Source organism: Taibaiella chishuiensis, from assembly GCF_003014535.1.
Taxonomy (GTDB): Bacteria; Bacteroidota; Bacteroidia; order Chitinophagales; family Chitinophagaceae; genus Taibaiella; species Taibaiella chishuiensis.
On record NZ_PYGD01000001.1, the window covers coordinates 346,028 to 461,370 of the forward strand.

Below are 115,343 nucleotides of genomic sequence, written 5' to 3' on the forward strand. Positions count from 1 at the left end.
ATCCAGCGGCGACACCAGCATAAAGTCGCCCGGATGAACCGTGATCCGCATCGTATCACCACCCGTACAGCCATTCGGCGTTTTAACGATTACCCATAAAGGCATTACCGATTCGTCCTGGCTGAATATCGGCATATTGATCGTAGAATCGGATACGGCCGTGCCGGGTTGCCACAGGTAGCTATAGTTGTTGTAAGCCGGTGTTACCGCGGCATACAGGTTAATCGTATCATAAGTACAGATCGTACGGTCGGGCCCTATGTTGACGATAGGGTTGGGTTGCACCTCCACATGGAAACTATCCGGCATACTCACGCAACCCGGATAGGACGCCGTAAGGGTATACCAGCCTGTGGTATGGGCGGTAAGCACGCTGTTTGGCACCAGCGGATCGGCTATATCCTGCTCGGGGTTCCAGTTGTAGTGGAAGGCCGTATCGCCCTCAACCCGAAGCTGGATCAGCGCTCCGTCGCACACTACCGTATCGGCGTTAAGCACCGTTATATGATCGGGCAATAGCCGGATCTTGATCGTATCGTGCCCGTCGCAACCTACGGCCCCGGGATTAACCGTAACCGAATAGATCATATCACCCGTGGGTGTCGATATGGGGTTGCGTATCGTCGCACTGCTCAGGGCCGTGGCCGGCGTCCATAGGAAGGTCTCGTCCGGGTTTAGCGGTGTCGTTGCTGCATTGAGCTGCACGGCATCTCCACAGGTTACCTTATCCGGTCCGAGGTTGACCTTAGGCGTATCTTTTACATCGATAAATACATGGTCGGTTGATGGCGGACAGCCGGTACCTATCGGCAGCAATACCGATACGGTATAATGGGTCGGGCCGGTAGGCGTTACCCTTACGTCTTTCGCGAGCGGGTTGCTTACGGAGCTCGCCGGTGTCCAGCTGAATTTCAGGATCGTATCGGCCTCTACTTTCAGGTCTACAAAGCGGCCGCGGCAGATGGCCGTGTCGGGGTTAAGGATCTTTACATAGATCGAATCGAGGATCATGATGGTATCGCTGGCCAGTACGATAGGCTCGTTGGTAGAACTACAGTTATAAGGCGACAATACAGATACCACAACTGATTTAGGACCTACAGGCGGCACCATTACGATACCATTTACATACAGGTTAACAGCACTGTCGCCGGCAGGTATCGTTACGCTGCTGGGTAGCGGCGAATAATCGAGACCGTTAACCGCAGTACCGGTATAGGTAAGCGGTATGGTTATCGGCGCACCCAGGTTGCCGCTGCGGCTCACCCGCACCACACCCGGAGGACAGCCCCTTACGGTATTGGTATACGGCGTTTCGAGACCGCCGCCGCCAAAGGTTTTTACATAAAGCGCCGCAGAAGACAAGCTACCGGCTTTCAGGAATACGCCCGAATCGAGGTTACCATCCGAACAGTCGGCAATAGCCAGCTTCAGGTGGAAGGTATCACAGGCGCTTACCTTGGAAGACGCCGTAAATACGGTTGTAAATCCACGGTAGGTTACGGTACCGCCACCCGCATTATTTACATAATACATCGAAAACGGCGAACCCGCACCCATACCGGTACACGCCGTGATATTGTTTGGCGGGTTTACCGTCGGGTTGGTTGTACTGTTTACACAGATCGCGATATTCGTTCCCGGTATCACTGCCATATTATAGGTGCCGACTATGCCGGGACCGGAAATAAAGAAACCGAATACATCATTAAATTGACTACAGGAGAAACCCTGGTACTCCGAAGAGCCAAATACATATTCAAACTTAACCGAATCGCCGGCGGGCACAAAGTCAAACTCCAGGCGACACAGATCGTTCAACGACTGGTTAACCAAAGTAGACAGGTTGGCATCTACCGAAAGGCCGGAAGTAAAGGCTGCCGGGCCGGCACCGATGTTAGGGCCATTAACACCCTGGTTTACCGGAGTGGTCATCGCCCGTCCGGAGGTCAATACGATACCGCTGTCGAGGCCCAGGTTGCTTACCCCTATAATATTAAAAGTACCATTGGAAATGCCGGGACAGGTCATGGTTGGGTTCAGCACCACGACACCGGCGCCGGTCAGTTTTTCTACCAGTTGGGCAGCAGTACGGTTATCGATCACGGTCATACCGGATTCCTGGAAGGGAAGCGTAAGCGATCCGGGGGTCGGATCGGGCTTGCCGGCATTATCGACCACGGTATAGGTGATCACCACGTTTACCGTACCGGTTACGGGATCCAGTAAGATAGGCCATGTAGGCTGGCCGGTTGCATTGGTTGGTATTGATACGCCTGCAGCAGGGAAGGTACCGGCTGTATAGTTGACGGCGTTAATCGTAATAGAAGTCGTATTGGTCGGGAACGACAAAATGCGGATCGAATCGATCACACCGCCGTCCGGATCCGTTCCGCCAAAGCCCGCAGCAGCAATGGTTGCATTGGTAGTACCCGGTGGGTTGGCCTGGGGCGCAGCGGTGGTCGTATTGGTATTGGGCAGTTGTTCGATACCCAGGCGGGCATTGATCACGTTATCGGCAATGGTACCCAGCACCAGGGTGCTGTTTACGTTACCATCGCTGCCGGCCCCTGTACCCAGAAACTCGCCGGTGCTTACCCAGTTGGCAGGCAGGGCAATGGCTGGCGGCACGCTGCCCACGGTAGCCGTAGCGGTAGTGATTAGGATATTGAAGGTGCCATTGGGCAAACCGGTAACCGTATAAGTGCCGGTAGCGCCTACGGCCGCAAAAGCAGCCACGTTGCCGCTTACGGTGTTTACGACTACGGCATTCAGGCCGCCGGCATTGGTGCCGGGACCATCGATGGTATTAGCCGGCGTGCCCAGCAGGCCGTTTACGTCATTGGTCACGATACCCGTTACCGAGTTGGTGAAGGGTATGGTAAAGCTTCCGGGCGTAGGGTCGATCTGGTGGGCATTATCGATGGCTGCGTAGGTGATCACCACCGAAACAGCACCGTCCGTAGGATCGATGCTCAGCGCCGGTACAGGTTGTCCTGTAACGGTCGTGTTGATGGTAACACCGCCAGCAGGGAAGGTTCCCGCAGTATAACTATTGGCGCCCAGCACCAGGGTGGTGGTATTGGTCGGGAAACTCATAATGCGGATCGAATCGATCACGCCGCCATCGGGATCCGAACCACCCATACCCACTGTAGAGATCAGGGCAACGGTCGTACCGCCGGGGTTAGACACGGGCGCAGCCGTGCTCACATTCGTATTGGGCAGTTGCTCGATACCGAAGTTGGCATTGGTAGCCGCGGTAACGGCACCAATCGGCAAAATGCCGTTTACAGTACCATCGTTACCGGCGCCGGTACCCACAAATTCACCGGTATTCACCCAGTTGGCCGGCAGGGTAACCGCCGGGGCAGCACTACCGATCGTGACGGGGGCCGTAGTGATCAGCACCTGGTAAGTAGCGCTTGCAGGAGCCGGGAAACTATAGGTGCCATTGGCGGCTACGGCGGTGGTGGCCGTTACATTACCGGTTGTGGTATTGATCAATACGGCATTAAGACCGCCGGCATTGCTGCCGGTGCCGTTAACCGTATTATCGACAAGGCCGTTGAGATCGTTGAATACAGTGCCTGATATCTGGGCATTGGCTGCATAACTGCAAAAGAAAAGCAGGAAGAAGCTTAATACGCTTACAGTATATCTGTGCGTCATAGTGTGTGGATTTGGGTTAGCCGGTTCAATTCTTTTCGGGAAGGGATGGGCATCCTTAATGTTAAAAAATGCCTATCCCGTTATGTAGACAACAGGGGCGGCCCGAATAGTTGGGACCTCATAGAAATTTTTTCTAAAACATAGTTGTCACCCAACAAAGCATGTACAGGCCTGAGGCTTCGTGTAATGCCGTCTGAGTGCGGATCTGGCGAGATAAGAGCCGTTAATAAAACGTTGTAAAAAAGCAGGAAAATACCTTGCGGACCGTTAAAATTTTTCGATCACGCCCAGGCCAAAAAGTGCAAAATCGTACTGAACGGGATCATCGGGGCTTAATGCTTTCAGCTTACCGGTAAGTTCGACGGCAGCATGCCAGTCGTCCTGTTTCCGCTCGAGCAGGTTGAGCCTGCGGGCCACACGGGCCACATGTACATCCAGCGGGCAGATCAGCTGGGCAGGGCTTATATTTTTCCAGAGACCGAAGTCTACCAGGGTTCCCGTTTTTGCCTTAGCCCCGTCATTACGCACCATCCAGCGCAGGTACATATTAAGCCGCTTGCAGGCCGACTTCCGGGCCGGCGTGGCAATGTGCTTGCGGGTACGCTCAGGCGCCTGCGGCAACGAAAACACATACTGGTGAAAGCCGGTGAGGGCCTGTGTAATATCGGTGGATTCCCGGTTGATAAACTGTGCAAAGGCTGCTTCCAGGCTTTCGTGTTTGCTGTAGTGAAATTGCAGAAAATGAAGTAGATAGAACAGATCTGTCGCATTAAATGTCCTGTGGACAAAGTGCAGCAGCGGTTTCAGGTCCGTATCCCTGAAATTGCGGACAAAATCGTAGGGGGCGCCATCCATAGCCTGCAATAAACGGGTGCAGCTGTTGATGATCGAAGTGCGGTTGCCCCAGGCCAGCAGGGCAGCAAAAAAACCCGAGATCTCGATATCCTGCAGCTTCGTAAAGCGGTGGGGTATCGATACCGGGTCTTTTTCAATAAAAGAAGGTTGGTTATAAAGCAGGACTTTCTGGTCGAGCAATCGCTTCAGCGCCGGGTCGTACATGGGGTTACCCTTCTATTCTATATAACAGTGATCAACGGTACGGCCGGGCCGTACGGTCATTTATATCCAGAAAAAGAGGAACTTTTTCTTAACCCGTAATTTCAGGATCTTCTGGTCCTCGTTGGGCCGGTCCATACCGTTGCGGGGCTGGTTTACGATCTTATCCACGATGTCCATGCCCTTGGTTACTTCGCCGAACACGGTATAGTTATTATCCAGGTGCGGCGTACCGCCTGTTGTTTTATACATTTCCCTTTGCGCTTCGGTGTATTTGCGACCGCTGCGCGCCGCGAAAGCGTCCAGCTCTTTATCGCTGAATTTTTTACCTACGGTAATATAAAACTGGCAACCCGACGAGGCCTTTTCAGGGTTATTGTCCCTTGCAGCCGCCAGCGCGCCTCTTTTGTGATAGTATTCATCGCGGATCTCGGCCGGTATCTTATAGCCTACATCGCCATCGCCCAGGGGCGCCCCGGCCTTGGCCGTTTTAGAACCCGGATCGCCACCCTGGATCATAAAGGAGGGGATTACCCGGTGAAAAAGGGTGCCATCGTAAAAATGCTTTTTTGCCAGCTTTACAAAGTTATCCCGGTGCTTGGGGGTATTGTCGTAAAGATACATTTCGATATTGCCATAAGCCGTGGTAATGGTTGCACGGTATTTCTGGGCAAAGGAGGCAGCAGCCGACAAGAGCAGGCAGAGCAGGAGCAGACTTTTTTTCATGGGTTGCGTCAGTAATTTTTTTCAGGTACAAGTACACTGCCTGTACGTAAACCGGTACAGGCAGCGTTGCAAATATAATTCACTTCTGCATACGACGTACCATACCGGTAGCCGGCAGTCACAAGGGCGTTAATCCTCCTTACGGATCAACGCCTGTATTTTCTTGCGGTCGCCCACGATCCAGACCGTATCGCCCCATTGCATCTCTTCGTTGGAGTCGGGATTAAGGATACGGCTGCCATTGCGCTCTATACCGACCACAAGGCCACCGGCACGCTCCCTGATGCCCGAGGAACGGATGCTCTGCCCTTTCAAGCGGGTATGTTCATCCACCTTGATCTTTTGCAGGCTGATATTGTTCCGCGACTCTTCCATATCCTTTACATCGACCGTGCCTTCCACCACCGGCCGGAACAATTGCAATTGTTCATCCGTACCGATCACGCTGATCTCGTCGTGGGGGAACAGTTTTTCGCCACGCCCCGGCGCATAGATCATCCTGCCGCCCCTCTTAACCAGGGCTATATTTACCCCGTATTGCTCGCGCCAGGCCAGTTCGGCAAAGGTCTTATCGATATACGGCGCCAGCGGGTTTACCTTGAACTCGGCGATATGGGCATCCCAGGGACTTAAGGCAATGGCCGGGTTCTGCTCGAGTGCGGCCCGTTCGCGGGCATTCAGGTTCAGGATAAAACGCTCCTCGATACGCTGGTAGAATTGCCGGATCTTTTTAGAGAACACGAACATCACGATCACGATCACCGGCAGGGCCACCAGCACGGCCACGGTGCCCGAGAACATGCTGTCGAGCAGGAAGCCGAGCAGCATAATGCCCAGGCCGATGCGCATGATCTCCACCATAACCAGCGGCCCGCGGTTAAATTTATTGTTGAGCCAAAGCTCCTTATAGGCGATCTTACTGGGCCGCTTGGCCACCATAGCCCAGAGGAAGGGCGATATAGCCGCCAGGGTAACACAGAGCACGATCAGCGAGGCAATGAGCTCGCGGCCGGCAAACTGCCGTACCACGAAAGGCAACAGGAAGTTGGCCGAAATAATGGTAATGGCCAGGATCACTACAGCATTGGTAGTAACGATAACGAGGTAGGAACGGAGTACCGATTTCCATTCGCTTGTGGCCTGCATATCCTGTGTACCCGACGAGTATTTGGCAATGCCCTGCAATACTTTTTTAGGCACCATTTTTTCCAGCCAGTTGTAGAAAGGTTCCGAAAAGCGGATCAGGTAAGGCGTGGTAAAGGTGGTAATGGCAGAGGCGCCCACCGCGATAGGGAACAGGAAATCGCTGGTTACCCCCAGGGTAATACCCAGGGTTGCGATGATAAAGGCGAACTCCCCGATCTGGGCCATACTCATGCCCACCTGGATCGACTGTTTGAGCGGCTGCCCGGAGATAAGCGCTCCCAGGGTGGTGCTGAAAAGTTTGCCAAAGATCGTAAGCCCTGTAACGAGCAGCACCGGCACACGGTATTCCATAATGGCGTTAAAGTCGATCATCATACCGACCGATACAAAGAACACGGCGCCGAAGAGGTCTTTGAGCGGTTTAAGCAGGTGTTCCACTTTTTCGGCAGAGGTGGTTTCGGCAAATACCGATCCCATAATAAAAGCGCCCAGCTCTGCAGAGAAGCCCACTTTGGTGGCCAGCACCACCATACCCAGGCAAAGGGCGATGGACAGGATCAGCAGGGTTTCCTCATCGAGAAATTTCTTCATTTTGCGCAGGAAGGTAGGCAGCAGGAAAATACCCGTAATAAACCAGAGCAACAGGAAGAAGACCAGCTTCAATACCGTAAAACTAAGCTGCGCCCCTTCGAAGGTCTTGCTTACGGCCATTGTACTCAACATCACCATCAACAGGATCACCACGATATCTTCGACCACCAACACCCCGAATACGATACGGGCAAACTTCTTGGACTTAACGCCCAACTCGTCGAAGGCCCGGATAATGATCGTGGTGGAAGAGCTGGCCAATACGCCACCCAGGAATACGCTGTCCATGGTACCCCAGCCCATCCATTTACCCAGGAAGTAACCCGAAACTGTAACGAACACGATTTCGACCATCGCGGTAACGGAAGCGGCGCCTCCTACCCGCATCAGTTTTTTAAAGCTGAACTCCAGGCCCAGGTTAAACAGCAGGAAGATAACGCCTATTTCGGCGAGGGTTTTTACATTTACGGGATCGGCCACGGTAGGCACTACGGATATATTGGGCCCCACCAGCAGGCCGGCGATAATATAGCCCAGTACAAGGGGTTGCTTCAGTTTTTTAAATAGCAGGGTGGTAACAAGCGCGGCCCCCAGGATCAGGGCCAGGTCGGTAATCAGATGCGGAAGATGGTTTTCCATAAAGAGCTTCAGTCATTTTTTCTTTATACATAAACAAACAGATCGGGCCCGCAGCCTGGATACAGGCCACCGGACAGGTACTTTTATTTAAACACTGTATTTACCAGAAATAATGAACAGGGAAAAGCATCTTGGCCTTGAGCCCGGCCACGATGCCCCGGGCAATGCCCGGACAACACAGCGGCGTATCCTGCTGATCGTGGAAAGCGGTTTGCAAACCGTAGAGCAGGGGGCCGCCGGGTTGGAGCATAAAAGGCGCCACACTGGTGGTGATACAAGAGTGGAGGGCCATACCGGACTGGTCGCCCAGCCGGTCTTTTTTGGCCGACAGGCTAAGCGCCTGCCTCGGCGCCATCTTTCCGTCTACCGCAACCCCAGCCTGCTTCAAGGCATGACAATTACCCTTACAGTTTACTGTATGGACAAGAAGAACCAGGAAACAGGCCAGCCGGGCAAGGATGCTCATCCTTACAAAGATAAAAATTATAGGCCGTATAACCGGGCAGAAAAACCGCTTTATCAACCGGGAAATGATAAATTTGCAGAAATTTAATTATCCCCTGTGCCGGGGAACCACTACAACAATGCATCAACTTATCTTATTTGCCTCCGGAAGGGGTTCCAATGTACAGGCCATTATCGATCATTTCGCTACCAATGCCAAAGCACGCGTTGTCCTTATCGTATGCAACAACCCGCAGGCCGGCGTACTGGATATTGCGGCGCGCCATCATATACCCGTACAACTGATTGACAAAAAGGCATTCCGTTCGGAGGAGTTTATCAACCTGCTCCGGGGTTATGATCCTGCTTTGCTTGTACTCGCCGGTTTTCTATGGAAAGTACCCGAAGCCGTGGTGCAGGCTTTTCCCGGCAGGATGATCAATGTACACCCGGCCCTGTTGCCCAAATACGGCGGCAAGGGTATGTATGGCAGCCATGTGCACGAAGCCGTAGTAGCAGCCGGCGATAAGGAATCCGGCATTACCATTCATTATGTAAACGAACATTACGACGAAGGCGCCACCATCCTGCAGGCCTATTGCCCGGTACACGATACGGACCATGCCCTGTCGCTCGCCGAAAAGATCCATCGCCTCGAACATTTTTATTTCCCCAAAACGGTAGAGTTCCTGCTCGACCAGTTTTAAATACAAGCGGCAGGGCTATAAACCCTGCCGCTGCATCGTATTACCAGGCACCGCGTCTAGCGGATCAGGGTAATATCTCCCTTAAGCGGCACCTTCGTGCCATCCAGGAATTTTACTTCCATATAATAGTGGTAGGTGCCCATATCGGCCATCACACCGCCGTGGTTCATACTGCCGTCCCAGGCGGGTTGCGTGCTCATGGGCGCGCTGAACACCATTTCACCGTTACGGTTATAGATCCGGAAAGTGGTTACCACATAAGCCCGTTTCATATAGAACCTTGGGGTAAACAGGTCGTTGAGCCCGTCGCCGTTGGGCGAAAAGGCATTGGGCATAAAGATGCCGTGGTCCAGGGGTTTTACGTTCAGATCGAAGGCGACCGAATCCAGGCAGCCATGCCGGTTGCGGGCTTTTACCCATACCCGGCCATCCTCACCCGCCAGGATATGCTGCTCGCGGGCGTCCTGCGCCGGGAACCAGGCCTGCGGCTCCCAGCCATATACTGTAAAGGAGGCATCGTCGGACGAAGCCGTAAAATGGACCATTTCCCCACGGTAAGGATCTTCGGGATCGACAGCCAGCTCTAGCTTAAAGTTATCGACCTGGATATTCACCGTCCGTTTTACACTGTCGCAGCCATAACTGTTGCGGAACATATGTTCCAGGGTTGTGTTGCTGTAGTAATTAATGCCTTCGTACCGCACCATACCGCAACCTGCAGTATCGACAACCAACAAGGCTGCCGTGCCCGGGTATACCCGGGCATGCAGCAGCAGGATGATGCTGTCGCAGCCCATGCCATTGCGTATCGTGTCCTTTATAGTCGTACCGGTGGTATAGGTTACTCCTTTGTACACAAAAGGCCCGCAGGACTGGGTATCGGCATGCTGTATCGCCGGCGGCGCCGAAATGTAAAGGTTCAGCGTAACGATGCTATCGCAACCCGTGGTAGCAAAGGTATCTTTCAGCCCGGTTTGCGAGGTGGCGTAGGTAATACCGTTAAAGGTATAGGTCTCTCCCGCACATTTTGCAATATGCACCGTATTGGTGATATACGGATTCACTGTAAGATTCAGGGTAACGATACTGTCGCAACCCGTAGTGGCAAAGGTATCTTTCAGGCCGGTTTGCGAGCTGGTATAGGTAATGCCGTTAAAAGTATAGGGCTGACCCGCGCAGCGGACCACGTTTACGGTATGCGTGATATAGGGATTTACCGTGAGGTTCAGAGTTACGATACTGTCGCAGCCGGCAGTAACGAACGTGTCTTTCAGACCGGTTTGCGAGCTGGTATAGGTAATGCCATTAAAGGTATACGGCTGACCGGCACATCGGGTTACGTTAACTGTATTGGTGATATAAGGCGTAAAGCTCAGGTTCAGCGTGACGATGCTGTCGCAGCCCATGGTGGCAAAGGTATCTTTCAGGCCTGTTTGTGCGGTAGCGTAGGTAATACCGTTAAAAGTATACGACTGACCGGCACACCGGGTTACACTAACCGTATTGGTGATATAGGGATTAACGGTAAGGTTCAGCGTAACGATGCTATCGCAGCCCATGGTGGCAAAGGTATCTTTCAGGCCTGTTTGCGAAGTGGTATAGGTAATACCGTTAAAGGTATACGACTGACCGGCACACCGGGTTACACTAACCGTATTGGTGATATAGGGATTCACGGTAAGGTTCAGGGTAACGATACTATCACAACCCGCAGTAGCAAAGGTATCTTTCAAACCTGTTTGCGAAGTGGTATAGGTAATACCGTTAAAAGTATACGACTGACCCGCACAACGGCTTACGTTAGCTGTATTGGTGATATAGGGATTAACGGTAAGGTTCAGCGTAACGATACTATCGCAGCCCGCAGTGGCAAAGGTATCTTTCAAACCTGTTTGCGAAGTGGTATAGGTAATACCGTTAAAAGTATACGACTGACCGGCACACCGGGTTACACTAACTGTATTGGTGATATAGGGATTCACCGTAAGGTTCAGCGTAACGATACTGTCGCAACCCGCCGTGGCAAAGGTATCTTTCAAACCTGTTTGCGAAGTGGTATAGGTAATACCGTTAAAAGTATACGACTGACCGGCGCACCGGGTTACACTAACTGTATTGGTGATATAGGGATTCACCGTAAGGTTCAGCGTAACGATACTGTCGCAACCCGCCGTGGCAAAGGTATCTTTCAAACCCGTTTGTGAAGTGGTATAAGTAATACCGTTAAAGGTGTACGACTGACCGGCGCACCGGGTTACACTAACCGTATTGGTGATATAAGGATTCACCGTAAGGTTCAGCGTAACGATACTGTCGCAACCCGCCGTGGCAAAGGTATCTTTCAAACCCGTTTGTGAAGTGGTATAAGTAATACCATTAAAGGTGTACGACTGACCGGCGCACCGGGTTACACTAACCGTATTGGTGATATAGGGATTCACAGTAAGATTGAGCGTAACGATACTGTCGCAGCCCGCGGTGGCAAAGGTATCTTTCAAACCCGTTTGCGAAGTGGTATAGGTAATGCCGTTAAAAGTGTAAGGCTGGTATACGCACCGCACCACATTTACCGTATTGGTGATATAGGGATTTATGGTAAGATTGAGCGTAACAATGCTGTCGCAACCCGCGGTGGCAAAGGTATCTTTCAAACCCGTTTGCGAAGTAGTATAGGTAATACCGTTAAAGGTGTACGACTGACCGGCACACCTTACCACACTTACCGTATTGGTGATATAGGGATTGACGGTAAGATTGAGCGTAACAATGCTATCGCAACCCGCGGTAGCAAAGGTATCTTTCAAACCCGTTTGCGAAGTGGTATAGGTAATGCCGTTAAAGATGTACGACTGACCGGCACACCGGGTTACATTCACCGTATTGGTAATATACGGGTTCACATTAAGGGTAACGCTCAGCGAATCGGAATGGCAATTGCCCTGCAGGCTGAAAGCACGGTAGGTAACCGTTGCCGGCGGCCGGGCATATACCTGGCTATTGGTATCGTTGGCTGCGAGCGGCTGTGTCAATGCAGCATCTTTAAACAGGTTACTTACCGGCCACCAATTTATGGGCAGCAGCCGGTAATAACCCAGCCGCAGGTTGGGCCGGTTAAAGGTCTGGGCCATGGTGGCCGCAGGCCAGCCCGTACCGGTATAATACGAGCAACGGTAAGCGCTAAGGGCCGTGGCCTGGTATTGCGGCGATTGCGGAACACTGAGCGGTTGCGCCTGCCGCACCACCAATACGGAAAGGTTATCGCCGGCGCCGCCCGGGTAATAAAAAACATTATCGAGGACGAGTGCTTTCCAACCTGCGCCGGCCGTATTGATCCAGGGTCCGCTATATACGAGGTTATACCCCGCGGTACTGGTCGTCGTGGCCACCGTGGTGGCTGCCGTTACTTTCAGGTATATGTCTACATTGCCAAACGTACTGGCATTGGTTGAATTGGGCAAGGTCCGGTTAAAGGAAAGCTGTTCTACATAACCGCTAAAACCAAGTTCGCCCGAGAGGTATAACATCTCGGAAACTGAATTGGCCGAAGCCCCGGTGATGGGTGCATTACCATTGTTGAGGGTGCCATTACCCACCGCCATGGAGTCGTGGGTTTTGTTCCGCACTGCGGTAAGCAATACGGTATCGCCCTGGCAGAGGCCGGTATTGGGCGTAAGCGACAGCGGGGCGGGCACCGCGGGCAATACGGTTACGGTTACCGGCACCCTGGGATTGGTAGCGCAGATACTGTTCTCCGCCGCAACGTAATACGTGGTTGTACCCGAACCGCTCATGACCGGCGTATACGGGTTGCCGGTAAAAAGCGGCGTTGCTGCAGCAGCACTACTATACCATTTAAAGATCGCTGCAGGTTCGTTGGAAGTGGCCGACAGGATTGCCGTTCCGCCGGGCGCACATAAAGTCGCCCCGGTTACACTGGTAATCTGCGGGCAGGGCTGTACTACGTTAAGGGTATAATCATAAAAGTTGCCCCAGTTATAAGCATCACATGCAGGGTTAGCAGCCGGGTTGCCCGAGTTGGCGCCCCTGTTGATTACCCGCATACGGTAGTTGCCACCCGGTGTGCTCAGCGGGATGGTGATGGTAAAATTATATACCGCGGGATCGGTACCTACGAAGGCCGGCACCGCCAGCTCTTCGCCCGGGTCGTTAAAGTCGCCGTCCTGGTTAAAGTCCACATACACGGCTACACCACAGTAACCGCCTGTTGTCAGCGTCATTGCAGGACTGGTACCTGCCGTTACCATGGCCGTTAAACTGGTGTAATTGCTTACGCTGGCACAGGTACCGTTGGGCGGCGCATGATTGAAGGCGCCCAGGCTCACATTGCTGATCCAGTGCCCGGTAGGGTAGCCGCCGTTTATAGCGCAGCCACTGCTGTACGAAGGCGTGCAATAGGTTTGCGCTGCGGCCTGTTGCGACAGGCTGCCGGCAAGCAGTCCCAGTACAAAAAATAAACGCCTGATGATCTGGTAAATTCTGGACATAAGGGATGGGGTTCGGCGGCAGGTATGCCTGGTTATGGTTGAAATTCGATAGGATGCGGGCTTGCGTGAAAAACAATAGCCTTCCCGTTGCATGAACAACAGGAAGGCTACCGGTAAAAGAACCTTATTTCATGCAATCTGTCCCGCTTCGAACGGAACAGCAAAATATGCGGGTATCTGTCTGAGCTTACGGCGGCTTGTAGCAACACATGCCTTTATCCGGAGGCAAACGGCAATAACGGGACGGGGACTGCAGGCTGCAATCCCCGCCCCGGCTTATTAATACTTGTTGATTTTCAGGCTGCGTTTATTGCTGCCGTCATCATAACGAAGCAGGTAGATACCGGGAGCAAGATCCGTTACCGAAATCTTCAACACACCCCTGTCATCCATGGTATACTGGCCGATCACGCGGCCTACGGCATCGGTCAGTTGTACCTGCCCTTTACCATTTGCACCATTTGCTTTTACGGTAAGCTCATGTCCTACGGGGTTAGGGAACACCTGCAGGGCGAAGCTTCCGGTTTTCATTTCGGCGGTCACCACTTTACTGTAATGGGTACGGCCATCTTTATCGATCATCAGCAGGCGGTAATACGTAGTACCGGCAAAGGGTTGAGCATCGGTATAGGCATAACGGGCAGCTGCACCTTTAGCCGCTACCGTAGCCATAGCTGCAAAGCTGCGGCCATCGATACTGTGTTCCAGTTGGAAACGGTCGCCCGCCTCTTCTGTCTGGGTAACCCAGCGCACCTCGTTTACTTTACCCTGGTTGCTTGCTGTTATATCGGCCAGGCTGATCTTAAGCGGGGCGCCTATGCTGTTGGTATAGGCAAAGAAGCCGGAGAAACCGGTAGTGGTGCAGGTTACTTCCCAACGGCCGGCGCTTGTATTGTGTACAATACCGGTAATGGTCGCTACCTCTGCATTAGTCGTGCTATAACCAAAGGGACCGCTGCCTCCTGCGCCCGGAGCGCTGTGGAACGCCGTGATCCGCAGGTTTTCACCATTCGGGCCAATGGCCGGGAAGGTACTGTTGGCCATACCGTTTACCAGGGTATTATAAGCGGCTATTTCCGCATCGGTAAAGTATAGGGTAATCGTACCGCCATTGGCCTGTGTAACGGCGATATCGTAATAACGGCCTACATATGGCGATCCGTTAAAAGTTGTTGCCGCCGATACGTTTACAGTTGCGGTAACAGAACCGAGGGTACCGGAGCTGGCATTGATCTTCACGATCGGTTCGCAGGAGCCTGTTGCATACTGGATATTGCTGCCCGCAGGCTGTGTACCGGATGCCGATGTATTGGCAGTTGGCAAACCGGATACGGTATAGGCATTGATCGTTACCAGGCTGGACAGTACGGTAGAAGAGCAGGTCTGCCCGGTTTGCGTCAGCTGGAAATTGTTATAAGCGCCTGCGCTGAGGCCGGATAAAGTCAGGAAGCTCGCGCTGCCGGCATTTACCGGGCTTTGGTTGGCCAGCGTCTGGGCTGCGCCGTTCAGGGTATAGCTCACATCATAGTTGCCCACATAAGCTACCGGTGTGGTAATTTTCAAAGTAATCGTCGCATCGTTGGCGCCGCAGGAGGTAATCGGGCTGGGCTCTGCGCCATCGGCAGCCGTACCCATGGTAATCACCGGTGCAGCGCAAGGTGTAGCGAAGTTAACCGGTCCGACCCAGAAGCTGGTATCCCCGGGGTTATTGCCGCAGAGCGCCCTTACATATACGGAGTAGTTGGTACCCGCATTGAGATTGGATAGCGTAGCCGTAGCAGATGACTGCGGTGGCAACAGGGTGCCGTTATCGGCCGTAGTGCCTTGTGTACCGTAGCTTACCTGGTAATTGGTGGCATTGCCGCTCCAGCTTACGCCGGTTCCGTTATAGGTAGTGCCCGATGTCGCCAGGGCCGTAGGCACGGCACAGGATGCCGCCGAAGGGATTATACTTACCCCGAATATATTCAGGAAACCCGAGTTATTGGTCTTGGTCGCTACAATAGCCTTAATGGTTTTGGCCGTATCGGCAGGAACCAGGTTAAGCGCTGTTTCGTACAGGTTAGGACCGATATTGGAGCCGCTGCCGGTACCTTCTGCCACATTGGAAGTACGGCTTACACGGCCTACAGCGCTGATCACGGTATTGCTGAAGGTACCGTACCAATCGTTGATGGTATTGGTGTTGAAATCCGTAGCGGTACCGTCGCTGAACAATACTTTGAAGTTTACGGTAGAAGAACCGCTGCCGCTTACGGCCAGCACGTAGATGTTTTTGGCGCTGCGCGGTGTAAAGAACTTCATGGTGTCAAAAGCATTGTTGCCCACGAGGCGGGTAGAGTTGTTCTGGTTGTAAGGCGCGAGCTGGAAGTATTTCACGCCATTCAGTATCCTCCCGTTAGCCGGCAGCGAAAAGGCCGGTACGGTATTGGGGGTAGCCGGGTTCCTGTACGTGCTGGAAAGGTAGGCAAAGTTGGCGCCACCTGCGGTAGCATCGTCTACCGAGATGGTTGTGGTAGAAGCCGCTGCGGCCACACCTTCTGCAATTACATCCTGGTTATAGCTGGTAATGGTAATGGGCACATAAGTAGGCACCAGGTATACTTTGGATACCCAGGAGCTGGAATCGCTGGCATTACAATCGGTACGTACATAGAAAGTATAAGATGTACCACTGGTAAGCCCGGCCACAAGCTGGCTGGTGCTGCTGCTGAAGCCGGTCTGTACCAGCCCGGTAGCGCCCGAACCTGCAGCGCCTGCCGTACGCAGCTCATATTGATAGTTCACCACAGGGTTGCCCTGTGTAGGGGCGGTCCAGGCAAAGGTTACGGTATTGCCTGCAATGGCAGATACATCCAGGGCCGTAACCGGGAAGCAGGACACCGGTGTAGAGAAGCTCAGTGCGGCGCCCCATGCGCTGGTATTGCCCGCACCGCATACCGAACGCACATAAGCTTTATAAGCGGTATTCTGCGTCAGGCCGGTTACCGGCGTAGTGGTTGCCGTACCGGCTACCGTACCGCTGGCTGCTGCGGTACCCGTATTCGGATCGGCATTGCCCAGCATTACTTTCCATTCGTAGCTGGCAGGACTTGTTGTAGTTGCCGTCCAGTTAAGGGTTGCAGAAGTAGCCAGCAGGTTGGTCGTGTTTAAAGCGGTAGGTGGGAAGCAGGTAGCAGTATTGCTTACGTTCACGGTATAGTCGTGGAAGGTACCGTAGCTGCTGCTGCCGCAAGGCGTCATACCGCCGCCTGCATTGCCGCCCCAGCTGAACACGCGCATGCGGTAGCTGCCCGTAGGCACCCAGGCAGGAATGGCGATGGCATAGGTATTGACCTCGGGCGGACCGGCAGCGGTGTATACACCGGCAAACAGGATTTCGTCGGCATCGGCAAAGTCGCCGTCGTTATTCAGGTCGGCAGCAACGGCAGAACCGGTATACCCATAAGTGCTTACCGAAATATTACCGGCCACACCCGCTACTACATTGGTAGACTGGCTGGTGAAATCGTTCGTACTGGCATTGGCTACGGTATTATTGATGCTGCCAAAGGTTACATTGCCGATACGGTAATTGGTAGTGCTGGTATAGCTGGGCTTACAATAGTTCTGGATAAATTTAACCGGCGTGGTATCGCTGAGGCTTGCTGCGGCACATACGACATAAGCGCGGTAATAGTTACCGGCGGTCTGGCTGGTGGTTACCGTTACGCCTGTGCCGGAACTCACATTGCTCCAGCTGCCGGGCAAACCGGTAGCCGAACGCTGCCACTGGAAGGTAAGACCGCTGTACACCGTAGGACTGCTGTTGCCCGAAAGACTAAGCGTAAAATTGGTAGAGGTATAACTGCCTGTAGCGCCGGCTATAGTACCGGCTGCCGGTTGCCCGGTACAAGGCGTAATCAGCGTAGTAAAATTGGTGCTCACCCAGGAAGAGAAGTCGCCGCCGCCACAGTTGGCGCGTACATACGCCGTATAAGCCGTACCCGGGCTCAGGCTGGCTAGCGGCTGTGTGGTCGATGCCTGCGTGCCGGAAGTAACGAGGCCGGTAGCCCCAGAACCTGCCGCGCCGGAGGTACGCACTTCATATGCGTAGTTAGCGGGCGTAGTACCTACGGCCGGCGCTGTCCAGTTCAGGTTAGCGCCGCTGCTCGTAACAGCCGAAGTGTTCAGCCCGGTTACCGCCATACAGGTAGGAATGGGTCCGTAACTCACGGTAACGGTCCAGGTATTGTTATCGACCTTGGTATAACTCGTTCCGCAGCCCGATCCGCCCCATTGTCTGAAGGCCCGCAGCTCAATGGTAAATGTGCCCATCAACCCGTTGGCAAACGAAAGGTTACTCCTCGAATAGTTAAAAGTACCTTCATTACCGGTACCGGTACTGAGCGCGCTTTCGCCGGCCGAGGCAGCGGGTGCATACAGGTAGCTTTGCTGTTCGCTCATATAGGCACTGTTCACCGAGGTCATGGTATAGGCCGTCGATACCCCGGTTACCCAGTTGCCTGCAGGTATGGTCACACTTAAGGATCCGGCACAGGTCGATGTAGTCGTATTGCTGGGCGCCGTATTGTATAAGGTGGAGATATCGCCGGTACTGTACGTAGCGGTTACCGTTTGTCCCCGGGCCGGGAGGAACGCCAGGCCCAGTACCAGCAGGTGGACCAGCCCCAGAGCGATTTCCCGGCCTGTTCTTTTCATAAATTTCAGATTCATGTCATTAATTAAAACATTAAAAATGGCCTACTCTGTTGCAGGTTTTCGGTTGCCCCTGGTACGCCCCGCCGGCGTAGTTTTTTTATTAATTTTAGATTATCTTTAACTAGGAAGAACAAATGTATTTTTATATAAAATCGTTCACAACCGCATAACTATGTAGCAACCACTACACAATGATGTAGTAATGAATAATAATCGGACAGCATATATAAATAAAAGCGTTTGTTGTCGTCTATTCGGACCGGGGAAGAGGAAAAAGAGGAGCTTTCCGGGTTCGGTCATTCCCCGTTTTGACCGGTAGTTATACCCGGTTTACAGATTCCTTATTGAATTGCTAACGGCTTGCAGCCTTGTGTATTGATAGACTTTTAGCCTTAACTTTGCAATCGAATTAAAAAATTGTACCTGTGAAGAAAGCCAGTATCCTTATTTTAGTGTTGATCGCAGCGGCTATAGGCATTATTGTTGCCTCTTTCGGCCAGTTCAGCACCTACGAAACCTTCGCTTCCGCTTCCGAACATGCCGGCAATACGTTCCATGTCGTTGGTTATCTCGATTCTTCACAGGCCCAGCATTACGATCCTATAAAAGACCCCAACCTGTTCACCTTTTTTGCCAAGGATAAAAAAGGAGCCGTTCACAAAGTCATTTTCAATGGCGCCAAGCCCCAGGACTTTGAAAAGTCGGAGCAACTGGTAATGAAAGGTTATATGAAAAACGGCGACTTTCACTGTACCCAGATCCAGATGAAGTGCCCCTCCAAATACGAGAATAATAAGATCGCCGTCGCGCAGCCGGTCAAATCATAAATATGTTTCTAACGGCGTGCGGAAAGCACGCCGTTATTTTTGCAACCCCCACAATTATCTGCTTTGAATCAATCATTCATCGGCGAGCATTTGCTACCCGGCCAGCTAGGACACCTGTTTGTTATCGTTTCTTTTGTAGCTGCTTTATTTTCAGCTTTCGCTTATTTTAATGCTGCCCGCAGGGAAGAGAGTACAGATGGCGCCTTATGGCAGAAGCTGGCCCGCTGGTCGTTTGTGATACAGGCAGTATCGATTGCAGGTATCTTTATTACCCTGTATTACATCATTTCCTCGCACCTGTTCGAATATAACTATGCCTGGAAACACTCATCCCGCGGACTCCCGGTAAAATACCTGCTGTCCTGCTTCTGGGAAGGCTCCGAAGGCAGCTTCCTGCTGTGGCTGATCTGGCACGCCGTACTGGGCCTGGTCGTTATGCGCAGGGGCAAACAATGGGAAACCCGTGTCATGACAGTGGTTGCCCTGGTACAGGCCGTACTCTGCACCATGCTGCTGGGTATTTACCTCGGTCCTGAAATCAAGATCGGCAGCAATCCCTTTACCCTGCTGCGCAACGAAATGCAGGGCGCACCCATCTTCGCCCAACCCAACTACCTCGAATTTATTAAAGATGGTAACGGCCTCAACATTACCCTCCAGAACTACTGGATGGTGATTCACCCGCCGATCCTCTTCCTGGGTTTTGCCCTCACCCTGATTCCCTTTGCCTATTCCGTAGCCGCGCTGTGGAAAGGCGAATACAAAACCTGGATCAAACCGGCATTGCGCTGGTGCCTGCTGGGCGGCGCCGTGCTGGGCACCGGCATCATGATGGGCGGCGCATGGGCCTACGAGTCGCTTACCTTTGGCGGTTACTGGGCCTGGGATCCTGTAGAGAACGCCTCGCTGGTACCCTGGCTTACACTTGTAGCCGGCCTGCATACCCTGGTTATCTATAAAAGTACCGGCCGTTCGCTCAAAACCACGCTGATCTTCTTTATTCTTACCTTCCTGCTGATCTGGTACTCTACCTTCCTGACCCGTACCGGTATCCTGGGCGAGACTTCGGTGCACTCCTTTACCGGCGAAGGCAAGGCCCTGTACTGGCACCTGCTGATCGCGCTGGCGCTCTTCCTGGTCATCAGCTGTTACCCGCTGATCCGCTCCTGGAAAAAAATGCCCCGTGTAGCCGGCGAAGAAGAAGCCGATACCCGCGAATTCTGGATGCTGATCGGTTCTATTTTCCTGCTGATCTCCGCGATACACATCATCTTTTCCACCTCGCTGCCGGTATGGGCCCCGCTCTACAAAGCCGTGGCGGGTACCGATATTGCGCCTTCTACCGACCCGGTTAAGTATTATAACGATATCCAGGTATGGGCCGCCTTTATTATCGGTGTGCTCTCAGCCTCCATCCAGTTCCTGAAATATAAGAAAACAGGTATGAAGGCCGTATGGAAAAAACTGGCCCTGCTTATCGGCATCTCCGTTGTATTGTCCGTATTACTGGTGGTCGGTCAGAAGATCGAGCACCTCCAGTACATGGCCTTTACCTTCGCGATCATGTTTACCATTACCGGCAACCTGTACTACCTGCTTACCACGCAGAAAGGCAAGATCCTGAAGGCAGGCGGTTCTATTGCCCACCTTGGGTTCGGCCTGATGCTGTTCGGCATCCTGCTTTCGGGTTATAAAAAAACCGTGATCTCGATGGACCTGGCCGGCGCCAACAGGAATGTAGACTTTGGTAAAAAGACCTTCGAGGAGAATGTAAAAGAAGGCAGGGAAAATGTGCTGTTGTTCCGCAACACAACGGTGCCTATGGGCAAATACATGGTTACTTATCTCGGCGATTCGCTGGTGCACAACGACCCGCCCCTTACCTTCTATAAAATAAGATTCGACCGCCGTGACCCCGAAAACAATGCCTTGCTCGAAAGCTTTATGCTTTACCCCGAAGCGTATGTAAACCCCAAAGGACAGGAAGGCATCAGCGCCAACCCCGATGCGAAGCATTACTGGTCGCACGACGTATTTACTTACCTCACTTCCATAAGCAACCCGGAAGGCAAAACAGATACCAGCAGCTTCCAGCCGCATACGGTACGGAACGGAGACAGTATCTTCCTGGCCAATACCGTACTGGTATTCGAAGGCCTGAACAATAACATCAGCAACAAGAACTACAAGGCCCAGACCGGCGATGTGGCCGCCGAAGCCCGCCTGAGCGCTTATACCATCGACGGCAAGGCCGGCGCCAGCACCCCGGTATATGTTATCCAGGGCAACCAGGCCACCGCGCTCGACGATACCCTGCGCGACCTGGGGCTTACGATACGCATTAACCGCATCATTCCCGACCAGCAGGCTACCGAGATCGGTATCCGCCAGCGTGCCGCACAGGACGACTACATTATCCTGAAGGCAATTGTATTCCCCTTTATCCGCGTACTGTGGCTGGGCGTAATCGTTATGGTGATCGGCTTCTTCATCAGCTGGTGGTACCGCAGGTCTGAAGGTAGCGGCCGTGCTGCGGCTAAAGCCCCTGTGACCAAAAAATAAAATTCTTCGAGCCTCCTGTACATCGTGCTGCCTATGCCGCGGCAATGATGTGCAGGAGGTCTTTCTTTTAGGACCGACGCCGGTGTTAGCCACCGGGACAGGCCGTTTTTGATCGCTTTTATGCGATTGTTCGCATTTATACGTATCATCGCAAAAAATTTAGCTCCTTACATTGGCGGTATGAAAATAGATATCCACACCCATATTATGCCGGAGAAGATCCCGAACTGGTTTGAGAAGTTCGGCTACGGCGATTTTATAACCCTCGAACATCATAAACCCTGTTGCGCCAAAATGATCAAAGGCGACAAGGTATTTCGCGAAGTAGAGCATAACTGCTGGGATCCGGCCGTAAGGCTTAAGGAGATGGATGAGACCACCGTTACCATGCAGGCGCTTTCCACCATCCCGGTGTTGTTCAACTACTGGGCCAAGCCCGAGCATGCGCTCGAATCCTCCCGTTTCTTTAACGATCATATTGCAGAAGCCGTTACCCGTTACCCCGACCGTTATATCGGCCTGGGTACCGTACCGATGCAGGATATCGACCTGTCGGTAAGAGAAATGGAGCGTTGTGTAAAAGAGCTGAAGATGCCCGGTATCGAGATCGGGTCCAACATCAACGCACGCAATCTCAGCGATCCTTCCTTCTTTCCTTTCTGGCAGGCCGCCGAAGAGCTGGGCGCCTGTATTTTTGTACATCCCTGGGAGATGATGGGCGAAAATGATATGATGAAATACTGGCTACCCTGGCTGGTGGGCATGCCCGCAGAAACCTCCAGGGCCATTTGCTCGATGATATTCGGCGGGGTTTTCGAAAAATTCCCCAAACTGCGTGTAGCCTTCGCCCATGGCGGCGGCAGCTTTCCGGCTACCATAGGCCGTATTGAGCACGGGCATCACGTACGCCCGGATCTTTGCGCCATCGACAATGCGCCTAACCCGCGCGACTATATCGGCAGGTTCTGGATCGATTCGCTGGTACACGACCCCAAGGCCCTCGACTTTATCATCGATGTGATGGGCGGCGACAAGATCTGTATGGGCAGCGATTATCCTTTCCCCCTGGGCGAACATCATCCCGGCAAACTGATCGAAGAACATATCAAAGACAGTAAGTTGCGCGACCAGTTGTTGTACCAGAACGCCAAAGACTGGCTGGGTATTTAATACAACCGGGATCGTTTTATATACAATGGGCGCTGTCGTATACAGCGCCCATTGTTATGTTATCCGTTTTCTTTCCTGTTATTCCGGGTTTAGCGGTTGAGCTCCATATACACGGGGCAGTGGTCCGAATGTTTTACATCGGGGTAGATGGTACCGTGTTTCAGCCGGTCCTGCAGGCTTTGCGAAGCGCTGATATAATCGATACGCCAGCCCTTGTTATTGGCCCGGCTATTCGCCCTGAAGCTCCACCAGCTGTAGTGATGCGGGTCGGTATTAAAATGGCGGAAGCTGTCGATAAAACCCGAATCAAACCATTTGTCCATCCAGGCACGCTCTTCGGGCAGGAACCCGCTGCTGTCCTTATTGCTTGCAGGGTTATGGATATCGATGGGTTTATGACAGATATTATAGTCGCCGCATACCACCAGGTTGGGCCGCTCGGCTTTCAGTTTACCGATGTATTCGTAAAATTCGTCGAGCCACTGGTATTTATAAGCCTGTCTTACATCGCCGCTCGAGCCGCTGGGGAAGTAAGCGTTGATCAGGGTCAGGTCGCCGAAGTCGGCACGGATCACCCGGCCTTCGGCATCGCTCTGCATAATGCCGTTGCCATAGTATACCTGGTCGGGTTTTATTTTGGTAAAGATGGCCACACCGCTGTAGCCTTTTTTCTCGGCCGGGTACCAATAGGTTTCATAACCCAGCGCTTCGATCCGGGCCAGGTCTACATTCTCTTTCGTGGCCTTTACTTCCTGCAGGCAAATCACATCGGCCGGGTCGGTTTCCAGCCATTCGGTAAATCCTTTGGTAATGGCGCTTCTTATGCCGTTTACGTTATAAGTTATAATACGCATGCTCGTTGTATAGTGGGTATGCCCGTTTTTTTAAAATGGATCAGCAATAAACTTAACCGGCCACCAGTTCTTTACCGTTGTATACAGGCACTACGGGGTGTTGGTTGGGCGTGGTACAATAAGCCATATCGCCTACCAGGCCAAAGTTGGACAGGCGTTTGTAGTGCGAACTCGGCTCCAGGAACGCGAGCAGGCTGGGCGCCGTCTGCGCCTGGCGGTAGAGGCTCACGGCCATCTGTGCGCTATCGCAAAGCAGGGCAAAATCGTCCTGCAGCGCCTCGGCCACCGCACCGGCAAAAAGGGTATCTTCCATATTCACACGGTCTTTCCAGGCTGCACAGGCCAGCAGTACCTTCTGTCCCCGCTTTTTCAGGTAAGTACATACGGCATCCAGGTTCAGGAACGAACCGGTGATGATCGTATCGGCATCGCGTACCATATGCAGTAATTTGGTACCATTGGTCGTGGTCAGCGCCAGGGTCTTACCACCGATAAAACCAGCTGAGTATTCGAGCGGCGAGTTGCCGTATTGCAGACCGGGCACTACTTTACCATCCCTTTCACCGGCCGTGATACAACCCTCGACGGTATTGGTCAGGGCAATACACTCTTCTACCGAAGCGATCGGGATAACCGCCCGGGCTCCGTTATGGAGTGCAGCGGCAATAGTAGAGGTAGCACGGAAAACATCGATGATAACAACTATGGTATCTTTGGTATCGTAGAGATGAAGCAATGCAGGAGACAGGCATACTTCGAGCAGCGGTTTTTCAATCATGCTGCAAAAGTAACCAAGAATAACAAATACAGGCAATATGGAAAATCCATATTTTTATCGCCTTATGCAAAAACTCCTTCAGCGGGAAAAAATTCAATATATAGTCCTTGCCCTGTTCTGTATCCCACTTTTCTTTATCAATATACAGGATACGCATAACTATGGAGACGATTGGACCCAGTATCTTAAAGAGGCATTGAATATCGCGGAAGGTAAACCCTATTATTCCTCTACCTATATTTTTAACCCGCTAAATACGGAATATGCCCCGCCCCAGTATCCGCCCGGGTACCCGCTGCTGATGGCGCCGGTGGTAGGGATTACAGGAATGGCCATCGCCCCCCTCCTGTATCTAAACACCGTTTTCGTTTGCCTGATTATTTTCCTGGCCTATGGGTACCTGCGCAGGTTTACCGGGGGGCTGAATGCCATGTGCCTGGCCATTATACTGGCCTATATTCCTGTCATGACAGAACTTAAGGGCGCATTGCTTTCCGATATTCCCTGCACGCTATTCACCTTGCTATATTTCTGCCTGCGGGAGCAACGGCAACGCTGGAATCTGCTGAAACTATCGCTGCTCTGCATCGTCGCGGCCTTCGCCATATTAATCCGGACCCAGTCGGCGGTGATTATCCTGGCGGAGTTATCGCTTTTGATCTGGAATTTTGCCGGTGGCAAAAAACACCGCAACGAAAACCTGCCCCGGTATTACGCCCTGCTGCTGGCAGCGGGCACTGTACTGTTGCTTGCCCTTTCCCGGTATATGCTTTTCCCAGGGCCCGGGCAATCCTCATCCTTCTATACCAGCCTGTACACCAATCTCTGGGCCGAAGGTAAAGTATGGACTACACTGAGCGCCAATATGCCTTACCTGGAAAGCCATATTATCAATATATGGCTGTTCCCGATGCATGAAGGTTTTTTTCAGGCCTTCGTCAATTTTATCATGTACTCGTCTTTGTTGCTGACCTTTATCGGGCTGACGCGGATGATCCGGGAAGGTATGAGTTTATCCCTCCTGTTTTTCCTGCTGATGTGTATACTCATGGTGGCGACCCCGGCACGCCAGGGACTGCGGTATTTCCTGCCGGCCGTGCCTTTCGCCCTGTTGCTGATGGCTAAAGGTGTCCGCGCCGTCGTGCCGCTTTTTAGTGCGATGAGCCCGCAAACCATTGCCCTGACTTCGTTTGCAACCATCATGCTGCTGGGTTTTGATAACTATGAAGACAAACTCAGACCCAATACAGATTGGTCGCTGCAGCAATCCGACACCGTTGCCTTTAACTTTATCCGCCGGCATGTGGATGATAGCGACATTATCCTGTTTTCCAAACCCCGGTTGCTGGCACTGTATACCGAAAAACGGTCGATGAATTTCAGCTGGCAGCATGCGCTTGCTGTAAACAAACACCAGTTCGACTCCATGGGCGTACGGTATGTTTTGTATTGCCGTAATATAAGCGATAAAATAACGACAGACTATCTCTGGCAGGAGCCCAGACCATATAGCGATTCCGCAATCATCAATAACGATTATACACTTTACCGGTTATCAATTGCCCCCTAAGACAGCGAAAGCCTATCCCGGTTTCCCGGTATTTTTCGATAAAAAACAGCGATTATTACCTCCGGGCCTTGTAACCGGGTTAGATTTGATGTTCCATCTTAATATATCGCTGTTATGACCGGATTTAAAACGCTGACCAGGGCCGAAGAACAGATCATGCAGGCCCTGTGGAAAATTGGAAAAGGCTTTACGAAAAACATCATTGCCGCATTACCAGCACCCAAACCCCATTACAATACCGCCAGTACCCTCCTGCGTATACTGACCGAAAAGGGTTTTGTAAAAACGGAAAATAACGGCAAAACCAACCTGTACACACCCGCCGTGGCCAAAGACGTCTATAGCAAAGCCTCAATGAAACAGTTGCTGAAAGGGTATTTCGACGGTTCTTTCAGCAGTATGCTTTCCTTTTTTGCACAAGAAAAAGATATCTCGCTGCAGGAACTCGAAGAGGTCATCCACCACATCAAATCTTCCCAATAAATAATACCGCCCGGCAAAGCCGGAGGATAAGGCAAAAGACCGGTTGTTGTTATATATTCGCAGTTCAGCATCTGGCCAATAAACCCGAAATATGCAAACTATAAAGAAAACAGTTCCTTTTTTAATCGCTCTGCTGGGCGCGCTTAGCCTCCATCCTCATGCCACTGCACAAGTAGTGGATACCGTTAATAACAGACCGGTGTACAGGTCCGTGACAGATATGCCGCACTTCGATGTGTTCGGGTATATGCATAAACATTTGAAGTACCCGGCACAAGCCAGGAAGGATAACATACAGGGCAGGGTGATATACCGGTTTGTTGTCGGAACAGATGGCAGCCTCAGCAACATCACATTAATGAAGAGCCTTTCGCCGGAATGTGATGCCGAAGCGCTGCGCCTCATCCAGTCCATGCCCCGCTGGAAGCCGGGCAAACATCACGGCACGCTGGTCGATGTGTATTATGTATTGCCGGTGTACTTTCCACCGCAGTAGGCCTGCAGCTATATGTAACCTGCAGGCCGGGCAACCCGTAAACTTTAGGTATGTACTGCCCGTCTGCTTTGACAAAAGCCGCTAACCTCTTCCTTTATTAAAATACCAGGAGCCGTGCCCACAGCACGGCTTTTTTGTCAAAACTAAAGATTTAGTTGTTCAACTAAGTTTTTAGTTTTAGCTTTGGTTTACAACAGCAATTACAAAACAGTATGCCCGGATTTAAACCACTGACCAAGGCCGAAGAACAGATCATGCAGGCCTTATGGAAAATAGGAAAAGGCTTTACCAAGGATATTATCGAAGCGCTGCCCAAACCGAAACCGCACTACAACACCGCAAGTACCCTATTGAAGATCCTGATCGAAAAGGGATTTGTAACGGCCGAAAGCGTGGGCAATGCCCATTTGTACATCCCGGTTGTCGGTAAGGAGGCTTACAGCAAGGCCTCGATGAAACAATTATTGAAAGGTTATTTCGACGGTTCCTTTTCCAGTATGCTTTCCTTTTTTGCCAAAGAGAAAGACATCTCGCTCAAAGAACTGGAAGAGGTGATCCGTGATATCAAGTCGCCGAAAAAAAACAACTAAACCTCTTGTTATGGTTACCTATTTCCTGTTAGCCAATATTTATGGCTTCCTGCTTTATGCCCTCTATCACTGGACCCTTAAGGGTTCCGGCAGGCATAACTGGAGCCGGTATTACCTGCTGCTGGCGGCTTTGCTTAGCCTTACATTTCCTTTGTTACGCGTCAATGTTGCCCGGCATATGCCGGCAGCACGTGGTGTGCAACAGGTATTTGAATTACCGGAAGTAGTGCTGGATGCAGCTCGACAAACGGCAACGGCAACCAATACCGCCTGGTTATTCTTCCTCTATGCCGGCATTACTTTATTACTCCTGGGCAGGTTCATTTATCGCCTGCTGCGCCTGTACAGCTTTTTACAGCAACAGGAATTTAAACCGCTGGGCGCTTACCGCATTGCCCTCAATACCGGCTATGGCCCGGCTAGCTTTGGTTCCAGGCTGTTGTTTCCCGGGGCCGAAGTACAGGATATGATGTTACAACACGAGATGGCCCATAGCGATCACAAACATTATTATGACCGCATATTGTTGCAACTGCTGCAATGCCTCTTCTTCCCGGTGCTGGCCCTATACCGGATAAGCCGCGAACTTGAAATCGTACAAGAATTCCAAGCCGATGCCGTAGCCGGCGCCGATAAGGAAGCCTATGCCCTCCTGCTTGTAAGCCAACACCTGGGTCATCCGGATATACCATTGTTACAATCTTTTTTTCATCATCCATTAAAACGAAGAATCATGATGTTACATCAAAGTAAAAAAGGAAAACGGGGACTGTTCCTGGCCGCACTGTCGGGCTTAATCACCTGCATTATCCTGCTACAAATCACGGGTACCGTTATGGCCCAGAAGAAAACCGCAACGCCGATACAAACGGGCGTTTCAGATAACCATATCTATAACTCGGTGGCCCATATGCCCGATCCGGGTTTTGACCTGATGCAATACCTCGGAGAAAATATTAAATACCCTGAACAGGCGGTAAAAAATAAAGTCAACGGCCGCGTGGTATCCCAATTTGTAGTGAAACCAGATGGCACGCTGACCGATATCAAAATCGTAAAAGGTATAGACCCCGATTGCGACAAGGAAGTGCTGCGCGTACTGCACAATATGCCTGCCTGGAAGCCCGGTAAAAAAGAAGACGGCACACCGGTACTGGTTTATTATACACTCCCGGTATCATTCCAGATGAAATAAAAAGTATCCCGGTATTGCAAGCCCGGATCCTGCAGCAATGCCGCGTTATAACAGCGCGGCATTCTTGTTGGTAGTGCTCAACGGCACTGTCCGTTGTAAAAGGATAAACAGTACATTCGTCAAGTATCTAAACCTGATTTAAAGATTACAAAACCATGTTACATCTCCAGAAAAACAAGTTAGCTCTTCTTGTCTGTATCACAGGCGCCTTATGCTTTTCAGCTTCCCTTTACGCGCAGGAAAAAGACCAAAGCCAAACCAACCAGCCACTGGCACCGGTTACACAACCGGCACTGACAACTGAAACTGCATTGCAGCAGGTGCCGGATGAAGACGATATCCACACCAGCGCCGAGGAGGCGCCTGAACCGGGCTTTGATATGAATGAATACCTCCACACCAATGTTGTATATCCAGAACAGGAACTCCGGGAGGGCATACAGGGTAGGGTAATTGTTCAATTGGTGATCATGAAAACCGGTGAAATCCGGAATGCCAAGGTAGCCCGGTCTTTGACGCCTGCGCTGGATGCTGAAGCACTCCGGGTAGTCAATGCCATGCCCGCATGGAAGCGCCCGGCCAGGCAGGGCGGGAAACCGATAAATGTTTATTATACCTTACCCATCAGCTATCGCATTCGCGACTAAACCCGGTTGCCGCAAACCGAAACCATCATAAACAGTGCCGCACGCCAACCGTACGGCATTTTTATTTTATTACCTGTCCTCAACAAAACCCTTCAAGAAAAGAGAAACCGTACATTCGCAACTCTATTGTAGCTAACCATTTAAGATCAACCTCCATGTTACCTTCCCTGAAAAAACCAGTTTACACCTTTCTCCTGGCAACAGGCCTACTCTTGCTTTCGCAGCCCGTAAGCGCCCAGGTCAACAATAAAAGCAACACGGCATCGCCGCTATTGCCTGTGCCGAAACCCTCGCCAACCCCGGCTCCTGGCGACCCGGCCGACGAAGCCGCCATATACAAGGCCGCACAACCACCCGCCCCTGTTGATGAAGATAAACCCAGTCACGATGCCGATATACCTGCAGAACCGGGTTATGATATCCATAAATACCTGCGGGAAAATATCGTATATCCCAAAAAAGAATTTAATGAAGGTATACAAGGCAGGGTAGTTGTTCAGTTTATAGTAAACAGGAAGGGTGAAATAAGGAAGGCAAAGGTGATAAACTCCGTATCACCTGCTATTGATGCGGAAGCCCTCCGGGTAATTAACGCCATGCCGGCGTGGAAGCCGGCGATGTTGCATGGAGCGCCCGTAAGTGTAAACTACATGGTCCCCATCAGTTTCGGTATACACCGTTAATGTATAAGCTCCCTGTAAACAAAATATAAAGATGTTACCACACTGCAGAAAAGTTGCCTATAACCTGTTCCCCGCAGCCTTTGTGATGATAACAACAGGTTGTATGCTGCTGCAAAGTACGGCTGTAGTTAGGGCGCAGCAAAGGGATACCGTCCGCACACCTGTTGTTTATACCTCGGTACCTTATATGCCGCAGCCTGGTGTCGATCCGGCAGCCTACCTGGTAAAAAATATAAAGCTTCCCAAGCCCGATACCGGAGTGAACATAGCTACCCGCATGGTAACGCGGTTCGTGGTAACACCCGATGGTAAGCTTAGCGATATCCGGATCCTTAAAAGTATCTATCCGCAATTCGACCAGGAAGTAATCCGTGTATTGCAGCATATGCCCGCCTGGACACCGGGTAAACTGGAAGAGGGTACACCGGTACCGGTTTATTATACCTTGCAGGTATCGTTTGAATTCCGGTAAAGCGAAACATAAATATACACAACCGGCTGCCGCCGGAAAAATGGATGTGATGCCCGATGCATGACATCCGTTTTTTACAGGATACAAGCTGAACACGGTACCATTGCCTGTTCCTGGCAGCATCTAAGTCGTTGGAGGAATTCAAATTATACAATTTTTCAATTTATGAAAAATGAAAATATTACCTTTGAAATCCTCATAACCCTCAAAACAATAATGATGAAAAAACAAAAAATGACCCTGCCGCGGTTAAGCCTTAAAAAATTATCGATTGCCGTATTGAATGGCGACGAACAGGTAAAAGTAAACGGAGGTATCAGCGGTACGCCCTGCTATTCGGTACAATTGCCCTGTATTCCACCTACCGAATTTCAAACCTGCCGCATCTGCGACCGTGTTACCAGGGCGCGGTCCTGCGAGGCTTGTATTCCCGACACCGAGTACATGTCCTGCCGCTGCGAGCCGATGTAATACAATGCGCTTATGTACAAGCCCCGCCTGTAATACAGGCGGGGCTTGGTTTATATACATGTAGCTGCAGTAGCGGTTTATCGCAGTTCGAGCAGGGCTACATTTTCGATATGGTGGGTATGCGGGAACATATCGACCGGCTGCAGGCGGATAACCTTGTAGGCCTCATCCAGCAGCTGCAGGTCGCGCGCCTGGGTGGCAGGGTTGCAGCTTACGTACACCACGCGTGGCGCACGCATACGCAATAGCTGCTGCACCAGCTTTTCGTGCATACCGGCACGTGGCGGATCGGTAATGATCACATCCGGGCGGCCATGTTCTTCAAAAAATGCATCGGTAGCGATATCGGCCACATCGCCGGCATAAAACCGGCAATGCTCCAGGCCGTTCCATTCGGCATTCAGTTTGGCATCCTCGATGGCATCGGCAATCAATTCGATACCGATAATCTTTTTAGCGCCTTTGGACAAGAAGATGCCGATGCTGCCGGTACCGCAATACAGGTCGTACACCACTTCCTGCCCGGTAAGCCCGGCAAAGTCGCGCGTAATGCGGTACAACTCTTCGGCCTGGCGGGTATTGGTCTGGAAAAACGACTTGGGCGATATCTTGAACCGGAACTCTTCCAGGTATTCTTCGATATACCCTTTACCGGAATAGGTCTCCACCTTGAGGTCGTTAATCGTATCGTTCAGCTTGGGATTAATGGTATAATGCAGCGAGGTGATCTCGGGCACTTCCTGCAACAGTGTGTCCAGTATCATTTTCAGCTCTTCGCGCTGGTGCTGTACGATCAGGTTCACCATTACCTCGCCCGTAGTGGCGATCCGGATAATAACATTACGCAGCCAGCCCTGTTGCTGCCTGTGGTCGTAAAAAGGAAGATCGTGGCGGAAGGCCAGGTCCCGCAACAGGTTTTTGATCTTATTGGTAGGCTCCTGCTGCAGGTAACATGTCTTGATATCGACTACCTTATCGAACATGCCAGGCGCATGGAAACCCAGTGCAGGCTTGCGTTCGATCTCGGCATCGCCGGCGGCGGCAATCTCCTCGCGGGTCAGGTACTCCTGGGTAGAAAAAGTAAACTCCAGCTTGTTGCGGTAATACTGCTGCTGCGCACTGCCTGCAATAGGCTCGATCGGCGGCAGGTCGATATGCCCGATACGGGTAAGCTGATCGGTAACCTGGATCTGTTTATACTCCAGTTGCTTGTCGTAGGGCAACATCTGCCATTTACAACCGCCGCAAATGCCAAAGTGGTCACAGAAGGGCGTTACGCGGTCCGGCGAAGGCGTTACGATCTTCAAGGCCTTTCCCTCTGCGTAATTCTTCTTATTCTTCATCACCATTACCTCGGCAATATCGCCCGGCACGGCGCCTTCTACCAGTATGGTCTTCCCGTCTTCGAGGTGGGCAATCGATTTTCCTTCTGCTGCATAACGCTCCAACCTCAGCGCGTTAATTACCGTCTTTTTATGTTTTCTAGCCAATTGATTTATGCTTGTTAATCCTTTGCAAAGGTAGGTTGATTTTTGGTGTCACGAAGAATGGTTCTTTAGCTTTGAGTGCCGGCCTTCCAAAAACAGCCCCGCCGTGCAGGGCAAAACGCAGGGCAGGATTGCCTGATAAGCTTATGAAAAGATCTGTACTCCTGGTATTATTCCTCGTCGGCGCTGCTTCGCTCAGCGCCAGGGAGGGGTATAAGATCGACATCAGCTTCCGCAGCAATATCCCCGATAGCATAGTCTACCTGGTCCATTATTTCGGCAAGGCCGGCATACTGGTAAAGGCCGACTCGGCCCGGGTAAAAGATCAAAAACATATCCGCTTTGCCCGCAAACAGCCCATTACCGGCGGAAGTTACCTGCTGGCCTTTAACCGCAACAGCCAGTTTATCGAATTCCTGCTCGACAATGGCGCAGACTTTTCTATCGCTGCTGATACCTTGCGTAATAAAGCAGGCGGCATAGACCTGGACCGGATCAGCTTTCGCAACAGCCCGGAAAACGACCGCTACCTCGCTTATAATAAACTGATGGAAAGCCTGGGCGACCGGCACCACGGCATTATGCAGCAACTGGGCGCCGCAAAGAACGAAGCCGATAGCAGCCGCATCAACGCAGCCCTCAAACCCTTGCAGGACGAGCAACTCAGCTATCGCAAAAATTATATAAAACAATACCCCAATACCCTGCTGAGCAGTATATTCAGCGCCTTACTTCCGCCCGAGGTACCCGGAGGACCACACTACCTCGAAGACGGTACAACGCCCGACTCCACTTACGCTTACCGGTACTACCAGGCGCACTACTGGGACAAGTTCGACTTTGCCGACGCCCGCCTCCTCAATACCCCGGTTTACGAAAACAAACTGAACGACTATTTCGAAAAATGGTTGTACCCCATACCCGATACGATCAATAGCGAAGCCGACAAACTGCTGGCCCGTACCCGTGCCAACCGCGAACTGTTTCGCTATACCCTGCGCACACTGACCAATAATGCCCTGCAAAGCAAGATTATGGGTATGGACGAAGTATTTGTACACCTGGTGGAGCGGTACTATATGAAAGGCGATGCCTACTGGCTGGATTCTGCAGGCAGGGCCTGGTACGAAAACCGCGCCAGGAGCCTGTCGCCGACCACACTGGGCAATATAGCCCCCGACCTCGGTATGCAGGATATATGGACCTCCAAAGACCTGAACCTGCATTCGGTAAAGGCGCCGTATACCCTGCTCGTGATCTGGTCGTACGACTGCGGCCACTGCCGCAAAGAGATACCCCTGCTCGACTCGCTGTACCGCAACCAGCTGGTGGCCAAAGGCGTGCAGGTATATTCGGTAGCGAGCGGCGGCGACCTGGGCGAGATCCGCAAGTTTGTAGAACAGATGGGCATTAAAGACTGGATCAATGTAGCCGACTTTAACAGCACCTCGGGTTATAAATCGAAATACGATGCCTATACCACCCCCAAAATATTCCTGATGGACACGGACAAAAAGCTGATCGGCAAAGGCCTGGATCACAGCAATATTTACGGGCTGATCGAACATTACGAAAAAAAGAAAAAAGCAAATCCATAACTTGGCCCAAATTTTAAAAACACAATCGAAACCATAAATGAAACGACTCTTATTAACCGGACTGCTTTGCCTGATGGGTACTTTCTTATTTGCCAAAAAAGGCTATAAGATCGAAATCAAGTTCAAACAGGACATGCCTGACGAATACGTGTACCTCGCACACTACTATGCCAAACCCCTGCCCACGATCTATAAAACCGACTCTGCGAAGGTGATCAATAAACGCAGCGCTGTAATCGACTCCAAAGACAGCGTGCTGGGCGGCATTTATATGATCCTGTTTGCCGAACGTTCCAAATACGTGGAGTTTGTACTTGATAACGGGGCCAGTATGGAGATGACGATCGATACGGTAAATATGCCGGCCAATATCACCTTTAAAAACAGCCCGGAAAACACCCGTTATGTAGCCTATGAACAATACCTGATGGGCTATGGGAAGAAACAGGCAGCGATCGGGGAAGATATGAAAGCAGCCAAAACCGAGGCCGATACGCAGGCGGTACGCAACAAGTACAAAGCAGCGCTTAAAGAGCTGGTGACCTACCGCCAGGATTATGTAAAAAAATACCCGGGCACTTACCTGGCCAACGTTTTCAATGCGCTTAAAGTACCCGAAATACCCGAAGGCACCTTCTACCTGGAAGATAAACAAACGGTGGACTCCAACTATGCTTACCGCTATTATAAAACACACTTCTGGGACGATTTCGACTTTAGCGACAACCGCCTGATGTACTCGCCTATATACGATGGTAAGCTGGACGAATACTTTAACCGCCTGGTAGTACCCCTGCCCGATAGTATGAACGCCGAGTCGGACGCGCTGCTGGCCCGTACCCGCAAAGCCAAGGAACTGTTTAAATATACCCTCCACTGGCTGGCACGTAATGCCGAAAGCAGCAAAGTAATGGGTATGGACGAAGTATTCGTACACCTGGTAGAGAAGTATTACATGAAAGGCGACGCCTACTGGCTCGATAGCGCCAGCCTGTCGAAATACGAAGACCGTGCCAAGAAAATAGCACCGAATGTACTGGGCAATATCGCCCCCGAATTAAAGCTGCAGGATATCCACTCGCTCAAAGATGTGTCGCTGCATGGCGTAGCCTCCAAATATACCCTGGTCATATTCTGGTCGCGCGAGTGTGGCCACTGTATGACCGAGGTACCCAAGCTGGATTCCCTGTATGAAAAAGTGCTGAAACAAAGAGGCGTAAAAGTATATGCCGTATCGACCGAAGGAGAGCTGAGCGAGATACAGAAAACCGTGGATAAACTGACCATCGGCGACTGGATCAATGTGGTAGATGCCAACAATAAAAAAGAATACCGTTCGCAATACGACGTTTATTCTACCCCCAAGATCTACCTGCTGGACGATCAGAAAAAGATTATCGGCAAAGGACTGGATCATTCCAATATCGTAGAGGTGCTGGACTGGACCGAAAAGAAAAACAAGACGAAATCCTGATACCGCCGGTAAACGGCAAAAACGGAGATAAGCCCGCGCTTGTCTCCGTTTTTTATTTATTTTTATCCGGTTCAAAAAAGAAAAACATGCAGTTGAAGCTACGTCGCGTACTGCCCCTGCTGGCGGTTTATACCTTTTCTCAATTTGCGGTACAGGCCCAGGCCCCACCCCGGCTGGACAAGGCCGTAGCGGTAAAGCTTGCCGAAATGCCGCTGCATTGCATTGGCCAGGAGTTTCCCAACAAGACCTCGCACTCCGCCGACAGCGCCAGCGACGCCCGCCTGCTGCCCAGCGAGCTGCACCCGGCATTTTACGGCTGCTTCGACTGGCACAGTTGTGTGCATGGCCACTGGATGCTGGTACGGCTGCTCAAACTGTTTCCCGACCTCGACAACCGCGAGGCGATTATTAAAACCCTGAACCATACTTTCCAACCCGGAAAGATGAAAACCGAAGCGGCTTACTTTACGAAATACACGGTGGGCAATACTTTTGAACGTACTTACGGCTGGGCCTGGCTCCTGAAGCTCGACGAAGAGCTGGCCACCTGGGATAATGCGGATGCCCGCAAATGGCATGAGGCCCTGAGCCCGCTTACCCGCGAGATACTACGGCTGTGGAAAGCCTACCTGCCCAAACAAACCTATCCCAACCGCACCGGCGTACATCCCAATACCGCTTTTGCTATGGTGTTCGCACTCGACTGGGCCAGGGCGGTAAAAGATACCGCCTTCGAAAGGGCCGTGGTGGAGAAATCGCGCTATTTCTACGGCGACAATAAAGCGATGCCCGCCTACCTCGAACCCGACGGCAGCGACTTCTTTTCGCCTACGCTCGAAGCCGCAGACCTGATGCGCAGGGTATTGCCGAAAAAAGAATTCCTGGCCTGGTTCAATAAATATTATGAAGAGGCCAGCATTAAACGCATCTGCACTTTACCCACCGTAAGCGACCGCAGCGATTACCAGATCGTGCACCTCGACGGCCTGTGCTTTACCCGAGCCTGGTGCATGAAGGGCATTGCCGCCGATCTGCCCAGGGGCCATAAATGGAAACAGCTGTTTACCACTAAAGCCGATAAGTTCCTGGCCGCTACCCTGCCCAATGTATTTGCCGGTAATTATGGCGGCGGCCACTGGCTGGCCTCCTTTGCCGTGTATGCGTTAGAATAAAAAAGATCAGGAAGCCGTATACTGCAATACCCGCTCGTACAACGCCGGCCAGCCGGCAAAGGCGGCGTCGGTGCCCAGGATATAATTGTGCCAGATGCTGAAGAAGGTGCCGCCCGTTTTTTTAACGGCAAGATACAGGCGCTCGAATTCGAGGAATGTCTCTTCGGTATTGTTGCGTGCATAGAACTTGCTGGTAGCATCCATAAATGCGAAAGGATGCACCTGTAATGTAGTAACCGCGTCGGCTTCGAGGTCGTACCAGGCAAAGGCATTAGCGGTACCTGCCCTGAAACCGTTTACCGACGCATATCCCATCGAATAGTCGTCGGTAATGCCCGCCCGTAAAAGGTTGCGGTAGGTATGCGGCAGGCTGAACTTTATATAATGCTGGCGGCTGCGGCTAACCGCCTGTCCGCCGTTGCGGGCCAGCGTCCCGATCTCCTCCTGCAATACGGCTTCCGACTGGTGCGAGGCATACGAAGGGTGAATACCCGTATCATATTGTGCACCAAGGCCGGCTACCAGCTTTTTCATGGCCGGCAGTTCCGGGTCGGCGTTTTTATCGTAAGCGCTGCCTTTGCCCAACAGCAGGAAGTACAGGGGCTGTACTTTATACTGCCGGTGCAGGCTATCGAGCCAGGCAAAACAATCGTAGGGATCGCGGGCCTGTCCTGATAATACCCGTTTACGCTCCCGCAGTGCCGGCAGTTGCAGGCGCAGCAGGTCGCGCAGGTAACCGCCCCAGGTACGGCGGGCGCCTTTGTGCAGGAATTTCCAGGCAATATCGATATCATAGCTAAAGCGGCAGGCGCCCTGCCTGTGCGGTAAAGCAATACCGCATTGCTGCTCCAGTAATTTACGCAGGCTACAGATCCATTCGTCCACAACCGGCTGCTGCAGGAAGGCGTACTGCCCGGCTACCGACAAGGAGGCCGGGTAGCGGCCATGCCGGTCGGGCTGGTAAGGCAGGTACTCTTCGTACCGGCTAAGCAGGTAAAAAACCGCCGCAAACAGATCGAAGGGCACCGGAGCCCCGGGCTGATTATAAAAAAGGATCGTGCTGTGTTTCCAGCGGTTGATGTTCAGTTGCTGTACTTTAATTCCATCTTCCTGCAACAGGGCCACGGGTTTTATACGCAGGGCGCCCGGCTCTGGTTGCTCTCCGCTATAGCTGAGCTTAGGGCCGCTGTATTGCCGCCACTCGACGGCATCGCCGGTAAGCCGGTAGCCGGTCTGCAATTGGTCATGGCAGATCCAGTCGAGCACATAGCGCAGACGGGGTGTATCGAAACCGGAATAAATAAGCAGGGTAGGCGTCAAGGCGATGAGTTAGGTTCAGCAATTTTGTTCAAAGGTAAAATTAGTCGCTTAACTTTCCCTTATGGTTAAGCAATTATTAAACATCCCTGTAAAACACATTAGGGCAATAATTGTATTTAGTTTTGCGTTTGAGGACCTTATAAACCTTTTGGACCACTGTCTTAAATATATCGTGAACCTGCTGCTGATCCTGGTAACTTTCCAGGTATTCAATCTGAATACCGCGGAGTGTACGGCATCGGCAAAAGACGGCAGTATTACGGCCAACCATAGCCTGGCCTATGTTGCCAAGAAATGCTGGGATCATACCTTCGAACACCAGCATGCCGCTTGTCACCCTCACGATGCCCATCATAAAACCAGGGCCTGGAAAAAATTCTACGCTTCCGGTTTTTCGCTGACCGCCACGCCTGCATTACTACCGCTGCTTCCCGCTGAAGAGCCCCTGCAACACTTTGCAAACGCCACCGGGTACCGCTTCCAGTATTTCAGGCCCATCAATCCGCCGCCTCCCAAAGCTTTTGCATAAGCTATAGGACCCGTGTGTTTCCTAATATTTAAACAGATAATTGATAAGGACATAATATAACTTATGCCCTAAAATCATTATATTAGCACCCGGGTACCGCGTTTGTTTTCTTGTTTCTTAATGTCTTAATCAATGAAAATTTGCATTCGCAAGGGGTTCCTGCTATTGCCGCTACTCCTTTCCGGCATAGTTTCGCCTGCGCAAACCAACCTGACCCTACAGGACGCGCTGAAAGCCGCTATTGCCAACAATCCCCAGCTGAAGGCCCAGCGTATGAACATCGATGCCGCCGGCGCCGATGTAACCACTGCCGGCCTGCGGCCCAACCTGAACCTGAGTAACCAGACCATTAACCTGGTGCGTAAACAGGACTTTGCCCCCGGTACCGACTGGATCAACGACCGTAACCGCCAGACCCAATGGCAGCTCTACAAGCCGATACAATGGCCCGGGCAACGCCAGCATAAAATAGACCTGGCCAAACAAACCCAGGTACTGGTAAGCAAACAGTACGAAATTACCCAGCGCGACCTGCTGTACCAGGTAGCCGGCAAATGGCTGCAGGCCTGGACCAGCAACAAACAGCTGAGCCTGCTGTCGCTGGCCAAAAACAACCTCGACAGCCTGGTAGCGATCAACCGGTACCGCCTGGAGAAACAAGTGATCAGCGAAACCGACCTTACCCGTACCCAGTTACTGGTAAACCAATTCGATATCCAGATTAAAAATGCGCAACTGGCCTATGATAACAGCCTGCGCGACCTTGCCTTTCTTGCCGGCGCCACAGGCCCGGTCGGCGTCGATACCGCACATGGTTTTAGCCAGCATATCGACCTGGTACCGGACAGCCTGCTGAACTATGCGCTGGAAACCAGGCCCGATATAGCATCGGCTAAAGCGGGCATCGATGCAGCCGGTAGCAACCTGGGCCTGCAGCGCTCGCTGGCCTACCCTACGCCCAATGTAGGTGTGCTGTACAACCCGCAAAACACGATTCCCTATTGGGGTATCTATGCTGCTATAGACCTGCCTTTCTTTTCGCGCAACCAGGGAGAGATCAAAAAAGCCAAAATCCTGCAGGACCAGAGCCAGCAGAACATGCAGGTGATACAACTGCAGGTGGCTACCGAAGTAGCCAATGCCTACAAAAGCTACGCCGTTCAAAAGCAGAATACGCAAAAGTTCAAACAGCTGCAGGAGCAGGCGCAAACCATACTGAATAATGTGCGCTATGCTTACCTGCATGGCGGCACCACGATCGTAGACTTCCTGGAAGCGCAGCGCAGCTGGCTCGAAACACAGCAACAGTATTACGAAACCCTGCAGCAATACAGCGAAAGCTATATCCAGCTGCTGTATGTAACCGGCAAGATGAATGAGCTGACGGCCGGCGGCTAAGCGGGCCGCAGGCACTGCGCACTACCTTATACTATTTCTCCCAAACAACGATATAATATACAAGCAATGAATATCCAGATGAAAAAAGGGACCAGCCCGGCAGGCACACTGTACTACAAAAGCAGTAACAGCCTGTACCTGGTACTCCTGTTGCTCTTACCCGCAGCCTGGAGCTGCAAGCACAAGGAAACGGCGGCCAATGTAAAGAACAATGCACCGGTGGTAACGGAAAACGGGAACCATATCGAAATACCCGACCCCAAGGTGGCCGCCTTTTTTAAGACCGAGACGGTAGGCAGCGGCAATGTAACGGCCGACATGAACGCACCGGCCAAAGTAGCGGCTGCGGTGGTAGCCTCTTCCGAAAATTCGGGCTCCAACGTGATCCTGTTCGACAACCCCGAACTGGCCAGCACCTATAGCCAGCTGACCCAGAATATCAATAACATTACCCAGAAGAAAAATATAGTAGCGCAGAAAGCTGCGGTGGTAAAACAAAAACAGATCGAGGTGCAGCGATACGAAGACCTGGCCGCGCATGGCGCCGGTACCGGTAAAGACGTAAGCGATGCCAAGACCGACCTGCTGCTGGCCGAAAGCGACCTAAAACTGGCCCAGAGCGATGTAAACACCGAACAGGCGGGCATTATGGAACATGAGGCCGTACTGAAATCGGGCGGCTTTAACCCCTCTGCGCTGAGCCGTGCGGGAGCAGGCAATGTGTACATTACCTGCGATGTGCCCGAAAACCAGATCAGCAAGATCAAGGCGGGTACGGCATGTACGCTGAGTTTCCCCTCCTTCCCCGGCGAACAGATCAAAGGCAGCATCGATAACATAGCCGACGTGATCGACAACAGTACCCGTATGGTGAAGGTGCGGATAACCGTACCCAATAAGGACAACCGGATCAAAGCGGGCATGTTTGCCATGGTAGGATTTGGCGTAAGCGAGGGCAATAATATGACCGTGCCGGCTGCAAGCCTGATTACCGTACAGGGTAAGAACTATGTATTTGTAAAAAAATCGGATGCGGTATTTGAACGCAGGGCTGTAATGGCAGGCCAGCAACTCGGCGACCGGGTCATTATCTACAGCGGCCTGCAACCCGGCGAAAGCGTGGCTACATCGGGCGTGATGCAGCTGAAAGGCCTTTCTTTCGGTTATTAAAAAACTTGTTCCCCCCAAAACAGCGCAACTATGCTCCAGGCACAGATCTTCATAGACAAAGACACTTTTAAGGGCAGCGGCCCCCTGTACGAATACATCCTGGAGTTCCTGCTCCGGCATAATATACGGGGTGCGACCATGTTTCGCGGACAGATGGGCTTTGGCTCCAACCAGAAGCTGAAGAACCCCGACCGTATGTTCAGCTTCGACGAACCACCGGCTATGATCGTGTTTATAGACGAAGCAGAGAAAGTAAACCAGGTGCTGACCGAACTCCGCAAAGAGGTAAGGGCCGGCTTTATTGTAACCAGCGAGGTAAACTACTTTGGCGGCTAAAGTACCACAGCCCGGCGGCTCCCGGATGGAAGCCTGTAGCCCGCAGTACCCAGGGGGTACGAGGACTACCGCTGACAGCCGGAACCGAAGCCCGGTAAAGGAACACAGCACCATAGCCCCCGATTAAAACAACAGCGACCCGCCCCGGATACCTACCGGGAAAAGGGCCATAACAACCATATTTCAACTTTTTAAAATGATCCGTAATCTTTTAATATTTTCCATGAAGAACCGGTGGGTGGTCGTAGGACTGGCCATCGCGCTGATGGGAATAGGATTCTGGTGCTTTACCCAACTGAAGATCGAAGCCTACCCGGATATTGCCGATACCAATGTGATCGTGGTAGCGCAATACCCAGGCCGCGCATCGGAAGAGGTAGAACAACAGGTAACCGTGCCCATAGAACGGGCCCTGCAGAACACCCCCAATGTAATGGACCGCCGCAGCCGTACCATATTTGGCCTGAGCGTGGTACAGCTTACCTTTAAAGACGGCACCGACGACTACTTTGCCCGGCAGCAGGTAATGGAACGCCTGCAGGGCGCCCAGCTGCCCGATGGCGTAGCCCCCGAACTGGCGCCCCTGTCGACCGCGGTGGGCGAGATTCTGCGCTATGTAGTAGAGGCGCCGCCTACCTATAGCGCCACACAACTGCGCGACCTGCAGGACTGGGTAATCAAACCGCATATACTCGAAGTGCCGGGTGTGGCCGATGTAACCACCTTTGGCGGTCCGCTTAAGCAGTTCCATATACTTACGGCCCCCGACCAGCTGCGTAAATACAACCTGACTATTGCCGATCTGGAAAAAGCGGTACAGGAAAACAACCAGAATACCGGTGGTAATATTATCGAACGCGGCGGGCAAGGCTTTGCCGTGCGCGGCCTGGGCGCCCTGAAGAAGGAAAGCGATATAGAATCGATCGTACTGAAATCGGTAAATGGCGTACCCATCTATCTTAGAGATGTGGCCAGCGTAGAGATAGAGCCGCCGCCGCCCAGCGGGGTAATGGGCTATACCATACGCGACGAAGGCATTAATATAACCGGCGGCGTGGAAGGTATTATCCTGATGCGCCGGTACGAAAACCCGACCGATGTACTGAAATTGCTGAAGGAAAAGCTGGCCGATATTAAAGAGAACGAGCTGCCCGAAGGCGTGAAGATACGCCTGCTCTACGACCGCAGCTTCCTGATCGACCACTCGCTGCATACCGTGGGCGAAACCCTGCTGGAAGGTGTGAGTATCGTGATCATCCTGCTGATCTTCTTCTTCGGCAGCGTACGCAGTGCGCTGGTGGTGGCCCTTACCATTCCTTTTGCGCTGTTGTTTGCCTTTATCCTGATGCAGCTTGCGCATATCCCTGCCAACCTGCTCTCGCTGGGCGCTATCGACTTCGGTATTATCGTGGACGGCGCCTGTGTAATGACCGAGCACCTGATACGCAAGTACCGGACGGCCACACCCGACGAGAAGAAGGAAGGCATTGTAAAGATAACCCTGCTGGCCGCACAGGAAGTAGGCCGCGAAATCTTCTTCTCGGTAGCGATCATCATCCTGGCTTATATGCCTATCCTGCTGATGACCCGCGTGGAAGGCAAGCTCTTCTCTCCTATGGCCCTTACCCTGGCCTTTGCGGTAATCGGCAGTATGGTGGCTGCGCTTACGTTTATACCCGTGCTTATTTCCTTTGCCTACCGCAAAGCGCTGTCCGACCCCGACCGGCCGATGAAAGAGCCGCGCAATGTGATCCTGCAATTTATGGAACGCAGTTATGGCAAAACCCTGCACTGGATTATGCGCCGGCCAAAGGCGGTGGTCATCTCCGGTTTTTCACTGGTGGTGCTCCTTGTTCTTTTCGGCGCGGGGCTGGGCAGCGAGTTCCTGCCTACACTCGATGAAGGTTCGATCTTCCTGAGGGGCAATTTCCCCGCGGGGGTTACCATACAGGAGAATGCCAAAAATGCGCCCAAGATCCGGGAGATCATTTCGAAATACCCGCAGATCTCGTTCGTCATTACCCAGAGCGGCCGTAACGATGATGGTACCGATCCCTTCCCGGCCAACCGTAACGAGATACTGGTGGGCCTGAAGGACTATAGCCTGTGGAGCGATACGATCAGTAAAAAAGAGCTGGTGCAACGTATTAAAGACGATCTGCAACATCAAATGCCTGCGGTACAGTTTTCGTCCGGTCAGCCCATTATCGACCAGGTTATGGAGATTGTAAACGGCAGTGCGGCCGACCTGGCCATATCTGTTGTGGGCGACGACCTGACCATGATGCGCGAGAAGGCGTATAAGATCGCCGATATCGTATCGAAAACTGCCGGCGCCGATGCCGTGAATATCGAACAGGAAGGTCCGCAGGAACAATTGTCGATCAATATAAACCGGCAGAATGCCGCCCGCTTTGGTATTAATGTGGCCGATATACAGAATATGATCGAGGCTGCTATTGGTGGTAAAGCGGTATCGACCCTATATGACGGTACCAAGAAATATGATATCGTAGTGCGGTACCTGCCGCAGTTCCGTAACAATATGGAAACGATCAAAGACCTTCAGGTACCCTCCGCTTCGGGCGCCCTGGTGCCGATGAGCGAACTGGCCGATATCAATTATGTGGAAGGCCAGACCAATATTTACCATTACGGCAGCAAACGTATGATTACCGTACGTACCAATGTGCATGGCCGCGACCAGAGCGGTTTTGTAAAAGAGGTGCAGGAAAAGATCGATAAAGCCATAAAAGTGCCCAAAGGGTACAGCATTATGTACGGCGGCCAGTACGAGAACCTGGAACGCGCCGGCAAACAACTCGCCTTTACCATACCCCTTACCATCGTGATGGTATTCCTGTTGCTCTTTGCCCTGTTCCGCCAGCTGAAGCATACCCTGGTTACGATGAGCTGTATCCTGTTTGCCCTGGCAGGCGGTATTATTGCCCTGCTGTTGCGCGGTTATTACTTCAACGTATCGGGTGGCGTAGGCTTCGTCAGTATTTTTGGGATCAGTGTGATGGCCGGGGTACTGATCGTATCGGCCTTCAGGCGATTGATGTTTAAGGACCACGGGTTACAGGCCCACGATGTGGAAGAAACGGCGAAAGAGCAGTTACGCGCCCTGTTGTCGATCCTGGTGGTGGCCATTATCGGCCTGTTCCCGGCGGCTATCTCCTCGGGCATCGGTTCGGATGTGCAGCGCCCGCTGGCCACGGTAATTATCGGCGGCCTTACCAGCACCTTGCTCTTTGCCCCCATCTTACTACCGCCCCTGTTTTACCTGGTCAATAAGGGGAAAAGGGAAGATAAACCATTAACACCAGAAGGCTGACCGCCAGGAGGCTGATCCTTTGCAAAATATACCAGGAGGCTGATGCTTTAACGGGATCAGCTTTCTGGTGAATTTTGAATTTTAAATTTTGAATGTTAAGTTTTAAAGCTACTGTCTTGCTAAGTACAACACAGCATCCTTCCGGGCAAGCATCAATAGTGGCTGTCTTGCTGAGCGCAGCGAGCATCTTACCAAAGGCAAACATGCCGGTGAAAAGTTGAGTCTTGAATGTTGCGTTTTTAAGGTACTGTCTTGCTGAGCACAGCATCCTTCCGGGCAAGCATCAATAGTGGCTGTCTTGCTGAGTGCAGCGAGCATCTTACCAAAGGCAAACATGCCAGCGAAAAGTTGAGTTTTGAATGTTGAATGTTGAATTTTGAATGCTGCGTTTTAAAGGGACTGTCTTGCTGAGCAGAGCACAGCATCCTTCCGGGCAAGCATCAATAGTGGCTGTCTTGCTGAGCGCAGCGAAGCATCTTACCAAAGGCAAACATCCCTGTGAAAAGTTGAGTTTTGAATTTTAAATTTTAAATGTTGCGCTTTAAAGGAACTGTCTTGCTGAGCACAGCATCCTTCCGGGCAGGCATCAATAGTGGGTTGTCTTACTGAGCGCAGCGAAGCATCTTACCGAATGCAAACCTCCCAGCTGAAAAATAAAATTAGTCGCTAAATGTTAACAAATCATCAAGAAACGGGCATTTTCTGCCCCAAACATACCGATCCCGTTGCGGCAGATTTTGCCCCAAGGGATTTTTATTTATCTTTGGCAAAATTCATGCCGAAAATGAAGCAGACTTCTACTATCTTATCGACATGCATCGCTTTACTGTTCATGGTTTCCTGCGCTGCACCCCGTCCAATGGGCAAAACAGCCTCTAAATCGAACAATCCTGAATTTCTGGACGGAATATCCTTGGGTGGCGGTAGCAACAACGTTAAACTTACGCAAAAAAAGCAGGTTTATAAACCGGTACGACTGGGTACCATCGATGAGCTCGAGACATCCGACGACCGCAGCGAGTCTATCGCTGAGATCAGCAAACGCTTAAAACAGAATCAATCCTTATATTCCTTTATTGAAGAGTGGTACGGTGTGCCTTACCGTTTCGGCGGCACCAGCAAGTCGGGTATCGACTGTTCCGCTTTTGTACGCCAGCTGTATGGCGATGTATACAATAAAGGTTTACTCCGCACTTCTATCGAACAATTCTCCACGGCCTTGTACCTCCGCCGCGACGAGCTAAAAGAGGGCGACCTGGTTTTCTTCAAGATCCATGGCCGTCGTATTTCGCATGTGGGCGTGTACCTGTACGAAGGCAAGTTTGTACATGCTTCCGTAAGCCAGGGTGTCGTGATCAGCGACCTGGCCGATGCTTACTGGACGAAGTACTATGCCGGCGGTGGCCGTATCAGCGGCTAAGCGCCTCCAGGGGTAAGCAACCGCAGATCAAAGCATTGCAATAAAACAAATTCGATTTTTTTTCTGCAAAGTTTGTTTTTTCTACAAAAGCAACATACCTTTGCAATCCCAAAGCGCGACAAACAAGTCAATGAAAGCGGGACCAGTTCTTAAATTGAATGCAGAAGTAGCTCAGCTGGTAGAGCACAACCTTGCCAAGGTTGGGGTCGCGGGTTCGAATCTCGTCTTCTGCTCCAAATAATTCCAGGCTCGCTGAGTTTGGAATTTTTTTTTACCATTAGCCGTTTACGGCTGGATGCCCTGGTGGTGAAATTGGTAGACACGCAGGACTTAAAATCCTGTTTGCAGCAATGCAAGTGCGGGTTCAAGTCCCGCCTGGGGCACACGCCCAAAACCCGCTCCAGTAGCGGGTTTTGTTTTTATATCCCTTTGAGGAACAATTGAACACATCATTCCTTCGCATATATTATCCCTATCTTTTAAGGCGCTTATATTTGATATTTTGGTTTTATTTAACGAAATTTCAAATATGCAGGTATACCAACTTGGAATACCGCTTTTCTTTCCGAATGCATTGGCGATCACCTGTTCATCTGCAACCAGGTTTAAACGGATCAAGCGAAAAAGTTGGGGGACTCCGGTATACTTACCCTGATTTTTTTATTCTTCTTTGTCTTGATACAAAGAAGCAAAAATCAAGACTGTAGAAAAAGTGCTAAAAATACCTTGTACGCCTAAAAGAAATAAGCCCGGGCAGTAGTAAAAATTGGACAAAGGAATGACGAATGAACTAAAGTACAGGGCCAGACTGAGGGAACTGTATTTCTTTCTATACGGCGTCCTGCAGCATTTTATTAACGCCCTTTTTCTAAAGGTCGATATGTTTGGTTGTTTCCTGATTTGACGTCCCGGCAGTGTATGTAACGGGTGTTGAGCAAAGCATGCCCACGCGATTGGTGGCCAGATGTTACGACCAATATGCACCCGTTCGCTGCGTCGCCGTATCGCTGCGAGAAAAAATGAAATTCGCAGGATTCTATTCGCCGCCAGGACCTGGTATTACAGTATATTTATCTATCCTGGATAGCTAAAGCGCTCCCTATTAATTTACCTTGAATAAATAATAGAGGAACAGATCTGCAGGTTCGATTTTTAATCCCCCCCCCAGAAATTCTGCCTGATCCGGCTTCCCCCGCCGTTGTTGGCATCCTGGAGCGGCCTTTGCGGGATTAGCTGTCACCCCTTGTGTTTTCCATGATCAACAATATTATCTTTACCGGCCATACCGCTTCTTATCATGAAAACGTTTTTCCTCGTATTGCTTCTTGTTGTATCCGGGTGCTTATCTTACGCGCAACCGGACAGCAACACGATCTGGTTCACCCGATCTGACGGCGCTATTTACCAACTCGACGTAAACAATTGCAGCACGCGATTGTACTGCAACACCGGCAAGCGATTCATGGATATTGCCTTTACACCTGATGGCAACTTGTGGGGCAATACCGAGGACTCGCTCTTTCAAATCTATTCCAGCGGATATAGCCGCGCTGTCGGCAAAATTCCCCTTGGCAACGGGCTTATAGGGCTTAATAATTCCACCTTATTGATTGACTCGCTACATTATCTCCTGGCCTTAAATACGAATAATGCCCGGACAAAATTGATCGGCAACATAAATTTCAACCTGGACGGTGATTTCGCCTGGATGGACCAAAACCTTTATGCAATCGGACAAGCTCATCTTACCCGGATTACCTTTACGGATAACTACCAGCGCATTTTGAGCATGAACAGCATAGCGCCGGACACCGCGCTGTTTACACCCGCACTGGCCAGTCTCTATTCCGCTACTTCTGGTTACCAGTTGTTCGGCCTGCCAGGCAACGCCCAGTTTTTCCAGATAGATACTACGAACGTTGCTTATAACGAAATGTGCGTAGTACCTGCGGCGGTCACCGCGTACGGAGCCTCCTCCAAAGTCTTTCCACCACCGCAACCTACGTCTTCCCGGGATGTACAGACCAGGGCTATAGAAATTATTGCTTACCCCAACCCGGCGAAAGACAAGCTCTGTGTCGTTTTGAAAAACTTCTCCGGGAATAGATCAGAAGTGGAACTACTTCTTTACAACATCGGCGGGACATTACTGGACTACCAGGCAGCCCCGAACCTGTTATACCAATTCGACCTGGGTGAATACCCACCGGGAAGCTACACCCTGACCCTGCGGTATCACGGACAAATACAGTGTAAAAGTATTGTCGTTAGCCAATAATTCGGACCGGTCGAAACTTTAGGATTGTAGCGCCGCATTGCGGGTTAAAATCCGGCCTGGCGCAGGAGGTACAGCCGATCCCAATGGGTCGGCTTTTTTGTTGGATTGTTCTCCCGTTGTGGTGTTGTCACAAACAAGGGCGAAAGTTCAATAAATACACTTGTAAACAACTTAATTATACACGCTCGCCTAATTTTAAAAATTACGTATAAGTACGCATTTAATACATAAATATTTTTTTCATCTTTGCGAAAACTCACAAAATGAATAAAATAATAGCATATTTCGATCTTGCATCTCAATACCGCCCAATGACCGAGCATGCCGTTAACGACGGAAGAAAGTTTCCTGTAATTCCGCAATACATCGCCCTTTTGATCGGCATATTGGCTCAACCCATTTTTCAGAGTTACAAAGAGACGGGCGAATGGCACCTTAGCGCAAATTGGGGATGGTTTGTTGGGTCAATGATTGTTTCGCTCATGGCTTTTCCCGCGATTTATAAAAACTCCTTTGATGCGAACAAGCCCCTGTTCGTTCAATTGTGTGTAATATTTACTGCCGGCATCGGGTGGCAAAATATAACCACCGTTGCAGAACACTTAACCAAATAATCATGTACCAGCAATTAATAAAAGTTGGAGAAAATATGGAAGAGATACTCCGGGAATATTTTCCAACAGACCGTTATTATGGCGTAGCCCTGTCTGTTGATAATTACTGGAGTTATTATCAGACGCTGGAAGTCATGGAAGCAAGAGAACACCCGTATTGGCATTACCTTTTAAGGTTGGCATTCTTTAATAAAACACACCAGCCCCCCCCTTCGATGTGGGACATAGAGTTTCTTTATCCATTCCTGAAAACAATAAAATTCGATTTCTCATCACGCCCTCTGGGGTGGCGGGAACATTGCGCTTTGAATTATTATCCCGAGAATAGCAGCCCGGTTGTTATTATTGTAAATCCTAAACTCAGAACGCCACGTGAAAGTGATTTTATAAACGTGGGTGAGTATAGTTATAGAGTTGTTTATGATAACGGCCAGCCTAGTAGGGCTATTTACAATCCAGTAGTGGGTTTCTTCGACGAATTTATATTCAGAAAGAAGATGGCGCCCTCTGTTCTTGTAAAAAGCCCCAAAGTGACTACAGGAACCTTAGGAGGTATACTCTGCGGACATGCTACAGGAAAGAAGTATTTAGCAAGCTGTGCCCATGTGCTCCAAACCATAGGGAATGACGTTTTTTCCCAACATAAACGCTTTGAAAAAATCGGCAAAGTGATCCATACAGAGATTCCAGACCTTAGTGCATTAAATGACACTTGCAGCATTGAGCATAATCCGGATTTACATAGTATTGATATCGCCCTCGCAGAGATGACAACCTCACCTAATCGTATCAAAAACTTAAATAAACTGGCAAAAGCAGATAAGATTGCAAAAATCTCGGAGATGAGTCCTAACATGAAAGTTTCTTTCACCGGAAAATCAAGCGGTACAGTGGAGGCACGACTCGGCCCGTTAACATTATGGGACCAAATAGAATTTGAAGAAGGGAAGCGATGCTTTGGTCGTATTTTTCAGTTAAAACCACTAGGCCGACAATATATCTACTCCCCATTAGCCAGGCACGGGGATTCTGGCTCCTGGATCACACAAACTGATGGCGTTTCAACCGCTTGGTGCGGCGTTGTTATCGCAACTGGCGAAGGACGTGCAGAGGCTTGTTTTTCAGAAACGATTATAAGTAAATGCAACCACGCATTAGGAGAAAACCTGACGTTATAAAACGAAACAGATATTGTGTTTTAATATTATAGTCTTGTATTCAAGAGGTAGCTAGCCACAACCCGGCAACATGATTTCGTTTACGATCAAAAAACTTACTTCAACGCTCAATAATTGAACTGCTTTAAAGATCCATGGTGAAATCCCATCACAAACACCTTACAGCCGACCCCAATGGGTCGGCTTTTTTGTTGGGCTGTCCTCCCATTGTGGTGACAACACCAACAACGGCGGAAAATAGGTCGGCTTTTTCGTTGGGCCGAACAGGGATCATTCATCAGCGATAAGAATGGTATTATTGAAATAGATATTGTCCTATGGTAAGATATTAGCGACAACACCAGCATCACCCTATATAACCCTATCTGTTTTTTAAATATCAATCCCTGCGGGTATTCCCTACTTTTGGAAATTATAACGCTTGTTCCAGAATGAGCGCAAAGGGTCCCTTCGGGTACCCGGAGTAAATAAATAAGCAAATGAAAAAGATCGGTTTTTTATCGTTTGGGCATTGGGCCAACCATCCCTCCTACAGTACCAAAACAGCAGGCGATACCTTGCTGCAATCGATTGATCTCGCAGTAGCCGCTGAGGAACTGGGGATCGACGGCGCCTATTTCCGGGTACATCACTTTGCCCGGCAACTGGCCTCGCCCTTTCCTTTGTTAGCGGCCATCGGCGCCAAAACCAGTAAAATAGAGATCGGTACCGGAGTTATCGATATGCGGTACGAAAACCCACTATATATGGTGGAAGATGCCGGCGCCGCCGACCTTATTTCCGGTGGCCGCCTGCAATTGGGTATCAGCCGGGGCTCGCCCGAACAGGTAATCGACGGTTGGCGTTACTTTGGATATGAACCGGCCGCCGGTGAAACGGATGCGGATATGGGCCGTCAGAAAGGACTGGAATTTTTCGAACAGTTGAAAGGCCAGGGCTTTGCCGAACCCAGCCCCAACCCTATGTTTCCCAATCCGCCCGGACTCTTGCGCCTCGAGCCTTTCGCGCCCGGCTTAAGAGACCGCATCTGGTGGGGATCGGGATCGGACGCTACGGCTATATGGGCCGGCAAAACAGGGATGAACCTGCAAAGCTCGACGCTGAAATTCGACGAAAGCGGCAAGCCCTTCCATATCCAACAGGCCGAACAGATCCGCCTGTTTAAACAAGCCTGGAAAGAAGCAGGACATCAGCGCGAGCCCAGGATATCGGTAAGCCGTTCTATATTTGCCCTGGTCAACGACCAGGACCGTTATTATTTTGGCCAGCAAGCCGAGGCCACCGATAAGATCGGTATGCTGGAAATGGACCGGCGCGCTATTTTTGGCCGGAGTTATGCCGCGGAACCGGATCAGCTTATCGAACAGCTGGCACAAGATGAAGCGATACAGGAAGCCGATACCATCCTGCTGACTATTCCCAACACCTTGGGTGTGGATTATAATATACACGTGCTTTCCGCTATACTGGAACATGTAGCGCCCGGACTGGGATGGCGATAAACAAGGCTGATCAATGACTCCTAAAATCCGGTACAAAACTAAAATCGCCGTAATAGGCGCAGGACAGGCAGGCTTGTCGGCCGCCTATCATTTAAAAAGACAGGGCCTGGAAATCGGGCGCGACTTTATCATACTCGACGAAGCGCCCCGTGCGGGCGGCGCCTGGCAATTCAGGTGGTCTTCGCTTACGCTGAGCACGGTCAATAGGATACACGACCTGCCCGGTATGTCGTTCGAAGCCACCATCGATACCGGCGACAAGGAAGTGCAGGCCAATATAGCGGTACCACGTTATTATGAGCGGTATGAAAAGGAATTCGGCCTGCAGGTCTATCGCCCCCTGAAGGTCGACTATGTTTCCCTGCACGAAGACCGGTTCTATATCGACTCGTCGCAGACTTTATTTTCTGCCTTGGGCATTATCAATGCCACCGGCACCTGGGAGCACCCATATATCCCCGAATACCCGGGGGCCGGGCTTTTCCGGGGCGAACAGCTGCATACCAAAGATTTTAAAACGGCCGACTATTTTAAAGGCAAACATGTGATCGTGGTAGGGGCCGGCATCTCGGCCATCCAACTGCTGGACCAGATCTCGAAAGTGACCACCACTACCTGGGTTACCCGCCGCCCCCCGGTATTCCGCGAAGGCCCGTTCGACGATATGGCGGGACATAATGCCGTAGCCATGGTGGAGGAAAGGGTGCGGCAAGGCTTACCTCCGCTGTCTGTAGTTTCGGTAACCGGCTTACCGCTTTCGCCCGAAGTTATGGCGATGAAAGCCAGAGGCGTACTGGAGCGTTTCCCCATGTTTAGCGAAATAACGGAAGAGGGCGTGAAATGGGAAGACGGCCGGGAGGAGAAAGCAGATGTCATCCTTTGGAATACAGGATTTAAAGGTGCATTGGAACATTTAAAACAAGTAGTGCCCCGGGAACCGGGCGGCGGTATCCTGATGGCCGGCCGCCTGGCTACTATGGTAGCGAAAGAGCCCCGCATCCACCTGCCGGGTTATGGTCCCTCGGCCTCTACCATCGGCGCCAACCGGGCCGGCGCCGCTGCCGTAAAAGAGCTGATGGAAACGCTAGGTATGAAATAACAGCCCCAAAGTGCAGGGATAAAAAATGCCGGCTAATTATAGCCGGCATGGATCAATAAGAAAAGTCTTTTAATTCATAATCCCGTTCATGGCCGTAAGGATGATTGGCTGGCCATCGGTTACCACGATGGTGTGTTCGTGCTGTGCCATATACCCGCCCTTGTTGCCCACCATGGTCCAGCCATCGTTAAGCTCTACGGCATAGGAGGAAGTGGTCGAGATAAAGGTTTCGATAGCCACGACCGAATGTTTCTTAAACCGCCTGCGGTCAAACCTGTTGCCATAGTTCAGCAGGTCCTCAGGATCTTCATGAAGACTACGGCCGATGCCGTGGCCACCGATATTTTTAATTACCCTGAAACCCCGCTTACGGGCTTCTGTTTCCATAAGATGCCCGATATCGGCTATTCTTACGCCTCCTTTTATTTTACTGATTGCTTTATGCAGGATGGCTTTGGAAGCCTCCACCAGTTTCCCGTGCTGGTGTACATCCTCGCCCAGCACAAAGGAATTGCCGTTATCGGCCCAAAACCCCTCAAGCTCTGCCGATACATCGATATTGACCAGGTCGCCCTCCTTCAGGATACGCCGGTCGCTGGGTATACCATGACAGAATTCGTTGTCTACACTGATACAGGTCCAGCCCGGGAAGCCATAAGTGAGGTAGGGCGCCGATTTGGCGCCAAAGCCGTTAAGGATCTTTGCACCATACTCATCCAGTTCTTTCGTACTCATACCCGGCTGTGCATAGTTCACCATCTCCTTTAAGGTATACGCAACGGCTTCTGCCGCTTTTTGCATGCCCAATAATTCTGATTCTTTTGTGATCGACATATATCTGTTTCCTGGATTTTATACCCCGGCTGCTTAAGCGACAAACATGATCCGCTGCGCCGGGTGCTGCCCTGAATGCAATTGCAAAGGTAGTAAAATATCAAAGCTCCGATTTAGGGGGAACAATACGTCAACAAACCGGGCAGGCTGTATTGCAGGCCGGGTTTTCCCGCTCTGTTTTAGAGTTGCATTACTTCACAGTATTTTACCTTTATTTATAAAAAGCAAACTTATTTTTAAACATATATATGTAGTTAAATAAACGCAACATATTGCAAACGAATTTACTGGCGGCAATATTCCCTTGTTGGCTTGCAGTTTTAAAATGTAAAATACAGCAAATATTATGAACAAATTTTACAATGTTTTAGCCATATTGGCAATGGCCGGCATGAGCAATTCCCTGCTGGCACAAACACCCGGCGGTGTTGATACCAGCCTTACGGCATGGTTTCAGGCAGAAGCAGGCGCCACGCTTTCTCCAACCAATGTACTTACCCTTTGGACCAACCAGGTCACGAATCCTAACCTGCCCAGCCTGTCTCCCGATGCCGGCGCTACGACCAGGGTCAATAACGATCCGGTACCTTTTAATTTTCACAGCTATATGCAGCATGCATCAGGATGTATGCACCGGCCCACTTCCGTTACCTCTACCGATATCGTGGCGGCCAACCAGGGATCGATGATGGGGATAGGAACGGAAGCCGACCAATTGATCGCACTTACCGGCAACAGCACTTCCGGGCAGTTCGGTAATAACAGGGCAAATACCGGTATAAGGTCGAACAGGACAGAGTTCGGATCCGGGACGACCAATGGCGGGGCAAATTTTGCAACGGGTATACAGGTAAACCCGGGGCGGGCAAACCTCTTTGGCCTGAGAGGGCTGGTGGGCGGATCGCCGGCACAACAAAATACCTATAACGGGCTGAAAGCTACAGGAGCAGCCGCAAACCGGCCCTCGGGGTCCTACCGCTTCGCCATAGGCTCCTTTATCGGGTATTATTACGGGAATGGCAAATCGGCTGAAGTTATTTGTTACAGCCGCCAGTTAACGGCAAATGAATTCAGCCGTGTGGAAAGCTATCTTGCGATAAAGTACGGCATCACCCTGGGCAACCCGGCCTCGCCGGTCGATTACCTGTCATCCGCATCAGCCCTTATCTGGCCCGCCGATGCCGCTTATCAATACAATATTACCGGCATCGGGCGTGACGACTCCTCGAAGCTCATCCAAAAACAATCCAAAGCCGTTACTACGGGCGCAAAAATAGTGATGTATAATGGCAATACAGCGGGCAGTTTCCCGAATATGAATGCAGACAATGCCAGTGTGTTTACAGCCGACCTTAGCTTTGTCGTATTCGGCGACAATAACGGCAGCACGGCACTCGACTCCTGTGCGCTTAACGGGAAAGCGGTGTGCACTGCCCGCCGGTGGAAAATGATAAAAACCGGGGCAGCAGGCGATGTCACGATTGCATTTAATGCCGCTGATCTGCCTGCCGATATTACCACATTGCTGGTATCTGCCGACAACTCCTTCCCGGAGTCCGCAACTACGGCATTTCCACTCAGTAACTCCGGCACGATAAGGTATGCCGTAATTCCCTCGGCGAATACCTTTTTTACTTTTTCCGCGCCCCCGCTCAACGTTACGGTTACTGTTGATCCTATTACCTGTTCATCCTCCGGCGAACGCGGTACGATGAGCGCAAACGTCAGCGGAGGATTAGCCCCTGTAAGCCTTTCGTGGAACACAAACCCGCCACAAACGACACCGGTAGCTCAGGATGTTCCTGCGGGCAGCTATACCTTAAAGGTCACACAGGCTGCCGGCTGTACCTATGTTCAAGACGTAACGGTAAACGACGAACGGATCAAGCTTTCTGCCCAACTCCTGGCAACGGACATTAAATGCTATGGTGCAAACAATGGCAGTATAACCGTAAACGTAACCAACGGCACACCGCCTTATGCCTTTTGCCTGAATACAAGCAACGCCTGGACCACCAACAACCAGTTCACCAACCTGTCCGAAGGATTTTATACCATTCATTTCAAAGACGCAAACGGTTGTACCGGCGAAGATACCGTCACCATATATGAACCCAAGCCCCTGTCATTAAAGATCGACCAGGTAACCGACGACTACTGCGAACGCGGATCGTCGCCCAATGGCAGTGCCAGGATCAGGATCCAGGGCGGCACGTCGCCGTATGCCACAACACTTAATGGTACCGGCATAACACCGGCAGACCAGCTACAGGGTTTGAACGCCGGCGACTACGGCTACACGGTTACCGATGCCAGGGGCTGTTCGCGTAGCGACAGTTTTCAGATCAGGCATATAGATTGCTGTTTACTGTTCCTACCGAATGCCTTTACCCCCAATATGGACGGGAAAAATGATATCTTCAAAGTAGAAACGACGGGCCCCATAACCCTGGATAAACTCAGGATATATAACCGTTACGGCCAGATGGTCTTTCAGTCCTTCCATCTTTCAAAAGGATGGGATGGCACTAAAAATGGCGTAGCGGTTGATCCCGGTACTTACTTCTACACCCTGCAATATACCTGTAAGTCCCTTTCGGGCCCGCAAACCACCACCCAGTCGGGCGACCTCACGCTAATCCGGTAAGCTTGTATACATAAGAACGGCGCTCTCCTGCAAACAGGAAAGCACCGTTCTTATTTTGTTTCCGGGGTAACAGCGGTTTTATTTTTACGGCCCGTAACGTCAATCACGTATGCCGGCTGCCTTCCTGTTAAGGATAGATCCGTACCCGGATCTGCGTAGGGCTGATGATCGAACAGGTTACATAATAACGGATGGGCGGATTACCCGGGTTAGTCACAAAAAAGGATCCATTCAAGGGGAAAGTGCCGGTGGCGCTGTAGATCGGCGCAATGACCTGCCCTTGCGGATAAGTGCGTAAAGCCACACCACGCCAATCGGCTACAGTGGCCAGGTAATTGCCGGTCTGCACCACGGGATAGCGGTCCTGGGTCAGGTTATTGACTACATCAATAAAGTAATTGTTAACCGGTGCGGGCGTCCAGCTCTTGTCCAGCAAGGTAGCTACGAAGTACTGCGGCGTTGTGTTTTCAAAGGTAACCATCATCTGGGCAAACAGGCCTTTGCCAAAGCTGGTCAGCATAACCAGCAGGATTAAAATTGTTTTTTTCATGTTGTTTTTGTTTGGGAGGTTGTGGTATATTTTCAATTATGATCGGGCGTCGGCGCCGGTCGCGCACCGGGTTCCGCTTTTAAGGCTGGGAAAGGATCAGGGATCTATTCGTACATAAATTTCCGTGGGACTGGTAATGCTGCAGGTAACGGTATACGTGCCGCCGGGCGCAAAAAGAAAATCGGTAAAGGGCGGCTGATTGAATACGGGTACCGCATCGAGCCAACCGGGGTGGGTTTTGAAATGGATACCAAACCAGTCGTTGACATTGGCCAGCGGCTGGCCGGTCTGGACAGTGGCAGGGGTAAGCGGTGCGGCATGATCGGGTACATCGATATAAGTAGTCTGTGGTGTGCTCCCGTTCCAGTTAATGTCCAGCAGTGTTGCCGTAAAATACTGGGAGGTATTGTTTTCAATTTTCAGCCATATCTGCGCGGAGAGCAGGGCAGGGTAGCCTGCCAGCAGGGCAAGCAGGATCAGGAGTTTGGTTTTCATGTAAGCGTTTGTGTTTTTTGGGAGGTTAGGAATACACTTTATGAATAAGACGTATATTTTTGAGTCCTGGCTTAGGAACAAATTAAGAGTTTACAATATATTAACACAAAGCAACCGATAACACTTTAGGCTCCCGGTCGGCAAATCCGGTTGGCGCGACAGTACCACCCGGGCCTAAACCAACAACGCAGCCCTGCGAAGGAGCTGCGTTGTCTTTTATTAAGGCGATTCAGGAGGGCCGTTTGGCATGGGCCCGCCGCTTCCAGAATACGGCGTCTTTCCAGCGTTGCTCCTGGTTATAAAAGGTATGCTTGTGCTGCACATAATGGTCCCATATCCGGTCCATTTGCAGCTTATAGTCGTTTTGTACCTGTTCCAGGTATTGCGGATCGTCCAGGGGGGCCTTGCCAGGCAGCAGCAGGAGGTCGGCCAGTTGCAGGGCGCCGGCCATAGCATTGAACATGCCTTGCGAGGAAAGCGGGTCGAAGCTCATGGCTGCATCGCCCACGGCGGCCCATTGTTTGCCGGCCACCCTTTTTAACCGGGTAGAGTTGGCTGCCACCACACCGCAATATTCGACCGGGCCTTCCGCACCGGCCAGGATCTCGGCCATTTCCCGGTTGGCTTGTGCCGCACCGGTAAACCAGGCGGGATCTTTAACCATTTGCCGGTCGACCAGGTCGGGATCGGTATGCAGGGCCACCACGCTTTTACCACCGGGTACAGGAGCGCTATACCACCAGCCGGATTCGGCAGCGGAGATCACGCTCATTTGTACTGCCCGGCTGCCGGGCAGTATCGCCCAGTGTGCGACCAGCTTATCATAATGCAGGCGGTTTACGGCCTGTTGCCGCGCAAATCCCGCAAGACGGCCACTGGCATCCACCACGAATTTCGCGGCAACAGCAACGGGCCTGCCTGCCGCAGGATCGGTAGCGGAGCTTACATGCAGCCGCCAGCGCGCATTACCGTAGTGGCTGTTCAGCAGTTTCATTCCCCACAGGCATTGTACGCCCCGTGCTGCCGCCTCCGCGCGAAGCCGCCGTTCAAATTCCCTGCGGTTCAGGTGCCAGGCAGGGCCATCGGGGTTGCGCAGGTGATCGACAATATGGACCGTTGCACTGCCCCAACAGGAACGGGCGCCCAGGCCGGGCAGGTACAGGCCCGCTCCGGGATTGGCCGCGATCGGGTCCAGCAGGTTCAGCTTACGCAGTACGCGGCGTGCGGCCGGGGCCAGGCATTCACCTACACGCTCTACCGGTTCGGGCAATTTATCGATAAGCAGCACCGAATAGGATGAGGCAAGGGCCATAGCCAGCGTACAGCCGGCTATGCCCCCGCCAACAATCGCTATGTCGGCCTCATAATAAGCGTCGGTATGCATCAGCGCCTGTGTACGATTTCTTCGGTGATGAGCGAATAAGGAATATAAGAATGGAAACGGCTGCCTTTTTCGCCTTCGCCCAGTTCCATACGGGTATAACCCTGTGGTTTCATGGCCAGCGATTTCAGCGGTTTGTTTACTTTAGATTCCAGCATCCGCAATAGCCGTTTCACCACCGGCGAAGCCTTAAAGTCTTCGGCCAGTTCATGCTCTGTGAGCGACAGCAGGGTTGTTTTCGCGTTGCTCATCAAGTCGCGCTCGGTAAGCAGGTTTTCTTTAGACAGGTCGTCCAGCGTGGCATGCAGCAGGGGCGCCATTTTACCATGCTCCGCTTTATTCCTGCGACCCATTATGGTTTTCAATACCGCGCGGGCTTCTTCCAGCAGCATAGCATCCTGCTCGGCATTGGGCACCAGGCCCACCTGCATCGTAGCCGGGAAGGCGGCGCTTTCAGGCACACCGGGGCGCTGCTGTACTATGGCCAGCTTGTCAAAATACTTGACCATGCTGTTGATCTGGTTGGTATAGTTTGGCGATTGTCCATCGAGCGGCAGGTCGTCGAGCCAGGCGGCACGATAAGAGAAGGCCTGCTTGCGGGTCTGTTCAGACAGTTCAGGATCCATCGCCTCTTTATAACGTTCTTCGTTCAACAGGTTATTAGGCACCCGTGCCGGCCAGAAAGTAGGCAGGTACGGATCGTAAGCGGAGGTATAACCGTCGCGGCAGCTTGCCGTATCGGTCTGCCAGGGAATAGCCATCCAGCGGGTTACGCCACCGGCTACCTGTCCGCCCAACAGCGGTCCTTTAGCCAGGGTAAACACATCGCTGCTCATGGTGGGCCCGTAATAGCAGGTATCGACCAAAGGCAGTTTAGGTGCGTGTTTCAGGCGGAAGGGCGCCATATACATACCGGCAGTACGCATGGGCCAGGTCATTTCGCAACCAGGGTGGAAGGCATCGGCCAGGCAGAATTCCATAGCGGCGCGTGTAAGCATATCGGGCTGTTCGGCCACCGGCATTTTATCGATATTCATCGGCGGCGGCACAAAGGGACAGCCTGTGCGGTCTACATAATCCGCATCGAAATCTCCTTTTACCCACTGGTCCAGGAAGGAGAGCTGCAGGTCGCTCAGGGTTGCATGCTGGCGTACCGACCCGGTGCTGGGAATGCTGATGGCATCGCCGTACAACCAGGGCCATAACTGCGGCGCATCGGCGCCGGGTATATCATAACGGCGGAAGTTATTGGAGATCGTACGGCGCATTTCGAGGTTGGCATGCGAAGGGTCGTTCAGCTTCACTTTCCATGCCGAAGTGGTATAGTCGAACTGGCCGCCCCAGCCGAAAGCGGAAGCAAAGCCCGCATTTACCCATTGCAGGTTGGTAAGGCGTTCGAAAATAGGCAGGATATCTTTCGTGAACGAAGGGCGTGCAGGCCGGGCCAGCATACCCGCTTTAACGGCTACATCGCGCATCAGGTCCCACATAGTACGTACCGATTTTTGCATGGGCGCATAATCGGGCGGCGCACAGATTACCCAGGCCGGGTCTACTTTCAGCTTTACGCCTTTGTATACCACCTCGGCAGTAACCGGGCCATCGGAAATATCGTCGTACCAGCCTTCGTTATTGGCAAAGGTAATCGCGATGTCACCATTCAGGTTTTCCGACAACCCGTGCCCGCCAAGCATGACCAGGCGGCCTTTTTCATCGGTACGCATCTCGCCCAGGTATACTTCCTTACCCTGGAACCGGCCGCGGAACGCGTATCCTTCATCGATATTTTTGCCGCTTACATGCTGGTCGCCACCGTCGATGATCAGCGAACCGCGATCCTTCACATCGATATTCCTCAGTAAAGAAGGCGGCGCCGTAGCTGCATCCGGGATATCAAGCGCCATCTGGAACTGGTACCAGGATGATTTCTGGTTGGCCAGGTGCGCATGCCATACGATTTCTGCATCGTCTGCAGTCAGTTCTTTGATCGCTTTACCCGCCGCGTTAAAGCCGTAGATGCGGAACTGTGCGGCCTGGCGTTTCAAGGCGCCGGTCTGGTCGCGGTAGGCATATTCGCTGGTCTGTGGTTCCGGCTCGGTAACCAAAGGCCCTATAAAATATTCCTGTTCGCTGTTACCCACGCGCATTACGCCGATCGGCGGATAGATACCTGCTCTTACGATACACTCGCCGTCTTCGTCGGTGTTGCCTTCGAAATGCGGGTTGATGCGCTCCGGCTCCTGGGAGGGCTGCCCGTTGGCCTGGTGCCTGGTTTGTGCGCTGGCGGCATACACCACTTTTCTTACCTGGGCAATAGAACCCAGGGGCTCGTGTTCGGCCAGGGTACGCCAGATATTAAAGGCCAGCATGCTGCCAAATTCGGGCTGACCGATTGCACAGATATCCTGCTGGGGCAAATGCAGCTCCGCAATACAGATATACGGGCTTTGTTCGGTGCTCCATACATCCTGGGCATCGTCGAGCGGCATCGTTTTAGGATCGGTACGGAGTTGTATTTCGAAGCGGAATTTCGCTTCCTTATTGCGCAGGCGCTGCTCGAGATCCAGGGCCAGGTAATCGTTATCGTCGAAAGGTGCACCACGATCGGTATCCTCGGGCACCAGGCGGTATTTCACCACCTGGTCGGGGCCCAGTTTAAAAGGCAGGATCGCCCAATAGCCGGCACTCAGGCAACTGGCTTCTACCTTGGCCATGGCATCTAAGATGCTGGCCAGTTCGGGATGTTTATTGATATAGGCATTGTAATCGCCGTCTACCACGCCCGCTGTTGTAAAGGCACACATCTGCTGGGCATCACGCGCGAAGAACCGGTCGATATTCTGGAAGATGAAATCCGCGTTATCGCCTTCACCGAAGAGCTTGGGACCTTCCACACCGAAGAGCTTTAAACCCAGTCCGAGCGTAGAATGCAGGTCGGGCGAGGTAGGACCGGTATCGCTCGAAAACCTGACGGCACATTCGTAAGTGTCGCCGGCGAAAATGCCGACCTTAAATTTCGGATCGATGTCTTTCCGGACCACGAACTTGCCATAAGCAATGCCATGCTGCTTGCGGAACACAGCGCGCTCCGCGGGCATTTGCCCTTTTTCGATCCGGGTTTTCTGTCCCATTTCCACGAACATCTCTTTGAGACGCTGTGTCACGATCTTGATCTCGCCATCGCTGTCCCAGCAGACAACGTTATTTGCCGTCGCCTGCGCGGGGGATACAGATAGCCCTTTGTTCTTCGATTTTTTAGCCATGTGTTTAGTTTGTATGGGTTTGTGTTTGGTTTGGTTTGCGGGGATCCAGGGACGCAAAGTGCAGAAATTTTAAATTTTTCTTATGCGTATTTATACGTGATTTTGCGGGCCTGGTTTACAGGATCTAAGGTTTTCCGGGTACAGTCTTAACGGTAAGCAGCCGGGCACCCGGGTAGCGAAATAAGCAACAGCCGGCACGAAGCCGGCTGCAGCCACCCAAGGCAGCACGATATGCCTTATATCCTGTGTAATGTAGAAGTGATTTATAAATATCAAAAAAATTTAACCATCCTGTTTAAGGGCCTAGCATTCCTGACGTCAAACACAGGTGTTGCAGCCTCTTTATGATCACTCCCGGAAAACCAGCGGGTGATACCGCTTCTACCCGGCTAAATTAATTTATCCTTTTAATCTGCCCAATACGATTTATTAAAAATCATAAATTACGTACAACATACATATAAAAACAGGAAATACAGCAACCTTACTAAGGGCAACAGGCAAGGGCCCGCCATAAGCGTCCGGGGAAATATCTTGCGCCAATATTCAGATAAATAATTATTTTATGTGAGTCAAAAAACTGCAGGGAATCGGGAAAATGCCGGTAAACGGCATTTAAAATGGCCGGATCGTTCCGGCTGGGCGCATTTTTATCAAAAGGAAGGAAAGACAAAAGAGCAATGGATCGGATCGAAAAAGCCGGCGCCCGGGTTGCGGGACACCGGCTTTGGTTTACCGGTATTTTTCTTCGTTATCCGCGTGACTTTTAGGTCGACCAGGCGGAAGCGTGTTTATTTTTATCTCGATCCATACCGGGCCATGGTCGCTGCTTTTCCCCCAGCCGCGTATATGCCGTTCTACGCCACTGGCTACAGCAGGATGCAACAGGAAGTGGTCGATACGCAAACCGGCAGCCGGGAAATCATTATCCCTGTAATGCAGGAAGCCGCAACATGGTGATGCTGCGGCTTCCGGTGGCCGAATAACCGGTTCTTTTCCGGTTGCAAACCAAGTGGCAAACCAATAACGTACTGCCTGCCAGGTCTCCTTCTTATTTTTTATCAAGCTGCAATAACAGCTCATCCAGCTTTTCCAGTGTTGCTATCAGGCCCTGCTCCATACCCATTTGGATAACCGCTTCCAGGTCGGCCAGCGATTTGTAGGTCACCACCGTTTCTACCAGGGCATTATCCCCTTTATCGGTAAATGTAACGCGCCATTCGGCACGCGGCAGGCTTTCATTGATCGTACCTTCGGCATCGCAGAACGCATCGGTAGAGGTATAATAGTCGATAGGTTGTATGGTATTATAATCAGTCCACCCCCAGTATTCCGTGCCATTGGGTTCGATCATGGCATAGTGCCAGTGGCCGCCTTCCCGGAAGTCCATCGACTTCGTTTTGGTGCTCAGGGGCTTGGGGGCAAACCATTGATCCAACAATTCACTTTTGGTATAACAATCCCATACCAGCGCTCTGCCGGCCCGGAATTCCCTTTTTATCGTCAGGGTATTGTTCACTTTGTCTGTTATAAAATCAAATTGCAGGTTGGGGTTCATTGTTGTTTATTTTTTAGCGTTAATAAAAGTTCGTCAAGTTGCCCGAAGCGGTTTTCCCAGAGCTTTCTGAATTGTTCCAGCCAGTTGTCAATCTCTTTCATCCTCCCGATTTCGAGCTGGTAATAAATTTCCCGCCCCTGCTGCTCCTGTCTTACCAACTCACACTCGGCGAGGATTTTCAAATGCTTGGACACCGCCTGTCTCGTAGTATCAAAATACGCGGCAAGCGCATTCGGCGTCATAGCTTGTACTGCGATCAGGGTCAGGATCGTTCGGCGGGTAGGGTCAGCGATCGCCTGGAAAATATCTCTTCTCATACACTGGTTTTAAATAAATCATTTCCGGATCATAGGCAGGTAGCGCTCCCGGTTTTCTACCATCACCCAGCCAATAACGGCCAACAGGATAAAAACAATGGGCAGGCCCGAAGGCGCCATAGATATATTGGCCAGCAGGATACCGATCAGCAGGGGAAAAAGAACCACTGCACCAAGCGGCCGGGTGCGGGGCACCAGCAAAAGCAGGCCTCCCAGGATCTCCCCTACGGCTACCAGCGGCATCAGCCAGCCTATTTCCATAAACGCCTGCATTGCCTTCATCATTTTTTCAGGTATTTGCTCGGGCATAGGCATGTAGTGCAGCAACTTATCCAGTCCTGCATTGATAAACATCAGACCAGTAAGCAGGCACAAGACAAAGAGGATTTTGTTTTTCATTTTTGTTTTCGTTTTAAAAAATAAGAAACCGATTGATTGCAAATATACATGCAACCAATTGGTTTCTCAAAATTTATTTTTTCTGCCGCCGCGCTTTGTGTGACCCAGCCTGTTGTCACAACCGGTGCCGAACGGATTTTATAACGGTTGAAGGTGCTTACACGATAACTTAAGCGGCATATCCGATACTACTAGGGCCGGCATTTATAACGCCTGGCTTGGTATAAGGGGGTATCTATTGTCTATTTATTTGATCTCGATCCATACCGGGCCATGGTCGCTGCTTTTCTCCCAGCCACGTACATGCCGGTCTACGCCACCGCCTGTCAGGCGGCCGGCTACAGCGGGATGCAACAGGAAGTGGTCGATACGCAGGCCGGCATCACGGCCATAGGCATTGCGGAAGTAATCCCAGAAGGTATAAACGACCTCATCGGGATACAGCTTACGGATCGCATCCGTCCAACCGGCTTCCGTTAACCGCTTAAAGGCATCGCGTACCCCGGGTTGAAAAAGGGCGTCGTTAAGCCAGCGCTCGGGTTTATAAACATCTATGTCGGTAGGGATGATATTGAAATCGCCGATCAGCATGGCCGGCGTCTCCGCTTTCAGCAAGGCTTCCGCTTTTTGTTCCAGTCTTTTGATCCAGGATAGTTTGTAGTCGTACTTCGGCCCCGGAAAGGGATTGCCATTGGGCAGGTACAGGCAACAGATCCGGATGTTATTAACCATAGCTTCGATATAACGGCTATGCAGGTCTTCGGGGTCGCCGGGCAGGCCGCGTTCCGTTTCGGTAAGCTCCAGGCCGCGCGCCAGGATGGCGACGCCGTTCCAGCTTTTTTGTCCGTGCCATACCGCCTGGTAACCGGCGGCCAGCAAGTCCGCTTCCGGAAATTTTTCCTGGGGCGCCTTTAGTTCCTGCAGGCATACCACATCGGGTTTGGTTTCGTTAAGCCATTGCAGCAATACGGGCAGGTGCCCGTTTACGCCATTGATATTATAGGTTGCGATTCTCATAAACAGGCATTTTAAGCGGGAGCGGATCCCGGTTTTAAAGGTACAACTTGCCGGGTACATATAGGCGGCCGGTGTTCCTGCTTAGTGATTGTACGTTGCCGTTGCGGTGTTTAAGCGACGAACGCTGCGTTGACAAAAAAAATTTTACGTGTAATTTGTCTGTAATAAAAAAAACACTACCTTCGCAACCCCGAAGCGGGAAATTGATCTTTTAAAAACACATGCAGAAGTAGCTCAGCTGGTAGAGCACAACCTTGCCAAGGTTGGGGTCGCGGGTTCGAATCTCGTCTTCTGCTCCAAATCAATTCCAAACTCTTAGGGTTTGGAATTTTTTTTGCCCTTACGTTTACGTATCGGCTGTTGCCCTGGTGGTGAAATTGGTAGACACGCGGGACTTAAAATCCCGTTTGCAGCAATGCAAGTGCGGGTTCAAGTCCCGCCTGGGGCACAAACGGGAGTGTACTTGAACACTCAAAAATAAAACAGGCTTCTCGATTGAGGAGCCTGTTTGTTTTTATCAAACTGCCCTGTTCTGAAATAGTGATACACCACCAACAGTTTTATACATTACATGCCATAAGGATTAGGCGATTTCATTCAGATCGGAGAATAATTGTTTGAGGTCTCTTTTTCTTTGGTGCTGAAAATCCTCATCATGGAAAGCGGCAATTACAAATGGATTGAGCTGTCGTTCTATTGCTTTTTCTGTAGCAATTTTTAAGGCGCTATCAATTTTGCCTTCCAGAATAAATTGCCCGAATCCCGCCGAAATTATTTTATCATCCTGCTCTTTTAGCATAGTAATCCCTTGTTGCCTGGCAGTTTCTTCAATGCCCTCGTTTTGCTCTTCTTCTGATAATTGGTCCCCAATATTTGCACTCTTCATCATCTCAAAATACTGCTGGAGCATTTGCTTTTGATACTGGTAGTGCATGTCACAGAAGTTTTCAATTGATTGTACATCCGTTTTATCCCTATCGAAAATAAATCCGTTTTCATCCCAAACAGGCAGAAAGTCAATCGCATCTTCGGAGCTATGCTCCCTACGCCACTCTTCGAATTCCTGGAAAGAATTTGAAATACGATTAATGCTGAAGGGGCTATTTGGATTGGTCAAATCCCAATAAAACTCATCTTTTAAAATTTCCTTTGCCTTTGGATGAATGTTATTGTAATTGAGTATAAAGTTTTCCATGTTTTTATAGTTAAATAAATAAATAAATATGCTCAAGTACGTTCCCATGAGGGGCACTGGTTATCTATCCAATAGGGCTGATGAAAACCACTTCCAAGACGCTTTATAAAATATTAATGATCATTTTTTTTGAAACTCAAAATTCAAACTAAATCAATAAGATTACATTTGGCAGTAAAAACATCTTTCAACAACACATGTGTTATTGTCGCTATTTATAAATATAAAATAAAATATACAATACAATTTATAAATAATTTTTGCCATTATATCAACTAAAGGCTGGTCCGTTTCCAGGGTAATAATACCTTCATAGGAACAAAACAAACTTCCTTTATGTTACGATCTATTTCCAAAATTGTTTATGCCTCGCTGCTCCTGGCGACGCCGGCAGCCTTCGTTGCTGCGCAAAATTTTATTCCTCCCAGTACCAATACGGTTGAGTATACGGTTCCGAATCCCGGGCTCAATCAATTGCAAAGTACCTCGGCTTATTCTGTAGCAGCCTCGTATGTAAATATTCCATTGGCCGCGATGGGCCTGCCCAGTAATCCTGATCTCTACGTTTCCGGCTGGAATAATCCAAGTCCGGGAGGAAACAGTGAAGTCTCTATACTATTAACCCAATTCGGCAACCCTTCCAATATTTTCTGGCAAGGTTCCCTCTCCTATAATAATGTAAGAGACCTGGAAGTGGGATGCGTGGGTAACTATTTTTCCTCTTCGGCTTACACGAGTATACTGGTCGCCTATTACGTTCCCGGCCAGGGACACAGACTCGACATTTACAATTTTAACGGGCCTGCCGGTAACCCGCTACAACTTATCGAACAAAAAATACTTTCCAATTCGCCGGCTTATGGCCGGATCAGGCTGGATTGCCGGGAAGTAACAAAGTGTGCAGTAGCCTGGATTAACCCTGGAGTAGGCATACAAACGATGGTGCACAAAGGAGCAAATACCTGGAGCGCCGTCTCAACCCTAAGCGGCACAGGAACCAAAACGATGTTTGATATTGCCCTTAACAGGGTCACCAACACGATCACCGGCGTATCTACAGAGTTTGTTCATTTTGTATACCCGAATGGTTTATATGTTGTAGAGTCTTCGGTAAATATGGCCGCCCTTGCTGCCGCAGTGTCGCCTACAACTGTACTCCCGACATCAAACGACAACAACTACGCAGGCCCCCTTCCCCCGGACTCTAAATTTGTACTCGATTGTGCTGATTTCTCCGACAACGGGAGCAGTTGGGCCTATACCTATACAGATGGTAATCAAATATTCGTACGTCATAAGAACCCCGCACTACCGAGCAGCGGACAAACCGCCATTGTTACCTTGGGCACATTAGCGAACAGCAATCCATTGGATCCCACTTTCAGCGGCGTTTACCAATTATTCAGCCCTTCGCTGAATTATGGTTTCGGCGCCCCGGTAACTGCCCCTGCGCCGCCCAACCGGATTATGGTATCCTGGTATGCTACCGATCATGCGGGATTCAACGGTTATATCGCTGCTGAAATGGATGAGAACGGCACCACCTTAACCAGCGACCCTGACTTCCTGCTCCTGCCTAACGGACAAACGCCCACTATGCCTGCCGGTTTTATACCCGGAATAACCCTAAGCAAAATTGGTATTAAATCTGTGCCTAATTTTTTATATGCTACCTATTATGATATAGACCCGGCTACCGGTGATTACCAGTTGCACCATGCTTTTCATAACTGGGGCGATACCCGTTTCAGGCCCGGCAATAACAACACCACCGGGATTACTGCTGCAGAACTGGAGCAAATCAAGGTCAACGCATTCCCTAACCCTTTCAGCAACAGGCTCAGTATTTCGGTAACCCTGCCGCAAAACGGCAAGGTAAACCTGGCACTTACGGACATAAGCGGCCGCAACGTATGGCAGCGGGAATTAACCGTTGGTAAAGGGATACACCTGTTAGAAGTGCCGGGACTGGATCATTTGGCACCAGGCGCCTATATCCTCACCTCCACTGTAGACAAGCAAAAGATCGGCACCAGTAAAATCATAAAGCGATAAGTTTCGCTTTAAAGGACCAGCAATAGAACCCTCCGGGAAAGCATTGCATTTTTGATCAAAAAAAAGTTGGATCATTATTTGTTTTGCAAATGGTGATCCAACCGTTTTTTTTCGAATTCAATCAACCTGCGGATCATTTGCTGTAGCTACTACACAAAAATTTCCAGCAGTTGCACCTGCCTGTCTCCCTTCCGGCAGCAGTACGGGTTTTAAGCGTTTCGTTTCCGCTTGCAGTTTCTGGCTGCGGAACTCCAACGCCTGTATAGCCACCATATTTACACCGTCTATGTCAATCGTATTGATCGTGGTATCGTTGCCAATACCATCGAACTGAAATGCCGCATAGAAATCCTGTACCATGGGACCGGTTCTTTAATCAGATCAAACAAAGTGCACTATCCATTGCAGGGAAGGCTTGGTACGCGGGTAAAGATCGCGCAAATCGTGTCTTGTGGCGTTGTATACTTGGGAGGCGGCGGGGGCGGATTTAAGCTTGTTACACACGACAAAAATCCGGAATTAGCGCCACCTAAGATGTGGTTGCCACTGTCTAAAGCCAAAATCGTTTTCTTTTGGAGGTTCAACTTGTTGCTCCTGATTTTCATTTTTTTCATGATACATTGTTTTAGTTTTACCCTTCCCTGTCTTTAGCAATAAAGCAATGCCTTGGGATGGCTATTCAGCAATATTTGCAAGTTATCCAAAGGTCCCATTGGCCCCAACAACCAATGATTAACTGTAGCAAAATGAGAATAACCGTATCGATCTTATAATAAGTGTTTAAACGTTGCAGGTCTTTCGACAAGGTTCAAATCCAATGGTAACGCAACAGGAAATTGATTGGCGGTTCCTTGCGGATACCATCATAAGCAATGGGATATTGTAAGCAAACAAAAGCGTTAAAAGGCGTACAAAAGAGACACCATACAAATGTATTCGACCATTTCTTTTTGTCTCTTTCTGTGGGAGAATGTGCCCATGTTCGAACCTTTTATACGACGATCTAGCTGAAATTGAAGCTTTCAAATAATAAGGGCCTTTTGTACTTCAATTTTTTAGAGACTGCTTTTCTTTATTGAAAAAATGATTTTCAGCACTTTCCTTATAGGTGTCGATATTTTCCAATTTCATGCAATGCCTATAACAATTTAAGTTTAGCGGGTCTTCCAAGGGATGAAGTATCATTTCATGCTTTCCTGATAAGGAGTCAAATTCATGTTTGGAAAATTGTGTGCCGAATAGTTGTTTCCTACCTGTATTTACACAAATCCTATCATACAAGTAGGCATAATTTCGCCTATTGGTATTGTGTGTAATTACACTTGTCTCCATCATCTTCAATCCTAGTATTTGCAAGGGTACATTTTCATCTGAATGTTGCAATAGCAACCAAAACTTACGATCACCATCTTTCCCAACCAAAGCGTAGCCGGGCCAAGTTTTGTATTGAAAAAGCACCTTTTCAACGAAAATAGAATTGATGCTATCGCTATGTCTCAGGGCTAAATAATGCTGATTATATCTAACTGTATCCTTATTTTTCAGGGAATCCAGATATGGTATATTCACGCTCCTTAAAAGTGAATCCTGCGTAAAATGATTTGCTATTTGTGCTATCAAATCCATGTCGTTTTTATGGCCTGAATTTTGATTGAACGCCTCTTTTATGATATTGTTTCTGATGGAGTCGAAAATCAAAAAATCCCAAACATTATAGCCTTCTATATTATTCAATCCCCTCACCAGGGCAGTTCGAATATATCTGTAAGCATTGTTTTTATCCTTTGTGTAAGCGCTGTAAAATAGTCGCACATACAACTCATAATCATATTTTGAAGCATATCCACTATCAATGATTTGGTCAGATAGTTGAATTACTGCGTTATACTTCCCACTATTGTAGCATGAGTCGATTTGGCAAAGGGTGTTAATTTCTTGCTTTGAAAAAAGGGGGCTTAATGTTTGCCCATCCGACTTATTTAAAACACCCAATATAAGAACAATTAGAATCGATAATCTATTTATAATTTTAGTTCCATGTAGCAGTATAAGGATCATAGGAGCATTTTTGAGGCTTTGAAAATATGTCTGAAGGATTTTCGATATATACTCTACAGTCCGGGCATATCATCCGAAATTCGCACACGCTACACGTTTCAATCTCTTCTTTTTTGATATGCCAGAATTTGGTAAAATGATTATTGCAAACAACATCGTAAATATCTGTATCATCAATGCTTCCGAATGTTGTTTCTGATGAGGGACAGTTTCTAATATAACCAGTTACATCAACCCCTATTTTCTTATTCAAACAGTTATTAAACTTCAATGTCTCCATGTAAAAATGAATATTCGAATTGAAATATTCCGGGTTGATAACCCCACAACAAGTTTTATCCTTTACAGGTGTAAGGATAAAAACATGAGTAGAAAAATAGGTTATTGCGTTTTTCACTTCAACAATCTTCTCTAAAGGAGACGAATGAAAAGTTACTTTTTGAATTCTAGAAAATTTGGAGTGTAGACTATTTATAAATTCTTCGCAGCCATCACTATACGGAATGAGCAACGCTACATATTCTATAGAAGTTTTAGATACCTGGCTATATAAAGCTTCTATAAATGAAAAGGGTACACTATCAAACAATCGAATTTGCAGGGCTTCGACTTTGAACTTGTCGATTTTTTCAATTGCGGAGAGAATATTGTAGGTGCTTTCTTTGTCGTAATCCAGTATTGCATTTGTCAATAAGAATGGATGTTCCCATCGTTCTTCAATTGGGGGAAACAGCTCCTTATTAGGGGAAATATGCCCCCACTCGTCCTCTAATAATCTGGATATATATAATAGTATGCCTTCTTTTTCTTCTTCGTTCTGTTTAAGAATTAAATTTACAGGGCTATTTTTCAACTCCATTAAGATATCGTAAAGCAAATTGGGTATTATCTTGTATCTGTTCAAATAAACATCACATATAGTAGATTGAACCGGCCCCTTTACTAAAAAGCAATTTGAAAACAAAAGAAAAAACTCATTATTGTTAAAGGTCATAATTAATAGACTCTTGAAATGTGTTTAAAATAATCTTTCTGTATTTGCACATAGCCATGCGTGTCTATTCTGTAAACAACCGGCAACAAAGGTTCATCCGCAACTTCGGTGGCGAGTATATAAGACAATGGAATATGCTCCAGTGAGTTTTTCTCTTCCTCTACTAAAATTTCAATTAATTTATTCATGCATTAGAAAGTTTGAAATTTTTTCTTCTAAATAATAATTGCAGGGATATGAGACCATCCCAAATTGACCGACAGGATTCACTTCTAAAAAGTAATATTTCCCATTAGTCGCATAGATAAAATCCAATGAACCGGAATTAAGCCCCATTGCTTTCATAAACGTATCAATTCTCACCTCTATATCGGAAGGTAGTTTATAGGGAACTCTTCTGTTAGGTCTATTGTTATCATAGTTTCTGAAATCAATCGTGGTTTTGTCATTCCTTTGGGAAAACATTGCCATAGAATAACAAATCCCATTTAAATAGAAGGTTCTTATCTCGTATTGCTTCTCAATATATTCCTGAAAGAACGACGGGAAGAAATGCTCTCCTAATTTCTCAATAAAGGTTTCAGAAATTAAACTGGTGAAAGGAACGTATGTTTTGTGTCGAATGGAAATCGATCTTATATTGTAAAGAGGTTTAACTATAATTTTGCCGCATTTCTGCTTGAATGAGATCAGATGTTTTTTGTTGTTTGTTATCATATGACCAGGTATATCGAAGCCTAGTTTCTTTGCAGCAACTAATTGATCAATTTTATTGATATTGCTATTAACAGGTCGGTTAAGCCATTTTGATTCATCAGGTACAGTGTTTGCAAGAACATTTTTTAGGGAATGTTTTTCATTCACGACAAAGCCTTCTACTTTGGCTTTCATAGCCGCTCTTTCTTCATTTGCAGAAGTAATATTTATAGCTACGGAGGCAAAAAAGCGCCTGTACCATATTTTTCTAATTTGATTACTATTTATTTCTTGCCCATTGATGACAAGGCTGAATAATCCTTGAGAAGATGAGGAAGAGTCTGAATAAATGAAGTCTACTCCATTCGACTCAAAATCGAAATCATTTAAACGTATCCAAGCCTTTCCTTTACTCTCTATCCAATTAATTACAACTGATGTGGATGTATCTGTGTGGTCAGAAACTATTAAGATCATTTCTTTTGATTTGATATTGTTTTAGGTGAGGCTATAATAAATAGCCTCACCAGTTTCTACGAGTCCCCTTGTGTTATACCACAACAGGTTTTTTGATAACAATAGTATCATTTGGGTCTGTTTCACAATCATCCGTTTGCGAGGCCCCATTTCTAGTGGAACTGGTATCCGCCGTGCTTCCTGTTCCGCCATTTATGGCTCTCAACTTTTGTACCGGTATAATTTTGGATTCGAACTCCATAAATAAATCGCTGAGTTTAGCACTTTTGACTTCTTTCATGATAGAGTAGCTTGTTTAATTAATAATCCCTTAATCGCGTATGGGTTAAAGCGCTTTCCTTTTTTACTTTTTCTTTGGGTCAATTAAGGAGTAAGCCCGCATTTTTTGGCCAGAAAATATTTTATAACAGGTCGGCATGATGAACCTCATATTTAAATCAGCATAAGCAATCATTCTACCGGTTGGGCACAATTAGCTTTTCCCCGGGGCTACTAATACATTTAACGAAAATAAGATAAAAATATTATTTTATGTTTAAAATTATTATTTCTTAAGATCTACACACAAGCACCTTATTTACCCGCTTCCTACTTATTCACGAAGCAAAGTTTCCTATTTTCGCAACCGGGTAGTTATCTACCCCTGACATTATATAACCCCACGCTCCCGGTATGCTTCGATTCCTGCTTACGATCTTTTGCTTCTGCGGCATACTGTGCATCGGGAATATTGCCCAGTGGAAGAAAATCAGGGAAGGCCGGTCGTCGGATATCGTTACCCGGCTCGAAGAAAGTATCCGCCCGGCTTTCGCTTTCCTGCATCCGGGACAACGTGTTTTTTATAAAGGCCTGGACTTCGCGGAGAACTACCATTACTATTTCGTAGCTACACAACTGATGGCCCCAACTTACCTGTTGGAATCCCGGAAGGACGCACCCCGGCCAGGCGATACCCTATTGCTGATTTGTAACAACAACGAGTTTCAAAAATATTTCCCTAAAAACGACTTGCAGATCATCTGGCAACATACGGATGCACAATACAATTACTTTCTTGGAAAGCAGCTCTAGAAATATATACTTATGCGGCTAAAGTCCCTGCCTATCTTATTGCTGTGCCTGCACTTCTGCCTGATAAGCACGTTGTACTTCTTTGCGCTTTGCCTGCATATCGACGGGCGCTGGGTACTGCCGGCCGACCTGGCGCTGCTTTTGGCCAGCCTGGTACTGGTTTACAGATCGGGATATTTTAAGCCATCGCCGGAGCGTACCACACCCCTATGGGATTATGCGGACCTTATACTATGGCTCGTTTTATCTTTGTTGTTATGGAACAAAGCACAACCTTTTGCCCTGGTACACGGGCAATGGGACGCCTGGGCCATGTGGAATACGCACGCCCGGTTCCTGACCAGCAGCGACACCTGGACGCTGATGCTGGACCCGGCCATGTTCTGGAACTCGCCCGACTACCCGCTTAACCTGCCCGCATTTATTGCCGCGATCTGGGTACACACCGCTCATTTCGATGCAACGGTACCTTACCTGGCTGCTTTATTTGCAACAATCGCTATCCCGGCTATCGTATACTTTGAGCTGAGCGGACGCAGTCGCCTGATGGCCCTGCTGGCCTTTATCGTGTTTATACAACACCGGGCATTCCTGCAATGCGGGATGGCGCAATACGCCGATGTTTTGCTGGGCCTGTTTTACCTGTGCAGCCTCGTTTGTATAGAACAATTGCAACAGCAGGCAGGGCCGGTAAAAATCACGGCTTTCCTCTCGGGCTTTTTCCTGGCAACCGTTTTATGGACCAAAAACGAAGGCTGGCTGTTCGTAATACCGGTGCTGCTGGTATTTGCGCCAACACTGTTGCAACGTAAGAACAGGCTTGTATTTGCCGGCATGGCGATCCCGTTGGCGGCGCTATTGGTATTTAAACTCTTTTTTGCACCCCGCAACTTTGGTGCAACGCATTTCACCCTCGCGAACTTCCTGAACTTTTTCGATGGTGCACGTTACCGGATCATTTTCGACTTTTCGAACAGGCTCGCCCGCGAACAATTTGCGCTATTGCCTTATGCCCTTGTTGTCCAGGTGGCGCTGATGCTGTTGTTGCGCAGGCTAGACCGGTCTATGCTGGTGGTGTTCCTGGCTTTCCTGTTGTATATGTCGTTGTTTGTGTTCTTTGACTTTTCGCTGGAATGGCAATTGGCCACCTCGCTCGACAGGCTTTGGATGCAACTGGAAATTCCCTTTGTTTATATCTTCTTTAAAACGGCGGCCACCGGTCTGCAAAAAATTCCGGCCTGGAACAATAATAAATGGCTGGGAAAATCGGGCTGGTAGGATTAAATAATAAGCGGCATACATACCGGATCCGGATTTTTTTGTTCTTTTACGCGGCCAAAACAAACACACTATGAAATTACTGAAATGCCTGCTGTGCTCCCTGGCGCTCCTGAAGCTGGCACCTGCACATGCACAACACGAAAAACCAAACCTGGAAAAAGACCTGGCGCAATACGAAGCCGAACGAAAAGCCGGCACGCTTAGTTATGAGGCTGCAATGAAGTATGGCGAACTGTTCCGGGATAGCCGGATCATGGACCGTACAGCAGCCGCTATGTACCGCGACAAAGCCTTCGAAGCCTTTAAAGAGGCGGGGCTCAGGCAACCCGGCGATGTCGCCGCTTCTTTTAATATGGGCACCGTTGCATATAGTAAATGGACAGAGCTGGCAGATTCCGTTTTTACGAATAATGCCCGGGTGAAAACCTTAACCGCCGAAAGGGTGGCAGAAAAGGACCCGCAAAAAAAAGCGGCAAGCGATGCTGCCTTTAAAGAACAGCTGGATCATTATAAAAAGATCAACGCTACGCTGGAGCCTTTAGCCGATGTGCGGCTGGATGAAGCAATAGCTTGTTTTACGAAAGTATATGTAAGCTTAAAGGATAAAGCGGTAAAAAGCGATACGGAAAATAGCCTGTACAAAAAATCCATATCCCTGCTGGAGCATTTACATGCCCATAAACGGGACAGCTACAAAGGGAAAAATGTGAAAGGCTATGATGAGCAGGACGCCCGGGTTAAACAGTATAAAGGGTTACAGGAAAAACTGAAGTAAGCATACCTGCGCTACAGGCAACAGCTGTCCTATATTTCAAGCGAAAAAAGATCAGGAAAAGCCCTTCCGCATAGATGCCGGAAGGGCTTTTTATTTTCACTACGATGTATAGCGAAGATAAGACCGGGAACAGGCTGTCTATTCAGGTAGCAGCGAGGGGACGGTTGAAGATGAATATACCCGCCTATTGTCCCTGCACAAACTGGAACGCCAGAAGTCCTTGTATAAAAGACTTCCGGCGCTCGCTATGGACATTGGTTCTGCTGTGTATTTCCCATGCAGCACACAGCCGGCTGCTTTGGTATAGATACCGGAACAGTAAGATGATCCTCCTTAATATTTCATCGAACGAACCGGCATTAATGGCAATTGCATTGTTTCCCTTCTGCGCCGGCGCCGGCTTCATGTGCCAGCAACAGGAACAGGGTGGACAGGTCTTCCGAACTTACATTACCGCCGCGCAGCATCGGTTGCTGAAACCCGGGGATGTTGAAGTTGTTGGAAAAGTTTACACATTTCCTGCCGATAATCGGTATCGTAATGCACAGGTTAACACCAAGGGTAAAGCTGATGTTGGGACCGGATGTATTGAGGTTGCTTACACATATCTGCGCGCTGGGGGATATGCTGACCGGTATCGTCCATGTAAAGCAGGTGTTGGTATTAACGTTGAACGATTTGGCATAACTGCCGAAAGGCGTGTTAAACACAAGATTCAGCACAACAATACCGCCGGCGGCAGACGCGCTGACACACATGTTGACACCTATAAGGGAAGGTGTACACCAGTTAACGGCAGTCAATACGGATTCAAAATCGGTATGTAAACTTCCTTCCTGAACTAAAGCAAGATTCTGATTCATAATAATAGTTTTAATTGGTTTTCCTACTCCTGTGGTTTTTCGGATGAAGACCCCGTTTTTACTGTTACGGCCAGTCCGTTTTTTTTGACGTGGGCTCTGCTCCACGGTGTTGATGTTGTGACAAGCTTGCGAAGGCAAAAGTCCGGTCTTACGCGCCGCCGGACAAGATGAGAAATCCTGTTTTTCCTACAGGATTTTTAGCGGCATACAGGAAAAACCCTGTTTTTTATTACATCATTTTGCCGGTGATCACCAGACAGTTAACTTTGAAAGCCCAATGCCCACTACACAAATAACCTTACTATGAGCAAGATTAAAAAGCAGGATAAAGTCGTGTTCCAGATGTCTTCCACGGCCAATATCCCGATATCCCTCGAGGAAGCCCGGACCCGGCATATCAAGTACCTGGAACATGGCCCCTACATCTATACCGCCCAGCAGGATGACCCTGAATCGGAACCGAAGATCCTGCACAGTTTTGCGATCAACCAGGATGACCTCGAACTCCTGGTTAAATATGCAGAACAAGGCATCCGGTTGCATTTTTGCAAGGAGGCTTCCGGCGCGCTCAATATCATTGCCGCACCGATCGGTAAAGACGGCCGGCTCAACCTGGGTGACCCGGAGCTGAAAAAGAAGCCCATCGTGAATACGCTGGAACCCTGCCCCAGCCTTTGTGCGCCCCTTTTCTCCAGGAACAGCCTGAACAGTTGGTGCGAAAAGGACCAGTATTACTGGCTCGACCCCAATGAGAAACGGGATGGTAAAGATTGGTTTTTCGAAAGTCCCGAAGGCCAGAAGGAATATGTGAATCAGCCCTCGACAGCACCGCTCAAAAAAATAAAAAAACTGAAAAAGCTCAAGCGACTCAAGCGAGCCAGGCGGTCAAAACATTAAAACCATAAAAAGCCAGTCTTATGGTCCCGCTGCATTACCTGGTTTATATCGCTATCATCAGTCTTGCCTTTATCACGGGCCTGTACCGGCTTCGGGGGCAACGAACGATCCAACCTGTTGTATGGCTGTTGGGGATAACAGCCTGCAGTGAAATGTTATGCAAAATACTGGCGCTTACTATCCGGAATAATATCCCGGTCTATCATGTATACCAGCCGGTACAGTTTACCTTATGGGCGGTCTTCTTTTGTCGCAATATGCAATCGGGATGGAAGAAGACCGTATTTCCCCTATGGTTGCTGCTGATTTTGTTTTCGGTGTTGAATACGCTATTCATCCAGCCCTTAAACACCTTCCCGGGCAACTTCAGCAAGCTAGAAAGCGTGGTGGTTATGTTCTGGTCGTTTTGTCTTTTCTCCGAGTTCCTGGACCTGCCGGCACGGAAAAACATATTCGGGAGCAGCAATTTTATGATCTGTGTCGCGGTGATGTGGTTTAACCTGGTGTCCTACCTGTTCTTTGGCCTGTTTAATTATTATGTATCCAATCCGCAACTGATCCGTTCGGTGTGGAGTATCCACCTGTTCTCCAACTATACTTACTACAGCCTTTTGCTGACCGCCATGTTACTAAAAGCCGAAGCGCCTGCCTATGAATAATAGTGACCAGATCATCAGTATCCTTTCCTTTGCATTGTTTGTAATGCTGCTGTTTATCTTTTCGATATCGTTAGCCGTACGTTACCGCAAACGGAAGAAAGAAAACGAACTCCTGCAAACCAGCTACCTGCTGGAATTACAGAATGTGCACCTGGAAATAAAGGAAGAAATATTACACCACGTAAGCCGGGAACTGCACGACAACCTGGGCCAGATCGCATCGCTGATCAAGATCAACCTGAATACGATCAATACGGAACCCTTACCCCCGGAAACCGGCGAAAAAATAGAAGAGACCCGCAAACTGATGCGCAGGCTTACCCGCGATATCAAGATACTTTCTGTAGGGATGCACAAGTTAAACCCGGACCAGCCCTTTCTCGAAATGGCGAGAAATGAAATCTCCCAGCTCAACAAAACCGGCCTGTTTACCGCAACACTCCGGGTTGCCAACGACTTTGCCGAGCCGCAGCAGGAAAAGAGCCTGATGGTATTCCGCATGGTGCAGGAGGTGATCAATAATACGATCAAGCATAGCCAGGCAACAGAACTGAAGGCCAGCTTCTTCTGTAAAGACGATGCCTCCGTGATCGAGCTGCAGGATAACGGTATCGGGTTCGATACCGGCAAAGCCTCATCCGGTGAGAGTTCCGGTCTGGTAAACCTGCGCAACAGGGCCCGGCTGATCAATGCCGGCCTTAAGATTGCCAGCAAACCGGGAGCAGGCACAACGGTAACCATTCAATTTACTTAACCCAAAGATTATTAAAACGACATGCTCAACATAGGCCTCGTAGACGATCATACACTTTTCCGCAAGGGCATTATCTCCCTGATCCAGATGGCCTGTACGCAACCCGTACAGATCCTGTTCGAAGCCGGCAGCGGGCTGGAACTGCAGGAAATGATCAGCCAGGACCGGATGCCGGATGTTATCATCATGGACATTAACATGCCGGACATGAATGGCTTCGACAGCGTACTCTGGCTCAAAGAGACTTATCCCGGCATACCGGTGCTGGTACTTACCATGATGGATAAGGAAGAGTATATTATCCGCATGCTGAAGCTGGGCATCAGGGGTTACCTCAGTAAAGATGTAGAGCCTAAAGAACTGGGCGAAGCCATCACCGCCGTATCGGGCAACGGGTATTATTATACCGATTTTATTACCGGCAGGCTGATCAGTACCCTGCAACAATATGATGAACACGGCAGGAACCTGTCGCCGCTCAACGAAAGGGAAACCGAATTCCTGCGCCTGGCCTGCAGCGAATATACCTATCATGAAATTGCAGGGATGATGCACCTTAGCCCGAAAACGGTAGACGGATACCGCAAGGCCCTGTTTGAAAAGTTATCGGTAAAAAACAGGGTGGGGCTTGCCTTATACGCGGTTAAACACGGCATCGTGGAGCTGTAATGTATAAAAAGAAACGTATATTGAGACAGGAGATGAATGAATTACCCATAATTATTGCAGGTATCAGCTGCATTATCGCAGGCATGTTGTTGTTCCGGTTCACAAAGCAGGATACCCACCGGCTGAACAGCACTTATACCCGGCACCCGGCATCGAAGCAGCCGGGCGTATGGGCCTGGATAGAAAAGATCGAAAGGCAAAAGTTCAGCCGCCGTACCTACAGGGATGCGGTATCCTTATCGCAGGCTGAAAAAGCCTTACTGGCAAAGACTTCGGGCAGGTTGGGAAAACTTGCAGCCGGTGTGCTGGTCGTGCTGGGTTTTGTTTTTATAGGCTCCGCAGGCAGGACCGGTAAACCACATACCGGCTCAGGACCTAAAACAGCATCACCGCAACAGGCGGTACGGCATTTGCCATAAAGACCAGATTGCAGCAACACCTTTGCCCATTAAAGGGACACACGATTATCAGGCTTCACCACATTCCCACAACAGTATTATTCTGCAGCAACCCGGTAATGCGGATCCTCCAGCACATTGACCTCGATAACCGGAGCCGCATTTTGTAACAGCAACCTGCAATCCTCGCTCAGGTGCCGCAGCTGGAGCCGCTTGCCGGCATTCCGGTATCGCTCGGTAAGTTTATGCAAGGCTTCGATACCCGACATATCCGCTACACGGCTGTCTTTGAAATCGATGATCACTTCTGCAGGGTCGCCGGCAACATCAAACTTCTCATGAAATGCCGTAACAGAGCCAAAGAACAAGGGCCCATAGAGTTCGTAATGTTTTACCCCTGCCTCATCCACATACTTCTTTGCCCGGATACGTTTCGCATTGTCCCAGGCGAAGACCAGGGCGGCTATGATAACGCCTATCAATACCGCCAATGCCAGGTTGTGCAGGTAAATGGTAATGGCCGCTACCAGGATACCGATAAAGATATCCTGCCGCGGCATTTTGTTGATGATCCGGAAACTGGCCCATTCAAAAGTGCCTATCGCCACCATAATCATAACCCCGGTAAGCGCCGCCATGGGCAAACGCCCGATAACCGGTGCGCCGAACAGGATAATCAGCAGGATGGTAAGGGAAGCAATAATGCCGGATAAACGCGCCCTGGCCCCGGCAGCAAGGTTGACGAGGGTTTGCGCGATCATGGGGCAACCGCCCATACCGGTAAAGAACCCGTTCAGGATATTGGCCGTTCCCTGTGCGATACTCTCCCGGTTGCCATTGCCTTTTGTCGCCGTCATTTCATCAACCAGGTTCAGCGTGAGCAAACCTTCTGTAAGGCCTACGCCGGCCATGATCGCGGCATAGGGTGTAATGATGTTCAGGGTCTCTAACGTAAGGGGAATACGGGGTACATGAAAAGGCGGGAAGCCGCCGCTTACCGATGCAATATCGCTTACGGTTTTGGTATCGATATTAAAGCCCAGCACCACGAGAAATACAACGATTATGGCCACCAGCGAAGGCGGCACCGCTTTGGTAAACCGCGGCAGGATAAGTACGATCGCGATAGTGAGCGCTACCAGGCCGGCCATAATATACAGGGGCGTACCGCTGAGCCAGGACGTAACGCCGTTACTGGTAATTTTAAACTGCTCCAGCTGCGCCATAAAGATGACAACAGCCAGGCCATTGACGAAGCCATACATAACCGGTTGCGGAACGAGCCGGATAAACTTACCCAGTTTAAACACACCTACGAGTATCTGGAACAGGCCGGCCAGCGCCACTGCAGCAAATACATATTCGATGCCATGCGTTTTCATAAGGGCAATAAGCACGATCACCGTAGCGCCCGCACCACCGGATATAAGCCCCGGCCGGCCGCCAAGCACGGCAGTAACCAATCCCATAATGAAGGCGGCATATAAACCGGTTAAGGGCGGGAAACCGGCAAGGATCGCAAAGGAAAGCGACTCAGGCATCATGGTCATGGCCACGGTAAACCCTGCCAGTATTTCATTTTTATAGTTTACTTTTTGTTTGAGATCGAACAGGTTCAGCTTAGCCCTCATGAAATGACGCTTTTAGTTTTTTGAATATACAAATGTTATGGAAAGGAGGTAACAGGACAAGGGCCCGTTTATAGTAAGCTGGCAGCCAGGTCAGCAAAGCGCTGCACGACTAAGGTGGCGTAACGGATGAAGATGTAAGCGTCCGGATCATGGTGACGCAAAAGTAGCGCATTTTCTGCTTTATAGGAAAGGGCTTTATACAGGCTTGACGCGAACCGCAGCCAGCAAACTACAAGTGATTTGGACTACGGGCAATAGAAACGTTATATTATTTACATACAAATAAAATACCCTAACTTTAACCAAATACAACCTTAGATGCGCTACCGGATCATGGCCCTGCTCCTGCTGGCCTGCAATTGCGCCTGGGCACAGGCAACCCTCAAAAAACTGGATGGCAGTGTGATCAGCACTGCCGGCATCGACGAGGCCGTAAACCGGCTGATGCAAAATGCCGGCGTACAGGGCCTCGGCCTGGCGGTACTGAACAACAACAAACCCGTATTCGTAAAAGCCTATGGCTTCAAAAACAAACCGGCGCAGGCGCCTATGGATACGGCTACCATCGTATACGGCGCATCGTTGAGCAAGGCCGTATTCGGTTACCTGGTCATGAAGCTGGCAGAGCAAAAAGTAATCGACCTCGACAAGCCCTTGCACCAATACCTCGGCAAACCCATATCGGCCTATGCATACTTTGCCGACCTGGACAAGGATGAACGTTGGAAACGCATTACGGCCCGCATGTGCCTGAGCCATACCACGGGACTGGCTAATGTACGCTGGTTCGATCCGACGCAGGCCAAACCTGCTTACGACTCGCTGGCGCCCCTTAAAATCTACTTTACGCCCGGTACGAAATATGCTTACTCAGGCGAAGGCTTTAAGCTGCTGCAATTCGTGATAGAAGAAATTACTCATAAAAACATAGATGCATTGGCAACAGAACTGGTGTTCCGGCCTTTGCACATGAACCGTACGGGATATATCTGGCACGATGATTTTGGTGACAGCAATGTAGCGGTCGGACATTTCGATAATGGCGATATAGACATCAAGCGCAAGCGCAGCAAGCCGGTTGCCGGCGGCTCGCTGGTAACTACCATTGCAGACTATACGCGGTTTACGGAACAGGTAATGCAACAAAAGGGGTTGAGTAAAAAGAGCTACCGGGAGCTATTCGGGGCGCAGATCGCTATCCATTCCAAAACGCAGTTCCCGCCCATTACACAGGAAACGACAACTGCCAACGACGCGATAAGACTGTCTTATGGACTGGGCTGGGGCGTATTGCACTGCCCCTATGGCAAAGCGGTGTTTAAGGAAGGCAATGGCGAATCCTGGAGAAACTATAATATCGACTTTATCGACAAAGGCATCGCCATCATTATCCTGGCCAACAGCGAAAGCGGCGAAAGCATATTCCAGGAGCTTGCGGAAACCCTGACGGGCGATACCTGCATTCCCTGGCAGTGGGAAGGTTATATACCCTACCAGGATATTAAAAAGTAAGCTAGTTAACACAGCGACTGGTGCCGGTAGCCTGCCACTAGCGCTTGCCGTAGTAAATAATACAGACGCCAATCAAGGCAATGATACCGCCGATAACATCGTAGCGGTCCGGTACGTACTTATCGAATTTCATAGCCCAGAGTATCGACATCACGATAAAGAAGCCGCCGTAGGTAGCATATACTTTAGCGAAGCCGGCCGTTTGCCAGGTAGCTACAATGCCGTAGAAGGCGAGGATAATACCACCCAGGATGCCCTGCCACACCGGCTTATCTTCGCGTAACCATTGCCATACGAGGTAGCCGCCGCCGATCTCGCAAAGACCCGCCAGGATAAATACCCCTATCGATTTTAAAAGATCCATGATATATTGTTGATCCGGTACCGCACCGGGCTAAGGGTTATGTTTTGCCAAAAAGCCATCGCCGGGCGGGCCCTGCAGCATTGTTCAAAGATACGTCGTTGGCCGCAAACCCTTACCGCAGGCTTCATACAGACCAGCAAACAAAGAGCCGGTCCCTTGCAGTACCGGCTCCTCAAATATCTGGAATGTTATACCCGCATTATCCCCAGCACTTGCCCGAAAGCCATAGATAGGCCAGCAGCGACAGGCAACAGGCAAAGGCCAATAACGGAAGGCCCCATTTAAAGATCTCGAGCCACTGCATAGCACGGAAGGAACGGGATGTTTTCTCAGGCTCAAAAGGCGTAGGACGCGGCACCGGTATATCGCGCTTACCGATCATGATCCAGAAGTAGGTGTTCTCGATATAGTCGAGTATAAAAGGTATGAGCTGTGCCCAGGCCAGGCCCGTAAACCAGTAATGGCCTACTGCGGTTTCCATATCGGAAGCAAGATGCATACACAATACAAAAATGCCGCCATAGGCAGCCGGGATGAACAGGATGTAATCCAGCAGCAGCTGGATCCTGAGGGCCTTTATCGTTCTGCGCGCATCTTCAGGCAAGGCATAGATGCCGTTAATCAGGTTTTCCAGGTCGAAGCTCTTGGCTGGGAACTGCAGCTCAAACATAGAAAAGCCGCGCCTGATCGGGTCTTTGGTAAACAGGAACCTGCTTTGCCGGCCCATAAGCCAGGAGGACAGGAACACTACGGCAAGCGCTATTACAAAACACCAGCCGGCATAAGGTATCGTTATCATCAGGATTCGTTTTGTTGTTGTAAGAAAAAAGTCTGCCGGTCGCCTTTGTAGGCACTCCAGTCAAATTCATCCAGGAATTTACGCGCAGCTTCGGCGCCTATGGCAAAGAGGTCGATCTTTTGCTCGTTGGTCAGGAAAAAGTTCAGCCAGTTGTATTCCGCAACAGGCACCTTACCGACCCCGAGATTCATGATCCTGTTTTTAAGACCGAAGTCCTTATCGTAGTAAAACCGTACCGTATTAAACATCCTGCCCAGGTAACCGGCAAAGCTCCATTGTTCGGGCTCGTCCTGTTTGTCGCCCGGTTTGCTGTCGTCCAGGTCAATGCCTAAAGTAGGCAGCCGCGGCACTTCGATATCCTTGTTGTAAAATACATTGACCGGGAAATTGGATAAGATACCGCCATCGACGAACCGCACGGTATCCGGTGGTGCTTTAAGGTTAAACTGCTCTTCCCATAAGGCATTTACACCCGCATCGTTACCGGGTATATCCTTGATATAGTAAGATTCAAAAAACACGGGTATCGACATCGAAGCCCTTACAAAACCTGCCGGTTGCAACTCGTTCATTTTATCTGCGGTGCGAAACAGGTTGGCCATGGCTGGGAACTCGAACTTATTCTGGGTTACCAGTTCCGATGCAATAAACACGACATCGCCCTTCAGATCGGCGACCGGCTCCTTGCGCGGCGACCGGATCTTTAACGCAGGCGCCGTTGCCGCCCGCGCCTCAAGATCGCCCACGGTATGGATACCGTTGGCTTTCATATGCGCCTTTACCCAATCGTAGAAAAAGTCGCCGGGATTGATGCCGAAGCCCGCTGTCTTTAGGCGCTTCAGCAGCGAAGAGACATAAGCCCCGGTAACCCCTGCTACAAGTACATACAACCCGATAAGGATAAATACGAAACAGGTAGCCAGACCCAGCACGGGATACTTATGCTGCAGGCCCAGCAATACAAAGGCCGACACCAGGATCAGTGCGAGGAAAATAAGCGCATTACGCAACAGGTTGCGGATACGTTTCATAAAGTCGGGCTGCTGTACCAGGCCCCTGATCAGCATACGGGCAAAAGGGTGGCCGTCTACCAACCGGAACAGGTCAAGATCGGCCAGGGCGCTGATGAGGTAATCCGATTTGGTTTTGCTTTTATCTTCCTGGATGGCCATCAGCGAGGTATTGATCGCCCCTGCGCTGGTACCCGCCAGTTTGAGAAAACGGATGCCGGCCTGTTCGAGCACATACACATAACCCACCAGGGCAACGCCTAATACGCCGCCGCCTTTTTGTACGAGGTTAACGTATTGTTCGCCCTGCTCGCCGAGTACATCGGAAACGATTTTAGGATGCGCCCTTACCTGGTCGACACAGGCGCTGACCCGCGGATCATTTTTGAAATCGTCGGGGGTAAGCTGCTTTTTGTTTTGATGCGGTGATTTTGCAGACATAGTAACGGTTTATCGATAAGTATAAAAGCACAAAATATTAAATATTTAAATCATAAACAATACACGGCGATACAGATCATGAACAAATAATAAAGTCCCCGAACTGCCGTAGTACAGACCTGTAGCCGGAGCCGGGAAAGCATGCACCCGCAGTCGTTTTCCTTTGCAGAAAAAAAAATTCCGGCCTGCCGTCACAAATTCTTTTCTTTATCGTCTTACATACAAACACCCTATTCTTGAAAGCACTACTGGACGCAAGACCCCGGTTTATCCGGTTCGCAGCAAGCATCCTTGGCAACGAGCCGGATGCGGAAGATGCCGTACAGGATTGTTACATACGCTTATGGGAACGCAATGGCGCTGCCGGCGCCCGCAACCCGGAGGCGTATATGATGCAGGCAGTACGTAATGCCTGCCTCGATCAGCTGAAGAAGAAAAGGCCGGAACAACTGGATGAACGCTATTGGGAAAACAAGGTACATGCGCCCGATGTATGGCAACAGATCGTAAACAAAGAACAATCGAAGCAATTGCAGCACCTCCTGCAACTGCTCAGCGAGAAGCAGCGAACGGTCTTTTACCTGCGCGATATCGAGGGTTATGAACTCCAGGAGATCGAGGTACTCATGGGAATCAGCAACGAAGCCGTGCGGGCACAGCTGTCCCGCGCCAGGAAACAATTAAGGGAACTGTATAATCAACGATCATGAACGATATCGAAGCTTTATTGGAAAAGTATTATGCGGGCGAAACTTCGCTGGAAGAAGAGCGCCGCGTACGGGAATATTTTGCACAACACCCCGAGCAGCAGGCCACACCCGATGCCCGACTCGCCGCTGCGGTACAGGCCGCGCGGGATACGCAACCCGACAGGGTGCTCCCGCAGCGCCGCAGCCACCGGTTTAAATACCTTGTGGCCTGCGGTACCGCACTGGCTGCTGGTATTGCGCTGGTGATAACCCTGAAGCAACCTGGTGTAACGCCGGCGCCGCAGGCGGCATTACCACAAACAACTGCGGTGTCGTCCGCACTAAGCAGGACCATACTGGTAAGACCGGATGTATCGGGCGAAATACAGGACGAGGAACAGGCACTGGAACAGGCCCGCAAAGCCCTGGCTTATGTAAGCAGCAAATTGAATAAGGGCGTTACCGGCATCAACCAGTTTGGTAAACTGGAACAATCCATCTCCAAAATCCAAAACAAAAACAAATCATGAAACTATTAAGAATCACCCTGAGCCTGCTCCTGCTGGCTATATTGCTGCCCTTTGCCGGCCAGGCGCAGGAAAGCCCGGTACAGAAATGGCTGCATGCCTTTGAAGACCGTAACGACATTACAACGGTAAGCATCAGCGGCGCTATGTTCAAGATGTTATCCCGCATCAATTCATCCGATCCCGACTACCAGGATATCGTAAAGTTTGCGGCCAAGCTCCAGGACTTTAAAATCGTGATCCTGGAAGGCGATGCCGCCAAAGCCAAAGAGAAAAGCGAATTCAGCCGCCTGCTGGCCGCCGCACCGCTGGGCAATTTCGAAGAACTGATGTCGATCCGCGAAAAGGGCGACCAGATTACCTTCCGGGCCCTGCAGCAGAACAATTATGTGCGGGAACTGATCATGACCGTCTCGGGCAGTGGCGACCAGGTCATCATCTTTATCAAAGGTAATTTTAAACTGAGCGAGCTTACCCAGATATCGGACAACATGAATATTACCGGTATGGATAAGATCAAAAAAATGAAAAAATAATAACCCAATAAACGAAAAACCATGAAAAAGATCCTCCTGCTTACGACCCTCCTCTTCCTGGCCTGTTGCAATGACATGCAAGCCAGGAGCGGCCTGCAGCGCTTTTATGCCAACCATAACGGCGACGACAATGTGGTATCGGTAAAATTGCCGAAACTGTTACTCCGGTTTATACCCAAAGACGATGAAGCCAGCTCCGTGCTGCGCCACCTTAAATCCTTAAAGGTATTCCAGATAGAAGCCCTGAACGGCAGACGCCGCGCAGTGGTAAGCGAACTGGAAGACGCCCTGGCACAGGACAGCTACGAAAGCCTGCTGCAGGTAAAGGATAAAGGAGAGCGGGTAAATATCTATATCAACCAGGACGGCGACCGCATCCACGACCTGCTGATCATGATCGACAGCGACCGGGAACTTGTGGTAGTACAGGCCCGCACCAAAATTACTTTCGATCAGCTGACGCGTATGCTCAACGACTACCAGTCGGATAAAAAGGGCTCCGGCCTTGCCCGTGTCATCAGTTTTAAAGGATAAATACAGCCCCCTACAAACCCATACGTCTACCCTAAAAAGTCAACAGCCGGTCATCGTAACAGATGACCGGCTGTTTTAAATTTGGTATTGCTGAGCCCGGTGCTGCCTGCATTATACCGGGTACAATGCAGGCTTCAAGACCGGTTATTGTTTCACGAACTTGAACATCTGCCGATCGCCATTTTCCTGGCTGATGTTCAGGATATATACACCCGGTATAAAATCTTTAACATCGATAGCATAGGGACTGCTGCCCATCAGGCGCTTATAATCCGCAAACAGTTTCCTGCCCGACACATCGAACAGGGTAATATCCGCAATCGTTTCCTGCGGAGCCATAAAGCGGACAAAGAGCTTGTCGTTGGTAGGATTCGGGTAAATAAAGAAGCTGCCTGATTCGATCATCGTTTCCTTCATCGGGGGCGGCATAGGCGCTGATGAAGCAAGTGCCCTGTCCCTGTAGCTCTGCGACTGGCATTTGGCCAGGATACCGGCCGGGCTTTCCTGCGCCGACTGCAATGTGGCATCACAAGGAATATACTTGCTGATGTTCAGCGTCGAAAACCCGGAAGCAGGCGAAAAGAAAGAAGCATCAGTTATGATCAGCTTGCCTGCATACAGGTGCGCGTTATTACCCAGGAACACATTGTTTTTGATAATAATGGTATCACGGGCAAAAAGGTTGCCGTTTACGGTAGCCTGCTCCAGCACAATATTCCGGGGTGCATTGATCACTGTAGGAAAAGCCGGATCGGAAGCAAAGCTATGCACATAATAGTTGTAGAACGGGCTATTGGAACTCAGGTAGCGGTCCAGGTTGTAACGAAGATTTGAAAAGCCGGGCGCAGGTTGTGCGTCCTCTTTGGCCTTCGACATGTCGTACGACAGCACGATGGAAATAACATCGTCATCGACCTGGTATTTTTTACGCAGTTTAAACACCACCTTCAAAATAATATCCGGCGTCTTATTGCGACAGCATATGTCATTAGAAGTCTGGTTGGGATCTGTAGTGGTATGGTGATACATGTTAAACGCCACATTACGCATACACTGGATCGGCGCATAAGGCGTCCGGATCCTGTATTTGCCCTGTTTAGGCCCGTTATCGCTACTACCATTGCCCATATAATCAAAGAAGCCGGCCGACAGGTAATCCGTTTCCCAACCGGCATCTTCCATACGTTGCGGTATAGAGGACGCAAGCGCTTCCGGTTTCCCGAACTCTACGGGCATCTGGTCGACATCACGCCACAGGAGTACATTAGATGGCGGACGACGGAATATCACGTCACCTGAATCGCTGCCAAACTCAAGGATATACGTGGCTTCTACGCCGATCACTTCCAGGTTAGACGCAGGGTTGACCACGTATTTAAGATCGCTGCTCATCCGGTATTGCCGGATATTGGGTATAAAGGGAATAGTAGCCGGGTTAATGGTGCTCATATCGTATGGATTCCAGCTAGGCGCCTGCGGCTTATATTCCACGTATTCGAGCGCCGGGATATCGAGTATATTGACCACACCCAATATATTGTTGTAGTCGGGAATACCTGCACCCGGCGGCCCTGTCCTGGTTGCCGGTGTAATAAAGCTATACGAGGTAATCGGGTTCGTCTTTTTGATCGTACCATTCAGGTTCAGGTCTACGGAATAGATAGTGGGCGTAGGTTTGGGCGTGCCGGTTGTGGCCGGCTTATTCATACTGCTGAAAAAGTCGAACAACCCGATCACGGCGCCCACATAAGGTATCGCTGAAGCCACGGTCTTGAGACCGGCCAGCTGGTTGGCGCCATAGTTTAAGCCCTGCAGAAAATCGACCCCATCCTTGAATTGCTTTAAAGCAGCAACGTTAGGGGCAACTGTTATGCCCAGGCTATCGAACGTTACCCCGTTGGGATATTTGTCTGCCAGCTTACCATTGATTTTATTAACCAGGTAGCCATCTACCTGGTCCATACCTTTCTCGAAATTCTTCCGGTATCCATCATAGGTCTTATAACTTTCAAAAGCCTTCTGTACCCCTTTAATCACGGCCTGTTCGTTGGCGCCCAGCAGGTCGTTCATGCCTACCGCATTGGTAGTGGTTCCCGGCTGTTTATTAATCACCGCATTTTCGTAAAGCTGTCCATTGATCTTTGCTTCGATCAGGGCATCTTCGTTGGCGAAAAGCCGGATCGTCAACCTGCTGTTCTCACTCCTGCTGCAGGTACAGGGATCGTATGCCGCGGGAAAGTCGGCGAAGAACCAATAGTAATTGCGGTTGTCGAGATAGTTCGGCACCCGCATACTGTTTTGTGTTTCCAGGAATACAACCGGTTTGCCTACCGGACTAACATGCTGTAACAAGGCAGTCCGGCGCGGACTATTGATAAACGAGAGTTCAAGATAAGCGCCGGTAAGACCGAGATCAGCCGCCTTGGTCGTAAGCATAAAGAATACGCGGATCTTACCGGTATAGCGGTTATACAGCGCAAAGAAAGGGTTCTCTACTGTTTTGTCTTTGGGCGAGGGCAGACCAAATTCTTTGATGAGCAATTCCCAGCCGTCTGCCGGTTTATGATCCTTCAGTGCGGCCGGCATGTCCTGCAGGTCTGTAAGATTGAGGTTATTGAAAACACTGCCGCTGCCTTGTGCATACATGGGCAGCGTGATCTGCCGCGCCGGCGCCGAACCGGTTGCCGGGTTATACTCATCCATCAGGTACACGGTAGCCAGCTCCTGCGTCCAGTCGAAGGTATTGACACTACCCGGAGCGCCGGGAGCCGTCGTGACCGTATTGACCTGGTTCCAGCAATACTGGCCGTGTGCCAGGCCGGTACAGAGCATACCAAGTAATAAAAGTATTTTATTTTTCATTGTTTTTTATCGTTTAGTGAGTTTAATAAGGCCTGATCTTCTTACCGATAAATGTTTTGGTAACATAAAAAATACCGGGTTTGCCGATGCCTGTTAAAAAATGCTGGTAGCCGTTATCATCATAACTGTACGTAATCTGGATCGTGCCTCCAGAGAGGCTTCCTTTGCCATACATACCAAAATAATTACGGGTAACGCCGGTGTCGATATCTTTAAAGTGCCCGATAAAAAAGTTTTTCCCGCCCCAGGCTATACCGTTGTACTTGTTCCAGTCTTCGTCGGTATTACCCTTGGGCAACTCCTGGATACAACCGGTACGGCCATATTTGCCGAGTATGGTTCCGCTGTAATTACGGGATGTATCATTTACCTGGATCGTAAACAGCGCCCCCGGGTCATCGGTGTTATACCCTTCATACACCCCGCTTACCGGGATATCTTCCAGGGCGCCCACCGCATACAGGGTGTGGCTTATGGTATCCGACCATTTATCGCCGGCCAGGCAGGCAACAAAAGACTTATAATAAACGATCAGTGTTACCTGGGTGTTCCGCCCTTCGGGAAAGCCGCGCCGGCGTATCATCTTATCCGTAAGTACTTCCGATCCGATAAACCATTTAAGGCTGTCATAATGCTCGGTGGTCGCCTCAAACACAACGTTATTGGCAACATATACCGTGTCCGTTTCGGGATAGTCGTACTGCCTGATGTAATTACCGTTTGCATCCGTTTCCGTATAAACAAGCTCCTCCCTGATCGTAAAACCGGCACGGATCGCGCGTTTTCCGCTACAGGGGTCGTAATTAGGACAGGCGGGGTCGGTGGGATCGTTGCATTCTTTTTTACACCCGGCATCCATCAGGAGTAAGGCCGACAGTAAAGGAAGCAGGAAAACCCGGGCGGCAGGTAGCCACCCTGTTCCGGTGTATTTTTTAAGGTTTGGCATGGGCGGCTTTTAAAGCATCAATTTCCTTTTGTTGCCGGATCACATACAAGGTCAACTCTTCTACTTTCTGCATCAGTATCCGGTTCATTTCACCTACTTCAAGACCTTTATCTTTTATTTCCTGGCCGCTGGGTACACCCGGCAAATGTTTGTTCTCGTTCACATAATCTTCCACATCGGCGAGCGTAGGCAAGGCATAACTATCCTCGAATACATAGTCTGCCCAGTTATCAACCTGTACCACGCATCTTTTGGCAACCATATCGCCGTCTACACTAAGTTTATAATTGGCAAAAGCACCGGTAGCAGCTGTAGTACCGATACGCAGGCTGTTTCGTATACCTACCTGGTCCCGGTTACTTACCCAGAATACCAGAGCAGGATTGTAAGAGACCGTAGAGCCATTGGGTCCCAAAAAGGTTTGGTAAGTGCCGTTCCAGATCTCCATAATGTTGTTGTTGGCGCCGTCGTAACCATTCATGATCTTTAGCGCACTGGAAGCCTGGTTAGGCGTAGGGGCCGTCTGGTATTGAATGTTCCGGAGGGTGAGTTTGGTGTTCTCATAAGTGGTAGTGCCAATGGCTGCTTTCGTTGTCGTCGTTCCCGTCCAGGTTTGAGCAATGAGCGGGCTGGCGGCAAAAAGAATCAGTGCGAGTAAAGCTGTCTTTTTCATTTGAAGTGTTTGATGTGTTTGAAGTGATTGAAGTGAGTAATATGCGCCAAAATAATAATTTATAGCAATTAATACTATTTGCTACAGATTTTTTATTAATGCCTGTTTAATTTTAAACAGCATTAGCTACTGTAATAAAAATATTTATAACAGCAGCGTTTATATAAATTATTAAGAAGATAACCTTTAACTGGGAAATTAAAACAGCGCAGGTAAGGCCAATCGGTTACATCACAGACAGGGAAAAGTCCGGCAGCAGCTACTACCGGGGACATAGAATGTCCATAAGCACTTAAGCAGCATACCCCCCTGCAGTAGTTTTACCTGCAGGGCCAGATACCGCCAAAGGAGAGGAACGGGAACCGTCAGGCACCCGGCTGCAAGCAGGATTAAAACATGCGGGATTGCATTACTCCGATACTTACTCGTCGCAAAAAGCGGGGAACCGGTAGTGGATGGAAGCAGCTTACTACCAGGAAGCGGCAAAGATTTACACAGGCCTGCATTAGCCGCAGGCCCGGCTTTACGGCCAAGGCGGCCGCCTGCAGTATAAGTACGGCAAAGATGACCGGGCTGATGAATAGCAAACCTATCGCCTGTTATAGATCCATCGAAAGTCCCAATACGAACTTGCCGTTCTTTTTCAGGTCGATATCGCCGTCCCAATGATAGAAGAAGCCGGCCTGCAGGTTCAGGTGGGCAATATTTACATAGTTGATCTTTACCAGGTCGTTGAGCAGGATACCCGTCTCGTGGTAACCCCGGGTGGGCACCGAAAACTCCGGCCCCAGGTGCACTTCCCGGTTGGCCAGGCTGCCGATCATAAAATTATGCGCAATGCTCAGGTAGGGCTTCGAAACATTTTCAAGGTTATATAACCGCCAGTTAAAATCATGCTTCCAGTTTACACTGAAAAAACGGTCGGTGTACACCTCGTAAGGATACATCGTGATAAAGCTGCCGAAACTGTAGATCGGCAGGTCTTTATTGCGAAAGCCCCTGCCGGCAAATAGCTTTGATAAGGGTAAGGGCTGCTCCTGCAGGGTAGCGCCGGCCATCAACAGGAAGCTTTCATTACCGATACCGGCCCAGTGCCGCGTCCATCTAACCGCCGCCAGTGCCTGCAGGTAATTATTACTATAGCGATTATCCTGGTATATGTTACCGGCGGTAAGCTTCAGGTATACTACCGGGTAACGTGTGCCGGAGTTTACATAATGCCGGAATACGGGCACCCGGCGCTCCGCGTAGGCATAACGCAGGTTGAGCGAGGCCTCGCGCGCCCGGAACGCGCTCAGGTATTCGTTGTTATTGTAGAACTGGTAATCGTACTGCGGGTCTATCTTCTGGTAATGCCCCTCTAAAGTGGCCGTCCAGTAGCCCATACGGGCCGTGCCCGAGAGGTAATAGTCTTCTACTTTATCGGCGCGGCTCATGGCCCATTGCTGCAGGTAGTTGCGGTCAATATCTTTGTTGATGCGGATCCTGCCCGGATCCAGCAGGTCGTTGCTGTAGCCAAAGCGGATCATCTTGTCTTTATAGGCATCGAGGTAGAGCTCCGCAAAGCCGCCGTATTTCCACTGCTTGTCACCGGCGCCATAACCGGCCCAGCCACCCAGCGACATCCAGGATACCAGGCGTTCGTTGGTCTGGAGCCCCAGCCCCAAACGCGAGCGTTCAAAACCATTAAAAGCGTAAAGACGTTGCAGATCCAGGTCTACCGGCCCCAGGGGCACTTTCGCTTCCGAAAGCTTATCCATCAGGTTGGTCAGCTTCTCGATACCGGCCTTTTTAAATATGCTATCCACGAAGCGATAGGTTTCCTGCTCCTTATGCGACAGCGTATCGGGCCTTATCGATTGCCAACGCAGCTCGGTAGCTTCGTCGGCGCCGGGCAGCAGCTTTACCGTCTTGGCTTTATCGAAGCGGAAACGCGCCGGCCGTGTCCATTGCAGCGAGTCGATACGCGAGGTGCCTTTCAGGATCAGGCCTATGGGTCCTTTTTTATTTTTACTGAACTTGCCCCAGTCGATCTCGTAATTGAGCTGTTCGGGAAACCAGCGGCCTTCTTTGTATTGGTATTGTTGTTCTATCCTCAGCTTCCTGTCCAGCGTCTCATCTTTGGCTACGCCCGTAAAGTAAGCAATCGCATAAGCCCTCGAATGGATATACACCTGTCCTTTTAAAGCATCCTGCTCTTTTCCCTTCCTCGGACGGAAAGCCAGGATATAAAGCGTATCGGCTCCTTTGAGTACTTCGTCTACCAGGTCGAATTCGTAATCGCGGCTCCAACCGTTGCTTACCGGGTTGGGATAATCCCTGCCATTCAGTTTAAAAAAATCGCTGTAGGCGTCGAAAGGCAGGATATCGGTAACCAGGCTTACAAAAGGCGCTTTTTTCCAACCCGATACCCGCGTAGCCAATACCTCGTCCTGTATCTGGTTGGGCCGTTCATAACTGCGCCTGCTGTAGGTTTCCGACACCAGGATATGTTTATCCGCGAGGTAGCCGGCCAGCGCTGCGCTGGCTGTATCTTTCAATACAGAATCGGGGGCGTAGACATCGGCAACCATTTTATGATACAGGTTACATTGGTACCAATCGTACCGGTCCGGCTTGTGCAGCGCCCTGTTGGCCACGGCACGGCGTATAATAGCCCTGATCTTGTCATAAGGCGGCGCAATCACTACCTCCTGCAGGTTATGCTCCCGTTCTTCCAACCGGATTAAGAGGTTGCGGTTGTTGCCGGGACTTAGCGACACTGTTTTTGTTTTGAAACCCAGGTAGGATATCGTCAGGAAGCTGACGCTTTCCGGTATTTCTCCTTTAAAGTTGCCTTCCAGGTCAGACAGCACGGCATCGCCTACTTCACCGAATTTAACGGTCGCAAAGGTCAGCGCTTCGCCATTGGCTGCGCTAACAATCCTGCCGCTGAGTTGTCGCTGCGCGGCTACGGTAAAGGGCATTAAAAGGAGGATCGCAAAAATGCGGTACAGGACATGCTTCATAAGATAGGGCTTATCGCCGGCAAGCCGGTCAATGGTCTATATTATTAAATGCACATCGGGGGGCGGAGGTTGCCCGGCCCTTTTTAATTTTTTATGGAAGAAGGCAGGGGAGAAAAATGGGGAATTTGTCCCGGGAGACAACTCCCGGAACAAAAAACAGATAACCCTTACCCTTGCATGAAGCCGGTTTTCAGCCGGTCTTCGAATTGCGCAAGTTGCTGATCCGTAAAATCGAGATGGGTAACGAAACGTACGAGATCGTTGCCAAAAGCAACGCAATAAATACCCTGTTCGCGCATACGGGCCACGAAAGCCGCAGCAGGCAAGCCGCCGGCCGGTCGTACCATCACGATATTCGTAGCCACCGGCAGTACTTCCGCTACAGGGGCATATTGTTTTACGATGCGCTCTATTTCCCTTGCACGGCGATGGTCTTCTTTTAATAAAGGGATATTGTGGTCAAGCGCATAGATACCGGCTGCAGCCAAAATCCCCGCCTGGCGCCATCCGCCGCCCATCAGTTTTCTCTGGCGCCTTGCTTTACCGATCAGTTCCTTTTTACCGATAAGCAGCGAACCCACCGGGCAGCCCAGGCCCTTCGACAGGCAGATAGAAATGCTATCGAAAGCCCTGCCATATTGCTCCGGTGTTTCGCCGGTTTCGACCAGGGCATTGAAAAGCCTGGCCCCATCCAGGTGAAAAGCCATCTGGTGGCTGCGGCACAGCGCCCCGATCTCTTCAATCACAGCCATGTCGTAGTAACCGCCACCACCGCGGTTTACCGTATTCTCCAACGCTACCAGCCTGCTTGGCGGCTGGTGGATATCGTCCGGGTTATTGATGGCATCCCGGACATCGCCGGCGCTGATGCGCCCGTTGATACCCTGCAGCGGCCTTACCGAGCACAGTGCATTTACAGCGATACCACCGCCTTCGTACCGGTAAATATGGGCAAGATGATCACAGATCACTTCATCGCCCGGCCGGGTATGTGCTTTAATGGCCAGTTGGTTGGTCATCGTGCCCGTAGGACAAAACAGGGCAGCCTCCATGCCAAACATCCCGGCAGCCTTATCTTCCAGCTGTTTCACCGTAGGGTCTTCTTCATATACATCGTCGCCCAGCACTGCTGCTGCCATCGCATCTTTCATACCCGCCGAGGGCAGGGTTAACGTATCACTGCGCAGGTCGAGCCGGGACTGTTGCACTTCATTCATCATATAATACAGTTACTATTTTAAAAAAAATAAATATTTGATCATTACGCATGCAAAATAAGCAAAAAAGCAAAATACCAGGACAACGGCTCTATCCGGCATAGCAAAAAGCGGTGCATAAAAACCCCTGTTTGGGCAAAATGATGTACATGCTCCAGCCTTCCGGCCAGCGGCTCCTGAAGCTAAGCGATTAAACAGTAGCGGCTTAAAGATAAACATCTGTTAGGGCACAATTCCTGCAACTGCCTGTATAGATCCATTGACAAAGCAAGCCGGGCGATTTAATACTGCCTGGCAGAATAACGCCCCTGATGATACGCCTTACGCAGCAGCAGCCAACGGATGCAATGGTTTGCAATACGAAAGGTTCCGAGCCGGTAAAAACCGGCACAGGAAAGGGACGACAGGCTCCCGGGATAACCCGGGAGCTTATTTATGTCAGGTAACTTGGCAAGTACAGGCTTGTGTTTATTGGAAAAATAACCGGATTGATCAGCGCATCCGGAACGGGTCTCGGCAACGCGATCCGGAACGCAGTACAGGAAGAGAACGATCAACCATATAGACGCCATATAGCTGCCGCATTTTAATTGTATTCGAAAACAGGCTATCCGTTCACATGGCACGATCTGCAGGCAGCCTTACAAACAGGGCGTTACAACAACTTCAGTTTTGCGAATAGCCATAGTAAAAGATAAGCGATGCCCTGTCCGCCCCCGGGGCAGCCATAAGTAAAAGCGTACCGTACAGGCGTTAAGCCAGCATTTTACCTGTTGTTCATTTTACGGCATTCGTCTGCGCAGGCCTTGCAGGCGCGGGCACATAACTGGCAATGCTCGTGGTTATGCTTGGCACACTCTGCACCACAGGCTTCGCAAATATCGCCGCAGATCAGGCACATGCGTGTGGCCTGGCTGCTGCCCATGCTCATTAACTGGGCGGCGGCATAACAAAGTACCGCACATTCCATATCCAGCCTGATACAGGCCGCCATCATGGCCACATCGTCTTCATAAGTACAGGCCGTAGCACATTGGTTACAGATAGCTGCGCATTTAAGACAGGCTTCTATACAGTCTTTATATTGATTGTATCCGTTCATAAGATTTTGCTTTTATAAAATGAAACACCAGTGCCGGCTTATGGTTCAGCCGCAAACCGGTATTGCCTTCCGGATAAACTGCAAAGCGGCTACCGGATCGCAAGCCAGGAGGCCGAACGAACAGACATCCTTCCGGTTAGCGGCAGCGCCTCTTTAAAATACAAAACAAGGATTGGATAAAATTTACCCTCAATGGGTAAAACAGTAATGGTTAAATGTAAATGCAGGACCAGGACAAAAAAGAGCCGGCCCTTCCGGACCGGCCCCTTATACGGATCGCGTACCCTGCGATCCTGTATTGGTTTGTACGCTAACTATCAGGGATTGATCTGTACCAGCACATTACCGCCGCCAATAGCCGTCCAACTGGCATTGATCGTATAACCGCCGGCACTAGCCGAGTAGGTGGTACTGGTCGCACAGCTACCGGGTGCACCTATAGAGCCCGACAGGCCGCTATATACGGGCACAATATTTATTACATCAAAAGCAGAGCCTGTTATCACCGGGTAAGCGGGTATATTCCAGGGTATACTCCATTCCAGCCCCCCAGAAGTTACGTTGTTGAAGGCTACGGAAGAGCCTCCGTCTACCGGCAAACGCCAGCTTATATAAGAGCAGGGAGCGGGCATATTGATATCGTGCGCCCAAAAGGTTATATAAACCGTGTAGGAGGTATTGTTATTGATAAATATGGCGGCTTTGGCGCCGAATGCCGCACCGACCAGCAGGAGGCTTGCGATTAGTTTTTTCATAAGAGCATGGATGGAGGAAAAAATGGTGTTTGAAAAATCGGATTAGGGGTTGATATCCACCAGTATGTTACCACCGCCTAAATCGGTCCAGGTAGCATTGATGGTATAACCGCCGCCACTGGTAATATAGGAGGTGCTGGTGGCACAACCACCGGGCTTACCGATAGTAGCCCAGTACAAACCGCTTACGGTAGGCACAATGTCGATCGCGTCGAAACCGGAACCGGCCAGACCCGGCGTACCGGGCAGGTTCCAGGGAATACCCCAGGCAAGGCCCGGAGACGTTACATTATTGAAAGCTACCGAAGAACCGCTATTGACAGGCATACGGTTACTGATATACGAACAGGCGCCGGGCAATGCCGCATCGTGCGACCAGAAGGTTACATACACAGTGTACGTTGTGCTGTTGTTGACGAATATGGCGGCTTTGGCACTTAAAGCCGCACCGGCCAACAGGAGGCTTGCGAAGAGTTTTTTCATAAAAAGTGTTTGGTTAAAACGGGTGTAAAAAATGGTGAATTAAAGAAAACGAAATCGGTAAAACATCTGCTGTTTTATTCCGGGCAACATCTTGTAAGCATTGTCCCGCAAAGGTTATAGCCTGTAATAAAAAACAGCAGGTTGGCCAGCAAAGCTCATACGGGCCTGCAGCAGGTCTATGCCGCTACAGCGAAGCCAAGGGTACAGGTGTATACGTCTAGAAAACAAACAACGAAGCGAATGGTCCGTTGCGGAATGCGGGGTTTTACAAAGTAAATATCCGCATTTATTACAGGCGCCCGGCCCGGTTTTTCAGGAAACGGTAGTTTTTCTTTACCAGCCTTCTTGTTTCCTGCTTTTGTGGAGACATTGGCTTTTACTGAAACGCAGGTATGGATACTTAAGCCCTGCAATGCTTGCCCCCAAAGAATTATAACGCGTACTACAGGCATCGCGGCATATACAAGTAAGCCACCCTGCAGGGTGGCTTACTGATAATGAAGGAAAACCAAATTAACGCAAATTTGAAATTAGTTCAGTTCCAGCAGGATGTTACCGCCACCGAGGTTGGTCCATGATGCATTGGTAAGAGAGCAGCCGGGATAAGAACCGCTAAACGTAGTGGAAGGTGCACAGGTACCAGTACTACCGATATCGAAGTTGATAGCGCCGAAAAGATCGCCATAATAGATCGTTACCGCATCAAAAGCAGAGGCGGTCGTAACCAGGCTGGCGCTGCCGTTTATATACGAGAACCAGCCCGGGCCACCAGGCGTATTTAAACTGGTTACATTGTTAAATGCCATAGAAGTGTTTGCCGCAACGGGAAACCTCGAAGAATAATAAGAGCAGATGCCCGGGCTGTTGATATCATGCGCCTTCAATACCAGTACGGCCTCGCAGGTGGTATTGTTGTTGATAAAGATAGCGGCGTTGGCGCTAAAGGTTGCTACTGCAAGCACAAGAAATGCAAGTACACTTTTCATCTGGATGCGTGTTTTAAGAGTTAATGTTTGGGTTAAAAAAAGAAGTTGAATGATATATAAAGAACAGCAACGAAACAGGCTACAACAGGTATGCTGCGGAACAGGAACAACGGGGCTATTGCCCCTTGCAGCATGCGCACCTTATAAGGTAAATATCCGCATTTAGCCCCGATGCTTTGCCGGGATTTTCAGGAAGCACCGGTTTTTCTTCACAAGCCTTATCGTATCGTGCTTTTACTCATACAAGGCGTTCCGGCATAGCGTTATGCATGGATAAACGTTCTCTGTATCGCTTACCGGTAAAGGATTCTGGCGTGTATTGGCTTTGGTATAAAAGTAAGCCACCCGGAGGGGTGGCCTACCTGGTAATGAAGGAAAAACCAAATTAACGCAAATTTGAAATTAGTTCAGATCCAGCAGTATATTACCGCCGCCAAGTGGTGTCCAGGTTGCATTGGTAAAAGAGCAGCCCGGGAAAGAACCGGTGAAAGAACCAACGGGAGTGCAGGTACCTGCGCCGCCGATATTGAAGGTAATAGCGCCGCCGAGGTTACCATAATATACCGTTACTGCATCCCAGCCGGAACCGGCAGTTACCAGGGTAGCAGTACCGCCGCCTACAGTCGGGTACCAGCCCGGGCCACCAGGGGAGTTTACATTGGTTACATTGTTGAATGCCATAGAAGTGTTGCCGGCAACAGGAAACCTTGTGGAATAATAAGCACAGCTGCCAGGGTTGTTGGCATCATGCGCTTTCAGTACCAGTACTGCTTCGCAGTTGGTATTGTTGTTGATAAACAGGGCAGCGTTAGCGCTGAAACCTGCTACGGTAAGCGCCAGGAAGGTAAGTACACTTTTCATCTCAATCGGAGTTTTAGAAGTTAATGTTGGGGTTAAAAAGAAATTGAATGGCACATAGAGCACAGCAACGAAGCAGGACAGCATCGGCAGACTGCCGGAAAACAACAGAGTTATGCCCCTTGCTCCCTGCAGGCTCTTGTAACGCAACGAACCGGTGGCTTATTCCGGTGTATTACCGGTTACATAAAATAAGCCACCCGGAGGGGTGGCCTACCTGATGATGAGGGATAAACCAAATTAACGCAAAATTTGAAATTAGTTCAGGTCCAGCAGTACATTACCGCCACCAAGCGGTGTCCAGGTTGCATTGGTAAAAGAGCAGCCGGGATAAGAACCGCTGAAAGAACCAACGGGTGTGCAGGTGCCCGCACCACCGATGTTGAAGGTAAGGCCGCCCCCATAATACACGGTCACTGCGTCCCAACCGGAACCTGCAGCGATCATGGTAGCACCGCCGCTACCGCCTACAGTCTGGTACCAACCAGGACCCGCAGGATAGTTTACATTGGTTACATTATTATACGCCACAGACGTGTTTGCTGCCACAGTAAACCGTGTGGAATAATAAGAGCAACTGCCAGGGATATTCGCATCATGCGCCCTTAATACCAGTACCGCCTGGCAATTGGTATTGTTATTGATAAACAGGGCGGCGTTAGCGCTGAAACCAGCTACAGTAAGGGCAAGGAATGTAAGTACACTTTTCATCTCAATCGGAGTTTTTAGAGGTTAACGTTTGGGTTAAAAAATTATGAAGTTGGTTCGTTAGGTGGTTTAGTTTTGACCAAAGCATTCCCGCCTGTATCTATCGGGTTATTGTTACCGGTTGGCCGCCACAAGTACCGGAATACGTACTACAGGCCGGGCAACAACGATACAATGAACCGCTTTATGGGGGGAAACACCGTGTTGTACAAAAATATCTATCCGTCCTTACAAAAACAACCTGTAATATGCGCCGGACGGGCATTTCAGCCACTTTAACAGGTAAAAACCAGTAAGCCTCTTCGCCTCATTTCACCAAAGCCTTGTTTTTGTTCATAAAAGCGGCTAAACAATTTATGAAAGCAACTAAAGAAGCCTTACTCCCGCTTATTTGTTAAAAAACGGGAGTGGCGGGCATATGCCCGCCACTCCGCCCGCAAACCAGGTGCAGGTAGCCGTAGCCGTGTAGAAAAAAGATTTCAGGATAACGCTATAAAGCGCCGTACAAACGGATCAGGGAATAAAACGGTTACCCAGTTGTTCGATAAACGTGCGGTAACCAATAGATACAGGTAAGATCTCATCGTTCAGAAACTCCAGCTCCTGGCTGCTTTTCCGGTAAGCTTTAATCTGGTCCCGGTTTACGATATAGGATTTGTGTATCCGGATAAAATGCCGGTATTGCATCAGGGTCTCTTCAAAATACTTCAGGTTCTTCGACCGGATAAAACGTCTTTTATCTTTCAGGAAAAAGATCGTGTAACTGCCGCTGCTTTCGAGGTATACAATATCCGAAAGCGGTACAAACTCGGTCTTATCCTTGTCCGACAAAGCAATTCTCGGGACGCTGGTGGGCGAAGACTGCTGCAGCATACCCGCAAGCTGCTTCGCGCCTGCAGTTCTTCGCTTCCGGATACGGGCTATGGTATCGCGGAGCATAATCCGGTTTACCGGCTTCAGCAGGTAGTGTACCGCTGCATAGTTAAAGGCCTTTATGGCGTACGAATCGTACGCGCTTACAAACACGACATCACAATCATAGGTACCCAGCTGGTCCAGCAGGTCGAAACCCGTATTACCATTGCCCAGGTTAATATCCAGGAAGAGTACATCGACCGGTTGCACGGCCAGCTGCTCCAATGCTTCATTAATATCTCCCGTCATACCTACAACGGTAACGCCATGACAAAACTCCAGTAACAGGGTTTTGAGTGTGGCCTGTGTTTGCTGCTCATCGTCTACAATAAAAACATTCAGGTGCATAGTTATATCAGATTATCTTTTGCCAGTATTATAGTAGCAGTTACGCCCTTATTCTCTTCGTTATTGGTCAGCCTGAAAACGCCTGTTCCTTTTGCTTTGTTCAATAGCTGTATCCGCTCTTTGATGATTGCGAGCGCATGATCCGGTTTGATATCCCAACCGGGGGGCAGGCCCCTGCCATTATCTTTTACCGTTATGATCAGGGTATCTTCTTTGCTTTCAAAAAAGATATCGATCCGGCCGCCGGCCTTGTTCCTGATCAGGCCGTGTTCTACAGCATTTTCCACCAACGGCTGTAGCAGCAGGGAGGGGATAAGGCAGGTTTCGGTATCGAGGTCGGGACTCGTCCGGATACTAAAGGTAAAACAATGCTGGAAACGGACCTGCTGTACCTGCAGATATTGTTCAATAAAGGCAATCTCTGCACCCAGCGCCGTATAACGGTGCCGTATACTTTGCAGCATACTGCGCATCAAGCCCGAGAAATGGTCGAGGTAGTCCAGGCCCTTCAGTTTATCGCCGTCCATCAGGTACCCCTGGAATGGTGTGAGGATATTAAAGATGAAATGTGGCTTTAACTGTCCCAGCAGGCTTTGCGCTTCCAGTTCATGCAGGTAGATCTTTTGTTCCAGTTTAGCCTGTTGCCGTTTGGCCCTCTTGCTCTGGATGTAATAAAGTATCGCGGCAAAGGTAAAGCTGACCAGGATAACCATCAGGGGCATAAACCAGGCCTGCTGGTACCAGAGCGGCGTAATCACAAGCAGGTAGGAAAGTATACGCGGACGTACCGCATAACCGCTCTTGAGCTCGTACAGGATCTGGTAAGTGCCTGGCCCCTCGGGGCGCAGGGTTACCATACCGTCCGGCCCCAGGTCTACATCGCTGTATAGCTCCGCACCGTCTTTCAGCACACGGCAGGAGAGGTTACGGCGGCTTTGCCGGTAATCCAGCACATCCAGTTTAAAAATCGCCGACAGGCCTTTTTCGTAACTGCAGTTGTAGGCGGTATCGGCCGGGGCATAACCATTCAGCGAACAGAGTACATGGGCTTTAACGGGAGTCCTGGGGACCTGCGGCAGCAGGTTTTGCCGGGGAATGTAAAACAAGCCCTGGTTGCCTGCCAGTATCAGGTATTCCTTGTCGGGGTAAAAATCATTGAGGCGAAAAGGTTTGGGAAACTCCCGGCTCGAAAACCGGGCTACGGGCCAGAGGCTAAGGTTATCTACGATCGTGAGCTCATCGCCGTAATGAAGATAGACATAACGGGTATCGTGCTTTATGACCCTGCATGGGCCGGCACTCACCAGCTTGAGCAGGCGGCTGTCGCCGGCCCTGTTCAGCGGTAGGGCATACACGCCGATATTGGTAGCCCATAACAGTTGTCCGCCCACCGTATCGATCGCGTTGACCTGTACATCCTGCAGGTAGGGCAGTAGCGTGGCATTACGGTAACAGCCCCGAACGGTGCCTACATAAAACTGGGTATCGGACAGCGGCAATACACAGGTTCGCTTGGGCAGGGGCATCCTGGCCTGGTTGCAGCGGTTAATCCTGCCCAGGGTATCTACCGCTACAAATGTGTTGCTGCTGATGTAATAAAAGATATTGTTGCAGGGCCTGCCGCTTTTGTAACCCACATCCATACTCGACTCCCGCAATACCACGGGCAGCAGCGCGCCGGGCAGCTCATCTTTTCGCGCATCCAGCCGGAAGGCCTCTGTACGGGTAAACATAAGCCAATGCCTGGCCGTTCTTTCCACATGACTGATCTCCCGGATGTCCATATGCGCAGGCAATACATACCGGCGTGGCGCCTTTGCCTGCGGCAGGAAAAAATCGGCGGTAGCATCACCATACCCGAACACGGTTATATCGCCCGGGAAGCGGCCTATATAACTGATCTTATCGCTATACAGCCCGCTATGTTCCTTATCGTAACCAAGCGTAGCACTTTCCGAGGCAGGAAACAGGAACAGGCCATTGTCGCGGGTACCCACCCATATATTGCCCAGGTAGTCCTGCTCCATACAGGTTACCGACTGCGCAGGCAGCAGGCGCTCCGGCGTATGGCTGGCAGGAGCGTCCGAAAAATAATTGCGGATACGGCATAAGCCGATTTCGTTTACACCACCCAGGTACAGGTCCTTATCCCTGCGGGCAAATCCCATAATACTGGCCCGGATCCCATAGTCAGGACCGTTAAACCAAAGTATGGCTTCTTTACCGGGAACGGTTTTGAAGATCCTGCCGCCCAGGGTAATAAAACTATCCTTTACGCCCAGCCCGTAATAGTTGCGGCGTATAATCTCTTCCAACTCGGGCAGGAGCTTTTGCTTCCAATACTGCGGCAGGCGGTAGTGCTCCAGTATTTCTGCAGCGCTTTCGGTGAGGCTCCTCGATTCCACCCGGCTTTTACAGGTTGCGAGATTTACCCGTACTACCTTCCTTTTGCTTTGCCCGTATAAGGTAAGCAGGCTATCCTTACGTATGCCTACCAGTAATAATTTACTTTCATCCCGCAGGCGGGAAAGGCCATAAAGGCTGTCGGTCCGGATCACCTTCTGGGTATTGAGGTCTACACCCACCGTATGCCCCGAATAGGCAAAGAGCCACAAGCGGTCGGGGCCTGCCATACAGGAGGATACAAAATCCTCGACACGGCCGGTCTTGACCACGCGGAACTCGCGCCCGTTGTACCGTACCAGGCCGCGGTCGGTAGCCAGCCACAGGTAGCCATTGGCATCGGCGTGGATTTTATAAATTTGCTCGGCAGGCAGGTCGCTGTTACCGGAATGGTAGTGGGAATAGACCGGTACTGTAGGCAATGATAATTGCGCAACAGCCGGCATAACCAGGCATAACCGGCAAAGCAATAACAAGAAAAAACGCCAATCCCGAAACAACATAATCCCCGCTTAAAATCCGGGAAATTAAATATAAAAAATGAGAGGTGCGTCAGGCTCTTGTAAAAGCATTCCGGGGCCGCGGCAAAGAACCGCAAAAAACCTGCATGGATAAATGACCGGCAATGCGCCGGTAAAATATCCAATTAGCATGAAATATGCGCTAAAGCCGAATTTTCCGGCCCCGCCCCCAAGCCACGAAAACCGACATAAGCGCAACTATGATGTTCACACCCGTTCCTGCAGCCTCGCCCCGCAAGAGATGAAAAACAATGGCCGCAACCATTAATACGCAGGCGCCCCAGGCAGCATAAACGGTAAGTACCGGCCGGATACGCAATGCGGCAGGCAATACCAGGCCTATTGCAGCAAGCAGGTCCAGGCAGCCGGTAAACAGTACCAGGCCGCGATGCGCCGCAGTCCAGGGCCACATCAGGGCCAGTCCGGCAGCGGGTTTCAGCAGCTTCATCGCTGCCGCCCAGGTAAATAATAGCGCCAGCAGCACCTGTACGGTCCACAAAACGCCGTTTAATACTACCGGTCTCTTCTCCATATAGCTCATATCTCCGTTTTTTAATACAGGACAAAAGTAGCTACCTTTACTATCCATCAGATAGTACTAACCTTATGGATAGCACTATCCCGCATGAAAGTATCGTAAACCCTTAGTATATGTTAGCAAAAGGCGGTTGCCCTAAAACAATGTTGTCGATAAGCGATGCGCTCGAAGCGCTGGAAGGCCGGTGGCGGCTGCTGATCCTATTCGCCTTATCGGGTGGACCGAAACGTTTCCGGCAAATTGCCAGGGAGGTGCCAGGTATTACCGATAAAATGTTATCCAAAGAACTGAAGAGCCTGGAAGCACATAAGTTGATCCGCAGGGATGTTTATGATACCTTCCCGCCTACGGTGGAGTATACCATTACACCGCATGGCCTTTCGCTGGAAAAGGTGCTGGACGAGTTGCACTACTGGGGACTGGCCCACCGGAAAAAAGTGATCGGGAAATAAAGACCGATTATGCCGTCATCCGTATGCAATACAACCCGGCCGGAGCCGGGTTACTTGTTCGAATGGTATCAGTAAGTATATAACAAAACGTCCGTCAATTAGCCGGAAATAACCGTTGTGGTATTGGGAACGCAGACGGTTGGCACCTTGCTCAACGGACATTTAATGTCGACCGTAATACAACTATTGGAGCAGGGCGTATAGGTCGGAGGTGTTCCTCCCGTTACTTCATTCAGGTTACTGATTGTCTTTTTGCGAGGTTGAGCTTCTTCAGCTCCAGGCTTTTCTTTTTCATAAGATTACTTTTTCAGGTTTTAAAGAATAGAAGCGGGCCCGCGGCATTCCTGCCTTAAAGCCTTTTTCCTTTTATTGATAAACCGAAAATAGAAAAGGGAAACCCTGCACCCAATAACGAATGCGTAAGTGTAGCCAGGAAGCCGGTAAGTGTTTATATAACGTTGTATTCTTTTATACTGCTGTCAATTTTAGGTAAATGCATCACCGGATTATTGCCGCCTGTAGTATATTCGCGGCTGGTCCTGACACAGCCCGACAACAACAACAAAAACAAACCGGAATATGAATGCAAAAGAACTGGCCGCCAAACTGAACGGGATGGCCGTAAACGGAAAAATGGAAGCACTGGCCGACACGGCAGCCGATAGCGGCCTGGTTATTGCCTATTGTACACCCAACGAACTGCTCGAGCTGCAGGGCGCAGGCGAGGCCGATAGCGATGTATATGAATCTACAGATCTCTGCGTTTTTGTTTTCGACGGGGAGTATTGCCTTTTTGACCGGCAGTCGCTGGGGGATAAAGACGATGCAGACGATTACGAATATGCGGCCCATGAAGCTGCAGAAAAAGGCAGGATCGTACAGGCGATCGCACAACCCGCCGATGTGCCCGGGGCAGCCTGGCTGGTACGCCCGGCCTTTGCCCACGAAAGCTTCGACCTGTTACAGGGCGGCAAGGTCTATTGCCGCGGCGCGGTATTTAATGCCGGTGAGGTAGCCTGACCGGGCGGTATCCGGTAGGGTATATACACCAAAAAGCCTCATTCCGGGTAGAGATGAGGCTGCTTTTTGGTTGGGGAATTGGTTCTAAATTGGGTACAAAGGTAATTTCTTTTGTGATAAATATCATTAAGATTGCCTCAAAACATTTACAGGCTAATATCAGAGCGCGTTTTCTCACAAAGGAAAACGCGCTCTTTACTTTATTTTATGCAAACTGTTATCGGACTTACCAACGGGTACTGCCCAGTTTATTTTTCATTACGCCCGCGCCTACAAAAACGAGGAGCGATACTGCGCTGATTATAGTCATAACGATCATGATAAATGGATTTAAAACTGTGTGAGATCCTGGATTAACTGGGCCCATTCAGGCAGCTCGGGAATACCGGGCTTACGTTTACCAAAGAATTGTACGATCATTTCTCCTTTTGTATCGTATACCTCTACCGCAGTAATAGTGCCGTCTTCAGAAGGTTTTTTAACGATAAAGGATTTAGCGATCGATGTCTCGCGCAGGTGCAGGTTGAAATCAGGATCCATTACATTGTACCAGGGACCGGCTTCCATAACTTTTTTTACTTCGCCGGTATGGATCTGGATGCAACCCCGGTTACCTACAAATACCATGATGGGTACCTGGCGCTCAGAAGCGGCCTGTAACATTTTACGGGTAATATCGTTATCCACTTCTTTTACAAAACCTTCGGGAGCGAGGCGCATAGCCTGGGAGCGGGTTACGCCATGTTTACCCAGCAGGCCATAGAACTGGTGCGTATCGGTAATGCTCTTCCAGCCTTCCTGGAAAGCAGCGGCATCGATTTCGCTATCGGGCTTCTCGGCCGGTGCAGGCGGATAAGCTACGGTCTGCAGTTCCACGGTTTGTTCTGCAGCTTTATATTTAGCGGTCAGGGCATGGAAAGCCTCTTCATTGCTGCCAACAGTGCAATAGATCTTGTGTACCGCTTCGCCGCTGCGATCGAAGAACTGGAAGCTGAGCCTGTCGGCTTCGGCTACAGAATAGCCATGCGCCCAATGCATCATAAACAGGCGCAGATCGATATCGGGGTTCAGTACGGTACCTACGGGGCCATGAAACTCGATGTTGTCATAAACACCTTTGCGCTCATGTACCGCATCGTCGTTACGGGTAAGCGCCATTACTTTATCGAGGGTAATGATCTCTTTCAGAAATTCTTTCCAATCGCCTTCCAGGCGGGTTGCGCTGGTTCCGGTACCCAAAGCAACAAGCTGCGCTTCGCTTGTTTCGAGTTGCTTTGCCGCATCACGTATGCGTAATTTTGGATTTTCAGCTTTCAGCTGCTCCCACTGTTCCTTTAATGAAATCGCTATTACGGACATAAAGTATAAATTGTATAGTTGTTATTAAAAATAATCGCTTGTTTATTGGAGCCCGGAGGCCGTCATGCCATGGTACCGCTTCCAGACCGGGCATATGGTTATAAAGGAATGCGGATAGCCTTTTGCCTGGTGCAGCGCGGCTTCCACGCCAAAGGTTTCATAAATATGCGCTTCGCTCAATGCTTCCTCTTTGGTTCCGAAGGTTACTTTGTTGCCTTTTTTCAACATCAGGATATCGTCGCTGTATTGCATGGCCAGGTTAAGGTCGTGTAACACCGCTACGATCGTAAAACCCGAGGCCGTCAGCTCTTTGACCAGCGCCAGCACCTGGTGCTGGTATTGTATATCCAGCGCGCTTACCGGTTCGTCGAGCAGGATCAGCCGCTCGGTAGCCGTAGCATCCCATACCTGTGCCAACACGCGGGCCAGCTGTACCCTTTGCTGTTCGCCACCCGACAGGGTCAGGTAATTTCTTTTAAGGAACTGTTCTACACCCACATACTCCGCCACCTCTTTAATTACTGTTTTACACCGGCTGGTCATTTTATGCCTGAAGTGCGGGTAGCGCCCCATGGCTATAATGTCCTCCGAAGAAAAAGGCATCTGCATATTGTACTGTTGCCGCAGGATGGCCCTCACTTTCGCCAGCTCTTTCAGGTCCCATTCGCCCAGCTTTTTGCCGTTCCAGCTTATGGTGCCTGCGGGCGCTTTTACTTCGCCGCTTATTATTTTGAGCAGGGTAGACTTACCGGCACCATTGGCTCCCATGAAGGCGGTAAAAGCACCGCTTCTCACCTGCACACTAACATCGTTCAACAGGGTACGGCCCTGCGCCTGGTAACTGATATGATCTACTTCCAGCATGACACACGCTTTTCTAAATAATAGTTGTTCTTTTCTTTTCCCTGATCAGCAGGTACAGGAAGAACGGCCCGCCCACCATCGCGGTAATAATACCGATCGGGATCTCTACCGGCTGTGCAATGGTCCTGCTTACCAGGTCGGCCATAACCAGCAGGCTTGCCCCGCTCAGCGCCGATGCTACCAGCAGGCTGCGATGTTCCGGCCCGATGATCATGCGGATAATATGCGGGATAACCAGGCCTACAAAGCCGATAATACCGGCTACCGCCACCGATGCGCCCACACCCATAGCACATAAAGCCATTACTACGGTTTTGAGCCTTTCGGTACGGATGCCAAGATTGGCGGCATCACTCTCGCCCAGGCTAAAGGCATTCAGCGACTTGGCCAGCAGGGGTAGACCTATAATACAACCCAGGCAAAACGGCAAGATACCCGCTACATTGCTCCAGTTGGCTCCCCCAAGGCTACCCATCATCCAGAAGGTAACGCTGCGCAGTTGCTGATCGCTGGCCAGCAGGGTAATGAAACTCGTTAAAGCCCCGGCCAGCGCGTTAACCGCAACACCGGCCAGCAACATAATACCCACATTGGTTTTACCCTGCTGCTGCGAGATCCGGTACACGATGATAATAGCCAGTAATGCCCCGGCAAACGTCGCTACATTCAAACCATACTGCCCGAACACCGATTCGTAGTTGCCGAATAGCTTTCCACCCAGAACGATCATCAGCACGGTAGTGGTAGAGGCGCTGCTGCTGATACCAATAAGACCGGGATCGGCAAGCGGGTTGCGAAACAGGCCCTGCATGGCGGCGCCGCTTACCGATAGGGTAGCGCCGATAAGCACAGCCATAAGCACCCGCGGCAGCCGTATAATCCAGAACACATTTTCCTGCTGCTCGTTAAAAGCAGCGCCGGCGTCGATACCCAGGCGTGCACAAAGCATGCCGGCAATCTGGCCCGGACTCATGTGTAAGGCCCCTGTGCCTACGGCCCATGTACAGGCCACGACCAACAGGACAATCAATAAAACAAAGAACCCCTTTTCTTTCAATCTGCTTATTTTCTTGGTACTCTTAAAATATAATCAACCGTCGGCACTTATTGTGCCTTATGGATTTTCTCACCCAGTTCTTTAATAGCCAGTACCACCCTTGGTCCGAAACCGGCCAGCAGCTCGCCATCCATAACAATAAAGTTTTTGTTCTTACCGGCTTTGGTCGCTGCCACACCCGGCACTTTCAGCATGCCTTCCGGACCGTCTACACTCGCAAGACCAGAGGTAAACAGCAGGATGCCGTCAGGGTTCTGCTTGATCAGGGCCTCTGCAGTTACGGGTTTAAAACCTTCGATATCGGCAGCGGCATTGGTACCACCCGCCAGGTCGATCATTTTCGACATCGGCATATCGCGTCCGCATACCGACAAAGCGCCGGCGCCGCGTGCATAGATAAACAGGATAGAAGGCTTGGTATCGTATTTGGGTAAAGTCTGGAAAGAAGAGTCAATTTCTGCAGCGAGTTTCTGACCCGCCTCTTTTTTACCAAAGGAGTCGGCCAGCATGCCGATATATTTTTTAGTACCCTCGATCGAATATTCCTGCTCGATCACCCATACTTTAACGCCGGCCTGCTGCAGTTGCGTAGCCTGCTCGGGGTTGATGCCGCGCTCTTTCATGCTGATCACGTAAGTGGGCTTCAGCGCCAGGATCGCTTCTATATTGAGGTTATGGGTATTACCTACTTTAGTAACCTTGTTTAAGGACTCAGGATAGGTGCTGGTAACGTCCACACCTACGATATTTTGTTCGAGGCCCAGGCTGGCCAGGGCTTCCGATACAGGACCGCTAAGCGACACGATACGCAGGTCGCCGCTGGCGGCGGCATCTTTAGCGCCATCGGCGGCGGTTTCTTTATTATTGTTGTTACTGCAGGCAAAGAAGGTAACGGACAGGCAAAGGGCTAAAAAGCTATAAGTAAGTTTGCGCAACATGGATAGATTATTTTGTGTAATATATTCCGGCAAAATTACTGTCATCGTTTTGTAAAGAATTTCAAAATCGGGAAATAATGTTTCAAAATCAGGAAATAAAAACAGGGCTGCCTCCCATTGGAACCAGCCCTATCGAAATGACTACCTTTTGCTTAACAATTTAATCCCATATAGGTCATACAAGACCAGGTATCTACCGGCTTTGTGTTTGGCCTTATGGACGAGCAGATCTTTGAGCAGAATATGCTACCACAATCGCAGTTGGTCTCTGCAATTGTCGCGCCGCCAAACACCTCCTCAGTTTCCTGGTTGGTAAGCATTATGATCACATTTTTTTGAAACTCCAGTCTGGAGAGCCTTTCTTTGATCTTTTTCATTTCCTGTAATTTTAAAAACTAATATTTCCTGTCTAACGCCATGGAAAAATTGTTCAGCGGGTTTATAGTCAAAACGTGGAATTAATTAATAAATTATTTTATTTAAAATAAATATTAATAAATAAAAGTTTAGCAGTAATAAGCATCAACCCTGTTGATAAAATTTTGCAGGCAATCAGACCCCAAAGAAAAACAGAAAGCCCGGTCGACAGGGTCGACCGGGCTTCTCAAAAACTTTATCTTTTATTTACTTGATACCTAATTTGGCTTTTACCGCAGACAGGATATTTTCCGTGTCTTTAGCATAGAGCAGGCTACCACCGTCATAGATATAGTCATAACCGCCTTCAACGCCTACGTCTTTGATCGCTTTCTGGGCTTTGTCCAGGATAGGCTTGAACAGTTCCTGCCTTTTCTTCGCTACTTTTTCTTCAGCGCCCTGCTGGAATTCCTGGATCCTGTTCTGCAGGTCCTGCAGTTCTTTGGTTTTCACTTCTTTCACGGCATCGGTCCAGGTTTTCTCTTTCTCTTCGTATTCTTTGAATTTAGCCTGGGCATCGGTTGCCATAGTACGGAACTGATCTTCCAGGGACTTCTGATATTGCTGCAAAGCAGTATCCGCTTTACGGGCTTCAGGCATTTTTTCGAGCAATTCCTGAGAGTTGATATATCCTAATTTCTTTTGTGCCTGTGCGCTAAAACCTATTGTAATTCCAAGGGCAAGCAAAAAAACGATTTTCTTCATTTAATTTCAATTTTGATGCATACTCCTGCCTGAAGAGACAGATTACGCTTTGTTCTTTTTTATGTGTTTTAAAAAAATTGTGGCGAAGTTAAGGAATTATTTCACTCCCGGGATCAATTTTACAATATCATCACTTTTGTCCAGTTTAGGATCGGCATAAAAGATGGTGATACCACCCGCCTTATCGTAAACCATATCGTAACCACGGTTCTGTGCATACTTCTGAACGGCATTATAAACCTTGTCCTGGATTGGTTTTACGAGGCTTTGCCTTTTCTTAAACACTTCGCCTTCGTAGCCGAAATATTTCTTTTGCAGGGCTTTGGCATCTTTTTCTTTCGTCACGATCTCGTCTTCCCGCTTTTTCCGGGCATCTTCAGACAGCATCGGGCGCTCGGCCTGGTAGCTTTTGTACATCTGGTCTATGCCCTGCATTTTACCGTCTACTTCACGCTGCCAGCCTTCAGAGATGGCGTCCAGCTGCTTTTGAGCGGAAGTATACTCCGGCAGTTTTTCAAGGATATATTTCGAATCGATTACGCAATAACGTTGTGCATGTACCGCAAGACCGGTTAGCAATACCATGGCCAGGGCCAATCCTATTTTTTTCATTTTAGCTCAGATTTTTAGATTAGATAACCGAAATTAAAGTAAGTTTAAATTGATAGCTCAAAGATGATCATAATCTTACAACTTCCTTAAGAATCGGCGACCTGCTAATCCGGTTCGAAACCTAACATAAAGGTAAACTTGGTCTTATTACCAAAGCCGGTCTCGGTACGGTCGAAACCATAACCATAGTCAAGACCCAACAGACCAAACATCGGCAGGTAGATACGCACACCCAGACCGGCAGAACGGTTCAGCTGGAACGGGTTATAATCTTTAAAGTTGCTCCAGCCGTTAGCACCCTCTACGAAGGCCAGACCAAAGATGGTCGCACTCGGGTTGAGCGAGAACGGATAACGCACCTCGGCCGTGTACTTGTTAAAGATAACCGCGTTCTGTGCATATACCTCGTAACCGCGCTGGGCAATGATATCGCGGCCCACATAGTAGTTGAAGCCCGAAAGACCGTCGCCACCTACGTTAAAACGTTCAAAGGGCGAGTAACCGATCTCTTTGTTGTAGTATCCCATAAAGCCGTACTTGGCGGCCATTTTGAATACGAGGTTACCCACAATCTTCTGGTACCACTCCGCCGTAAAACGGTACTTATGGTATTCGATCCATTTATACTTCTGCTCGGCAGTAGCCGTCTGGTAGTTCTTGTCGCTGAACAAAGAATAAGGCGGTGTAAACTGGAACGTGAAGTTGATATTGGAACCGCTCCTCGGGTAGATCGGCTGATCTACGGAGTTACGGGCAAGCGTAAGCCTGAAGAACAGGTTATTGGCATTACCGTTCCGGAAATCGCTTACGAAGTAATCGTAATCTTTAAGGAAGTAGTTCTGGTAGTTAAGACCGTAAGAGAACACGAAGTTATCATCCGGCCATTTCAGCCTTTTACTCAGGGTAACGCCACCGCCAAAGTTACGCAGGTAGTGATCGCTCGGGCTGCCGTTGTAGATACCGGATTCGGAATACGACTGGCGGCCGTATACACCGCTTACCGTAAGGGCCGTTGGTTTTTTACCTCCCAGCCAGGGTTCGGTAAACGAGAAGTTGGCCGAGTTAAACCAAAGACCATTGGACTGGTAACGCAGGGAGAGTTTTTGTCCATCGCCCATAGGCAGCGGATCCCACTCTTTAAGTTTAAAAATATTACGCAGCGAGAAGTTGTTGAACACGATACCGATCGTACCGGTAAAACCTACACCACCACCGAAACCTGCAGAAAGTTCCAGCTGGTCGCTCGATTTTTCAACCACGTTATAATCGATGTCTACCGTCTGGTCAGAAGGGTTGGGCTTAGGCACCGGGTTTACTTTTTCCGGATCGATAAAGCCCAGGTTCGAGATCTGG

Annotated in this window: 99 protein-coding genes and 4 tRNA genes (2 of these 103 running past the window's edge); 49 read left to right on the forward strand and 54 right to left on the reverse strand. The window is 50.1% G+C overall.

The features are described from left to right. From B0I18_RS01405 to B0I18_RS01425, 5 genes are all read right to left on the reverse strand, one after another. Window positions 1–3,672: the 5' portion of a choice-of-anchor L domain-containing protein gene (locus tag B0I18_RS01405; protein WP_106520862.1), read on the reverse strand. It extends 699 nt beyond the left edge of the window; 3,672 of the gene's 4,371 nt are visible here — the first part of the coding sequence; it begins with the start codon at window positions 3,670–3,672; the stop codon falls past the left edge of the window. A 267-nt stretch (window positions 3,673–3,939) separates the two neighbouring features. Beyond that, window positions 3,940–4,731 (reverse strand): TIGR02757 family protein, encoded by a 792-nt coding sequence (locus B0I18_RS01410; RefSeq protein ID WP_106520863.1) that lies wholly within the window; start codon window positions 4,729–4,731, stop codon window positions 3,940–3,942. A gap of 60 nt (window positions 4,732–4,791) precedes the next feature. After that, window positions 4,792–5,454, reverse strand: a complete 663-nt coding sequence (locus B0I18_RS01415) for a peptidylprolyl isomerase (protein ID WP_106520864.1) — start codon at window positions 5,452–5,454, stop codon at window positions 4,792–4,794. A gap of 129 nt (window positions 5,455–5,583) precedes the next feature. Then, window positions 5,584–7,830 carry a monovalent cation:proton antiporter family protein gene (locus B0I18_RS01420; protein ID WP_106520865.1) on the reverse strand — a complete coding sequence of 749 codons (2,247 nt, stop codon included), beginning with the start codon at window positions 7,828–7,830 and terminating at the stop codon, window positions 5,584–5,586. Window positions 7,831–7,930: 100 nt separating this feature from the next. Then, window positions 7,931–8,218 carry a hypothetical protein gene (locus B0I18_RS01425; protein WP_106520866.1) on the reverse strand — a complete coding sequence of 96 codons (288 nt, stop codon included), beginning with the start codon at window positions 8,216–8,218 and terminating at the stop codon, window positions 7,931–7,933. A gap of 30 nt (window positions 8,219–8,248) precedes the next feature. On the opposite strand from B0I18_RS01425, the gene B0I18_RS25400 reads away from it, so the two are divergent. Together B0I18_RS25400 and purN are read left to right on the forward strand one after the other, a co-directional pair. Then, window positions 8,249–8,383, forward strand: a complete 135-nt coding sequence (locus B0I18_RS25400; RefSeq protein WP_281257980.1) for a hypothetical protein — start codon at window positions 8,249–8,251, stop codon at window positions 8,381–8,383. A 31-nt stretch (window positions 8,384–8,414) separates the two neighbouring features. Further along, window positions 8,415–8,981, forward strand: coding sequence for a phosphoribosylglycinamide formyltransferase (gene purN / locus B0I18_RS01430; protein WP_106522017.1), 567 nt, complete (start codon window positions 8,415–8,417; stop codon window positions 8,979–8,981). A gap of 56 nt (window positions 8,982–9,037) precedes the next feature. Here the strand turns inward: purN and B0I18_RS01435 are convergent, their stop codons facing one another. Together B0I18_RS01435 and B0I18_RS01445 are read right to left on the reverse strand one after the other, a co-directional pair. Beyond that, the gene (locus B0I18_RS01435) at window positions 9,038–13,486 is read right to left on the reverse strand and encodes a GEVED domain-containing protein (protein WP_181358292.1); all 4,449 of its coding nucleotides are present in this window, start codon (window positions 13,484–13,486) and stop codon (window positions 9,038–9,040) included. 279 nt (window positions 13,487–13,765) lie between these two features. After that, window positions 13,766–18,202: a fibronectin type III domain-containing protein gene (locus tag B0I18_RS01445; protein WP_106520869.1), complete on the reverse strand. Its 4,437-nt coding sequence runs from the start codon at window positions 18,200–18,202 to the stop codon at window positions 13,766–13,768. A gap of 410 nt (window positions 18,203–18,612) precedes the next feature. On the opposite strand from B0I18_RS01445, the gene B0I18_RS01450 reads away from it, so the two are divergent. From B0I18_RS01450 to B0I18_RS01460, 3 genes are all read left to right on the forward strand, one after another. Next, complete coding sequence (locus tag B0I18_RS01450) at window positions 18,613–19,014, forward strand: cytochrome c maturation protein CcmE domain-containing protein (RefSeq protein ID WP_106520870.1); 402 nt, start codon at window positions 18,613–18,615, stop codon at window positions 19,012–19,014. Between the two features lie 63 nt (window positions 19,015–19,077). Continuing rightward, window positions 19,078–21,576 (forward strand): cytochrome c biogenesis protein CcsA, encoded by a 2,499-nt coding sequence (gene ccsA / locus B0I18_RS01455; protein WP_181358293.1) that lies wholly within the window; start codon window positions 19,078–19,080, stop codon window positions 21,574–21,576. 180 nt (window positions 21,577–21,756) lie between these two features. Continuing rightward, the gene (locus B0I18_RS01460) at window positions 21,757–22,746 is read left to right on the forward strand and encodes an amidohydrolase family protein (RefSeq protein WP_106520872.1); all 990 of its coding nucleotides are present in this window, start codon (window positions 21,757–21,759) and stop codon (window positions 22,744–22,746) included. A gap of 89 nt (window positions 22,747–22,835) precedes the next feature. Here the strand turns inward: B0I18_RS01460 and B0I18_RS01465 are convergent, their stop codons facing one another. Together B0I18_RS01465 and B0I18_RS01470 are read right to left on the reverse strand one after the other, a co-directional pair. Beyond that, the gene (locus tag B0I18_RS01465) at window positions 22,836–23,600 is read right to left on the reverse strand and encodes an exodeoxyribonuclease III (protein ID WP_106520873.1); all 765 of its coding nucleotides are present in this window, start codon (window positions 23,598–23,600) and stop codon (window positions 22,836–22,838) included. A gap of 52 nt (window positions 23,601–23,652) precedes the next feature. Then, complete coding sequence (locus B0I18_RS01470; RefSeq protein ID WP_106522018.1) at window positions 23,653–24,378, reverse strand: 2-phosphosulfolactate phosphatase; 726 nt, start codon at window positions 24,376–24,378, stop codon at window positions 23,653–23,655. 64 nt (window positions 24,379–24,442) lie between these two features. On the opposite strand from B0I18_RS01470, the gene B0I18_RS01475 reads away from it, so the two are divergent. From B0I18_RS01475 to B0I18_RS01515, 9 genes are all read left to right on the forward strand, one after another. Continuing rightward, the gene (locus tag B0I18_RS01475) at window positions 24,443–25,948 is read left to right on the forward strand and encodes a glycosyltransferase family 39 protein (RefSeq protein WP_181358294.1); all 1,506 of its coding nucleotides are present in this window, start codon (window positions 24,443–24,445) and stop codon (window positions 25,946–25,948) included. 114 nt (window positions 25,949–26,062) lie between these two features. After that, complete coding sequence (locus B0I18_RS01480; protein WP_106520875.1) at window positions 26,063–26,431, forward strand: BlaI/MecI/CopY family transcriptional regulator; 369 nt, start codon at window positions 26,063–26,065, stop codon at window positions 26,429–26,431. 91 nt (window positions 26,432–26,522) lie between these two features. Continuing rightward, window positions 26,523–26,927, forward strand: a complete 405-nt coding sequence (locus B0I18_RS01485) for an energy transducer TonB (RefSeq protein ID WP_106520876.1) — start codon at window positions 26,523–26,525, stop codon at window positions 26,925–26,927. Window positions 26,928–27,139: 212 nt separating this feature from the next. Beyond that, window positions 27,140–27,517 (forward strand): BlaI/MecI/CopY family transcriptional regulator, encoded by a 378-nt coding sequence (locus tag B0I18_RS01490; RefSeq protein WP_106520877.1) that lies wholly within the window; start codon window positions 27,140–27,142, stop codon window positions 27,515–27,517. Between the two features lie 10 nt (window positions 27,518–27,527). Then, the gene (locus B0I18_RS01495; protein WP_106520878.1) at window positions 27,528–28,712 is read left to right on the forward strand and encodes a TonB family protein; all 1,185 of its coding nucleotides are present in this window, start codon (window positions 27,528–27,530) and stop codon (window positions 28,710–28,712) included. Between the two features lie 155 nt (window positions 28,713–28,867). Further along, window positions 28,868–29,359 (forward strand): energy transducer TonB, encoded by a 492-nt coding sequence (locus B0I18_RS01500; RefSeq protein ID WP_106520879.1) that lies wholly within the window; start codon window positions 28,868–28,870, stop codon window positions 29,357–29,359. Window positions 29,360–29,514: 155 nt separating this feature from the next. Then, on the forward strand, window positions 29,515–30,042 hold the full coding sequence (locus B0I18_RS01505) for an energy transducer TonB (protein WP_181358295.1): 528 nt from the start codon (window positions 29,515–29,517) through the stop codon (window positions 30,040–30,042). Between the two features lie 103 nt (window positions 30,043–30,145). After that, window positions 30,146–30,514: an energy transducer TonB gene (locus tag B0I18_RS01510; protein ID WP_181358296.1), complete on the forward strand. Its 369-nt coding sequence runs from the start codon at window positions 30,146–30,148 to the stop codon at window positions 30,512–30,514. Window positions 30,515–30,733: 219 nt separating this feature from the next. Beyond that, complete coding sequence (locus B0I18_RS01515; RefSeq protein ID WP_146146625.1) at window positions 30,734–30,985, forward strand: class I lanthipeptide; 252 nt, start codon at window positions 30,734–30,736, stop codon at window positions 30,983–30,985. Window positions 30,986–31,062: 77 nt separating this feature from the next. On the opposite strand, the gene rlmD is transcribed toward B0I18_RS01515, so the two are convergent. Continuing rightward, on the reverse strand, window positions 31,063–32,475 hold the full coding sequence (gene rlmD / locus B0I18_RS01520) for a 23S rRNA (uracil(1939)-C(5))-methyltransferase RlmD (RefSeq protein WP_106520883.1): 1,413 nt from the start codon (window positions 32,473–32,475) through the stop codon (window positions 31,063–31,065). Between the two features lie 143 nt (window positions 32,476–32,618). Between rlmD and B0I18_RS01525 the strand changes: the two genes are divergently transcribed. The 3 genes from B0I18_RS01525 to B0I18_RS01535 all read left to right on the forward strand — a co-directional run bounded on the left by B0I18_RS01525 (window position 32,619) and on the right by B0I18_RS01535 (window position 36,716). Then, window positions 32,619–34,070, forward strand: a complete 1,452-nt coding sequence (locus B0I18_RS01525; RefSeq protein ID WP_106520884.1) for a DUF5106 domain-containing protein — start codon at window positions 32,619–32,621, stop codon at window positions 34,068–34,070. Between the two features lie 37 nt (window positions 34,071–34,107). Continuing rightward, on the forward strand, window positions 34,108–35,544 hold the full coding sequence (locus B0I18_RS01530; RefSeq protein ID WP_106520885.1) for a TlpA family protein disulfide reductase: 1,437 nt from the start codon (window positions 34,108–34,110) through the stop codon (window positions 35,542–35,544). A gap of 86 nt (window positions 35,545–35,630) precedes the next feature. Continuing rightward, on the forward strand, window positions 35,631–36,716 hold the full coding sequence (locus B0I18_RS01535) for a DUF2891 domain-containing protein (protein WP_106520886.1): 1,086 nt from the start codon (window positions 35,631–35,633) through the stop codon (window positions 36,714–36,716). 6 nt (window positions 36,717–36,722) lie between these two features. On the opposite strand, the gene B0I18_RS01540 is transcribed toward B0I18_RS01535, so the two are convergent. Next, window positions 36,723–38,036, reverse strand: coding sequence for a polysaccharide deacetylase family protein (locus B0I18_RS01540; RefSeq protein ID WP_106520887.1), 1,314 nt, complete (start codon window positions 38,034–38,036; stop codon window positions 36,723–36,725). A 148-nt stretch (window positions 38,037–38,184) separates the two neighbouring features. Between B0I18_RS01540 and B0I18_RS01545 the strand changes: the two genes are divergently transcribed. From B0I18_RS01545 to B0I18_RS01605, 13 genes are all read left to right on the forward strand, one after another. Continuing rightward, entirely contained in the window at window positions 38,185–38,565 is a 381-nt protein-coding gene (locus tag B0I18_RS01545) for a hypothetical protein (protein WP_146146626.1), read from the forward strand. Window positions 38,566–38,697: 132 nt separating this feature from the next. Next, window positions 38,698–39,963: a TolC family protein gene (locus tag B0I18_RS01550; RefSeq protein WP_106520889.1), complete on the forward strand. Its 1,266-nt coding sequence runs from the start codon at window positions 38,698–38,700 to the stop codon at window positions 39,961–39,963. Window positions 39,964–40,029: 66 nt separating this feature from the next. Beyond that, the gene (locus B0I18_RS01555) at window positions 40,030–41,133 is read left to right on the forward strand and encodes an efflux RND transporter periplasmic adaptor subunit (RefSeq protein ID WP_106520890.1); all 1,104 of its coding nucleotides are present in this window, start codon (window positions 40,030–40,032) and stop codon (window positions 41,131–41,133) included. A 30-nt stretch (window positions 41,134–41,163) separates the two neighbouring features. Next, window positions 41,164–41,469 (forward strand): DUF190 domain-containing protein, encoded by a 306-nt coding sequence (locus B0I18_RS01560; RefSeq protein ID WP_106520891.1) that lies wholly within the window; start codon window positions 41,164–41,166, stop codon window positions 41,467–41,469. Window positions 41,470–41,665: 196 nt separating this feature from the next. After that, window positions 41,666–44,806, forward strand: coding sequence for a CusA/CzcA family heavy metal efflux RND transporter (locus B0I18_RS01565; RefSeq protein ID WP_106520892.1), 3,141 nt, complete (start codon window positions 41,666–41,668; stop codon window positions 44,804–44,806). 784 nt (window positions 44,807–45,590) lie between these two features. After that, entirely contained in the window at window positions 45,591–46,226 is a 636-nt protein-coding gene (locus tag B0I18_RS01570; RefSeq protein WP_181358297.1) for a C40 family peptidase, read from the forward strand. Between the two features lie 160 nt (window positions 46,227–46,386). Beyond that, window positions 46,387–46,462 (forward strand) — tRNA-Gly (locus tag B0I18_RS01575). 61 nt (window positions 46,463–46,523) lie between these two features. Next, window positions 46,524–46,609 (forward strand) — tRNA-Leu (locus tag B0I18_RS01580). 914 nt (window positions 46,610–47,523) lie between these two features. Then, on the forward strand, window positions 47,524–48,504 hold the full coding sequence (locus tag B0I18_RS01585) for a T9SS type A sorting domain-containing protein (protein WP_106520894.1): 981 nt from the start codon (window positions 47,524–47,526) through the stop codon (window positions 48,502–48,504). Between the two features lie 263 nt (window positions 48,505–48,767). Beyond that, window positions 48,768–49,118: a hypothetical protein gene (locus B0I18_RS01590; protein ID WP_106520895.1), complete on the forward strand. Its 351-nt coding sequence runs from the start codon at window positions 48,768–48,770 to the stop codon at window positions 49,116–49,118. Between the two features lie 2 nt (window positions 49,119–49,120). Next, window positions 49,121–50,296 (forward strand): hypothetical protein, encoded by a 1,176-nt coding sequence (locus tag B0I18_RS01595; RefSeq protein ID WP_106520896.1) that lies wholly within the window; start codon window positions 49,121–49,123, stop codon window positions 50,294–50,296. A gap of 479 nt (window positions 50,297–50,775) precedes the next feature. Further along, window positions 50,776–51,798: an LLM class flavin-dependent oxidoreductase gene (locus tag B0I18_RS01600; protein ID WP_106520897.1), complete on the forward strand. Its 1,023-nt coding sequence runs from the start codon at window positions 50,776–50,778 to the stop codon at window positions 51,796–51,798. A 13-nt stretch (window positions 51,799–51,811) separates the two neighbouring features. Further along, window positions 51,812–52,897 carry an NAD(P)-binding domain-containing protein gene (locus B0I18_RS01605; protein ID WP_106520898.1) on the forward strand — a complete coding sequence of 362 codons (1,086 nt, stop codon included), beginning with the start codon at window positions 51,812–51,814 and terminating at the stop codon, window positions 52,895–52,897. 69 nt (window positions 52,898–52,966) lie between these two features. Here the strand turns inward: B0I18_RS01605 and map are convergent, their stop codons facing one another. After that, window positions 52,967–53,731 (reverse strand): type I methionyl aminopeptidase, encoded by a 765-nt coding sequence (map, locus tag B0I18_RS01610; protein WP_106520899.1) that lies wholly within the window; start codon window positions 53,729–53,731, stop codon window positions 52,967–52,969. 346 nt (window positions 53,732–54,077) lie between these two features. Here map and B0I18_RS01615 point away from each other — a divergent pair, with 346 nt between their 5' ends. Continuing rightward, window positions 54,078–56,378: a DUF8202 domain-containing protein gene (locus B0I18_RS01615; RefSeq protein WP_106520900.1), complete on the forward strand. Its 2,301-nt coding sequence runs from the start codon at window positions 54,078–54,080 to the stop codon at window positions 56,376–56,378. Window positions 56,379–56,505: 127 nt separating this feature from the next. On the opposite strand, the gene B0I18_RS01620 is transcribed toward B0I18_RS01615, so the two are convergent. The 9 genes from B0I18_RS01620 to xth form a co-directional block, all read right to left on the reverse strand. Then, window positions 56,506–56,928 carry a hypothetical protein gene (locus B0I18_RS01620; RefSeq protein WP_106520901.1) on the reverse strand — a complete coding sequence of 141 codons (423 nt, stop codon included), beginning with the start codon at window positions 56,926–56,928 and terminating at the stop codon, window positions 56,506–56,508. A gap of 96 nt (window positions 56,929–57,024) precedes the next feature. Continuing rightward, entirely contained in the window at window positions 57,025–57,423 is a 399-nt protein-coding gene (locus B0I18_RS01625) for a hypothetical protein (protein WP_106520902.1), read from the reverse strand. A gap of 229 nt (window positions 57,424–57,652) precedes the next feature. Then, a complete protein-coding gene (locus tag B0I18_RS01630) occupies window positions 57,653–58,807 on the reverse strand; it encodes a tryptophan 7-halogenase (RefSeq protein ID WP_106520903.1) in 1,155 nt (384 codons plus the stop codon). Continuing rightward, window positions 58,807–62,067: a LodA/GoxA family CTQ-dependent oxidase gene (locus tag B0I18_RS01635; RefSeq protein ID WP_106522019.1), complete on the reverse strand. Its 3,261-nt coding sequence runs from the start codon at window positions 62,065–62,067 to the stop codon at window positions 58,807–58,809. The genes B0I18_RS01630 and B0I18_RS01635 overlap by 1 nt, the downstream gene beginning before the upstream one ends. Window positions 62,068–62,799: 732 nt before the next feature. After that, on the reverse strand, window positions 62,800–63,132 hold the full coding sequence (locus tag B0I18_RS25270; RefSeq protein ID WP_245882026.1) for a hypothetical protein: 333 nt from the start codon (window positions 63,130–63,132) through the stop codon (window positions 62,800–62,802). After that, complete coding sequence (locus tag B0I18_RS01650; protein WP_106520905.1) at window positions 63,119–63,625, reverse strand: SRPBCC family protein; 507 nt, start codon at window positions 63,623–63,625, stop codon at window positions 63,119–63,121. Before B0I18_RS01650 ends, B0I18_RS25270 begins: the two co-directional genes overlap by 14 nt. Continuing rightward, the gene (locus tag B0I18_RS01655; RefSeq protein WP_106520906.1) at window positions 63,622–63,942 is read right to left on the reverse strand and encodes an ArsR/SmtB family transcription factor; all 321 of its coding nucleotides are present in this window, start codon (window positions 63,940–63,942) and stop codon (window positions 63,622–63,624) included. Before B0I18_RS01655 ends, B0I18_RS01650 begins: the two co-directional genes overlap by 4 nt. Window positions 63,943–63,960: 18 nt before the next feature. Beyond that, window positions 63,961–64,341: a DoxX family membrane protein gene (locus B0I18_RS01660; RefSeq protein ID WP_106520907.1), complete on the reverse strand. Its 381-nt coding sequence runs from the start codon at window positions 64,339–64,341 to the stop codon at window positions 63,961–63,963. 246 nt (window positions 64,342–64,587) lie between these two features. Further along, window positions 64,588–65,358 carry an exodeoxyribonuclease III gene (gene xth, locus B0I18_RS01665; protein WP_106522020.1) on the reverse strand — a complete coding sequence of 257 codons (771 nt, stop codon included), beginning with the start codon at window positions 65,356–65,358 and terminating at the stop codon, window positions 64,588–64,590. 223 nt (window positions 65,359–65,581) lie between these two features. Here xth and B0I18_RS01670 point away from each other — a divergent pair. Both B0I18_RS01670 and B0I18_RS01675 read left to right on the forward strand, forming a co-directional pair. After that, a tRNA-Gly gene (locus tag B0I18_RS01670) sits at window positions 65,582–65,657 on the forward strand. 63 nt (window positions 65,658–65,720) lie between these two features. Next, window positions 65,721–65,806, forward strand: a tRNA-Leu gene (locus B0I18_RS01675). Window positions 65,807–65,941: 135 nt separating this feature from the next. Here B0I18_RS01675 and B0I18_RS01680 read toward each other — a convergent pair. Further along, window positions 65,942–66,553 carry a hypothetical protein gene (locus tag B0I18_RS01680; RefSeq protein ID WP_106520908.1) on the reverse strand — a complete coding sequence of 204 codons (612 nt, stop codon included), beginning with the start codon at window positions 66,551–66,553 and terminating at the stop codon, window positions 65,942–65,944. A gap of 336 nt (window positions 66,554–66,889) precedes the next feature. Between B0I18_RS01680 and B0I18_RS01685 the strand changes: the two genes are divergently transcribed. Beyond that, a complete protein-coding gene (locus B0I18_RS01685) occupies window positions 66,890–68,608 on the forward strand; it encodes a T9SS type A sorting domain-containing protein (RefSeq protein WP_106520909.1) in 1,719 nt (572 codons plus the stop codon). A gap of 117 nt (window positions 68,609–68,725) precedes the next feature. Here the strand turns inward: B0I18_RS01685 and B0I18_RS01690 are convergent, their stop codons facing one another. The 6 genes from B0I18_RS01690 to B0I18_RS01720 all read right to left on the reverse strand — a co-directional run bounded on the left by B0I18_RS01690 (window position 68,726) and on the right by B0I18_RS01720 (window position 73,113). Beyond that, window positions 68,726–68,968 carry a hypothetical protein gene (locus tag B0I18_RS01690; protein ID WP_106520910.1) on the reverse strand — a complete coding sequence of 81 codons (243 nt, stop codon included), beginning with the start codon at window positions 68,966–68,968 and terminating at the stop codon, window positions 68,726–68,728. A 687-nt stretch (window positions 68,969–69,655) separates the two neighbouring features. After that, window positions 69,656–70,666: a DUF6624 domain-containing protein gene (locus tag B0I18_RS01700; protein ID WP_106520912.1), complete on the reverse strand. Its 1,011-nt coding sequence runs from the start codon at window positions 70,664–70,666 to the stop codon at window positions 69,656–69,658. Then, complete coding sequence (gwsS, locus tag B0I18_RS01705) at window positions 70,638–71,660, reverse strand: grasp-with-spasm system SPASM domain peptide maturase (protein WP_106520913.1); 1,023 nt, start codon at window positions 71,658–71,660, stop codon at window positions 70,638–70,640. Before gwsS ends, B0I18_RS01700 begins: the two co-directional genes overlap by 29 nt. Window positions 71,661–71,662: 2 nt before the next feature. After that, on the reverse strand, window positions 71,663–71,848 hold the full coding sequence (locus tag B0I18_RS01710) for a hypothetical protein (RefSeq protein ID WP_106520914.1): 186 nt from the start codon (window positions 71,846–71,848) through the stop codon (window positions 71,663–71,665). Next, the gene (gene gwsG / locus B0I18_RS01715) at window positions 71,841–72,833 is read right to left on the reverse strand and encodes a grasp-with-spasm system ATP-grasp peptide maturase (protein WP_106520915.1); all 993 of its coding nucleotides are present in this window, start codon (window positions 72,831–72,833) and stop codon (window positions 71,841–71,843) included. The genes B0I18_RS01710 and gwsG overlap by 8 nt, the downstream gene beginning before the upstream one ends. 73 nt (window positions 72,834–72,906) lie before the next feature. Further along, entirely contained in the window at window positions 72,907–73,113 is a 207-nt protein-coding gene (locus B0I18_RS01720) for a hypothetical protein (protein WP_106520916.1), read from the reverse strand. A 392-nt stretch (window positions 73,114–73,505) separates the two neighbouring features. Here B0I18_RS01720 and B0I18_RS01725 point away from each other — a divergent pair, with 392 nt between their 5' ends. From B0I18_RS01725 to B0I18_RS01735, 3 genes are all read left to right on the forward strand, one after another. Beyond that, a complete protein-coding gene (locus tag B0I18_RS01725) occupies window positions 73,506–73,904 on the forward strand; it encodes a hypothetical protein (RefSeq protein WP_106520917.1) in 399 nt (132 codons plus the stop codon). Window positions 73,905–73,916: 12 nt separating this feature from the next. Further along, window positions 73,917–75,182 (forward strand): hypothetical protein, encoded by a 1,266-nt coding sequence (locus tag B0I18_RS01730; protein WP_106520918.1) that lies wholly within the window; start codon window positions 73,917–73,919, stop codon window positions 75,180–75,182. Between the two features lie 73 nt (window positions 75,183–75,255). After that, complete coding sequence (locus B0I18_RS01735; RefSeq protein ID WP_106520919.1) at window positions 75,256–75,960, forward strand: hypothetical protein; 705 nt, start codon at window positions 75,256–75,258, stop codon at window positions 75,958–75,960. A gap of 359 nt (window positions 75,961–76,319) precedes the next feature. Here B0I18_RS01735 and B0I18_RS01740 read toward each other — a convergent pair whose 3' ends face one another. Next, the gene (locus B0I18_RS01740; RefSeq protein WP_106520920.1) at window positions 76,320–76,823 is read right to left on the reverse strand and encodes a hypothetical protein; all 504 of its coding nucleotides are present in this window, start codon (window positions 76,821–76,823) and stop codon (window positions 76,320–76,322) included. 303 nt (window positions 76,824–77,126) lie between these two features. Here B0I18_RS01740 and B0I18_RS01745 point away from each other — a divergent pair, with 303 nt between their 5' ends. From B0I18_RS01745 to B0I18_RS01765, 5 genes are read left to right on the forward strand one after another with little or no spacing between them, the layout of a single operon-like run. Further along, window positions 77,127–77,720: a hypothetical protein gene (locus B0I18_RS01745; RefSeq protein WP_106520921.1), complete on the forward strand. Its 594-nt coding sequence runs from the start codon at window positions 77,127–77,129 to the stop codon at window positions 77,718–77,720. A gap of 20 nt (window positions 77,721–77,740) precedes the next feature. After that, complete coding sequence (locus tag B0I18_RS01750) at window positions 77,741–78,379, forward strand: hypothetical protein (protein ID WP_106520922.1); 639 nt, start codon at window positions 77,741–77,743, stop codon at window positions 78,377–78,379. Beyond that, window positions 78,372–79,133 carry a sensor histidine kinase gene (locus B0I18_RS01755; protein ID WP_106520923.1) on the forward strand — a complete coding sequence of 254 codons (762 nt, stop codon included), beginning with the start codon at window positions 78,372–78,374 and terminating at the stop codon, window positions 79,131–79,133. Before B0I18_RS01750 ends, B0I18_RS01755 begins: the two co-directional genes overlap by 8 nt. 21 nt (window positions 79,134–79,154) lie before the next feature. After that, on the forward strand, window positions 79,155–79,802 hold the full coding sequence (locus B0I18_RS01760; protein WP_106520924.1) for a response regulator transcription factor: 648 nt from the start codon (window positions 79,155–79,157) through the stop codon (window positions 79,800–79,802). A 32-nt stretch (window positions 79,803–79,834) separates the two neighbouring features. After that, a complete protein-coding gene (locus B0I18_RS01765; protein WP_146146627.1) occupies window positions 79,835–80,221 on the forward strand; it encodes a hypothetical protein in 387 nt (128 codons plus the stop codon). 77 nt (window positions 80,222–80,298) lie between these two features. On the opposite strand, the gene B0I18_RS01770 is transcribed toward B0I18_RS01765, so the two are convergent. Next, the gene (locus B0I18_RS01770) at window positions 80,299–81,831 is read right to left on the reverse strand and encodes a SulP family inorganic anion transporter (protein ID WP_106520926.1); all 1,533 of its coding nucleotides are present in this window, start codon (window positions 81,829–81,831) and stop codon (window positions 80,299–80,301) included. 318 nt (window positions 81,832–82,149) lie between these two features. Between B0I18_RS01770 and B0I18_RS01775 the strand changes: the two genes are divergently transcribed. Next, a complete protein-coding gene (locus B0I18_RS01775) occupies window positions 82,150–83,343 on the forward strand; it encodes a serine hydrolase domain-containing protein (protein WP_219905895.1) in 1,194 nt (397 codons plus the stop codon). A 37-nt stretch (window positions 83,344–83,380) separates the two neighbouring features. On the opposite strand, the gene B0I18_RS01780 is transcribed toward B0I18_RS01775, so the two are convergent. From B0I18_RS01780 to B0I18_RS01790, 3 genes are all read right to left on the reverse strand, one after another. Continuing rightward, window positions 83,381–83,707, reverse strand: coding sequence for a YnfA family protein (locus B0I18_RS01780; RefSeq protein WP_106520927.1), 327 nt, complete (start codon window positions 83,705–83,707; stop codon window positions 83,381–83,383). A gap of 199 nt (window positions 83,708–83,906) precedes the next feature. Further along, the gene (locus tag B0I18_RS01785) at window positions 83,907–84,506 is read right to left on the reverse strand and encodes a hypothetical protein (protein ID WP_106520928.1); all 600 of its coding nucleotides are present in this window, start codon (window positions 84,504–84,506) and stop codon (window positions 83,907–83,909) included. Next, entirely contained in the window at window positions 84,506–85,957 is a 1,452-nt protein-coding gene (locus B0I18_RS01790; protein WP_106520929.1) for a patatin-like phospholipase family protein, read from the reverse strand. Before B0I18_RS01790 ends, B0I18_RS01785 begins: the two co-directional genes overlap by 1 nt. Before the next feature lie 236 nt (window positions 85,958–86,193). On the opposite strand from B0I18_RS01790, the gene B0I18_RS01795 reads away from it, so the two are divergent. From B0I18_RS01795 to B0I18_RS01810, 4 genes are read left to right on the forward strand one after another with little or no spacing between them, the layout of a single operon-like run. Further along, window positions 86,194–86,667, forward strand: a complete 474-nt coding sequence (locus B0I18_RS01795) for an RNA polymerase sigma factor (protein WP_181358298.1) — start codon at window positions 86,194–86,196, stop codon at window positions 86,665–86,667. Next, entirely contained in the window at window positions 86,664–87,176 is a 513-nt protein-coding gene (locus tag B0I18_RS01800; protein WP_106520931.1) for a hypothetical protein, read from the forward strand. The genes B0I18_RS01795 and B0I18_RS01800 overlap by 4 nt, the downstream gene beginning before the upstream one ends. Further along, complete coding sequence (locus tag B0I18_RS01805; protein ID WP_106520932.1) at window positions 87,173–87,709, forward strand: DUF4252 domain-containing protein; 537 nt, start codon at window positions 87,173–87,175, stop codon at window positions 87,707–87,709. The genes B0I18_RS01800 and B0I18_RS01805 overlap by 4 nt, the downstream gene beginning before the upstream one ends. Window positions 87,710–87,730: 21 nt before the next feature. Beyond that, entirely contained in the window at window positions 87,731–88,243 is a 513-nt protein-coding gene (locus B0I18_RS01810) for a DUF4252 domain-containing protein (protein ID WP_106520933.1), read from the forward strand. Window positions 88,244–88,387: 144 nt separating this feature from the next. On the opposite strand, the gene B0I18_RS01815 is transcribed toward B0I18_RS01810, so the two are convergent. From B0I18_RS01815 to B0I18_RS01885, 14 genes are all read right to left on the reverse strand, one after another. Then, window positions 88,388–91,105, reverse strand: a complete 2,718-nt coding sequence (locus tag B0I18_RS01815) for a T9SS type A sorting domain-containing protein (RefSeq protein ID WP_106520934.1) — start codon at window positions 91,103–91,105, stop codon at window positions 88,388–88,390. Window positions 91,106–91,127: 22 nt separating this feature from the next. Further along, window positions 91,128–92,051 (reverse strand): hypothetical protein, encoded by a 924-nt coding sequence (locus B0I18_RS01820; protein WP_106520935.1) that lies wholly within the window; start codon window positions 92,049–92,051, stop codon window positions 91,128–91,130. Continuing rightward, window positions 92,038–92,724: a hypothetical protein gene (locus B0I18_RS01825; RefSeq protein WP_106520936.1), complete on the reverse strand. Its 687-nt coding sequence runs from the start codon at window positions 92,722–92,724 to the stop codon at window positions 92,038–92,040. Before B0I18_RS01825 ends, B0I18_RS01820 begins: the two co-directional genes overlap by 14 nt. A 599-nt stretch (window positions 92,725–93,323) precedes the next feature. Beyond that, window positions 93,324–95,732 carry a DUF5686 and carboxypeptidase-like regulatory domain-containing protein gene (locus tag B0I18_RS01830; RefSeq protein ID WP_106520937.1) on the reverse strand — a complete coding sequence of 803 codons (2,409 nt, stop codon included), beginning with the start codon at window positions 95,730–95,732 and terminating at the stop codon, window positions 93,324–93,326. Window positions 95,733–95,899: 167 nt separating this feature from the next. Continuing rightward, complete coding sequence (locus B0I18_RS01835) at window positions 95,900–96,952, reverse strand: threonine aldolase family protein (protein WP_245882027.1); 1,053 nt, start codon at window positions 96,950–96,952, stop codon at window positions 95,900–95,902. A gap of 763 nt (window positions 96,953–97,715) precedes the next feature. Then, window positions 97,716–98,051, reverse strand: a complete 336-nt coding sequence (locus tag B0I18_RS01845) for a four-helix bundle copper-binding protein (RefSeq protein ID WP_106520939.1) — start codon at window positions 98,049–98,051, stop codon at window positions 97,716–97,718. Between the two features lie 317 nt (window positions 98,052–98,368). Then, window positions 98,369–98,806 (reverse strand): hypothetical protein, encoded by a 438-nt coding sequence (locus B0I18_RS01850; RefSeq protein WP_106520940.1) that lies wholly within the window; start codon window positions 98,804–98,806, stop codon window positions 98,369–98,371. Window positions 98,807–98,848: 42 nt separating this feature from the next. After that, complete coding sequence (locus B0I18_RS01855; protein WP_106520941.1) at window positions 98,849–99,289, reverse strand: hypothetical protein; 441 nt, start codon at window positions 99,287–99,289, stop codon at window positions 98,849–98,851. 530 nt (window positions 99,290–99,819) lie between these two features. Further along, window positions 99,820–100,275, reverse strand: a complete 456-nt coding sequence (locus tag B0I18_RS01860; RefSeq protein WP_106520942.1) for a hypothetical protein — start codon at window positions 100,273–100,275, stop codon at window positions 99,820–99,822. A gap of 402 nt (window positions 100,276–100,677) precedes the next feature. Then, window positions 100,678–101,136 (reverse strand): hypothetical protein, encoded by a 459-nt coding sequence (locus B0I18_RS01865; protein ID WP_106520943.1) that lies wholly within the window; start codon window positions 101,134–101,136, stop codon window positions 100,678–100,680. Between the two features lie 255 nt (window positions 101,137–101,391). After that, a complete protein-coding gene (locus B0I18_RS01870) occupies window positions 101,392–101,844 on the reverse strand; it encodes a hypothetical protein (RefSeq protein WP_106520944.1) in 453 nt (150 codons plus the stop codon). A 510-nt stretch (window positions 101,845–102,354) separates the two neighbouring features. Continuing rightward, window positions 102,355–103,104: a LytR/AlgR family response regulator transcription factor gene (locus B0I18_RS01875; RefSeq protein WP_106520945.1), complete on the reverse strand. Its 750-nt coding sequence runs from the start codon at window positions 103,102–103,104 to the stop codon at window positions 102,355–102,357. A 2-nt stretch (window positions 103,105–103,106) separates the two neighbouring features. Further along, window positions 103,107–106,010 carry a sensor histidine kinase gene (locus B0I18_RS01880; protein ID WP_106520946.1) on the reverse strand — a complete coding sequence of 968 codons (2,904 nt, stop codon included), beginning with the start codon at window positions 106,008–106,010 and terminating at the stop codon, window positions 103,107–103,109. Window positions 106,011–106,170: 160 nt separating this feature from the next. Beyond that, a complete protein-coding gene (locus B0I18_RS01885; RefSeq protein WP_106520947.1) occupies window positions 106,171–106,569 on the reverse strand; it encodes a DoxX family protein in 399 nt (132 codons plus the stop codon). A gap of 110 nt (window positions 106,570–106,679) precedes the next feature. On the opposite strand from B0I18_RS01885, the gene B0I18_RS01890 reads away from it, so the two are divergent. Both B0I18_RS01890 and B0I18_RS01895 read left to right on the forward strand, forming a co-directional pair. After that, a complete protein-coding gene (locus tag B0I18_RS01890; RefSeq protein ID WP_106520948.1) occupies window positions 106,680–107,018 on the forward strand; it encodes a winged helix-turn-helix transcriptional regulator in 339 nt (112 codons plus the stop codon). 579 nt (window positions 107,019–107,597) lie between these two features. Further along, window positions 107,598–108,038: a hypothetical protein gene (locus B0I18_RS01895; RefSeq protein ID WP_106520949.1), complete on the forward strand. Its 441-nt coding sequence runs from the start codon at window positions 107,598–107,600 to the stop codon at window positions 108,036–108,038. Between the two features lie 330 nt (window positions 108,039–108,368). Here B0I18_RS01895 and B0I18_RS01905 read toward each other — a convergent pair whose 3' ends face one another. The 7 genes from B0I18_RS01905 to B0I18_RS01940 form a co-directional block, all read right to left on the reverse strand. Further along, the gene (locus B0I18_RS01905) at window positions 108,369–109,397 is read right to left on the reverse strand and encodes a hemin-degrading factor (protein WP_106520951.1); all 1,029 of its coding nucleotides are present in this window, start codon (window positions 109,395–109,397) and stop codon (window positions 108,369–108,371) included. A gap of 42 nt (window positions 109,398–109,439) precedes the next feature. Further along, a complete protein-coding gene (locus B0I18_RS01910; RefSeq protein ID WP_106520952.1) occupies window positions 109,440–110,261 on the reverse strand; it encodes a heme ABC transporter ATP-binding protein in 822 nt (273 codons plus the stop codon). A gap of 13 nt (window positions 110,262–110,274) precedes the next feature. Continuing rightward, entirely contained in the window at window positions 110,275–111,318 is a 1,044-nt protein-coding gene (locus tag B0I18_RS01915) for a FecCD family ABC transporter permease (RefSeq protein ID WP_106520953.1), read from the reverse strand. A 47-nt stretch (window positions 111,319–111,365) separates the two neighbouring features. Beyond that, window positions 111,366–112,256: a heme/hemin ABC transporter substrate-binding protein gene (locus B0I18_RS01920; protein ID WP_181358299.1), complete on the reverse strand. Its 891-nt coding sequence runs from the start codon at window positions 112,254–112,256 to the stop codon at window positions 111,366–111,368. 624 nt (window positions 112,257–112,880) lie between these two features. Next, window positions 112,881–113,378, reverse strand: coding sequence for an OmpH/Skp family outer membrane protein (locus tag B0I18_RS01930; protein ID WP_106520956.1), 498 nt, complete (start codon window positions 113,376–113,378; stop codon window positions 112,881–112,883). A gap of 96 nt (window positions 113,379–113,474) precedes the next feature. Beyond that, complete coding sequence (locus tag B0I18_RS01935) at window positions 113,475–113,990, reverse strand: OmpH/Skp family outer membrane protein (protein ID WP_106520957.1); 516 nt, start codon at window positions 113,988–113,990, stop codon at window positions 113,475–113,477. A 104-nt stretch (window positions 113,991–114,094) separates the two neighbouring features. Beyond that, window positions 114,095–115,343, reverse strand: the 3' portion of a protein-coding gene (locus tag B0I18_RS01940) for a BamA/OMP85 family outer membrane protein (protein ID WP_181358300.1). Its footprint extends 1,340 nt past the window's final position; the window shows 1,249 of its 2,589 coding nt (coding positions 1,341–2,589); its start codon lies off the right edge, out of view; the stop codon is at window positions 114,095–114,097.

Excerpts from the sequence above, each read along its gene's own strand:
- B0I18_RS01720 (WP_106520916.1), bottom strand. The coding sequence starts at position 73,113 with ATGAAAGAAGTCAAAAGTGCTAAACTCAGCGATTTATTTATGGAGTTC.
- B0I18_RS01555 (WP_106520890.1), top strand. The coding sequence starts at position 40,030 with ATGAATATCCAGATGAAAAAAGGGACCAGCCCGGCAGGCACACTGTAC.
- B0I18_RS01855 (WP_106520941.1), bottom strand. The coding sequence starts at position 99,289 with ATGAAAAAACTCTTCGCAAGCCTCCTGTTGGCCGGTGCGGCTTTAAGT.
- B0I18_RS01750 (WP_106520922.1), top strand. The coding sequence starts at position 77,741 with ATGGTCCCGCTGCATTACCTGGTTTATATCGCTATCATCAGTCTTGCC.
- B0I18_RS01815 (WP_106520934.1), bottom strand. The coding sequence starts at position 91,105 with ATGAAAAATAAAATACTTTTATTACTTGGTATGCTCTGTACCGGCCTG.
- B0I18_RS01835 (WP_245882027.1), bottom strand. The coding sequence starts at position 96,952 with ATGATGAATGAAGTGCAACAGTCCCGGCTCGACCTGCGCAGTGATACG.
- B0I18_RS01490 (WP_106520877.1), top strand. The coding sequence starts at position 27,140 with ATGCCCGGATTTAAACCACTGACCAAGGCCGAAGAACAGATCATGCAG.
- B0I18_RS01680 (WP_106520908.1), bottom strand. The coding sequence starts at position 66,553 with ATGGAAAACTTTATACTCAATTACAATAACATTCATCCAAAGGCAAAG.
- B0I18_RS01570 (WP_181358297.1), top strand. The coding sequence starts at position 45,591 with ATGAAGCAGACTTCTACTATCTTATCGACATGCATCGCTTTACTGTTC.
- B0I18_RS01445 (WP_106520869.1), bottom strand. The coding sequence starts at position 18,202 with ATGAATCTGAAATTTATGAAAAGAACAGGCCGGGAAATCGCTCTGGGG.
- B0I18_RS01615 (WP_106520900.1), top strand. The coding sequence starts at position 54,078 with ATGAACAAATTTTACAATGTTTTAGCCATATTGGCAATGGCCGGCATG.
- B0I18_RS01655 (WP_106520906.1), bottom strand. The coding sequence starts at position 63,942 with ATGAGAAGAGATATTTTCCAGGCGATCGCTGACCCTACCCGCCGAACG.
- gwsS (WP_106520913.1), bottom strand. The coding sequence starts at position 71,660 with ATGACCTTTAACAATAATGAGTTTTTTCTTTTGTTTTCAAATTGCTTT.
- B0I18_RS01530 (WP_106520885.1), top strand. The coding sequence starts at position 34,108 with ATGAAACGACTCTTATTAACCGGACTGCTTTGCCTGATGGGTACTTTC.
- B0I18_RS01590 (WP_106520895.1), top strand. The coding sequence starts at position 48,768 with ATGAATAAAATAATAGCATATTTCGATCTTGCATCTCAATACCGCCCA.
- B0I18_RS01525 (WP_106520884.1), top strand. The coding sequence starts at position 32,619 with ATGAAAAGATCTGTACTCCTGGTATTATTCCTCGTCGGCGCTGCTTCG.
- B0I18_RS01685 (WP_106520909.1), top strand. The coding sequence starts at position 66,890 with ATGTTACGATCTATTTCCAAAATTGTTTATGCCTCGCTGCTCCTGGCG.
- B0I18_RS01875 (WP_106520945.1), bottom strand. The coding sequence starts at position 103,104 with ATGCACCTGAATGTTTTTATTGTAGACGATGAGCAGCAAACACAGGCC.
- B0I18_RS01765 (WP_146146627.1), top strand. The coding sequence starts at position 79,835 with ATGAATGAATTACCCATAATTATTGCAGGTATCAGCTGCATTATCGCA.
- B0I18_RS01420 (WP_106520865.1), bottom strand. The coding sequence starts at position 7,830 with ATGGAAAACCATCTTCCGCATCTGATTACCGACCTGGCCCTGATCCTG.
- B0I18_RS01600 (WP_106520897.1), top strand. The coding sequence starts at position 50,776 with ATGAAAAAGATCGGTTTTTTATCGTTTGGGCATTGGGCCAACCATCCC.
- B0I18_RS01475 (WP_181358294.1), top strand. The coding sequence starts at position 24,443 with ATGCAAAAACTCCTTCAGCGGGAAAAAATTCAATATATAGTCCTTGCC.
- B0I18_RS01710 (WP_106520914.1), bottom strand. The coding sequence starts at position 71,848 with ATGAATAAATTAATTGAAATTTTAGTAGAGGAAGAGAAAAACTCACTG.
- B0I18_RS01730 (WP_106520918.1), top strand. The coding sequence starts at position 73,917 with ATGCGGCTAAAGTCCCTGCCTATCTTATTGCTGTGCCTGCACTTCTGC.
- B0I18_RS01585 (WP_106520894.1), top strand. The coding sequence starts at position 47,524 with ATGAAAACGTTTTTCCTCGTATTGCTTCTTGTTGTATCCGGGTGCTTA.
- B0I18_RS01930 (WP_106520956.1), bottom strand. The coding sequence starts at position 113,378 with ATGAAGAAAATCGTTTTTTTGCTTGCCCTTGGAATTACAATAGGTTTT.
- B0I18_RS01605 (WP_106520898.1), top strand. The coding sequence starts at position 51,812 with ATGACTCCTAAAATCCGGTACAAAACTAAAATCGCCGTAATAGGCGCA.
- B0I18_RS01850 (WP_106520940.1), bottom strand. The coding sequence starts at position 98,806 with ATGAAAAAACTAATCGCAAGCCTCCTGCTGGTCGGTGCGGCATTCGGC.
- B0I18_RS01465 (WP_106520873.1), bottom strand. The coding sequence starts at position 23,600 with ATGCGTATTATAACTTATAACGTAAACGGCATAAGAAGCGCCATTACC.
- B0I18_RS01550 (WP_106520889.1), top strand. The coding sequence starts at position 38,698 with ATGAAAATTTGCATTCGCAAGGGGTTCCTGCTATTGCCGCTACTCCTT.
- B0I18_RS01755 (WP_106520923.1), top strand. The coding sequence starts at position 78,372 with ATGAATAATAGTGACCAGATCATCAGTATCCTTTCCTTTGCATTGTTT.
- B0I18_RS01535 (WP_106520886.1), top strand. The coding sequence starts at position 35,631 with ATGCAGTTGAAGCTACGTCGCGTACTGCCCCTGCTGGCGGTTTATACC.
- B0I18_RS01565 (WP_106520892.1), top strand. The coding sequence starts at position 41,666 with ATGATCCGTAATCTTTTAATATTTTCCATGAAGAACCGGTGGGTGGTC.
- B0I18_RS01830 (WP_106520937.1), bottom strand. The coding sequence starts at position 95,732 with ATGAAGCATGTCCTGTACCGCATTTTTGCGATCCTCCTTTTAATGCCC.
- B0I18_RS01860 (WP_106520942.1), bottom strand. The coding sequence starts at position 100,275 with ATGAAAAGTGTACTTGCATTTCTTGTGCTTGCAGTAGCAACCTTTAGC.
- B0I18_RS01625 (WP_106520902.1), bottom strand. The coding sequence starts at position 57,423 with ATGAAAACCAAACTCCTGATCCTGCTTGCCCTGCTGGCAGGCTACCCT.
- B0I18_RS01890 (WP_106520948.1), top strand. The coding sequence starts at position 106,680 with ATGTTAGCAAAAGGCGGTTGCCCTAAAACAATGTTGTCGATAAGCGAT.
- B0I18_RS01485 (WP_106520876.1), top strand. The coding sequence starts at position 26,523 with ATGCAAACTATAAAGAAAACAGTTCCTTTTTTAATCGCTCTGCTGGGC.
- B0I18_RS01770 (WP_106520926.1), bottom strand. The coding sequence starts at position 81,831 with ATGAGGGCTAAGCTGAACCTGTTCGATCTCAAACAAAAAGTAAACTAT.
- B0I18_RS01510 (WP_181358296.1), top strand. The coding sequence starts at position 30,146 with ATGCTGCTGCAAAGTACGGCTGTAGTTAGGGCGCAGCAAAGGGATACC.
- B0I18_RS01880 (WP_106520946.1), bottom strand. The coding sequence starts at position 106,010 with ATGTTGTTTCGGGATTGGCGTTTTTTCTTGTTATTGCTTTGCCGGTTA.
- B0I18_RS01480 (WP_106520875.1), top strand. The coding sequence starts at position 26,063 with ATGACCGGATTTAAAACGCTGACCAGGGCCGAAGAACAGATCATGCAG.
- gwsG (WP_106520915.1), bottom strand. The coding sequence starts at position 72,833 with ATGATCTTAATAGTTTCTGACCACACAGATACATCCACATCAGTTGTA.
- B0I18_RS01910 (WP_106520952.1), bottom strand. The coding sequence starts at position 110,261 with ATGCTGGAAGTAGATCATATCAGTTACCAGGCGCAGGGCCGTACCCTG.
- B0I18_RS01650 (WP_106520905.1), bottom strand. The coding sequence starts at position 63,625 with ATGAACCCCAACCTGCAATTTGATTTTATAACAGACAAAGTGAACAAT.
- B0I18_RS01895 (WP_106520949.1), top strand. The coding sequence starts at position 107,598 with ATGAATGCAAAAGAACTGGCCGCCAAACTGAACGGGATGGCCGTAAAC.
- B0I18_RS01725 (WP_106520917.1), top strand. The coding sequence starts at position 73,506 with ATGCTTCGATTCCTGCTTACGATCTTTTGCTTCTGCGGCATACTGTGC.
- B0I18_RS01660 (WP_106520907.1), bottom strand. The coding sequence starts at position 64,341 with ATGAAAAACAAAATCCTCTTTGTCTTGTGCCTGCTTACTGGTCTGATG.
- B0I18_RS01800 (WP_106520931.1), top strand. The coding sequence starts at position 86,664 with ATGAACGATATCGAAGCTTTATTGGAAAAGTATTATGCGGGCGAAACT.
- B0I18_RS01495 (WP_106520878.1), top strand. The coding sequence starts at position 27,528 with ATGGTTACCTATTTCCTGTTAGCCAATATTTATGGCTTCCTGCTTTAT.
- B0I18_RS01410 (WP_106520863.1), bottom strand. The coding sequence starts at position 4,731 with ATGTACGACCCGGCGCTGAAGCGATTGCTCGACCAGAAAGTCCTGCTT.
- B0I18_RS01810 (WP_106520933.1), top strand. The coding sequence starts at position 87,731 with ATGAAAAAGATCCTCCTGCTTACGACCCTCCTCTTCCTGGCCTGTTGC.
- B0I18_RS01785 (WP_106520928.1), bottom strand. The coding sequence starts at position 84,506 with ATGATAACGATACCTTATGCCGGCTGGTGTTTTGTAATAGCGCTTGCC.
- B0I18_RS01780 (WP_106520927.1), bottom strand. The coding sequence starts at position 83,707 with ATGGATCTTTTAAAATCGATAGGGGTATTTATCCTGGCGGGTCTTTGC.
- B0I18_RS01745 (WP_106520921.1), top strand. The coding sequence starts at position 77,127 with ATGAGCAAGATTAAAAAGCAGGATAAAGTCGTGTTCCAGATGTCTTCC.
- B0I18_RS01470 (WP_106522018.1), bottom strand. The coding sequence starts at position 24,378 with ATGATTGAAAAACCGCTGCTCGAAGTATGCCTGTCTCCTGCATTGCTT.
- B0I18_RS01920 (WP_181358299.1), bottom strand. The coding sequence starts at position 112,256 with ATGTTGCGCAAACTTACTTATAGCTTTTTAGCCCTTTGCCTGTCCGTT.
- B0I18_RS01790 (WP_106520929.1), bottom strand. The coding sequence starts at position 85,957 with ATGTCTGCAAAATCACCGCATCAAAACAAAAAGCAGCTTACCCCCGAC.
- map (WP_106520899.1), bottom strand. The coding sequence starts at position 53,731 with ATGTCGATCACAAAAGAATCAGAATTATTGGGCATGCAAAAAGCGGCA.
- B0I18_RS01885 (WP_106520947.1), bottom strand. The coding sequence starts at position 106,569 with ATGAGCTATATGGAGAAGAGACCGGTAGTATTAAACGGCGTTTTGTGG.
- B0I18_RS01865 (WP_106520943.1), bottom strand. The coding sequence starts at position 101,136 with ATGAAAAGTGTACTTACCTTCCTGGCGCTTACCGTAGCAGGTTTCAGC.
- B0I18_RS01905 (WP_106520951.1), bottom strand. The coding sequence starts at position 109,397 with ATGTCCGTAATAGCGATTTCATTAAAGGAACAGTGGGAGCAGCTGAAA.
- B0I18_RS01595 (WP_106520896.1), top strand. The coding sequence starts at position 49,121 with ATGTACCAGCAATTAATAAAAGTTGGAGAAAATATGGAAGAGATACTC.
- xth (WP_106522020.1), bottom strand. The coding sequence starts at position 65,358 with ATGAGAATCGCAACCTATAATATCAATGGCGTAAACGGGCACCTGCCC.
- B0I18_RS01845 (WP_106520939.1), bottom strand. The coding sequence starts at position 98,051 with ATGAACGGATACAATCAATATAAAGACTGTATAGAAGCCTGTCTTAAA.
- B0I18_RS01735 (WP_106520919.1), top strand. The coding sequence starts at position 75,256 with ATGAAATTACTGAAATGCCTGCTGTGCTCCCTGGCGCTCCTGAAGCTG.
- B0I18_RS01740 (WP_106520920.1), bottom strand. The coding sequence starts at position 76,823 with ATGAATCAGAATCTTGCTTTAGTTCAGGAAGGAAGTTTACATACCGAT.
- B0I18_RS01825 (WP_106520936.1), bottom strand. The coding sequence starts at position 92,724 with ATGAAAAAGACAGCTTTACTCGCACTGATTCTTTTTGCCGCCAGCCCG.
- B0I18_RS01435 (WP_181358292.1), bottom strand. The coding sequence starts at position 13,486 with ATGTCCAGAATTTACCAGATCATCAGGCGTTTATTTTTTGTACTGGGA.
- B0I18_RS01760 (WP_106520924.1), top strand. The coding sequence starts at position 79,155 with ATGCTCAACATAGGCCTCGTAGACGATCATACACTTTTCCGCAAGGGC.
- purN (WP_106522017.1), top strand. The coding sequence starts at position 8,415 with ATGCATCAACTTATCTTATTTGCCTCCGGAAGGGGTTCCAATGTACAG.
- B0I18_RS01870 (WP_106520944.1), bottom strand. The coding sequence starts at position 101,844 with ATGAAAAGTGTACTTACATTCCTTGCCCTTACTGTAGCTGGTTTCAGC.
- B0I18_RS01515 (WP_146146625.1), top strand. The coding sequence starts at position 30,734 with ATGAAAAAACAAAAAATGACCCTGCCGCGGTTAAGCCTTAAAAAATTA.
- B0I18_RS25400 (WP_281257980.1), top strand. The coding sequence starts at position 8,249 with ATGGACAAGAAGAACCAGGAAACAGGCCAGCCGGGCAAGGATGCTCAT.
- B0I18_RS01630 (WP_106520903.1), bottom strand. The coding sequence starts at position 58,807 with ATGCATACCGACGCTTATTATGAGGCCGACATAGCGATTGTTGGCGGG.
- B0I18_RS01500 (WP_106520879.1), top strand. The coding sequence starts at position 28,868 with ATGTTACATCTCCAGAAAAACAAGTTAGCTCTTCTTGTCTGTATCACA.
- B0I18_RS01820 (WP_106520935.1), bottom strand. The coding sequence starts at position 92,051 with ATGCCAAACCTTAAAAAATACACCGGAACAGGGTGGCTACCTGCCGCC.
- B0I18_RS01505 (WP_181358295.1), top strand. The coding sequence starts at position 29,515 with ATGTTACCTTCCCTGAAAAAACCAGTTTACACCTTTCTCCTGGCAACA.
- B0I18_RS01690 (WP_106520910.1), bottom strand. The coding sequence starts at position 68,968 with ATGGTACAGGATTTCTATGCGGCATTTCAGTTCGATGGTATTGGCAAC.
- B0I18_RS01775 (WP_219905895.1), top strand. The coding sequence starts at position 82,150 with ATGCGCTACCGGATCATGGCCCTGCTCCTGCTGGCCTGCAATTGCGCC.
- B0I18_RS01805 (WP_106520932.1), top strand. The coding sequence starts at position 87,173 with ATGAAACTATTAAGAATCACCCTGAGCCTGCTCCTGCTGGCTATATTG.
- B0I18_RS01620 (WP_106520901.1), bottom strand. The coding sequence starts at position 56,928 with ATGAAAAAAACAATTTTAATCCTGCTGGTTATGCTGACCAGCTTTGGC.
- B0I18_RS01460 (WP_106520872.1), top strand. The coding sequence starts at position 21,757 with ATGAAAATAGATATCCACACCCATATTATGCCGGAGAAGATCCCGAAC.
- B0I18_RS01560 (WP_106520891.1), top strand. The coding sequence starts at position 41,164 with ATGCTCCAGGCACAGATCTTCATAGACAAAGACACTTTTAAGGGCAGC.
- B0I18_RS01935 (WP_106520957.1), bottom strand. The coding sequence starts at position 113,990 with ATGAAAAAAATAGGATTGGCCCTGGCCATGGTATTGCTAACCGGTCTT.
- B0I18_RS01700 (WP_106520912.1), bottom strand. The coding sequence starts at position 70,666 with ATGATCCTTATACTGCTACATGGAACTAAAATTATAAATAGATTATCG.
- B0I18_RS01415 (WP_106520864.1), bottom strand. The coding sequence starts at position 5,454 with ATGAAAAAAAGTCTGCTCCTGCTCTGCCTGCTCTTGTCGGCTGCTGCC.
- B0I18_RS01635 (WP_106522019.1), bottom strand. The coding sequence starts at position 62,067 with ATGGCTAAAAAATCGAAGAACAAAGGGCTATCTGTATCCCCCGCGCAG.